Here is a 114,864-nt window from a genome sequence, read left to right as displayed (position 1 = left end):
GGTACGCAAGTACGCGCCACTGCCATCGGCCAGCCTGACCTACCTGGTGCGCCTGCTGGGCTACGGCGCACCACATCTGGCCGAACAGACCCGGCAGGCGTTGAAGCTGGCCAAACAGCAGCTGGCCAGCTGCACGCTGGACGGCACCACCTGGTACTGGCCGGCGGATGAGAACCCGCGCTCGCGCCGGCATGCGCCGGACGACCAGGTGCGGCTGCTGGCCCCGTTCGACCCGGTGGTGTGGGACCGACGCCGCTTCGAGCTGCTGTGGGACTGGGTCTACAAGTTCGAGGCCTACACGCCTGCGCCGAAGCGGCAATACGGCTACTACGCGCTGCCGGTGCTGTGGCACGACCAGGTGGTGGGTTGGGCCAATCTCAGTGCGCGCGACGGTGAACTGGCGTCCAGCGTGGGCTACGCCGGCAAGTCACTGGCCCGCGACAAGGTGTTTCGTGGTGCGCTTGAAGACGAACTGCAGCGCATGGCGGAGTTCCTGTAGAGCCGAGCCATGCTCGGCTGTTCGAAGCAACGTTCATCGCGCCCGGTAGTCGCCAACCTTGGTTGGCGCTGGCTTCCGCCGGTGGTCAGCAAGGTGGGCATCTACCAGAGCTGAAGCCGCCGATGGTTTGCCGCCATGTCGATCATCACGCACGGGCATTCACGCTCCCGCCAACGCGTTCGTACGCCCGCACCGTGCTAGCGTCCATGGATTGGAGGTCACGATGACGATCAAGGCATTCTGGGACGATCCCTATCGGCTGCGCCATGAGGCGCGGGTCAGTGCTGTCTCGGGTGATGAGATCTGGCTGGATGAAACCATTTTCTTCGCGTTCTCCGGTGGCCAGGAGAGCGACGCTGGGTCCATTGGGGGCCATCCGGTGCTGGAGGCCCGCAAGGACGGCCTGGATATTGCCTATCGATTGCCCGAAGGGCACGACCTGGCTGCAGGCGATGCGGTTGCGGTCGAGATTGATGGCCTGCGCCGCTATGGCCTGATGCGCCACCATTTCGCGGCAGAGATGATCCTGCAGCTGGTGTATGCGTTGGAGCCGGGCATCGACAAGGTCGGCGCGCATATCGGCCCGGCCAAGGCTCGCATCGATTTCGCACGGAATGGCAGCATCTCGGCGTTGTTTGACGCGCTGCAGGCCCGGTCCGCAGCCCTGGTTGCGGCCGACATGCCCATCATCACTGCCTTTTCCGATGAGGCCAACCACCGTCGCTACTGGCAGGTGGAGGGGTTCGCGCAGATGGGCTGCGGCGGTACCCATCCTCGCCGTACCGGAGAGATCGGCACGCTCTCGCTGAAGCGGAAGAACCAGGGCAAGGGCGTGGAGCGCATCGAGATCACCCTCGACGCCCGGCCGTTCCCGGCATAGCGCGATACGTTGCCCGGGTAGCCGCCAACCTTGGTTGGCATCGCAAAGTGTCGGTGCCCACCAAGGTGGGCATCTACCGGTTCCACCGCCCATGCACCACCATCGCCAGCACCACCACGCCAGCGGCAACGCTGGTGTGACCGGACAGCGCGGCCAGACCAGAACCCACGCCCAACCCGCGCATGGCAAACACGGTACTGAACACCAGCAGTGCCCAGCCAATCGCGCGCAGCTGCTGGGTTGCCTGCGCGCTCAGCACACGATGCAACACGTCCCGCTGATGGCGTTCCATCCCCAGTGCCAGGCAGGCGAACGCGGCCAGCGACAACACGAACAGAATGACGTGGATCATGCGCTGGCCTCCGGTGCCGCAGTGCGTGACGCGGCAGACGGCCGTGCGCGCTTCACCTTCGGCGCATGCCGCCAGGTGCGCCAGGCCAGCAGCGTGTGCAGGGCGGCCAATGCCAGCAGGGTCAGGTCGGTGCCGGCAAACGCCCAATCGCCCGCGGCCAGCGTGCGCCACAGCGGATGCAGCGTGGTCACTGCAGTCAGCACCGGCAGCAGCGCCAGCAGCAACGCCGCCAGCAGGAACTGTTCGATCCATGCACGCTTCGGTGTGCGCAGCGTGGCGTGCACGAACATGGCCGCCCAGGCCAGGAAGAACACATGCACCTCCCACGCCGCGCGCCCGTCCATGGTGATGGGCAGCAGGCGGTTCGCCCACAGGTAGGCCGCCATCGCCACCGACAGGCCGGCGACGGTGGCGATGTTGAGCCGCTCGACCAGGCGGAAGCCGAAGTAGGGTCGCTGCGGATCAGGCAGCTGCGCGCGGCGCTTGACCGTCCACAGCACCAGCCCGGTGCCGACCATGGCGGTGCCGGCCAGGCTGACGATGAAGTACAGCCAGCGCAGAGCGGCATCGGCGAAGCGGCCCAGGTGCAGGCCATACAGCACGCCCTGGGTATCGGCGGCAACGCCCGAGTGTTCCTTGATCTGCAGCAGCTGCCCACCGCTGCCGTCGAACAGCAGATAGTTCGGGGTGGTCGAAACGCGGCTGGACTGCGCACGCACCACGGCCACGCGAGCGTTCTCGTCGCCCGGGTTCTGCACCTGCACGCTGCCCACCGCGCCGGCTCCCCAACGCTGCTCGGCCTGCTGCACCAGTGCACCGACGTTGGTGAGCGGAGCAGGGTGGCCGGCGGCCTTCTGCGGCGGCAGGAACAGGCGCATCTCGCTGACCACCTCGGCCTGCTGACGCTTGTCCGGCAGTTTGGCCAGGCCCCACGGCATGTACAGCACCGCCAGCATCACCAGGCCGCTCCAGGTGATCATGAAATGGAAAGGCAGCCCGAGCACCGACAGCGCCGCGTGACCGTCCAGCCAGGAGCGCTGGCCCTTGCCCCAGCGGAAGGTGAAGAAGTCGGCGAAGATCTTCTTGTGGGTGATCACGCCGCTGACGATGGCCACCAGCATGAACATCGCACACAGGCCGACGATCCAGCGGCCCCACATCGCCGGCATGTAGTGCAGGTTGAAGTGGAAGGCGTAGAAGAAGTCGCCGCCGCCGGTGTCGCGTGCCTGCAGCGGCGCGCCGGTGCTGGCATCGAACAGGCCCGAGTCGAAGCCATGCCGGCCACGCCCGCCCGGACTGGCCCACATCGCCGACACCCACGGCATGCGCGTGCTCGGCAGGCTCAGGTTGATCTGGCTGGCCGCAGGCGTGTCGGCCATGATCGCCGTGACGGTACGCTGCGCGACCGTAGCGGCGTCCGGCAACATGGACGGTGTGGCGATTTCCGGACGGGTGTAGCGCGAGAGCTCGTCGCGGAAGTAGCTGGCGGTGCCGGTGAGGAACATCGCGTACAGGATCCAGCCGGCCAGCAGCCCCACCCAGATATGCAGGTCGGACATGGTCTGGCGGATGCCGCGTGGCTTGGGGCTGCGATCGACCGTGCTCATGCAGCGCCTCCGTTGCCGACCGTCTGTGCGATCAACCACAGGGGCAACGCGACGAGGAGCAGGCCCAGCCACGCGCGCCACGCCGAGCGCACCGCGAACACCCAGACCACGGCGCCGGCGTACAGCAGGAAGCTGGCCAGCATGCCGGTGAACACGGCCTGGCGACCATCGATGGGCAGCGCCAGTGCCGCGATGCTGCACAGTGCGGCCAGCACATAGCCGCCGAACAAGGCGGCGATGATGCGTGAGACCAGGGGCAGCCAGGCCAGCACGGAAGGGGTACGGGAAACGGTCAAAGCACTTCTCCAGGGCACCACGCGCAATGGCGTGGCGCCCGTGCATCAGGCATCAGAAATCGACGGTGGCCGACAGCAGGGCGGTGCGTGGCGTACCCAGCCCGGAGCCGAGGCTGCCCGCCCAGTACGCCTTGTTGGTCAGGTTCTGCACGGTGGCGCGCAGCACGAGCGGATGGCCGGCCGCTTGCGTCGCATAGCGGGCACCGAGGTCGAACACGGTGCGGCCGGTCACCCACTGGCTGTTGTCGGCGTTGATATAGCCCTTGGACATACTGACCGCATTGCCGGTGAGGGTGAGGCCGGCCACGGTCGGCACATCCCATTCCACGCCCAGCTTGCCCTGCCACTGCGGTGTGGCCGTCGCCAACCGGCCTTCATTGATACCGCCCTGGGTACGGGTCAGCTTCGGCTGCAGCCAGCCGATGCCGCCCAGCACGCGCAGCTGTTCGGTGGCCTGGCCGAACACGGTCCATTCCACGCCCCGGTTGCGCTGCTGGCCGCCGAACGAGAACACGTTGGTCGCCGGGTCGGTGTAGGAGCTGGGCTTTTCGATCTCGTACACGCTCAATGCGCTGGCCAAGCGGCCGAAGTCGAATTTGGCACCGACCTCGCGCTGGCGGGTCTTGAACGGCGGGAACACGTCGCCCGCGTTGGCGGCGGTGGCCGGGGCGGTGCTGCCCTGGCTCAGGCCTTCGATGTAGTTGGCATACAGTGACAGGCGGTCGCTGGCCTTGAACAGCAGTGCACCGGCCGGTGTGTTGGCGCTGGCGTCGTAGCGCGCGGTGCGCTTGCCGGTGCCGCCATCGAAGGTGTCGCTGAGCACGGTCTGGTGACGGATGCCCAGGGTCAGCTGCACACGATCATCGATGAAGGACAGCGTATCGGCGATGCCGAAGCTGGTGGTGCGCACTTCCGCAGTCTTTGGCAGCGACGCATCACTGAAGCTGCGGTCGATGGCAGGGCCCCACTGCGGGTTGTAGATATTGGTTACCCAATCGCGGGCCAGCAGGTTGCGCTTGAAGCCGAACTTCTGGTCGTGCTGGTACCAGGCCGCACTGATCGCCAGCGCATGATCGACCGCGCCGGTGCGGAAACGCGCCGACAATCCGGCTTCGGCGGTGTCCTTGCTGTAGATGAAGCGCTGGTGGGCGAAGTTGTTGCGGAAGTCGCCGGCCGCGTTGGTGATCAGCGTGGTGGCACTGGCGATGGAGTCGAAGTCGGTGTGGCCGTGGCCGTAGCTGGCATGCGCCTGCAGGTGGTCATTGATGTCGAACGACCAGCGCAGCGCGGCGGCCGAGTCCTTGACGGTGCTGAAGGTCCAGTCCGGTGCGAACAGGGTGCTGGCTTTCGGCGGGCGGGGCACGACCAGGCCGGGCGCCAGCGAGACGCCACGGTTGAGGCCATCCACATGGTCGCGGCTGCTGAACAGGTCCAGCGACACCTGCGAGCGCTCACCACGCCAGTCCAGGCCGAGCGATGCGAGCTGCGTCTTGTGCTGCTGGTGGTTGGTGGCGGTGTCGCCGTCGCGGTGCACGGCATTGAGGCGCACGCCGAACTGCTTGTCCGCGCCGAAGCGGCGGCCGACATCCAGGTGGCCGCCCCACTGCGCGTCGCTACCGTAGCTGGCGGTGAAGCGGGTCAGCGGCGTGTCGCCTGCACGCTTGGGTACCACGTTCACCGCACCGCCCACCGAGCCACCGGGCGGCATGCCGTTGAGCAGCGCGGACGGGCCCTTCAGCACTTCGATGCTCTCGGCCAGTTCCGGGGTGACGCGGTAGTAGGGGATCAGCCCGTACAGGCCACCAAAGCCGATATCCGACGAGGCGACACCGAAACCGCGGATGTTGAAGTAGTCGGTGATGCCACCGCTGGAGCCACTGCTGTAGACGCTGGGGTCGGTCAGTGCGATGACCCGCACCAGGTCCGGCGCCTGGATGTTGTCGATGAAGTCGGCGGTGTAGCGGGTGGTGTTGAACGGCGTGTCCATGAAGTCGAGCTCGCCGAGCAGGCCGACGCCGCTGCCGCGCGTGACCTGGCCACCCGCATAGGCATCGGTGGGTGCGGTCTTGTCGGCGCGCACGTTCACTGTGGGCAACTGGCGGGCGCCATCGGGTGCATCGTTGGCGTGCGCGGCGATGGCGATCAACAGGGTGGGCAGCAACGCTGCACGGGCGGCCAGGGACAGCGCCGAGCGGCGTGGGAGGGGCAGGGGTCGCAGGGGGAGGGACATGGCGGTTCTCGTGTGGTGGGTCGTGCGATCGGCCAGCACGGCGCCGTCTGTGACCTGCAGGGGCAGGACGACGCGGGCTGTGGAATGGCTGGCAGAGGGCACGGCGCTGCCGCTGTGGCAGTGCTGCACGCGAGGTGCGTGGGCGATCTGTGGCTGGGTGGAACGAAGCGCGTGGCGCGGATGCTGCGGGGTGGATCAGATATCGTCGGCGAGGTCGTCGAGGTCCTGCAGGCCACCGCCGCGTGCCAGCACGCGCTCGTAGTTGCGGCGGCGACGCTGGTCGGTCTCGGTGGTGGTCTCGCCACGTTTCCAGTAGCCGGCCACGGCAACGTCGCTGCGTGGCAGGCCGACCGTTTCGATGAAGTGGCGGCGCAGGGCGCGCATTTCCTCGCGCTCGCCAGCCGCCCAGACCGTGCTGCCGTGTTCCGGCCGCAGTTGGCGCGCTTGCTGCAGCAACGGCGCGTCACCGGTGGCGAGGCGGTGCACGCGGATACCTTGAATGGCGGGCAGTTCGTCTACCGGAAAAGCATCATCCGAGGCGATCCAGGCCTGCGCATGCAGTCCGGTGGGCCACTGCTGCAGCAGGGCAAACAGGGCAGGAATGGCGCTTTGGTCGGCGAACAGCAGGGCGCAGGTGCCTTCGCGCTGCGGTACCTGCAGATGCGGGCGCGGTCCGCTCAGATCGAAGGCATCACCGGGACGCAGCGCACGTACCCAGGCCAGCATCGGCCCCGGCGCCTCGTGCAGCACAACGTCCAGGGTGAACTGGCGGGTGGCGGTATCCACGCTGCGCACGGTGTAGATCCGTGACACATCGCCGAACGTGGCGCGAAGCTGGATGCGCACGGCGGTGTTGGCAAGCTGCCAGGGCGCGAGTTCTGCATGCTCCGGCAGCTGGACCACGACGCGCAGCAGGCTGACGCACGGCTGTGCAACCGCGACCACCTGGACCTGCAGCGCCTGCAGGCCGCGATCATGGTCGGCGCCGCGCAGCGGCCCGGCCGGGGTGATTGAAGTGGGGGACGCGGACATCGACAACGATCCTGGACACTGCAAATGCGAATTAGTTACATCATAGTAAACTAAATTGATCGCGCCGCAACCGGGGCCTGTCCACGGACTGCAGCGCCGCGTTGACCACGGCGTCGCTGCGGACCACCATGACAGCCCTTGCCCGCGCACCGCGCAGGAACCGTTACCGCATGGCTGCACCGAAAAAGACCGCTGCCCGTGGGCGGCCGCCCAGCATCACCCGGGAGCGCATCGCCGACGCCGGCATTGCCATGACGCTGCCGGGGCTGAGCTTCGTGGGCGTAGCGGCGGCGCTGGGGGTCAGCCACATCGCGCTGTACAAGCATGTGGCGAATCTGGCGGCACTGCGCGAGCTGGTGGCCGAGGCGATCTTCGAGCGTTGGCAGGCACCGCCGCTGGATGCCGCTGGCCGGCGCAGCATCGAGGAGGATCTGCGTGCGTTCCAACGTTCACTGCGGACGCTGGTGGACGGGAATCCGGGCCTGGCGCCGTTCCTGGTCAGCCACGGCGCGAAGACACCGGAGATGCTGGCGCGCATCCAGCGCCACCATGCCGAATTCAGCCGCGTGCATGGCCTGCCGCTGGAGCAGGCGGCGTGGCTGTTGTCCACCGTGGCCTATCACGCCGTGGCGTTGGCCGACACCGTGTACTCGCGGCATGCGGTGGTGGATACCACGCGACGTCCGTTGGATCGGGAGGCACAGGAGGCCGAGTTCGACCGCAGCATGGAGGCGCTGATCATCGGTGCGTTGGCGATGTGCGGGCGCACGGCAGCCTCCGGGTAAGCCCAGTTCCAGGTTGGCGCCGCGATATATCGTTGCCCACCAAGGTGGGCATCTACCGGTCACGCGGCGTCCTTGTGCTCCGTATCATCCATGCCGGGGCTGACGCGGCGGCCGATGTCCTTCCGCGAGGTAGCCGCCAATCCTGGTTGGCACTGTTGCCCCGGTAGTCGCCAACCTTGGTTGGCGCCGCGATACGTCGTTGCCCACCAAGGTGGGCATCTACCGGTCACGCGGCATCCTTGTGCTCCGCATCTTCCATGCCCGGGCTGACTCGCCGGCCGATGTCCTTCCGCGAGGTAGCCGCCAATCCTTGTTGGCACCGTTGCCCCGGTAGTCGCCAACCTTGGTTGGCGCCGCGATGTGTCGTTGCCCACCAAGGTGGGCATCTACCGGTCAAGCGGCATCCTTGCGCTCCGCGTCCTCCATGCCGGGGCTGACGCGGCGGCCGATGTCCTTCAACCGCGCCAGCTGATCCACCATCGACGGTGCATCATCCAGGCTGCCGACGAACGTCCACAGGTAGGTCATCACCGCGTACACATGGCCCGGGGTAACTCCGTCGGTGGTGGCGAGACGGCCGATGGTCAGAGCGAACAACACCGCTGCCGCCGCGCCAACGACCACGAAGGCACCGGCTTCGCGATCGGAGAGCAGGATGCGCAGCCGCGACAGCGTGGTGTAGTGGCGACGCAGCACCGAGGGACTGACCCGGTCGACCAGGCGGATCTCATGTTCCAGCCGGTTGTTCAGGCGTCCATGCAGCTGTTCGTTGCGACGTGCGAACGACGGCAGCAGCAACAATGCACCCAGCAGTGCGACCAGGCTTGCAGCGCCCACCAGCGGTTCGATCGCCAGCAGCATCACCGCCGCACCGAACATCGATACCAGCGCGGTGGCGATGATCGGCACGTGCTTCTCGAAGAAGTCGACGAACTCGCGGGCCAGCACCACGCGTGCGGCCGAGGTGGAGGTGGCGTGGCCCAGCCTGCGCTGCGCCTGCACCACGTTCACCGCCAGGTCGGCATAGATGCGGGTGAAGGTACGGGTATCGACCGCACGGCGGGCAGCACCGACCAGCCAGAACAGCAGTACCACGCCGGCGTAGGAGATGGCGTGGCCGATGTTGCCGCGGATGATCGCATCCACCGCGAAGCCGGCAAACAGCGGATACGCCAGCAGCAGCGCATTTTCCAGCGCCACCAGCGAAAAGGTGCCGGTGAGCTGCCACGGATAGGTTCGCAGGATGGCCTTGAGAGTGGCGGCCGCGTTCTGCTGGCCGATGCTGCCGGCGGCGGCCGCCGGATCGTGCGGGTGTTTCATGGGGATGCCTGGGCGAGGTGGAGGCAGGGCAGGGGGCCGGATACCTGCCGCCTCCCTGGTCACGCCCAGTATCGGCGGCCCTTTGGAGCGGGCATGGAGGGACGATGGAGATTGCGTGGAGGAACCGGCGCCGTTCAGCGATGCGAATGCCCACCAAGGTGGGCCGCTACCAGGGCAGTGTCTACCGCCTCAACGGCGCGCATGCACCGGCCAACGGATCTCGAACGAACTGCCGCCACGTTCGGTGGCCCGGCATAGCGCCGTTCCGTGATGGGCCACGGCAATCGCACGCACCACCGCCAGGCCTAGCCCGGAGCCACCGCTCTGCCGCGAACGCGAGACGTCGGTGCGCTGGAACGCTTCGAAAATGCTGTCACGCAGTTCGTCCGGCACACCGGGGCCGCCATCCTCCACCGCCACCGTGCAATGACCCTGCGCCAGCGTGACGCGCACCCGCAGCGGGCAGGGAATGGCATGGCGACGCGCGTTCTCCAGCAGCGCCAGCACCGCCTGGCGGATGCGCGCCGGATCGCAATCCGCCAGCGATGGGCGCGCGTCCAGCGTTACCGAGAACCCGCTTTCGTTCAGCGCCTCGGACATGGCTTCCACCACCGCGGCCACCTGCACACTGACATCGCTGCGCTGCAGGCGCAGATCCAGGTGGCCACTCTCGGCCAGGCTGACCACGCGCAGGTCCTCGATGATGCGGGTCAGGCCTTCCAGCTGGGTGAGCATGCTGTTGAACTGCTCCGGCCCCGGCTCGAACACGCCTTCGGCGATGCCCTGCAGGCGGCCGCGCAGGATGGTCATCGGCGTGCGCAGTTCATGCGCGATCGCGGCGTTCCAGAACACCCGGTTCTCGGACATCCGGCTCAGCCGCTCTGCCATGGAGTTGAAATCGCTGACCAGCGTGGCCGCTTCGGCCATCGTGGTATCACCACCGCGTGCACGCGCTTCCAGATCGCCACTGGCGACCCGGCGCAGGCTTTCGGCCACCGAATTCAACGGCGTGATGATGCGCCGGGTCAGGCGCGAGGCGACCAGTGTGGCGAAGATGACGACCACGGTAGCGGTCAATCCGATCCACAGCCATTCCAGCCCGGACGGCATGATCGTTTCCGGCTCGTCATACCAGCGCGGGTAGAACACCTCCATCAGGTAATAGAACAGGTAGAAGCCGCTGATCGACAGCACTGTCGAACACAGCGAGGCCACCGTGATGGACAGCGTGATCTGGCGTCCGATGCTCTTGCCTTTGGGATTCATCATTCAGTCCAGGAAGCGGTAGCCGACGCCGCGGATGGTGGCGGGAATGCCGATCACGCCGACATCCTCCAGCTTGCGCCGCAGTTTGCTGACATGGCTGTCGACGGTGCGTTCCTGCGCGTCGCCCTCGGGCAGGCAGGCATGCAGGAGATCGGCCCGCGCATGCACCTGCCGTGGCGCACGCGCCATGTGCACCAGCAGCCGGAACTCGGTGAGGGTGAAGTTCAGTTCGTGCACCTGCTCGCCATGGCGCACGGTCACCTCGTGGCTGCGCAGGTCGATCTCGAAGGGCCCTTGGCGGATCAGTCCGTTGGGCGCTTCGACCACGGTCCGGGAACTCCGGCGCAGCACGGCCTGGATGCGGGCGACGATCTCGGCCGGATTGAATGGCTTGGCCACGTAGTCGTCGGCGCCCACGCGCAGGCCGGTCAGCTTGTCCACGTCCTGGTCGAGCGCAGTGAGCATGATGACCGGGGTGTTGCCGATCCGTCGCAGTTCGCTCAGCACCTGCCAGCCATCCAGTTTTGGCATCTGCACATCCAGCAGCACCAGGTCCGGGCGCAGTTGGCGGTGGCTGGCGAGTGCCGCCTCACCGTCGGCGGCGCGGGCGCTGCGCAGGCCTGAACGGGCCAGGTAAGCACTGAGGATGTCGGCGATTTCGCCCTCATCTTCGGCAATCAGCACCAAGGGTGCCTGTCGGGTACGGAGATCGTGTTTCATCGCGTGCTGCGGGTTCGGGGCAAGGGTGGGCAAGGGCGGGATCAGGGGCAGGGTCATCGTCGCCGCTGCATGTCCTGCGCCTCTTCGTTGGCAGCCCAGGCGAGGGTGGCCAGCACCAGCGTGCGCTGCAGGCTGGGTTCCACTGCACCTGCGCCGCGCAGCTGCTGCTGCACCAGGGTGGACACCGCAGGTGGCAGCTTGCTCCAGCGCGATGCCATGGGGGTGGTGTTTACCCGGGCCTGCAGCCGCGAGGCCATGCCTAGGATGGCGCGCAGGCGCAGTGCCAGCAGGGCGACGACCACGAGAGTGGCTAGGGCGAGCAGCAGATGCAGGGTGACGTCGGCGACCGGGTGCGTTGCCGCCCAGACCGCCAGACCCATCAGCGCCAGCGACGCGAGAGCGCCGGAACGGCCGGTGCCACCGGGCCCTTCGCTGCGGAACCCCACCAGGGCGGCCGCCCCGAAGCCCGCCAGCAGCGGGGGTAACGGATCCGGCGTGGCCAGCATCCAGCTGGTGGTCGATGCCAACACGACGGTGATCAACCACGGCGAAGGCGCGCACCACGCCAGGTAGGCACGGCGCACATCGATGGGTGGCAGGTCTGGATGGGAAAGGGACACGGCAGGCGGGCAGTCGGCGAGGCCGACGAGGCTAGCGACCGTTGATGGAGACTCGGTCGAGATTGTGTCGAGATTGCGTGGACGCAGGCCGCAGCATTCAGGCGCGGGGCTGGTGCCTGAACGGCTGCCGTGCCTCCATGCAATCTCCACAGTGGCTCCAAGAAACGTCCATCCGCGGCTTCCAGACTGCGGTTTCGGCGGTCGCACTGGGCGACTGCACGCAGCCGGGCGTTTCGATGAGCAACCGCAGGACCTGGATCATTGCCGCTACGGTGGCCACATTGGCCGCCGGCGCTGGATGGTGGGCGTTTGCCGGCGGCGATGATGCCGCGCTGATCACCGCACCGGCAAGGGTGGCGGATCTGGAGAAGACCGTACAGGCGGTCGGCCGGGTCCATCCCAAGGAGCTGGTGGCGGTGGGTGCGCAGGTGTCCGGCCAGGTCAAGCGCCTGCATGTGGTGCTGGGCCAGCGCGTACAGGCCGGTGACCTGATCGCCGAGGTCGATTCGCAGCCGCAGCGCATCGCGCTGCGCAGTGCCGAGGCGGCCACCAACACGCTGCGCGCCCAGCATGCCGCCAGCCAGGCCCGCTATGCGCAGGCCAGTCGCGCTTACCAGCGGCAGTCGCAGCTGGTGGCGTCGCGCCTGGTGTCACAGGAAGGTTTCGAAGCCGCACGCGTGGCACGCGATGCGGCACGCTCAGAGGTGGCCGCGCTGCAGGCGCAGATCGACCAGGCCGTGACCCAGGTCGAAACCGCACGGATCAACCTGGGCTATACCCGCATTGTGTCGCCCAGCGACGGCTACATCGTGGCCATCGTCACCAAGGCCGGGCAGACGTTGAACTCGATGCAGACCACGCCGACCATCGTGATGCTGGCGCAGATGGATACGATGACCGTGCGCGCCGAGATCGCCGAGGCCGACGTCGAGCTGGTGGCACCGGGACAACCGCTGTGGTTCTCGACACTGGGGCCGAGCGGCCGCCGCTATGAATCCCACCTGCAGCAGCTGGAACCGGCGCCCTCCTCGATTGCCGACGTCGCCACCGGCAATGCGGGTGGCTCTGCGCAGACGCCGAAGGCGGTGTACTACGCTGGCCTGTTCGACGTGGCCAATCCCGGCCTGAAGCTGAAGCCCTCGATGACGGTGAAAGTGACCCTGCAGCTGGCGCGGGTCGCCAACGCGCTGCAGGTGCCATTGACGGCGCTGGCCGATTCGGATGGCAAGGACGGCAGCCGTGGAACCGTGCGCGTGGTGGACACCAAGGGCCGCCCCCAGGAGCGTGCGGTGACGACCGGCCTGCGCACCGCCACCGCCGTGCAGATCCTGTCCGGCCTGCGCGAGGGCGAGAACGTGGTGGTCGGGCAGGCGCCCAGCGGCGGCGAATCTGAACCGACCAGCCTGCTGGGGATGTGAGCATGGCCGACGCACTGCTGGAACTGCATGGCGTATCGCGCGCCTATCGCTCCGCCGCCGGCGAGGTGGTGGTGCTGAAGGACGTTTCGCTGCGCATCGATGCCGGCGAGTTCATCGCCATCATCGGCCCCTCGGGCTCGGGCAAGTCCACGCTGATGAACATCCTTGGCTGCCTGGACCGGCCGACCGAGGGCAGCTATCGGGTGAACGGCGAGGCCACCGAGCAGATGGCGCCCGACGCGCTGGCACGCCTGCGCCGCGAGCATTTCGGTTTCATCTTCCAGCGCTACAACCTGATGGAGAACCTGAGTGCGACCGAGAACGTGGCGCTGCCGGCAGTCTATGCCGGCGTGGAGGCGGACGTGCGCACTGCCCGTGCACGCACGCTGCTGGAAACGCTGGGGTTGGGCGAACGCACCGCGAACCGGCCGAGCCAGCTGTCCGGTGGTCAGCAGCAGCGCGTGTCCATTGCCCGTTCGCTGATGAACGGCGGCGCGATCGTGCTGGCCGATGAACCCACCGGCGCGCTCGATCATGCCAGTGGCCAACAGGTGATGGCCGAGCTGAAGCGCCTGCATGCACAGGGCCACACGGTGATCCTGGTGACGCACGATGCAGCGATCGCCGCCAACGCGGCGCGGGTGATCGAGATCGCCGACGGCCGGGTGGTGGCCGACCGCGGCGAGCGGGGATCGCGTGCTGCGGCTGAAACTCCCGGGGCCGAACGCGGCGCGTCGCCGGTCACCGAGCGCCGCGCACGCATGGACGCGGTTCGCGAAGCCGCACGCATGGCCGTGCGCTCGATGCTGGCCCATCGCCTGCGCACGCTGCTGACCATGCTCGGCATCATCATCGGCGTTGCGGCCGTGGTGACCGTGGTTGCGCTGGGCAAGGGCGCACAGGCGCAGGTCGAATCACAGATCAACGAACTGGGCGCCAGTACGCTGGAGATCTTCCCGGGCGCCGATTTCGGTGACCCGCGCTCGGCGGAGATCGAGACACTGGTGGTGGGCGATGCGGACCATCTTGCGGCCTTGAGTTACGTGGACAGCGTGAGCCCGAACCTGAGCGGATCGGTGGCGGCGCTGCAAGGCAACCGGCGTGCCAACACCCAGGTGCTGGGCGTGGGGGCCGACATGCCGCGCGTGCGTGGGCTGCGGCTGAAGGCCGGCCGTTTCTTCACCGACGCCGAAGTGGATGCGCACCGTGCCGTGGGTGTGGTCGACCAGAAGGCGGCCAAAGCGCTGTTCAGCGGCAGCCCGATCGGCAGCACGGTGCTGCTGGGCGGCATGCCGGTGGAGGTGATCGGTGTGGCCGGGGCCAATGCGTTCGCGGGCGGTGCAACCCCGACGGTCTACGTGCCGTATACCTCGGCGGCCTCGCGGCTGCTGGGCAGCGAGCGCCTGGAGAGCATCACGGTGCGTGTGCGCGACAACGTGCCCACCAACGCCGCCGAAGCCTCGCTGGGTGCCGAGCTGGAGCGGTTGCATGGCCGTCGTGACTTCTTCATCTACAACGCCGACCAGATCCGCAAGGCGGTGATGAAGTCCAGCCAGACCATGGCCGCGCTGGTCTCCGCCATTGCCGCCGTGGCGCTGGTCGTTGGCGGGGTGGGGGTGATGAACATCATGCTGGTCTCGGTGAAGGAGCGCGTGCGCGAGATCGGCGTGCGCCTGGCGGTGGGCGCGCGGCAGGGCGACATCCTGCGCCAGTTCCTGATCGAGGCGGTGCTGATCTGCCTGTTCGGTGGCGTGCTGGGGGTGCTGTTCGCGTTCGGGGTGGGTGCACTGTCCAGCCTGCTGTCGCTGGGTGTGCCGTTCCTGTTCACGGCGGGGCCGGTGCTCGCCGCGCTGGCATGTTCGTCTGCGATCGGGCTTGGCTTCGGCTACTTCCCGGCGCGCAGTGCCGCACAGCTGGACCCGATCCAGGCGCTGGCAGCGGAGTAGGCGCAGGCCCGCTGCAGGACTTGTAGAGCCGAGCCTGCGCTCGGCTGCTCCCCGGCCAGACCACGATGAATCCTGCGCTGCGAGCAGCAAGCCGAGCATGGCTCGGCTCTACACGAGCGGCCGCAGCCGCTGCAGGACATTGTAGAGCCGAGCCGGCGCTCGGCTGCTCTCCGGGCAGGCCACGATGAGCCCTGCGCTGCGCGCAGCAAGCCGAGCATGGCTCGGCTCTACAGGAGCGGGCGCAGCCGCTGCAGGACATTGTAGAGCCGAGCCTGCGCTCGGCTGCTTTCCGGCTCTACAGGAGCATTCTTGCGGTGGAGTGAGCGTGTCAGCGTGGCGGGAAGGCAATGACGATGTCGTTCAGCGGCAGCTGATTCTCACGTGGCACGGCCATGCCGGGCTTCCAGGCCTCCCCTTGGCCGAACAGCTGCGCCTCGCTTTCAGGCCCGAAATCGTCGAAGGCCTGGAAGACGTACGGAATGCCCTCGGAGCCTTCGAACGTGGCCTTGTTGGAAAGCTGGAAGTGCAGATGAGGCGCGGCGGAATTGCCGGACTGGCCGAGCTGGGCCAACGCCTGTCCGCGCTGGACCCGTTGCCCGGGCTCTACCTTGATGCTGCCGGTTCGCAGATGGGCGTAGCTGGCAAACACACCCGGCGAGATTTCCAGGACAACGTAGTTACCGAACAGGCCATCCGCTGTCAGTGAAACGGGTTCCGGTTGCGCGGTCAGCGGCGGATGCTCGGGTTGCCCATCACGGACCGCACGCACGATGCCGTCGGCCACGGCCAGTACGGGGGCGGCATAACCCACCCAGTCCGAATGGCGGGTGTGCTGCAGATCCCGGGCTGTTGGACGCACGGCGCGCCCACGTTCGTCGACGCCGACCAGGTCGAGCGCGAAGCGCTGTGGAATGGTCAGATCACCATTCACCGCCACCAGGCTGCCCCAGTGGTGTGACTGCGCCGCGCCGGGCCCTTCATGGGCCAGCCATCGACCGCCTTGCAGGGGCGGACCGAGCGTCCTCACCGGCGCCGCGTTGACCGCAACGTGGGCGCCATCCAGTTCCACACTGCCGCCGCGCTCGGTGCCCAGCAGCATGCGGTGGCGAAGGATGTGCGGCACGTTACCGGTGGCTGGCAGGGACAGCCACAGGAACACCACCAGGCGCTTTCCCGCTGCAATGGAGATGGCGCCATCCTCTGGAGGCGACGGCCGTACCCAATGGCGCAGGGCAGGGGCATCCAGGCTCAGCAGCGGGGTTTCGGCGTCGTCGCCGAACACCTGCAGCGATTGCGGCTGCAGCGCCCCGGTGTCGCCGTAGTAGTTGGTGATGTGCAGCTCGTAGGCCAGATGGCGCAGACCGTCGCTGCCAACGAAGGGCGTCGGTGCGAAGGGCACCCGTGCTTCGACCGGCGCAGGCGCTGGCGCCGGCAACGCGAGGGAAGGCAGCAGCAACAGCAGCAGAGCCAGGCAGACGCCGCGGGTCATGCGTGTTCCCCCAAAGGCCGACGGTGGCCGCTGCCGAGCATAGCGCTACGCCGGGGGCGCCGGTACACCGGCGGGCGTATCAGGGCGCCGGCCGTGGATGTTGGCGCACGCGTGCGCGCTCGCGATACAGGCGGCTGTCGGCACGCTGCAGGGTATCGGCCACCGACTCGCCGGGGCTGTGATGGGTCGCGCCCAGTGAGAACGGTGTGGGTGACTGTGCAGCCTGCTGCGCATACCACTGCTCGAGCGCGGCCAACCGACCCGGTTCCGGTGCGGTCAGCACCACCATGAATTCGTCGCCGCCCATGCGCACCACGTTCTCCGCCGCCCCCAGCGGCGAGCGCAGGAAGGCGGCGAACTCGACCAGCACCGTGTCACCCCGCGCATGGCCCTGGGTGTCGTTGATCTGCTTGAAATGATCCAGATCGAACATCAGGCAGGCCCAGGGCTGGTCGATCAGTTCGTCCAGGCGGGGCAGGAAGCGGCGGTTGTAGCTCTGGGTGAGTGGATCCTTGAAGGACATCTCGCGCAACTGCTGTTCCTGCATCCGCAGCGCCGTGACGTCCTGCGCATGGCCGAGCACGTAGGGTGGGGTGGCCTCGTTGTCGAGCACGTTGTGATACGCCCAGAAATGCCGGGTACCATCGGCGGCGATCAGCTCGATGACGCCGGCATCGGTGTGGTTGACTGCGATGCGATCAAGATAGGCCTTGAACGCGGCCCGCTTCTCCGGCGGCATCAGGTCGCACAGGCTGCGCCCGATCATGTAGCTCTCATCGAAGCCCAGCGACTGCACGGCTGCCGGGTTCACCGAGGTCAGCACGCCATCCAGCGTGTGCGTGCAGATCAGGCCAAGGCTGTAGTGGAACAGCCGCCGGTAGCGGGTTTCGCTGGCCTCCAGTGCATCCAGCGCGGCGCGCTCCTCGGTGATGTCCTGGATGGCGCCGACCAGCCGAGGCCGCCCATCGATCTGCTGCCGGCCGCCGACCACACGGGTCCAGATGGCCCGTTCATCGGCGGTGGTCATCGGCAACTGCACTTCCCAGGAGATGCCTTCATCGATGCAGCGCTGCACCGCTGTGCGGATGATGTTGCGGCTGTCCTCGCGATAGAACGACAGCGCGGTTTCGAGCGTCGGTTCGAAGTTGCTGCGCACGCCGTGGATCTGCTTGGTCTCGCGGGTCCAGCGGACCTCGTTGCTGGCCAGGTCCATTTCCCAGCCACCCACCCGGGCCGCGCGGTTGGTGCGCTCCAGGAAGTCCTCGCTGCGCTTCAATTCGCGATGCAGGGCCTTGGCCTGGCCGACCTGCGCCATCAGCGTGCTGCGCTGCTCCAGTACCTGGGTGGTGACCCGGGCCAGATGCACCATCAGTTCGCGTTGCGAAGGCGACAGCACGCCGGGCATCGGGTCGAGCAGGCACAGTGTTCCGATGCGCGCGCCGTGCGCCGAGCCGAGTGAGATGCCGGCGTAATGGCGGATGCGTGGACCAGCGGTGACCAGCGGATTGCTGGCGAAGCGCGGGTCCTGGCGCGCGTCGGGAATCTCGAACAGCGTGTCCTGCTGGATGGCATGGGTGCAGAACGAAATCTCGCGTGCGGTCTCGCTGACGCCTTCCAGCCCGATGTTGGCCTTGAACCACTGCCGCTCGTCGGCCACTACCGAGATCAGCCCCATGGTCATGCCGGTGGCGGCACGGGCGGCGGCGACGATCGCATCGAAAACAGGCTCTGGCGGCGTGTCGAGCAGGTGCAGGCGGTCGAGTTCAAGCAGTCGTTCGGCTTCGTCCATGGCGCTTTTCAGGGCAGGGTGGCGAGGGCGGCTTCGGCTGTCGGGCACTACGCTAGTGCGTACCGCGTTATGTATCGCCACGACGGGGTGATGCCGACGTGACGCATCCCGGTCAGGGTTTGCGAAGCCCTCGCGGGGGGAGCGCCGAAACGTGACGGTTGTCGCGAACATGCCAGCGCCAGGGAAAGTCCACCGCACGGGTGATGCCGATACGGGGCCCGACGACCGGGTCGAGTGGCGGTGCGGTGCCATCACTGGCAATGACGATCCCTTGTTGACCGCTCACCAGATCCGCGCCATCGAAGCTGCGGTCCAGCCCGAAGGCCTGCGAGAGCTTGCCGGGACCGCTGGCCAGATCGTGGTCGCGCCGGGCCGCGGGGCGTAGTTCACGCATTCGCTCCAGCCCCGCCAATGGCTCGGCCGCGCGCAGCAGGACGGCGACGCCTTCGCCGATTTCGCCGCAGACCACGTTGCTGCCCCAGTGCATGCCGTAGGTGAAGTAGACATACAGATGGCCGGCCTCGCCGAACATGCTGGCCGTGCGCGGCGTCCGCCCACGGTAGGAGTGTGCGGCTGGATCGATGCTGCCGGCATAGGCCTCGACCTCGACGATGCGCGCCGCGCGACCATCGTCGCGCACCAGCAGTTTGTTGAGCAGCTCCGGCGCAACGTCGGTCGATGGGCGCTGGTAGAAGTGTCGGGGAAGAATCTTCCAATGTTCGGGCAACCCATCCAGCACGGCTGAGGCTCACGTTGCGGTAGAAGCCTGCAGTGTGGCGGCTTCGCGGTGAAGCTGTTGGGTAATGCCGGTCGATTGGCTGGCAGGCGACGCAACGTCTGCATCACGGATGCCTTCCGCCAGCAGCCGCAATGGTGGGCCGCATAGGCTGGGTAGTGCCGGCCGCTGGCCGACAACTTCGTGCCGCCGGGGCACTGCAGATGCCGGCCAGCGGCCGGCACTACTCCATTACACGACCAATCGCATCGGCCAGCAGGGCGCGGACCCGTTCCGGCGGCAGGTCGGGGTCGCGCACGGCACGCATGGCCAGGCCTTCCACCAGCAACCGCAGCAGCAGGGTGCGTCCGGCGATGCCTTCCTCGTCGACGCGCCGGCCCAGATTGAGGTCACGCTGGCGCAGCCAGGCATGGATCGCTGCGCTGGTCTGCTTGTCGTGGGTGCGCAGCACCTCGGCCAGCACAGGGTCGCGGTGAGCCTCGGCGTTGATTTCCGCATACAGCGCCACGCTGGCAATGGCATTGCCGTGGATCGGCAGCACCTCGCCGCGTGCCCATTGCTGGTAGCAAGCGAGCAGGCCATCGACCAGATCCGAGGCCGCCGGCATCTCGCTGATCGAGGCCTGGTCGTGACGCAGCTGGCGTTCGATCAGGGCCAGGATCAGGGCGCGCTTGTTGGCGAAATAGCGGTACATCAGCCCCTGGCTGATCTCGGCCTCGGCGGCGATATCGCCGATGGAGCCGGCATGGAAACCGCGGGTGATGAAGCACTTCTGGGCGGCGTCGAGGATGCGACGGCGCTGGGCTTCGGCATGGGCGGCGGCAGGGGCGTCAGCGGGTACGGCTACGGCGGTTTTCGGCGTCATTGCGTGAAGTCGGGGCGTCCAGAGGCGGGATAGTACGTCACAAAAGGTGTGAATGAACGGTCATTCATTTGTAATTCCCGCCTCCCAGACTGCGCCGGCCTTCTCCTTCCGCGAATGAGTCCGATGCGCCACGCCCTGCTGCACCGCCCGCTGCTCACCCTCGCCATTGCCGCCGCGCTGCCGGCACTGGCCCATGCCGAAGACAGTCCCAGTGCCGACGCCGAGGCATCCGCCGAGGCCGCGCGCACTGTCGTTGCCCTCGACCAGGTGATGGTGACCGCGCAGAAACGCGCCACCAACCTGCAGGAGACACCGATCTCGGTATCGGTGGTCGATGCCGAAGCGCTGAAGGACCGCAGCGCGATTTCGCTGGGCAGCCTGTCCGATGGCTCCATCCCGTCGCTGCGGGTCACGCCGTTCGCTACCCGCAGTTCGGCGCTGAACATCGGCATCCGTGGCATCGGCGCCTCCGGCGACGCCAACCAGCCGGCCCGCGACGCCGGCGTCGGTATCTACGTCGACGGGGTGTTCATGGGCCGCGCACAGGGCCTGGGCAACATGCTCTACGACGTGGAGCGTATTGAAGTACTGAAGGGCCCGCAGGGCACGCTGTTCGGCCGCAATACCGAAGGCGGCGCAGTGAGCATCGTGACCAAGGCGCCCAGCGGCGAATTCGGCGGCAGCGTCAGCGCCGGCGTGTCCAACTTCAGCGGCTACAACAGTGCGCTGCACCTGGATCTGCCCAAGGTGGGCGATGTCAGCTTCAAGATCGACGCCGTGCAGGCCAAGCGTGGCGGCACCACCGACAACCCGATGCGCGGCGAGCGCGACTTCAACAGCTACGACAAGCGCGGCGCACGCCTGAGTGCGCTGTGGCAGCCGAGCGATGACTTCTCGCTGCTGTACGCGTTCGATCGCTCCTACGACGCCACCACGCCGTACCACACCCAGGTGCTGGTGCCGGGCGCGTACCTCAGCCCGTTGCAGAAGGCCGGTGCCAGCCTGGATCGCCGCGACAGCGCGATCCTCGGTGGACCGCAGGAAGACAACATCGGGCGTACCAGCGGCCATCTGTTGAACCTGTCGTGGACGCTGAATGACAACCTGGAGCTGAAGTCGATCAGCTCATACCGTGAACTCACCCAGGGCCAGTTCGACATGGGCCTGGTCGATGCGATTTCGGCCTATGGTGGCGCCGGCACGCCGTTCGGTCGTTACAGCCTGGCGCAGGTCTACCAGCACCAGTACAGCCAGGAATTCCAGCTGATCGGCAATACCTCGCAGGTGCAGTTCCTCGGCGGAGCGTTCTACTACCACGAGACTGCCGGTGACAATGCGCAGACCCCGAACATGCTGGTCTGGGGGCCGGGTGGCAACAGCTACACCGTGAATCCGGCGACCAACCCGCTGGATCTCTCGCGGGTACGCATCGACCGCGCCAGCAAAGCGTGGACGGACAGCCTGGGCGTGTTCGGCCAGGCCACGTGGACGCCGGAAGCACTGCAGCGCCTGCACCTGACTGCCGGCGGTCGCTACACCCGTGACGACAAGAAGGGCAGTCTGTACACCGTCAACGGCGCGGCGACGAATCTCGCTTTCAAGGACCGCTGGAGCCGTTTCGACCCGATGGTCAACATCGCCTACGACCTCGGCGAGCACGCGATGGTCTACGCCAAGTACAGCACGGGCTTCAAGGCCGGTGGTGCCAACTCGCGCTCGACCAACTACACCGCGTTCGGTCCGGAAGAAGTGACCGCCTACGAGCTCGGCTTCAAGTCGCAGTTCTGGGACAACCGCGCCCGCCTGAACCTGGCGCTGTTCGATTCGACCATCGCGCACAAACAAATGGACTTCTCGCTGCCGTTCGACCCGAACAGCGGCGAAACCCGCACCACCATGGTCACCACCAATGCACTGAGCGATGGCAAGTCCCGGGGTGCGGAGCTGGAGTTCAACGTGATGCCGGTGGACAACCTCACGCTAGGCCTCAACTACGCCTACACGAAGATCGATGCGCAGACAGCAACCGACCCGTTCGGTGCGGGCGTGCAGGTGACCGTGCAGCCGCTGTTGGCGCCGAAGAACGCGGGCAGCCTGTCGGTCGACTATCTGGTCCCGTTCGCCAACTTCTCGGCGCTGAAATTCCATGTGGACGGCAACTGGTCCGATGGCTACTACACCAGCGAGTACGACCAGATGCTGACCGACAGCTCGTTCGTGGTGAATGCACGGGTGGCGCTGGTGGATGTGCCGGTCAACAGCACCGGCACCACCATGTCGTTCTCGCTGTGGGCACGCAACCTGCTGGATGAGCAGCACCTGTTCTACAAGCTCAACAGCCCGGCGCTGGGCCAGACCGGCATCTTCAATGACCCGCGCACCTTCGGCCTGGACGTGGCCGTCAACTTCTGATTCGAACGGAGAACTCCATGAAGCACCGCTCTACCGAACTTGTCCTGGCCCTGATGCTCAGCCTGCCGCTGGCCGTGACCGCCGTTGCTGCCGATGCACCGCAGGCCACCGCCGCAAAGCCGACGGCCGCTGCCAACGTGAAGCCGGTCGCTGCCGACGCGCAGCGGGTGATCCCGCTGCAGGGAGCCTGGAACGTGCGCACCTTCGCCGGCCTGCAGGGCCGCCATGGCCCGATTCCGGCCGATGCGTTCGTGCGCACCGCCGATCTCGGCCGCCTCACCGATGCCGACCGCGACGCCCTGGCCGCGGCCGGCGTGAAGCTGGACATCGACCTGCGCACCGCCGATGAGGAAGCGCAGTCACCGGACCTGCTGGCCAGGGATGATCGCTTCGACTACCAGCGCATCTCGCTGATGGGCACGGAGAAGATGGACCTGCAGAAGATGATGACCAGCTTCCCCGATTCGCTCGGCGAAGCCTATGTGCAGTGGCTGGGCCACAGCCAGCCGCAGTTCAAGCAGGTGTTCCAGCGCATCGCCGCGCAACAGGATGGCGCCGTGCTGTTCCATTGCACGGCCGGCAAGGACCGTACCGGCATCATCGCTGGCCTGCTGCTGGACCTGGCGGGCGTGCCAAAGGCCGAGATCGTGCACAACTACGCGATCTCCGCGCACTATCTGGAAGGGCAGCCGAAGGACAGTGCGATGAACGCGCAGATCATGGCGCTGATCAAGCAGAACCCGCAGATCGCCCGCAAGATGGCTGGCATGTCCGGTACCGCACCGGACAACATGGAACAGTTCCTGGCGGCACTGCACAGCCAGTACGGTGGTGCAGAGGGCTACCTGAAGTCGATCGGGGTCAGCGAACAGGAGATCCAGCAACTGAAGGTGCGGCTGGGGCAGGCCGGCTGAGGGTAGTGCCGGCCGCTGGCCGGCTCCCCGGTGACGTCAAGCGAACGAGGCAATGCCTGCCAGCGGCCGGCATTGCCGCAGCCAGGTACGGCCTGGCCCTACCGGTCGGGCTTTACCCTGGCAACCCGTATCCGGTACTGGTACACGTTGTCGCCTTCGATGCGCGTGGCCTCCGTGCCACGCACCTGGCCGACCTTCTGGTTCGAACCCGTGACCGGCTTCGCCTGCACCTCGGTTTCGTGTTCGAAGGAATGCGATTTGTCGGTGTTGCGGTAATAGCGGTACAGCGCCCAGTACAGCGCAGTTGCGCCGGCCGGACCTGCCGCCAACAGCCAGAGGCCGCTATCGTCGCTCATGAGGTCGCCATCAGGATGAGGATTGCCAGTGCTTCGATGACCGTGCCGGCCGTCAGCGCCGCCAGCAGCATCTTCCACTGCTGCACGGGCACGCTGCCCATGGTCTCGCCGGTGCGGCCGTTCACGGCGATGTAGTGCAGCATGCCGCCGTTCTTGCCGGGCTGGTGGTACGAGTAGAGCCAGACCGGCAGGTACATCGACACCCAGCGGGTGCCATGCACTTCCAGCTGTTCCTGCTCCCAGCGCACGCCGCGGTTGTAACCGCGCACCGAGGACTCCACCTGCGATCGAGCAATCGACAGCAGCTGGTCCTCCAATCGTGGCCGCAGCGCCTCCACGTCCAGGTTGCGCTTCTCCGAGGTGAAGCCGGCCAGGTACGAGGCGTTCCACTTCACCGCGTTCTTGGTATCGAACGGCAGGATGGTGTTGATGATGTTGTTGGTGTTGGCGCGGATATCCAGATTGCCGCGTTCTGCGGACGATTCCAGCGGCAGATCATCGACCGTGAAGTCGACCTGGCGCTCGATCTGGTAGATGTCAGCGTCATACACGGTGCGCTTGTTCTTTTCGCTGCCCACCGTGTACTGGCGGGTCTGGATCTCGCCCTTGCCGGCCACGGCCGCGCTGACATTGCTGTCGACGATCATGTAGGGCAGGAACACACCCACCACGTTTTCCGGGGTGAACTGTTCCTTGAACGCCTTCAGCGCGAACAGCCGGCGCTTGTCGACGAACTGGCGGATGCGCGCGACCGCATCGTCCTTCTTGATATGGAAGGGCAGTACCGCATCAGGCACCGCGCCATTGCTGATCTGTTCGTTGACGCCGAACACATGGCGGCACCAGTGGCAGCGCGCCGTCATCGTGCTCTCGGTGTTGACCGTGACTTCGGCGCCGCAGCCTGTGCACTTGAAGGTCATCAACGCCGAGGTGTCGGCATCGATGTCGCGTGCGCCGGAGGCGATGACGGTGCCGCGCAGCTGGTCGATGGCCTCGCCCAGCCCGAACTCCTCCTCGACCCGCGCACCATGCCATTCGTGACGGCAGTACAGGCAGACCAGGATATCGGTACCGGCCTTGGGCCGGATGTCGGTGGCGCCGCACTTCGGGCAGCGGTTGAGGCCGTCCTTCAGCTCGCTGGCCGAAGTATCGATGGCCACAGGATCGGACGCTTCCACTTCATCGCGGATGGCCTGCGGCAGCGTCGAGGTGTCCAGCGGGAAGCTGCCGGGCAGGGGAGGCACGTCCTGCGGCGAACCCGGCCCATTCAGCGACGCCGCCGGCAAGGGCGGTGGCGTCGCGGGCGCGGATCCGGGCAGCGGCGGTGGGCCGTTTCGGGGATCGGACATGTTGGTTGCGTGCCCTGCCGGTTACAGGCCCAGTGCCTTGGCTTTCAGAGCGTCGTAGTCGCTCTGGGTGATCAGGCCCAGGTCCAGCATTTCCTTGGCCTTCTTCAGCTTGGCGACCGGATCGTCGGCAGCCGGGGTGACCGGCTGCTGCATGCCGCCGACACCGAACATGCCCGAGGCCATGCCGACGCCGACCAGGCCTGCCGCGCCGCCGTTCTCACCGGCTGACTGGATGCCCTGGGCGACGCTGGCCTGCAGGTTGGAATTGCCGCGCGAACCGGACAGCGCATCGGCGCGCTGCACGGTCTTCAGCAGTTCGCGGGTATTGGCGTCGTACTCGATCGAGACGATGGCGGTCTTGACGATGGCCAGGCCGCGATCGGACTTCCACTGGTAACCCTGCTCGACCGCGGCCGACAGGCTCTGCGCGAAGCCCAGCGAGTCCTGCTGCAGCTTGGTGATGCGGTTGCCCTTGCTCGGATCGTTCGTGTACAGGCTGAAGGCGGGAGCCAGCGAACCGACCACTTCATTGAACAGCTGGCTGGCGGCGGCGTTGTCCAGGTCGGTGAAATCGAACACCTGGCCCGGCTGCAGGTAGCTGGCCGGCACGAAGTTCTTCACGAACAGGATCGGGTCGACGATCTTCAGCGTGTAGGAGCCGCGGGTGACCGCGCCGACCTGGGTATTGAGGAAGCCGTCGTCCCAGTAGATTTCCGACTGGGTGCCGAAGCGGTTGTCCGGCAGCTCCTTCAGCGAGACGAAGTACGCGGCCTGCTGCGAACCCGGCTGGCCGCCGAACTTGAAGCGCTCCCAGCTCTGCTTGATGAAGGTGCTGACCAGGCCGTCTCCGGCGAAGATCGACTGCGAGTTGAGATCGTCCGAACGCCACTCGTAGCCGCCCGGTTCGGCGACAAACGCGGTGATCGCGCCGTCCTGGAACAGCAGCAGGCCATAGCCCTCCGGCACGATGATCTTCGAGCCGTTGGTGATGATGTTGGACGAGCCGCTGGTGTTGGAACCGCGGCCGGCATTGGTGCCCTGCGGCACCGCCGCGAACAGGGCCGCCGTGGACGGCAGGCCCGTCGGCACGGTGTAGAAGTCCTTCCACTGGTCGGCCAGCACACCGCCTACCGCACCCTTCACCGCCTGTACCAGACCCATGTCCAACTCCCTGTGATTCGAGGGCAGGCACCGTGCCTGCCGAGCTTGGCTGAATATAGCAGCGGCCGGGGGCGGCTGTGGTGCCGGAACATGAATCCGTATCAAGCGCCGCTGTCAGCGCCCTGGACCTGCCGGATCGCCTGCACGACGGCTGCCATGTCCAGCCCACCCAGCCCCATCTGCTGAGTGCGGGCGAACAGCGCGTCGCTTGCTTCGATCAAGGGCGCCTGTACGCCGGCGCTGCGGGCGGCTGCCGCCACCAGCTGGCTGTTCTTCAGCACGTCGGTAATGGAAGCCTGCACTGTAAAGTCGTCGCGGATCATCTTGTCCAGCTTGATCCGCGAAACCTCACTGGCCATCGGCCCGGCGTTGAGTACCTGGGCAAAGCGCTCCAGCGCGATGCCATGTGCCTCGGCGAAATGCACGGCTTCGGCCAGACCGGTGACCAGGGTGATCAGGAACAGGTTCACCGCAAGCTTCATCTGCAGGCCTGCCGGGACCTCGCCACAGGCGACAATCTGCCGCCCCAACGAGGCCAGCAAGGGCGCTGCCTCGGCCAGATCTGCTTCGTTGCCTGCCAGCATGACCACCAGCTGTGCCGCCTCGGCCTGCAGGCGTGACCCGGAGACCGGCGCTTCGACATAGCGCCCACCTGCGCGACGGACCTGATCGGCCAGCGCCCTTGAGTAGGCGGCGGAGCTTGTGCCCATGTTGATGAGCAGATGCCCTTGCACGCGCGCGTCGAAGTCATCGGAACCGCGCAGCAGCACGGCGTCGATGGCTTCATCGTTGGCCAGCATCATGATGATCGTGTGGCAGGCGTTGAATACCTCCTGCACGGATCCGGCGCGCTCTATGCCCGCCGAGCGCGCTGCCTCGTCGTTGTGGCTGGAGCGTGACCATGCCAGTACACGGTTCCCGGCGCGGGCCAGGTTGACGGCCATGGGCGTCCCCATCACGCCTAGACCGATGAATCCGATGGACATGGTGCGACCCACGCGACAGGAAGGAAGACCATCATGACCCAGAACCGCGCCGGATTGAGTGCATGGGGGGCGCGTGAAGCATGGCCATTGATACCGTTCAGTTCATTTCTAGAGCATGTAAGGGATCTTGAACGCCAACGTGAAGTCCGGTGCATCCGGGGTCAGCCCGATGCCGAGCAACGTCACCAACGTGGTGTGCTGGTTCAACGCATAGGTCACGCCCAGGTTCAGTGACGCCGCGTTGGCATCGCTGCCGATCACCTTCATCCACTTGCCGCCCTGGAAGCGGGTGGAGGCGCGGGCACTGATGCGGTCACTGAAGGACAGGCTGAGGCTGGTGCGTTCGTTGAAGGCGAATGCCACGCCCGCGCCGAAGTACACCGAACCACCCAGCTTCACGTCGCCCGGGTTGACCGTGTCCGGATTGCTGTCGATGTCACTGAAGCCCCGCGGGAACGAGTGCACGTAGCCCAGGTTGGCGAACAGGATGGCCGGGTCGGCGGTCTTCACCATCGACAGGCCGACGTTGGCCTGCCAGACACCATTGCCGGTGGGTTGCTCGCGCGGCACGGCGAAGCGGATGTAGTCGTCGTCATCCCGCTCGATCACCTTCCAGTCCAGGCCGTAGGGCGCACGCCCGGTGGGGGCGGTGACACCGGCGGTGAGCACGGTCTCCGGGCGCCAGCCGCGTTCGCCGAACAACCGGTAGTTCGCGCTCAGGCCGATATCACCCAGGCCGTTGCCGTTGGTCTCTTCCTGTGCAATGGCGGCGGCTGCTCCGCCGGCGCCGCCTTTCTGGTACACCGTGCGCCGTGCGAGGTAGGGCACGTCCAGGTTCAAAGTCAGGTTCGGGCTGACGCCCCAGCGAGCGGCCAGGTTGTAGGTGAGCGAATCGGATTCGACGTTCTCGATGGCGATGTTGCCGAGGAAGATCGCGTCCAGGGCCAGGAAGCCATTGAGGGTGAGCTGCTTGCGGTCGTAGCGGGCGTAGGTGAGGCTGTTCTCGATGGTGAAGCGGCGTGAGAACAGTGCAGACTGCTGCTGCTTCACGTCGTCCACGCTGCGCCGCGACTCCTGCCTGGCCTGCTGCGCCTCGGCGGCGGTGCTGGCGTATCCCTCGCTGCCCGGCGGAACGGCTGCACCACTCTGTAGAGTCGAGCCATGCTCGACTGCCGTGCCCGTGCCCGTGCCCGTGCCCGCTGCCGATCCTGGCCCGATGGCCGCCGTACGCCCACTCAAGCGCGCCTGCATGGCCTGCACCTGCATGTCCAGTTCGCGCAGGCGCCGCACTTCCTGTGCGTAGTTGGATTTCAGCTGCTCCAGCTGGTTGGCCAGTGCCTGCACGTCCGCGCCGTCGTCGGCCGTCGGCGCTGCAGCCAGGGCGGTGCCCGCCAGCGCCGCCAGCGCCAACGGGGTGATCCTCATCAGGGTGTGCATGTTCGTGTCCTGCGTTGTGGAGCGTCTCCCCCAATGCCGTGCCGTGCTACTGGCCCGGCCCCATGCCGCGGTTCAGCGCGATTGCCTGGGCCACGTTCTGGCTCAAGGGCAGGTTGCCGCCCACGGTGTCGCGTACCAGTTCCAGCCGCAGCTGGTTGCTGGCTATCTGGCCATCACCGGCGAGGGCGATGCCCTGGCCGACGCTGCCATTGCGGATCCATTGCTGTACCAGGCCCTGGCCATCCACCTGCAACTGCAGGCGCAACTGGTTGCCATCGAGTACAGCGGTGGCGGTGGCGCCGGACTGTTGCGTACTGACCGAACGCGCGTCGCCGCCTGGCAATGTGGGCACGCCGCCATCGCGTACGGTCAGCGTGGTGGCATTGCGTGCGCTGTTGCCATCGCCGGCCACCTGCACGCTCTGCACCAGCCCGCTGACGTTGGCCAGGCCACTGCTGTCGATGGTGCGGCCGTGTGTTCCGGGCAAGGGCGCGTCAGCGGCGGTGACGTGCACGCTGGGCTGGAAACTCAGCTTCGGCGAGCCGCCGCCGCGGAAGTCCATGCCCAGGGTCAGGGCACCCTGCAGGGTCGTGCCATTACCGGCCTGCCACTGCGAGACCATCGTTACCCCGAACCACGCCACGGTATTGCCGCCGACGGTGTAGCGGCCGCGCATCAGGTTCAGTTCGGGGTCCGGAATTTCCTTGAGGCCGTGGCCAGGCGCGCCCTCTGCCGCTTGCAGGGGCAGGGCAGGGATCGCCAGCAGCAGGACGATCGGCAGGGAGTGACGGAACATGGACGCACCTCCTTCAGAACAGGTCGGCATGGCTGAAGCCGAAGTCGACCAGCTCGGCATCGGTGATCGGCCCCTGCCGCGCGTAGAGCGCGCGGGCACTGGGCCGTTCGCTGGGTTGCAGCAGAACCGTGTTGCGATCGAAATCGCTGCCGATCACCACGAATACCGCTCGCGATGGCCATGCAGCGAGGAACTCGGGCAGCGCCAGGCTGCGGTTGCCAAGGATGGGATCAGCGACCTCGACCACACCGTCGCGAACCTGCTTGAGCACCACGAAATGACGGAAGCCGCGCACGTCCATCAGCACCAGCCCCGGCACGCGCAGGGTGCGCAGGCGAGCCTCGTCGATGCGGTAGCCGCGTCCGCGCATGCCCAGCGATTCCACGTAGCGCTTGATGTCGAGCAGCGAGAAGCCGCGCTCGGCGACCAGCGCCGGATCGGAGACCCCCATCATCCCCTCGATCACCGTCGCTTCATCGGTATCCAGGTGATAGGCATGGCGCAGGATCGTCGCCAGAGCGGCCGCGCCGCAGCTGTAGTCGGTGTGCTGGCGCACCACGTTGCGGTAGCGCCGCTCCTGCATGCTCTCCACCTTCTGCTGCAGCAGTGCCCCGTTGGGCAGCACGCCACTGAAGCGGACATCGCCCGCCCACGCCGATGCCGTACCCAGCAGCAACAGGCAGGGCAGCAGGCGCAGTGAGCGTCGGCAACGGATCATCACGTTCTCCGGCAGCAGGGGGGAGCCCCTGTCCCAAGGGGGAGGAGGAACAGGGGCTCCCGGGAACCCGGCCATTGGCGGACGGCCGGGGTGTTGCGCTTACTCGCCGCTGCCACCACCGCCGCCGGTGCTGGGCTGGGCGACGGCCAGGGCCAGGCTGTTGGCCTGCAGGTTGCCGGTGCCGGACGCCACGTTCACGCCGATGTTGCCGGAGGCGCCCGAGAAGGCACTGCCCGACAATGCCGAGGTGTTGGTGGCATCGACGTTCACCCAGCGCGTGGTGCTGACCGTGCCGCTGAGGCTGGCGTACAGGTCGGCCACGCCCAGTTCGACGAACTGGCTGGTGCCGCTTTCACGCGTATCGAAGCCCAGGCCACCGACCCCCGGACGATTCGGGTTCATCGTGGCGTTCTGGATTTCGTTGTCCAGATCGATGTGGCCGGTGCTGTTGCCACCCGGGTGCGGCAGCTCGCCATTCCAGGTATCCAGGTAGTAGTTGGCCATCTGGTAGGCGTTGCCGGTACCGCGGTAGGTGCCCGCGCCATAGGCCAGGGTCAGGCCGCTGACGCCGCCATGCATGCCGACCTGCACGGTATCGGTGTACGACTTCACGAAGCCGGCGTTGCTGACCGTGTTGCCGGTGGAGACCTGGTTGGAGCTGATGCTCGACTGCGCCACCGCCGTGGTCGCGACCGAGGCGGCGAGCGCGTTCTTCTGCTCGTTGTTGTTCCCCGAGGCGATGTTCACGCCGATGTTGCCCGATGCGCCGCCGAAGGCATTGCCACCGAGGCTGGCGGCATTGGTGACGCCCGAGTTCTGGGTGACGTTGCCGAAGCCAGCCTGGTTGACGAACACCTCGGCGCCAGCCATGCCGAAGCTGAAGGACGCGTCGGCCGCGGACAGCGACGCGGCATTGTCCTGGGCGTTGTTGTCGCCGGACACCACGTTGAAGCCGAGATTGCCAGAGGCACCGGCACCGACGCTGTCACCGATCGAAGCGCGGTTGGTGACCAGGCTGTTGCTGGTGGCGTTGTTGCTGATCGACTGGCGGTTGTCGATCACCGCGATGGCCGCGGAGTCGAGGTCGATGTCGCCGGTGATGTTCGGGTCACCGGAGAAATTGACGTCGGTGCTGAGGCGCAGGTCTTTCTCCAGGTTCACGTCGACGCCGTGGTTGTTCTTTTCCTTGCGCTCGTCGGCCTGGATGTTGCTGTGCTTCTGCACATTGACGTTGACGGTGCGGTTGCGTACGTCGTTGTCGGTATGGTTGTGGGTGTCGTTGCGGGTTTCGCTGACGGTGTGGTTGTGGTTGATGTTCGCGTTGGCGTTCTGGTTGTCCCAGCCATTGGCCGCAGCGGCGGTCGAGGCAGTGGCAATCGCCATGGCGAGCATGGTCTGTTTGACGGTCGCTTTCATGGTGCCCTCTCTCTCATCGGGTGGTGCATCGGTGGGTGGTTGTCACGGACGGTCCTGCACGACCAGGCCCAGCACATTGGCCGTGTCGTTGCCGCTGCCCGCGATCTGATTGAGTTGCAGGACCCCGTCGAATCCCCGCAGTGCGGTGCTGGCTACACCGGCGCTGCGGGTGCCCGTCGCGACGCCGTGACCGGCGTCGTCCCGCCCCCCTGCCAACGCGGAACCTTCTGCGGCCAGGGCCGTGTCGTCGGTTTCGCGTATGCCCTGTCGGGCCAGCGTCGCGCTGACGACGTTGAGCGTCGTGTTGGCGATGCCGCTGGCCTGGTTGATTGAAGCGATGCCGCTGGCACCGGCCAGCGCGTTACCGCCGATCTGCGCGGAGGCAGCCAACGGTGCCGACAGCACCCGGTTGCCTTGCTGCAGTTGTTGCGTGCTGATCGCCACCTCGGCGCGTTCGCCCCGGGCGATGCCACGCAGATTGACCTGGAGGTTCAGGTCGCCCGCCGCCTGGTTCACGGCGATGGCCCCGCTCGAGCCGGCCAGGGCGCGGCCGTCGATGCGGGTCACGTCCAGGTACGCGAGCATGCCACTGTAGTCGTCGGCCATCGCCGGCAGGGGCGTGGCACCCAGCCCGAGCCCCAGCAGCAGCCAGCACAGGCGCCTCATTTGCCACCTGCCGGGGCCGTGCCCTGCAGCGGGATCTGACCCAGTGCGCCACGCACCGTATCGGCAATGCCGCGGGTACTGTTGCCGACGGCGCCCAGCGGTCCACTCATGGCGCCGCCGAGGCTGCTGCCGACCATGCCGTCGCTGCTGCGTCCCAGGGTGCTGCCCAGGGCCTGCTGGGTGACCCGTTCGACCGTGGTGCCGCCAGGTGCGGCCATGGGCCTGGCCTGGCCCGCGCCCATTCCGGCGTAGTCCTCGTCGCTGAGTTCGTCCATCCCGATGGCAGGGCCACCCGCTCCCAGTGCAGCGGCGATTTCGCGCTGCGGCTTCGGATCGGCGATCAGCGCCATGCCCGGCGGTGCCATGCGATAGGCCGGCCGCGCGGAGACATCTCGCAACAGGACGATTTCGCCCGGCTGCGGCTTCACGCCCTGGCGTGCGCCGGAGGCGGATGCACTCGTGACGATCGCCAGCAGGGTGAATCCCAGCGACGCAGCCAAGCCACGAATCAGGGTGGTGCCGTCCATGCCGATCTCCCGCGATGGGTGCGGCGGATCCACGCATCAACCGTGCCAACGTCGAAAGTCCTGCGCGCCAAGCGGGGAGACAAACGACGGCGCGATGGGGTGGCCCCGGTGTGTTACAGCGGCGTCGCAGAAATGTTGGGATTCCGCAGCGCCAAGCGCTGCGGGGCAAGGTGGCGGGATGACTGTCGCATTCCTGTTACAGCGACCGGCGCAGAGTGCAACGGTGCAGCTTCAGGTGCGTATTTCTTGACGCGCTGCTCATTGCAACGCCGTTTAGCGGGGCGCTAGCATCCGCCCAACAAAGGCCGCCGTGGTGGCCGTAGGGGTCCCGGCGGAGGGCGGCACGCCGGCGATTGGCTGACAGTCCGCCGACGGTGTCCGGATGCTGGGGGAAGCATGGCAGCGGTCCCGGAAGTTTCTGCATCGCGTTGCGTGCTCTGGTTTGGCCAGCCGCTGGCGAGCGAGCGCAGCGCGATGGCGGCTGCAGGCTGGTACGTGCGCAGCATCCACCCTGATCCTGCGATGGCGATCGGCTTGCGCGGCCGTGACCGATTGCTTGCCGTGCTGGATCTGCGCCATCTGGATGCCACCGACCTGCATTTGCTTGAGCCGTGGATCGAGCAGCATCTGCATCTACCGTGGCTGGCGGTTCTGCCACCGGGTGCCGGCGTCACACCACCGGCGTGGTTGCCCCTGCTGCAGCGCTGCCTTGCACGGTTCACCCTGCCGTTCGGGCTGCAGGACCTGGTCTGCGCGATACGCCAGCAGTTCGATGCGGATGATCCCTCGATCGATGCGGCCTGTGGCGGGCAAGGGCCGCGTGCGCTGATTGGCGAGAGTCCTGCGCTGCATGCGGTGCGCGCAGTGCTGCACAAGTTCGCCCCGGTGGAACTGCCGGTGCTGGTCACTGGCGAGACCGGTACTGGCAAGGAGTTGGCGGCGCATGCGCTGCACGCGCTGTCGGGTCGCGCGGGCAAGCCGTTCATCGCGGTCAACTGCGGGGCCATTCCGGCCAGCCTGGTGCAGTCGGAGCTGTTCGGCCACGAACGCGGTTCGTTCACCGGCGCCGACAAGCGCCAGATCGGCGTGTTCGAGTCCGCACACGGCGGCACGGTGTTCCTGGATGAAGTCGGCGACCTGCCCGCCGAGGCGCAGACCAGTCTGCTGCGCGTACTGCAGGAGGGCACTTTCGAGCGCGTCGGCAGCAGCCAGTCGTTGCGCGCGGATGTGCGGGTGCTGGCCGCCACCCACGTGGAACTGGAACAGGCGGTGGCACAGGGGCGGTTCCGCAGCGATCTGTACTACCGTCTGAACGTGCTGCGCCTGCTGATGCCACCACTGCGCGAACGCGGTGCTGATGTGCAGCTGCTGGGCGAACACTTCCTGCGCTGCTTCCGGCTGCGCCACAGCGTGCGCGCGCGTGGCTTCTCGCCAATGGCGCTGCAGGCGATGCGGCGTTTCGGTTGGCCCGGCAATGTTCGCGAGCTGCTCAACCGGGTACAACGGGCGGCGATCATGGCCGAAGGCGAGCTGATCAGCGAGCGTGACCTGGAACTGGGGGAGCCGGCACAGGCGCTGCCCAGCGCCATGCTGCACGATGCCCGCGGCCAGGCCGAGCGCGATGTACTGCTGCAGACCCTGCGCCAGACCGGCTACAACGTCTCCGAGTGTGCGCGGCAGATGCAGATCTCGCGCGTGACGGTGTACCGGCTGTGCCGCAAGCACCGGCTGGAGCTGCCGGCGCAGCGTTGAGCCGGGTTGACGCGGCGGGGCGCTCCGCCCACCCTTCGGTCAACGCCCCCGTGTGGCCACGCGAGCCAGATGAACCAGAGCCCCGAACTGCTGCGACGCTTGCTGCGTGCCAAGGACCGGATGGACCGCGCCAGCCACGAGGAGTGGCCGGTCGCGCGCCTGGCCGAGGTCAGTGCGGTGTCGCCGGCGCATTTCGCGCGTTCGTTCAAGCAGGCGTTCGGGCTGCCGCCGCACCGCTACCTGCTCAGCCGTCGCATCGAGCGTGCCGTGGCGCTGCTGCGTGATACCGACCTGGCGGTCACCGAGATCGCGGCGCAGACCGGCTGGGCCAGCCTCGGCACCTTCGGCCGTATCTTCCGAGACATCACCGGCGACAGCCCCGGCAACGTGCGCGAGCGGGAACGGGCAGCGCAGGGGCCACAGCACGAAGTGCCCGAGTGCCATGCGCGTGCCGCCCAGCGGCCCGACCTCAACATCGCAGTTTTGGAGAAGCGCCGCCGCCAGGCCGTTGCTAACGTGGGCCCCACCTGAGGGAGGTCCCATGACGAACACTGTGAACACGGTCGGCCTGTACGTACGCGACCAGGATGAAGCGCTTGCGTTCTACGTCGACACGCTCGGCTTCGAAGTACACACCGACGTACGCAATGGCAGCTATCGCTGGCTGACCGTGCGCTGCCCCGGCCAGGATGGCTTCCAGCTGGGCCTGTTCGTGCCGGGGCCACCGACCCATGATGCGGCCACGGCGCAGGCGCTGCAGCAGCTGGTGGCCAAGGGGGCGATGCCACCGCTGGTGCTGGCCGTGGATGACTGCCAGGCGCGCTACTCGCAATGGTTGGCACAGGGCGTGGAGTTCACCCAGGAGCCGATCGAGCGCTTCGGCGCCATTGATGCCGGATTCCGTGACCCCTCGGGCAACGGCTGGAAGATGATCGAAGCCCGCTCCGATGCGAGGCGCCGTCAATGAGCCGCGGCCGTTGGGCGCGGCCGCTGCACCGCTGGACCTCGATCGTGTTCACCCTGGCGGTGATCGCCAACTTCGTCGCCCGTGGGATGGGGCAGGGCGAGCCTGCGGTGTGGCTCACCTATTCGCCGTTGCCACCCCTGTTCCTGCAGCTGTTCACCGGCCTGTATCTGTTTGCATTGCATTACGCGGGCAAGCGCCGCAGCGCCTCGCTGGGCGCTGCGGGATGATGCCGCGTCAGGCCACGGCGTCGATGGCGTGGGCGGCAAGCAGGGCGGGCAGGTCTTCCATGCGCTGGAAGATGACCTTGGCACCGGCAGCGCGCAGGGCTTCGGGCGTGCTGTGGTGCGGACCGCCCTCACTGAAGCCGAATACGGTGGCTCCGGCTGCCACGCCAGCCGTTGCACCGGTCACGGTATCCTCGATCACCGCGCAGCGCTTCGGGTCCACGCCCAGCGCTGCGGCAGCGGCCAGATAGACATCCGGATGCGGCTTGGTGTGCGGCATGTCCTGGCCACTGAACACATGGGCACCGAAGGCATCAAGGATGCCGACCTTCCCCAGCTGCAGCTTCACCTTGTGCAGGTCGGCGCCGGAGGCACAGGCGATCCGGCCGCCGGTGGCGGCGCCGATCGCGCGCACGGCCTCAGGCGCGCCCTGGATCGCAACCAGGTCGCGCTCCAGCGCCCGGTTGCGCTGCTGACGGAATTCTTCCAGCCATTCCTCGGTGAACGGCTTGCCGGTGCGCTCTTCGATCAACCCCGCCAGATGGGCTACGGACTGGCCAAGGAACACCTCGCCGGCCTGCGCCGGGGTCAGCGGCCAACCACGTTCGGTCAGCATTTCCGAGAGCACGCGGGCCACCAGTGGCTCGGAATCAACGAGTACGCCATCGCAGTCGAACAGCACGGCATCGAAGGGAAAACGGGACATCTACAACTCCTGGGGCATGCGATAGGGGCGGGCGCCTGCCATTTTCCCATAGCCACGCAGGCAGGGCACGCTGCCGGACAGAGCGCTAGACTGTCCACGGTTGCGTACCGATACCGTTGCACAGGAGCGAGCCTTGAACCGGCTGCGATTGTTCTTCAGCGCCTATCCCGTCGTATTTGCAATGGCTGCGAAGCTGTCCGTGCTGAGCCTGTTCCTGCCGGGCTTCATTGAAGGCATGGCCGTGGCGCGCGGGCATGGCATGCAGATCGGGGCCAGTGGCTTCGCCGATGCCCTGGTTTCGTTGGCGTTCCGGCTGTGTTGTTTCGCCGCGGCGGCCGTGCTGGCTTCCACCGTTCTGTTCGGGCGAGGAGGCGCACTGTGGATCCGGCATCCGCTCGCGTCAGGCGTGTCCTTCTACCTGATGTTGATCGTGCTGGATCATCTGTCGGTGTGGATGTACCTGCAGATGGGCCCACCGGACGCACATTCCCTGGTCTGGGTGGTGGCCGCTTCACTGCTGTACACGCTGTTGCTGACAGCGGTCGCACTGCTGCCTGCACTCCTGTTGCAACGCGGTCGCGCAATCCAGGGGCCGCACACCGGCGTGGTCAGCGCCAGTCAGGTGGGCGCCGGCATGCTGCTGCTCGGTGGCGCGTGCCTGCCAGCAATTCTCGTGCAGCTTCGCCTGATGGCACTGGAGTCCGGTTCCCCGACGGTGGGGGATGGCCTTTGGCTGGAGCTGCAGATCGTTCTGCTGCTCACGCTGGTGCTGGCGGCACTGGCTTCAACGGCGGGCGTTGTGACCGGAATTACGCCTTCCGCTGCTCCGGCAATGGGGCGCGTGCTGGCCACAGCAGCGCTGCTGACCGGAACGGCCTCGCTGATCGTGATACTCGTGTCTGGCGTCCTGCTGATGATCGCGCAGGTGCCTGGGCCGTTCGGACTGCTGCTGTTGGCACTGGCGATGCTGGCCGCCAGCGCTGCCCAGTACCGGCTTGCCAGAACGCTGGCGTCGCGACGGCTCGCAACGCCAGCACACTGAGTCGGGCGTCCTGGCGGATCAGCTCAGATCACAGCCCGCCGGCTGCGGCCAGGTCGTGGCCGGCAGCATGGCCTTCAGCGAGGCCGGCGCGTTGATGGCCACATAGCTGGCGCCCAGCAGCTCTTCCAGGTCGGCGATGGTCACCAGGTAGTTGTCCAGGCTGCCCAGGTTCGCTTCGTTCGGGATGATCCAGCTGATCGCCTTGGCGGTGCCGGTGTTCGGGTCGCGGGTGATGATCGTCTTCCAGAAGAACTCCGGCGTGGGAATGCCGTGGCTGGCCAGGAAGTAGTCATTGGAGGCATCGCCATAGACCACGCCGCCATAGACCACGCCGCCATAGACATCCACCGGCGCGATGTCGCGGTAGCACTCGGCCACGTTCTCGGCCTTCACCCAGATACCCTGGTTGAAGCTGGATACCTGCGGAACGATGTTGGTCATGTAGTTGGCGCGACGGATGTAGGTCGCGTTGTAGTCCATGTGGTTGGAGGTGACCAGATGACCGCGGTCATAGCCGGATTTGATGCTGGCATACGAGGCCGTGCTGGTCTGGCCCAGGCAGCCGGCGGGCAGGTCCGGGTCCTTGTAGAAACTGGAGGGGCGCGCTTCCGAGCCGGTGTCTGCGGTGAGCGTGTATTCGTAGCGGGTGGCGCTGTGGATGCTGCAGTCGTAGGTGAGCACGAAGCCGCCCTTGTTGAGGGTGACGACCTGGGCCTGGGCTGCGCCGGCGACGGCGCTGAGGACGAACGCGAAGAAGAAGCTTGCGAGGCGCATTGCGGTTCTCCAGCAGAAGTTCAGGGCGCAGCCGTCCGCCACGACCGGGCCGGGGCGAAGTCATGGGAGGACGTTGCGGAGACGGGTGCTGCGGATTGCGGTGGGACGTGACCGCGATGACAGGGCCGCGGAGGCCGTGCGGTGTCGTAAGCGTCACAAGCTGTCGTCTTTCGGTCAACGACGAAAAGACCAAGCTGTGACAGCGCGCAAGCACTGGAGATGTGTCAGATGGAGCAGGGCGTGGCTGAAACGCAGGCGTGCTAGAGCATCGCGATGCCTGCAGGTGTTGTCAGGGGTTCGCCTTCAACACGTAGTCGCCATTGCGTGTTCCCGGCACCAGCGACCACTCCGGTTTCAGGTTCAGCGACCATCCCGGCCCCTGCAGCGGCGGCTCAGTACTTGCGGGCGCCTGCACGAACACCGCCTTCCAGTCGCTCTGCATCAACGCACCGTCGGTGACATCCAGGCTGCCCCAGACGTCGGTCAGTCGCATCGTTGGATACACCGTGCCACTGCCAGGCAACGGCTGCATCGTGTTGGGGTTGAACTGGATGCGCATGCTGCGCAGGTCCAGGCGCACCACCGGGCCTGTCACGAAGCGCGCACGATTGTGTTCCAGCTGCGCCAGGCGCTGCTGTTCGCGCAGCGTTTCAGCTTCGCGCAGTACTGGCCCGTCGTATCGCGCGGCAGCTGCCTGCAGTGCGGTCACGTCCGTTTGTGGAGGGGCACCGGTCGCTTCGGCCAGACGCGTGCCGAGATCCTGGGCGTGGTGGGCGAGATCGCTGCGCCAACCGGGGGCCGCCTGGTCCAGCAGCAGGCCATAGGCCGGGCCGGTGGCGTAGGCGAAAGAGCGGACGAAGCTGCGATCAGCAACGTGCGCCCGGAGGTCATGCAGCACCGCCTGGACGCGTGTCGCGGGCGACGGGTTGCCGACGACCACGCCGGTGTATTCAGCCAGGCCCTCGTTCAATTCCAGCGCCGCTTCCTCCTGCGCGGCCGCAGGGAACTGGCGGTGGCGTTCGGCGCGGAATGCAAGCGCATCCATCATCGCAGTGTGCTGCGCCACTGCATCGGTGGCCGCAAGCGCATCCGCCAGTGCGCGCCATTCCAGCTGCAGCCAGTAGCGCCCCTCAAGCGTGTCGAGGTGTTCGTTTCCGCCCTCGGTCGGCGCGATGATGGGCAACGCCGGTTGCAGGCGATGGAACATTTCGTGAGCCAGCAGGGTACTGCGCCGGGACGCGTCCTGCGGCAATGGCCAGAGCAGCTGCGTCCAGCGTGTGCCGGACCAGTCCACGGCGGTATTGGCGACGATCGCATCGGCCGGAAGCTGGCCTGCGAACACGTTGCCGCGTGCCTTCAGCGCACCCTGTGCGTCTGCGTGCGAGGCGATGACCTGCCGGCTCCCTGGATCAACCAGCATCATCGGCCCGCACAGGGATTGGCCCCACAACTGTCCGCCATCGGCCTGGCACAGTGCACGCGCTTCCCTGAAGATTCGACTCGCGTCCGCATCGGCGATCGGTGATTCGACGGACCATGCCGGTCCTGCCGCACAGGCAGCGCAGGCGATCAGTACGAAGCGGAGAGTGTCCATGGCATCCGTGCATTGATGGGCACAGACAGTCATAGCACTGGATGCTGCTGCCCTTCAATGATGGACAACGAACGCGGTGCCGCTTCGGCTGCCCAGGCCATGGCTACGCCCTGCAGGAAGGCATCCATACTTTCGCGTACTGATCCCTGCCTTGCAGTTGTCACGAAAAACTGTGCGCCACGTCAAATTTTGAGGTAGTGTCGATTCTGCTGCCGGGGCGCAGCGGGGTGCAAGGCGTCGGGGACTACGCGCCGCACCCGCAATTGAAGCACCAGACATCACAGCGCCGGCGCTGACGCCGGCGTGCATCTCGGGCTTTCAATGAAAAGGGGTATTCGATGCGCAATGCATGGATCAAACGAAGCAAATGGGTTGCACTGACCCTGGTGGCGGGGGCCGCATTGGCTGCCGCAGCCGTGGGCATACGCAGTACCGGCGCCCAGTCGAAGACGGGCAATCCCTCCGTGGATGCACGCGCCGGCAATCCGGCCGGGCCTGCAGCGACCGGTCCGGGAAGCGGCTTCGCCGAACTTTCCAACCGTTACATCGTGGTCTATCGCGAGGAGCCGCTGGCCACCTACAAGGGGGATATCCAGGGCCTCGCGGCACCGGAACGCATGCGTCCGTCCGCCAGCGCCGCGCGCGCGGCCGCGGCCACGGGCAATGCGCCAACACCACGCATTGCGGTGCGGGGGGGCACGTTCACAGGACTATGTGCGCTTCCTCGCGGATCGCCAGGTACAGCACGAGGCCCGCATCAATGCCGCGCTGGGCCGCAGCGTGAAGGTCGAGCGGCGCATGCAGCATGCGATCAACGCATCGGTGCTGCAGATGAATCCGCAGGAAGCGGAGCGCGTACGCGCACTTCCCGATGTGGAGCTGGTCGAGGAATACCGGGAGTACGAGCAGGATACCGATGTCGGACCTGGGCTGATCGGCGCACCCGCGCTGTGGAACGGCACCCCCACGCCGTTCCGTGGCGAAGGTGTGGTGATCGGCGTCATCGATTCGGGCATCAACTTCGGCAGCCCGGCCTTCACCGCCCGTGCGGAGGATGGCTACGAGCACATCAATCCGTTGGGTGCGGGCAACTATCTTGGCACCTGCGCACCGGGTGGCATCGACGAAGGCCGCTGCAACAACAAGCTGATCGGCGGCTACGATTTTGTCTGCGGTGCGCCGGGCAACCAGTGTGGCGTTGCGGATGTACGCGAAGAGCCCGGCTTTGGTGACACCAACGGCCACGGCAGCCATACCGCTTCCACTGCAGCGGGCAACCCGCACACCGCGTCCTACCGGGGCAACCAGATCCACATTTCCGGCGTTGCGCCGCGCGCCAACATCATCGCCTACGACGCCTGCTACACCGAAGTGTCCACCGGGCGCGGCTTCTGCCCGAACACCTCGACGCTGGCAGCGGTCAACCAGGCCCTCGCCGATGGCGTTGTCGACGTCATCAACTACTCCATTGCCGGCGGTACCGCGCCGTGGGGAGAAGCTGTCTCGCTGGCCTTCCTCAATGCGTCCGATGCCGGCATCTACGTGGCGACATCCGCCGGCAACTCCGGCCCGGGCCCGAACACGATGGGTCATCTGGAGCCCTGGACCGGCAGCACCGCGGCGGCCACGCATGGCCGCGGCGACATCGTGTTGTTCGCTGCGGTCAGCGGCCCCGGCAGCGTGCCGCCGGCGCTCACCGCCATCCTGCTGACCGAAGGTTCGGGCGGCGTGCCGTTCGCAACGCCGATTCCGGCGACCACGCCGTTGCGCGTCAGTGCAGGCATCGACAGCGCCAACGACGGGTGCGCGCCGTTCGCGGCCAACACCTTCCAGGGCGCCATTGCGGTGATCCGTCGTGGCTCGTGCAACTTCAGCGACAAGGTCAACAACGCCGCCGCTGCGGGTGCGATCGCCGTGCTGATCGGCAACAACCAGCCGGCCCCCATCCTGCCCAACGTGGCGGGGGCCACCATTCCCGCCTTCGCCATCGATCAGTCGGACGCCAATGCACTGCGGACCTTCGCCGCCAGCGCTGGCAACAACGCAACCGCCGGCATCGCCTATCCGGCCAGCAAGATCAGCAACACGCCCGACGTGCTGGGTGACTTCAGTTCGCGTGGCCCGGCCGGGATCTTCGATCTGGTCAAGCCTGACGTCACCGCCCCAGGCGTGCGCGTGTTGGCGGTAATCGCGGGCAACGAGGTGACCGGCTCGGAGAACGCCGTTGGCCTGATGGACGGCACCTCGATGGCATCGCCGCATCACGCGGGCGCCGCCGCACTGTTGCGCCAGGCGCGTCCGGACTGGACGGTGCAGGAGACACGCTCGGCATTGATGATGACCGCGCGCCAGGAAGTGCTGAAAGAAGACGGCGTCACTCCGGCCGACCCATTCGCGATGGGCGCGGGCCGCATCCAGGTGGACCAGGCGCTGCGTGCAGGCCTGGTGCTGAACGAGACCAAGACCAACTTCCTGGGCGCCAATCCGGCCAATGGCGGTGAAGTGTCGTCGCTCAACATCGCCAGCCTGGGCAAGCGCAGTTGCCCCGACAGCTGCAGCTTCACCCGCGTGTTCCGCAACGTGCTGCCGACCCGGCAGACCTGGACGGCGAAGGTGCAGGGCCTGACTGCGGTTGTCTCGCCATCGGTGTTCACCCTGGCGCCGGGCGAGAGCAAGTCGGTGCGGATCATCGTCACCACCGGTTCGGTACCGAACGATGGCAGTTGGCGCTTTGCCAGGCTGACCCTGGCGCCGCAGGGGGGTGATACCAGCCAGCCACTGCTGCGCCTGCCGATCGCTGTGTCGGTGCCGCCGCCGCAGATTGCCGCCACGCCGCCGTCGAACACGCTGACCCTGCCGACCGGTGGCAGCGGAGCGGTGAACCTGCAGATCGCCAATACCGGTGGCTCACCGCTGGAGTGGCAGATCGACAATTCCGGAGTAGGTACCCGCACGCTGGTCGCACAGGCGGCAAACAACGCCAACGGGCGTCGCTCGACACGCTTCACCGATGCCGTGTCTGTGGGCGCACGTGCACAGCTCGCTGCAGATGACTTCACCCTGGGCGAGGCCACCGGCATCACCCGTATCGTCGCTGACGGCTTCGTCAACGGTGGCACGCTGGCGACATCGACCAACATCAACTGGTCGATCTTCCGTGATGTCGGCGGCAATCCGGAGGGCAATCCGGAATCGAGCCCGCAGGTGGCACTGTGGACCTATACCTCCACCGTCAGCGGCCCAGGCGTAAGAACGTCAGCCACGCTGGCCACCATCAACCTGGACATGGCCGCGGCGGGCCAGAACGTCAACCTGCCCGCAGGCCGCTACTGGCTGGTGGTCTCGGTGCGTGCGCCTCTGGCCACCAGCTGGTTCTGGTTCAACGCCACCAGCGGCGACAGCGTGTACCGCAGCGCGATCATCAACCCGGATGGCAGTGGTGCCTGGTCCGCCACCACCGGCGCCCCAGGGTTGGCCTATGGGTTGGGCGGAAGCAACGCCTGCGGTGCCGGCTGGATCGGCACACCGACCCGCGCCCTGGGCCGCATCTCCGCAGGCGGCAGCCAGAGCACGCAGGTGCAGATCAATGCCGGGGGCCTCGCGCCGGGCAGCTATTCGGGCTTCGTCTGTGTCGGCAGCAACGACCCGAGCACGCCGAAGACGGCTGTCCGTGTCGCCTTGACCGTAACGCCGTAAGGCGCCCGCAGCATCCAGGCCGCCCTGTGCAGGGGCGGCCTGTTTCCCAACGTTCCCGGCGCCTGCCGGGAACCCTTCCTGATGGACCTTGGGGGTACCGTGAAGACGATGCACAAGCACATCCTTGCCGTGGCACTGGCCATGGCAACCGCACCGGCGTGGGCCGGTGATACCTGCCAGCTGGACGATGGCTTCGGCGGCGTGTCCAACGGCGGCGCCAGCGCCGGTGGTGCCGCCTCGCTGGCCTGTGGCAATGGCGCCGATGCCAGCGGCGATCTGTCGGCGGCCGTCGGCACCGGCGCCAGTGCCAGCGGCACCGGCAGCACGGCGATCGGTGCAGCCAGCAGCGCCTCTGGCGACCAGAGCGCCGCCGTGGGCGTGGGCGCCTCGGCATCCGGCGCCAACAGCGCGGCGATCGGCGACAGCGCCACTGCCAGTGGTGACTTCAGCACTGCGAGCGGCTCCGGCAGCTCCGCGACGGGCTCGTTCTCCACCGCCTCCGGTGCTGGCAGCAACGCCACGGGCGAAAACAGCACCGCGCTGGGCAGCCTGTCCGAAGCCAGTGGCAACAACAGCAGCGCCGTGGGCAATGGTGCCATCGCTTCTGCGAACGACAGCGTCGCACTGGGCAATGGCTCCGTCGCCGACCGGGCCAATTCGGTATCGGTGGGCAGCGCCGGCAACGAACGCCAGTTGACCAACGTGGCCGCCGCCACGCAGGGCACCGATGCGGTGAACCTCAATCAGATGAACACCGCCAATGCCAACACGCTGTCCTCGGCCAACAGCTATGCCGATGCGCGGGCCACCGCGACCATCAACTCCGTCAACGCCTACACCGACGCGAGCAGCGCCGCGGCAGTGACGACCTCGAAGGCCTACACCGATGCCAGCAGCGCAACCACGCTCTCTTCGGCCAACTCCTATACCGATACCAAGTCCGCGCAGGCGGTGACGACGGCCAATGCCTACACCGACCAGCGCCTGGCGCAGTTCGCGCTGGACAACAACGGGTTGAAGCAGGAGATGGAGCGCCGCCTGCGCCACCAGGACCAGCGGATCGATCGCATGGGGGCGATGAGTTCGGCGATGTTGAACATGGCCATCAACGCTGCCGGCTCACAGAGCCCGCGTGGTCGTATTGCCGTGGGTGCCGGCTTCCAGGGGGGCGAGCAGGCGCTGTCGATCGGCTACGGCAGGCGCATCGGCGAACGCGCCTCCTTCTCACTGGGTGGCGCCTTCAGCAATGGCGAGAAGTCTGCAGGCATGGGTTTCGGCGTGGACCTGTGACGCGATGATGGGGCAGGGGGCGGCCTCCGCCCCCTGTTCAGCCAACAACCGCTGCGAACGTGCAGCAAACGTCATGCTGCGTCGCAAGGTGCCACCCACCATTCGCACTGGTACGGTCCAACCCGTTGCACCACCACCGACGGGGAGAGACGACGATGCGCAAGGTATTGCTGCTGTTGATCCTGCTGACCGGCCTGGCGCCGACCGCCTGGGCCGCCACGGTCAAGACCACCCACCGCACCATTCCCAGCTGGGATGGAACGCCTCTCGGGGCCTTCGTCATCGAACCGCAGGACGCGGGCAGCGGGCGCTATCCGCTGCTGGTGATGCCCAGCAGCTGGGCGGTGCCCAGCGTGGAGTACGTGGGGGTGGCGCAGTCGCTGGCGCGGCGCGGCTATGTGGTGATCAGCTACAGCTCGCGTGGCTTCTGGGAATCCGGCGGCAGCATCGACATCGCCGGCCCAGCCACGGTCGAAGATGTCAGCGCCCTGATCGATTGGGCGCTGGACAACACCCGCGCCGACCCGGCCCGGATCGGCGTTTCGGGCATCTCCTACGGTGCGGGCACCAGCCTGCTGGCGGCGGCACGCGATCCGCGCATCAAGGCCGTGGCAGCGCTCAGTGGCTGGGCTGATCTGCAGGCGTCGCTCTACAGCAACGACACCCCCAGCGCACAGGGCATCGCCCTGCTGGTGGCGGCCGGACTGGTGACCGGACGCGCCGGCTCGGAGCTGGCCACGATCAACCGCAATGTGCTGGTCGGCAACTACCAGGGCGCCGTGGAGTCGCTGCTGCCGGTGGCGGCGCAACGCAGTCCTGCGGCCAGCATCGACGAGATCAACGCCAACCAGCCGGCGGTGTTCCTGGCCAACGCCTTCAACGACAGCCTGTTCCCGCCGGGCCAGCTGGTTGACTTCTTCAACCGGCTGAAGGGCCCGAAGCAGCTGCAGCTGCGCCATGGCGACCACGCGCTCAACGAAGCGTTCGGTGCACTGGGCATCCCCAATGAAGTCTATGACCAGGTGGGCGACTGGTTCGATCACTATCTGAAGGCGGTGGCCAACGGCATCGACCGCCAGCCGGCGGTGCAGCTGAAGTCACAGAAGGGCAGCTGGAGCCGCTATCCGGATTGGCAGGCGACCAGCAAGAGCGCCATCAGCTACGGACTGACCGCACCCTCTGGCCTGCTGCTGCCGACCGGTGGCCTGGTCGAGAGTGGCAGCAATACTGGCTGGAACTACCGCATCGGCAGCGGGCTGCTGACCGCAGCCAATTCCGGCGTGGCGATGGCCTCCGGCGCGCTGCAGATGATCAATCTGCCGCCGGGTGCCTACGTGCCGTTTGTTGGCCGCAGTGCTGCCGGCGTCTGGCAGGGGCCGATCCAGTGGAGCGCCAAACGGCTGGACGGTACGCCGGAAGTGCGCCTGACGGTCACGCCCAGCCGTGCCAATACCACGCTGTATGCCTACCTGTACGCCGAGGATGTGCTGGGCAACGGCCAGCTGATCAGCCACAAGCCGTACACGCTGCGCGGTGCCGCGCCGGGCCAGCCGAAGACGCTCGACCTGCGGCTGGAAGCGAGCAGCTGGAACCTACCGGCCGGCAGCCGCCTGACCCTGGTGGTTGATACCGTGGACCTGCGCTATGCAGGCATCAGCCAGCTGGGTGGGGCGGTGACCTTCAGTTCGCCGGCCAGTGCGCCGTCGGTATTGAAGGTGCCGCTGCATTGATGTGGTGCCGTGCCCGTTGCGGCGGGCACGGTACGCCAGTGCGGAAAGCTGCGAGACTGCAGGTCGATCCGGTAGAGGGATGAATCCATGGCCATTGCATGGCTGCTGCTGGGTGCAGTGCTGGCTGCACCTGCCACGCAGGACGCGCCGATCGACTGGCCGAGTACGCTGCAGAAGGATCTGGAGGCTGCCGATGCGGCGATGCGCGGCAGCCATCCAGGGGCCGTTGATCGGCAGAACCCCGGATTCGGCGCCCAGCTGGACGCTGCTCTGGCACTGGCACGCTCCCGCGCTGGAAAGGCGGAGAGTTTCGCGGGTTACTGGTGGGCCATGAAGGGCTATGCGGCCTCCTTCAACGATGGCCACGTCAGTCTCAACACGCTTGCCGCTGCCCCCGGGCTGCCGACGCGCTGGCCCGGCTTCCTGACCGGCTTCGATGGCGACATGCAGGTGGTCATGACCGTGGACGGTGGCCCCGCTCATCCGCCACTGGGGGCGCGATTGCTGTCGTGTGATGGCATCGATGCACAGACGCTGGCTGCTCGCCGGATCGGAGACTTCAGCGGGCGCTGGAACCTGCAGGCCAGCCGCCTCGATGGCGGTGGCGAGGTGTTGCTGGAGCAGGGCAATCCTTACGTGCCAGTACTGCACACCTGCGTTTTCCAGGTGGATGGTCGCGAGAAATCCTATGCACTGCGCTGGCAACCGCTGGAGGCGGCGCAGCGCAAGGAGCGGTTGGCTGACACCCGGCGCAGCGTCCGTCCGGCCAACGGCTGGCGCGCGATGCCCGATGGCGGTTACTGGATCACCACCAGCAGCTTCAATGCCGACCCGACCGAGCAGAACTTCAGGGAACTGACCGCGCTGCTTGAGCAGCTTGCTCCGAAAGCCGAAGCGCTGCAGCAGGCACCATGGGTTGTGCTGGACGTGCGAGGCAACAGTGGCGGTGCGTCGCAATGGAGCATCGAACTGGCGCGATTGATCTGGGGCCGTGCCGCGGTGGACGCGCTGCCCGACCACAGTTGGGTGGAGTGGCGGACTTCCCAGGCCAACATCGCCCAGCTTCGCGGCTTCCTGCAGAAGCTGGAACAGGCGCCCGACGCATCACCGGCGCTGCGTCGCATGCTGGAATCCGTGACGGCGGGAATGGCCCAGGCAAGGGGCCGGGGCGAGGCATTGTGGCGCGAGCCACACGCGGCCAACGCAGGTGCAGCACCCGCCGCAGGCCCGGTCGCACCTGTGCGCAAGGGCAGGGTCGTGGTCGTGGCGGATGCTGCCTGTGGCTCGGCCTGCCTGGATGCGCTGGACCTGTGGAAACGGCTCGGCGCGGTGCAGGTCGGCGTCGAGACTTCGGCCGACAGTCTTTACATGGACGTGCGGCCGGAACGGCTGCCGAGCGGGCTGGCCAGGATCTCGGTGCCGATGAAGGTCTTCAGGGGGCGAGTGCGGGGTTCGAATGAACCGCATGTGCCGGATCATCGCTACGAGGGCGACATGCGCGATACGCGGGCCCTGGAAGCGTGGCTGTTGACCTTGTGAGTGCGCGCAGGGCGCCGTACAGGGATGAATTCCGAAGGAGAGGATCGCATCATGGCTAACCCGCCCCCCAATCCCGCCAGGCCGCCATTGCAGCTCGGAGCCTTCCGTCGCTGGATGCTGACAGTCGCTGCATTGCTCGGCGTGGCGCTGCTGATGTACCTGATCGGCGCACTTGTACCGCTGGCCAGGCCGAGCGGCATGTACGCCGGGATGGGGGTGATGATGATGCTGCCGATCCTGTTGCTGTGCGCGGCATTGGCAGCAGTGCTGGGTGCCACGCTGGTTGCGGCGGTTGCATGGTGGGTGGGTGTAAGACGGATCGGCCTTGGGCTGGTGCTGTTGCTTGCCGCAGGTGTCAGCGCGGTCAGCTTCTTCGCGGGCTGCGATTCGGCGTGGTTCGATCCCTCGGCGATGTCGCGCCAGGAGCTGGCCGCCATGAACGCGAAGCTGGAAGCGATGAGCGCACACCGGGCGCGCCTGCAACCGGCCATCGCGCAGGGCGATCTCCCCGCTCTGCAGGCGGCACTGGACGCCAACGACCCGACGCTGGCACCGGCCCAGCTGCTCTGCCTGGTGCGGACCGACGTGATCGAGGGGCATGGCCACGAGGGCCTGCCGCCGGTATCCGAAGAGCGATACCGGTTCCTGCAGGGCGTCGCAGAGGCCGCCTGGAACAAGGCGACCCGTGAGGACGGGCGGCGTGCGATCGGCCTGCTGGCCATTGATTCGGCGCTGCGCCATGGCACTGCCCGGGATGTGGAGCGGTGGCTTGAGCGGGGTGTCGACCCGAGGGACGTCGACTGGGCAAGGGATGTGTCCGCACAGACCGAACCTGCCGGCCTGTGCAGCACGTACGAACGTTGGCCGCTGAGCACCGTGGATCACAGCGAACTCGATCCAGACCGCAAGCGTGACCTGCTTTTCAGATTCGGCGTCAAGGCGCTTCCCGCGTGGTAGCGCCGGACCGGCAGCCATTGATGCAGGCAGTGCGGATGCAGGTGGTGCAGTCCATGCAATCAGCACCCTGGCCATCGGCGCGCTGGATCATGCGCGGAGCCTGATGGATATGAGCAATGGGCATGACTGCGCCGATGCCAGGCCTGCCCGCAATGCCCACACTGCCCCCGGGCCATCGACGGCCCATTGGGAAAGCTGCATACACACAAGGAGCAGGGTATGAAGTTCTCGCTGTTGGGCGTGGTGTTGCCATTGGTGATCGCGTTGGGCGGAGTCTCCGCCGCAAGTGTCAGTGCGGGACCGATTGCGGGCACGACGTCCGCCACTGTGGTTGCGAAGGCCAGGTATGCTTCGGATTCGCTGGAAGCCGGCTACATTGTCGATTGGATCAAGCGGAACTCACCCGCCTATGCGCCCGCATTGCAGACGGGCGAACTGACCATCTCGCACACCTATCAGCCTGCAGGCAACCTCAAGCCCGCGGGCGCGGCGGGGCCGCCGGTCCCATTGCCTGCACGCGGAGTGGAGGGCGAGGTCATCTCGATCTCCAATACCTTGCCGAGCGGTGCCTCCGAGTCGTGGACATACCGGGGGTCGAGCGGGGCGTGGAAGCTGATCAAGTACAGCTTTGACGCATGCCAGGGCCCCGCCAGCATCAGTGCGAAGGGGGCCAACACAGAGATTGCTGCGAAGGGGCCCTGCATCGACTGAGCGTGACCTGTCCTGGTCAGGGCACGATCCGAGTCTGCTGCAGAACAGTGGCGCCCCAGGAGATCATCGACCCGGGGCGCCACTCCGCGCCTTGCCGGACGAACAGTGACGTCGGCGAACAGGCGAGCGTCACGCGCGGCCCAAGCCAGCCGCCGGATCATGCAGCCCACGCAGCTTTTTCTTGTTGATCTTGCCCACGCTGGTCCGTTCGATCGAATCCACGAAACTGACCTGCTCTGGAATCGCATAGCGTGAGATATCCCCGGCGCGGCTGCGGGCTGCGATCAGCTCGATGATCTCCGCCTCGCTTACTTCAGTGCCGGGCATCCTGACCACCAGCGGCAGCGGCCGCTCGCCCCATTTCGTGTCGGTGATGCCGATCACTGCGACTTCGCTGACCGCCGGGTGCAGGGCGATGATGTCCTCCAGAGCGAGCGAGGAAATCCACTCGCCTCCGGTCTTGATTACATCCTTGATGCGGTCGGTCACCCTCAGGTAGCCGCCTTCGTCGATGTTGCCGATATCCCCGGTATGCAGGTAGCCGCCCGCCCACAACGCCCTGGACGCGTCCGGGTCGTGCAGGTAGCCCTGGGTGAGCCAGGGCGCGCGCACCACCACCTCGCCGGTGGCGATGCCATCGTGGGGAACGTCATTCATGTCCGGATCGACGATGCGCAGCTGCACCAGCGGCACCGGAATGCCGGCCTTGGTACGCAGCGAAAGCACCTCATCCGCATCCGTCACGGCGTCCGCATCGATCTGGGCAAGCGTGAGCAGCGGACAGGTCTCGGACATGCCATAGCCACCGAAGATGTCGATGCCGCGAGCCAGAGCCCGCTGCGCCAGTGCACGCGGCAGGGCCGCACCGCCGATGATCACCTTCCAGTTGCCGAGATCGGTGTCGGCCGCAAGCGGGTGTTCCAGCAGCATGTGCAGGATGGTCGGCACGCAGTGCGAGAACGTCACCTTCTCGCGGGCGATCAGCGCCAGCAGCTGGGCAGGCACGTAGCGCCCGGGGTAGACCTGCTTGATGCCCAGCAGCGTAGCGACGTAGGGCAGGCCCCAGGCGTGCACATGGAACATGGGGGTGATCGGCATGTAGACATCACCGCGATGCAGGCGTCCCTGGTTGGCCGCACTGCCCAGCGCCGCCATGCCCGTCAGTGAGTGCAGGACCAGTTGCCGATGGCTGAAGTAAACCCCCTTGGGCAGGCCGGTGGTGCCGGTGGTGTAGAACACCGTGGCCCGGGTGTTCTCGTCGAAGTCCGGGAAATCGGTGACCGCAGAGGCTGCGCGCAGGCCAGCCTCGTACTCGGTCACGAAACCCTCTGGCAGTGGACCGCCGGCATCATCCAACAGAACGCGTGCGCGGAGGTCCGGCAGCTGTTCGTCGATGGCCTGCAGTATCGGCAGGAATTCGCGATTGGCGAAGACGACCCGTGCGCCGCTGTGGTTGAGCGTGTAGGCAATCTGTTCGGGTGCCAGGCGGATGTTCACCATCATCAGCACCGCACCGATCATTGGAACGGCGAAGTAGGCCTCCAGATAGCGGTGGCTGTCCCAGTCCATCACCGCCACGGTGTCACCCTGCTTGACCCCGAGCGAGGTCAACAGCCCTGCCAGCTGGCCGATGCGCGCCTGCAGCGTCCGGTAGTCGAAGCGGACCGAGTCGCCGTAGACAATTTCCTGGTCCGGGCTTACTGCCAGCGGTGTGTGCAGCAGCTGCTTGATCAGCAGCGGGCAGGTGGAGGCGTCGGGAGCAGGGGAGAATGACATGGTGAGTCCTCGTGGGCGACGCATCGGATGACGCCCTTCATGCCACCACACTATCGGCACGCCCGCGTGACGCCAGCGTACCTAGGTACGCCTTCCCAAAGGCGGACGATTTGCTACTCTCGCCTGGACATGCCAACCCTGCTCATTGCCGACGATCACCCCTTGTTCCGCGCCGCACTGCATCGCGCGGCCGAAGAGGCGGTTGCCGATCTGCAGATCAGCGAGGCCGACGCGCTGGACAGCGTGCTTGAGGTGCTTGAACGCCAACAGATCGACCTGATGCTGCTCGACCTGCATATGCCGGGCAATCATGGCCTGGCTGGGCTGGCCACCATCCGCGCACTGCAGCCAGGGCTGGCCATCATCATCGTCTCGGCCAATGAAGAGCCGCAGGTGATCCGCCGCGCCATCGACCTGGGTGCTGCTGGCTATCTGCCCAAGAGTTCGGGCCTGAACGAGCTGCAGGCTGCACTGCAGTCCGTGCTGGATGGCGAGCGCTGGATCCCGGCGTTGCTGCGCGAGCCCGTGGCGCGCGTGGTGCCCTTCAGCAAGGATGCCGATCTGGCTGCGCGGCTGGCCAGCCTGTCCGCGCATCAGTACCGGGTGCTGAGCCTGGTGGCCGAGGGGCTGCTCAACAAGCAGATTGCCGATCGGCTCGGGGTGCAGCTGCGAACGGTAAAGGCGCACATGACCCGCATCATGGAACGGCTCGGGGTCCGCAATCGTGCGCAGGCGATCCGGGTGCTGCATGAAATGGGCCTGGCCGACCCCTCCCGCCAGATCGAAGAATCGCGCAGTCCCTGACTCGTCAGGCCGTGTTTGTGGAACGGGCCGTCAGCAGATGGTTGATCGCCCAGCGCAGCGCCAGTGGCTTGAAGGGTTTGTTCAACAGCGAGAGACCGGCGCCACGTACGGCATCGCGGGTCTCGCCGCCGGTATCCGCACTGAGGATCACCGTAGGCCGTGGCCCGTGCGCCGCAACCAGCCGCGTGAACAGTGACACACCGGTGTCGCCGTCATCGAGGTGGTAGTCGAACAGCCACAGCGCCGCATCGCGCGCCGACGAACCGATGCCATCCGCATCACGCACCGCGATGACGTCGCAGCCCCACGACAGCAGCAACTGCTGCATTGCCGCCAGCGCATCCGCATCGTTGTCGACCACCAGCACGCGGATACCCTTGAGCGTGCTGCTGCCGCTGGCAGGCGATTCGATCCGCGGTGCCGCTGGTGCTGCGATCCTCGCCACGGCGATGGAGAACACCGAGCCGCGGTCCACCGTGCTGTGCAGCCGCAACGGGGCATGCAGCAGGTCGGCGATGCGGTGTGCGATGGTCAGGCCAAGCCCCAGGCCCTGGCCGTTGTTGCGATCGACGCGGTGGAATTCCTCGAACACCGCCGCCTGCTGCTCGGCGCTGATGCCGGGGCCGGTATCGTGCACGCCGATGGACAGGGCGTGCCCCTGGCGGCGCACGCCCAGCAGGACGCCGCCATGGCGGGTGTAGCGAAGGGCGTTGGCGAGGAAGTTCTGCAGCACCCGGCGCAGCAGCAGCGGATCGCTGTGGATCCAGGCGCGGGTCCGCAGGTAGCGGAACTGCAGCCCGCGCGCCGCCGCCAGCACCGCGAACTCCTGTGCGAGCGGATCGAGCACGGTCGAAAGCGCGAACGGACGCGGATCGGCGACCAGCCCGCCCGCCTCAAGCCGGGAGATATCCAGCAACCCGGACAGCAGGTCGTCGGTGGAGTCCAGCGCACCACGGATCTGGCGCAGGAAGCTGTCGAGGAACTCCGATTCGATGTGCTGTGACATCGCATCGGTCAACAGCTGTGCCGCATGCAGCGGCTGGATCAGGTCGTGGCCGACCGCCGTCAGGAACCGCGTTTTCGCCACGTTGGCACGCTCGGCGGCGTGCACCGCCTGCTCCAGCCGTGCGGTGCGGTCCTGCACGCGGCGCTCCAGCGTTTCATTGCTGCGCTTGAGCGCTTCCTCGGCGCGGCGGAACGCAGTGACGTCGGTGAAGGTGGCCACGTAGCCACCGCCCGGCATCGGGTTGCCACGGATCTCGACGATGGTGTCGTCAGGAAAGATCCGCTCGGACAGGTGTGGTGTGCCACGCCGCATGTGGGCAACGCGACGCAGCAAGGCCTTGTCGCGGGAGTCACCGGGGCCATCGCCGATCTTCAGTTCGGCCAGCGCCCACGCCGTCAGGTTGAGCACCGGCTGCCCGACCTGCAGCAGCTCGGGCGGGAACTTGAACAATGCCGCGTACTGGCTGTTCCAGGCCACCAGCTGCAACTGTGCGTCGACTACGCTGATGCCCTGGCTCATGTTCTCCAGCGCCGCCTCCAGCAGGCGCTGGTTGAAGCGCAGTACCTGGGTTGCTTCGCCGACTGCACGGGTCACCGCATCCAGTGGCGCAGTGCCGCCATCGCGAGCAGCCTCCACCAGCAGGCGTGCCATGCCCGCACCGACCACGGCGGTCAGCTCGCGTTCGACCGCAGTGACCCGGTCGTCATCCAGCATCTGTCCGGCGGGCCCCTCCATCAGCTGGCGCGCACGCTCCTGGCCGAGGAAGCGTCCGGCGGTCCTGCGCAACGAAGCTGCAGCCACCGCGTCGCGCCGCCGGGGCTCCGATGGGCGCACTGCCCGCGATACCAGGACAACCGCCAACAGGTTGATCGCCAGGCTTGCGCCCATGCTGAGGGCGATGTGCCCCGGCTGCACGCGCAGCGAAACGACGGCCAGCCAGTGCAGTTCATCGGCGCCCGCGGCCGGGGGCGTGGCAGGGACCACCATCGGTAGCAGTACCAGCCACAACCAGGCCAGCGACCCCAGCACGATGCCGGCGATGATGGCCGGGGAAGGCGTGCGCGGGCGATACACCGCCAGCAGGACCGCCGGCGCCAGCTGCGAGAGGGCGGTGAAGGACATCAGGCCGAAATCGCTGAGTGCCTCGGTGTCACTCATCGCCCGGCTGTACAGCCACGCCATCAGGAACACGGCGAGGATGCCGGCACGGCGGAAGGCCAGCACGCGTGGACGCAGGTCGGCTGCCGCGGCACCGCCGGCAATGCCGTCCAGCAACCGTGAGCCGAAGCCATGGTTGCCGAGCATGATCGACAGGGTCAGCCCGGACAGGATCATCATGCCGGTGGCCGCGCTCAGGCTGCCCAGGTAGGCCAGCAGCGCCAGCAGGTGGTGGCCACCGGCCTGCGGCAGCGCCAGCACGTACAGGTCAGGTGACACCGATGCGGGCAGCTGCGCGGCACCGGCCAGCGCCATCGGCACCGACGGCAGCCCGATCAGCAGCAGGTAGACCGGGAACATCCAGCGCGCCGTCCTCAGGTCCGAGGTCTGGCGCAGCTCGACCACACCGACATGGAACTGGTGCGGCAGGGTAAACGCGGAGATCGCGCCCAGCGCGACCATGGTGAGATAGTCCGGCATGATGGCCGGCGGCGGCAGCTGTGCCATCTTTTCCAGCAGCGGCGTGCCCGCCTGGCGCACCGACAGCGCCGCATAGAGGCCAATGGCGAGCAGCGCCACCAGCTTCAATACCGACTCCAGCCCCAGCGCGACCACGATGCCACGATTGGGCTCGGTGGCCGATGCCTTGCGTGCACCGAACAGCAGGGTGAACGCGGCCATCGTCAACGCGAACCAGAACGACATGTCCAGCTGCGCGGCAGCAGGCGCGAAACGATCGCCCAGCAGGGCGCCCAGGCCCTGGCTGACAGCCTTCAATTGCAGGGCGATGTAGGGAATGATGCCGAACAGTGCCACCAGCGTGATGGTGAAGCCGAGGCCGCGATCGGCACGCAGTCGTGCGACGACCAGGTCGGCGATGGTGGCACTGTTGTGCTGCTTGGCCAGCCGCCCCAGGCGGAGCAGGAACGGCAGGCCGAAGGCAAAGATCAACGCCATGCCGGCCAGGGTGGGTGGAATCGGGAAGCCCCATTGCAGGCCCTGCGAGGCCGCGCCGTAGTAGGTCCACGCGGTGCAGTGCACCGCAAGCGACAGCGCATAGATGAGCGGCCATGCCTTCGACAGCCGATGCCCCCGGCGTTCGCCCCACAGCGCGACGCCAAACAGCAGTGCGGTCCATGCAATGCAGGCGAAGAGGACGATGGAAGGCGTCAACATCGCTCCAGTGTAGGGAGAGAACCGGGCAGGGTGGTGCTAGGGGGCGACCACGATCAATGACAGCTGCTCAGCGACCAGTGCCAGCGCGCCATCGGCAACTCGCTCGATGGCCTTGCGCTGGGTCAGCAGCCACTGGCCCGGCTGGCGCGCGTCCAGTGACACCAGCTGCGAGCGTACCCGCACCCCGGACCCGCTCGGCACCGGTGCCAGGAAGCGGACCTTGTTCAAGCCGTAGTTGAGCACGTGGTCGATGCAGGGGAAGCCAGCGAGGGCGGCCACATCGTCCTGCACGGTGAGCGAGAGCAGCAGGAAGCCGTGCGCGATGGTCTGCCCGCCCGGCAGCTGCGCCTGCGCGCGGCCAGGATCGACGTGGATCCAGTTGTGGTCGCCGGTGGCGTCGGCAAAGGCATCGATGCGCGCCTGGTCCACGCGGGTCACGCCACTCACCCGCTCGCTGGCCGCCCACTGCTGCAACGCCTCCAGGGCAGGAGGCAGGGCGATGCCAGCGTCGTCCATGCTCACGCCACACGCTCCAGCAAGGTCAGGATCGCCTGGCGCGCCTCCGGCTCGGACAGCATCGGCGCATGGCCGACGTCCGGCACTTCCACCAGGCGTGCGCTGTCCGAGGTGGCCGCCATCTGCCGCGCGACATCGGCCGGCAGGATGTCGGACAGCGCACCGCGCACCACCAGTACCGGCACCCGTGCGGTCAGCCCGCGTACCGCACGCCACAGCACCGGGCGCAGCAACCACAGCAGCCACGGCCGCGTCGTTCGGATCACCGCCGGGTCGTAATCCAGCTCCAGCAGTCCATCGCTGCGTGGGCGGAAGGTACGCACCGCCATTGCTCGCCAGTCATCGCTGCTGAAACGCGGGAACGCGGCCTTGCCGATCGACGCCACATAGGCCGTGGCCTGTTCCAGATCCATCGGTGGCACCGGCTTGCCGGCGTACTTGCCGATCCGTGCCAGCGCCTCGCGTGGCACCTTGGGGCCAGCATCGTTGAGCACCGCCCCGGCAATCCGCTCGGGCGCACGCGAGGCGAGGGTAATGGTCACCAGCACGCCCAGCGAGGTGCCGACGAACACGGCCTTGTCGATGTTCTGCGAGCGCAGCAGCGCGACCATGTCGTCCGCATAGGTGCGCGGGTTGTAGCTGGTGGGGTCATGTGCGCGCTCCGAACCGGCGCGACCGCGCAGATCGACCGCGATCACGCGCCAGCCCTCGGCGGTGAGAGTCTCGGCCAGTGCATCGAAATCGGCACCATTGCGGGTCAGGCCGGGAATGCAGACCACGGTGCCGCGGGGCACCTGCCCGGCGTCCGCTGCATGGTCACGCGCGTGCAGGCGCAGGCCATCGTCACTGTTCCAGTACAGATCTACGTAAGACTGCATCATGCAGGGGCTTCCTGGAAATCGAATCGGATGCGCTAGAAATCGTAACGGACGCTGAGGCTATATTGGCGCGGCGGGCCATAGAAACCAATCAGCGTGCCGACTGCGGGAATGTTGTAGCCAGTGGTGCGGTATTCCTTGTCCGTCAGGTTGGTGCCCTGCAGCGAGAAGGTCCACGCATCATCCAGCCGCCAGATCACACCGGCATTGACCAGTCCGTAGCCGTTCTGCCTGATCACCGGGCTCAGGTCGGTGGTCGGCCAGACTTCGCTCTGGTAGCTGTAGCTCACCCGTGCCGACAGGTTGCTGCCATTGGCCAGCTCGGTACGGTACTCCACGTTGAACGCCCCGGAGAATTCCGGCGCATTGGTGAACTTCATCTGCTTGGCCACATTGACGCCACGATCCATGTACTCGTCGTACTTGGTGTCCAGCCAGGCCAGGTTGCCGGAGATCAGCCAGTGCTGGCTGGGCAGGTACTGGTATTCGACTTCCAGGCCCTTGACCGTACCCGCGCCGGCATTGGTGAAATCGCCGAAGAAGGAATCGTCGATGCCATCGCCATTGGTATCCAGGCCGGTGAACACTGACAGCTGGATGTCCTTGTACTTGTTGTAGAAGGCCGACAGATTGAGGAACAGGCGCTGGTCGAGGAAGGCCATCTTGCTGCCGACTTCGTAGCTGTCCACGGTCTCGTCGTCGAACGGCTCGGCCGAGCGCGGCACCGCCACAGCGTTGGCGCGGATGTTGTAGCCGCCTGACTTGAAGCCACGGGTGGCCAGCCCGTAGACCATGATGTCCGGGGTGATCTGGTAGTCCAGCGAGACCTTGGGCGAGACGTTCTTGAAGTTGGTCTTCTTGTCGAAGTCCGCGGTCACCGCCACTGGCCGGCTGAAGCCCGGGTCGGCGTAGAGGCGGTTGAGCACGATCGCGTGCTTGTCCTCGTCGGTGTAACGGGCGCCCACATCCAGCTTGAGTTTGCTGGTCAGGTCGAAGGTCCAGTCCGCGTACAGCGCGATGCTGTCGGTCAGCACCTTGCCCTGGTTGTCGGCGAACTGCGCACTGAAGTAGTTGTTCTGGATCTGCCCGCCGGCCTCGCCACTGAACTGGTACAGGCCGACCACGCCGCGCACGCGGCCGCCGGCATCGTAGTTCAACTGCACCTCGTTGCTGACCTGGTCGTCGTGATAGGTGCCACCCACGTCGGCCAGCTTGACCGGCGTGGTATCGAAGTCGATGTTGGCTTCGCTGTCCGATTCACGCTTGGCGACCACGTACTTCACCGCGATATCCTCGTTCGGCCGCCAGTTCACCGTGGCCGAGGCACCCTTGCTCTCCACGTTGTTGAGATTGCGCATGCCCGAGCGGATGTCGTAGCGGCTGTCCATCGGAGGATAGGCGCGCAGGAACGGATTGGGCGCCAGCATCTTCGAGCCGCGCATGCCGGACTGGTCGTCGATCCAGTCCAGCGCGAACTGCACGTCGAAGTCGTCACCCGCATACGCGCCGACGTTCAGTCGTGCGGCATTGATCTGCTTGTCGCTGACCGGCTGGCCGTTGAAGGTGTTCTCGCCAAACCCGTCGTGGTTCATGCTGGCCACCGCCACGCGGGCGCGCAGGCCACTGTCGGCACCACCAATCGGGCCGCCGATGGCCGCTTTTGCATCCAGCTGGCTGTAGTTGCCCACGGTGATCTGGGCGAAGCCCTCGGTCTGGGTCGGCAGGCCGCGCGAGATGTACTTGATCGCGCCGCCGATGGTGTTCTTGCCGTAGAGCGTGCCCTGCGGGCCGCGCAGCACTTCGATGCGCGAGACATCGAACACGTCCAGCAGCGCGCCCTGCGGACGTGCGATGTAGACGTCATCCAGGTAGATGCCGACGCCCGGGTCCGCGCCCCAGGTGGGGTCGGACTGGCCGATGCCACGGATGTAGGCAGTGACCGTGCTGCTGGCGCCGCGCGCCGCGTAGATGGTCAGGTTGGGCACCTGCGCGTCCAGGTCGCTGATGTCCTGGACATTCATCCTGTCCAGCGCCTCCGAGGTAAATGCGGTGACGGCCACCGGCACTTCCTGCAGGGTTTCCTCGCGCTTGCGTGCAGTGACCTTGATGCTGTCGAGGTTGGTCGGCGAAGCGGATCTGCCTGCCGTCGGCGCGTCCTGTGCCAGTACCGGCCCCGTGGCCAGCAGCGCGCCGATCATGAGACTCAAACAATTCCGTTTCATTCGGTCCTCCCCCAGGCATGAACGTGCGGATGGCCCATTGCCACCCCTGCAGCCAAGGCTAGCGGTGTCATCGGCCGGCAGCGAGTGGACCTAGGTCCAGTCGGCAGCGGCCGGTGGATGCGGATACTGGGCGCGCCCCCAACCGGAAGCGGTCCCCGGTACTCCTTCATCCACGACTCACGCACGAGGATCAGGTCATGAAATCCGGAATCGATTCGATCAAGGCAGTACTGCTGGTGTTGTGCACCTGGCTGGCAACGGTGGGCAGCGCGCTCGCCGCGGGCCCTGCCGGGCATTGGGACATCGGCCTGTACGGCAATCTCTTCGGCGCCCGTGAGTACCAGGTCTGGGTACCAGCCGGATACGACGCGGCCCAGCCACTGCCCCTGCTGCTGGTGCTGCACGGCTGTGTGACCGGCCCGAACCTGATGGGCGAGGCGTCGGGTTTCAACGATGTGGCCGACACCGAAGGGTTCATCGTGGTCTACCCCCGGCAGAACGTCACCTCCAATCCGGCCCGCTGCTGGAACTGGCAGCTGCCGATCAACCAGGCCCGCGACAGTGGCGAGCCCTCACTTCTGGCAGGCATCGTGGACAAGGTGAAGGCGGGCTACAGCGTGGATCCGCACCGGGTCTATGTCACCGGCATTTCCGCAGGCGGTGCGATGACCTCGATCATGCTGGCCTGCTATTCGGATGTGTTCGCTGCCGGCGCCATCCATTCCGGTGGCATGTTCAAGGGTGCGACCACGATTTCCGGCAGCGCCTATGCGTTGCTGGCCGGCAGCATCTATTCGCCGGACAGCAATGGCCGTCTGGCCTGGCAGTGCTCGGGATCGCCGTCGCCGCGACCGCTGCCGGTGCTGGTGTTCCATGGCAGCGCCGATCTCACCGTCAATCCGGTGAACGGCCAGCAGGCCGTGCGCCAGTTCCTGCAGACCAATGATCTGGCCGACGACGGCCTGGACAACGACTCGGTGAAGTACGTGCCGACCAGCACCTATCACGGCCAGGTGCCGGGTGGGCGTGCGTATACGGTGGATACCTACGCCTACGGTGGCAGGACGCTGGTGCAGCACTATGTGGTGCAGGGCATGGGCCATGCGTGGAGCGGCAGCCAGTCCGGCCTGCCGTTCACCGACCCGAAGGGGCCGGATGCCACGCTGATCACCTGGTTGTTCCTGAAGGACTACCAGCGCTGAAGGAAAGGGCAGTCCTTGCCGGTGCGGGAGACACGCGCTCCCGCATCCGTCAACGTGGCTCCTGCGGCCGCTGATCGTCGGCGTCCGATACCGGCTGCCGAGTGCCTCGTTCCGCCAGGAAGCGCTTGGGTGGTGCCCCCACGGCCTTTCGGAACATGGTCACGAACGCCCCGGCACTGTCGTAGCCCAGGTCATCGGCGATGGCCTGTACTGTCCGGCCCTTGGCCAGCAGCGGCAGTGCCACCACCACATGCAGCTGCCTGCGCCAGCGCCTTACGCTCAAACCAGTTTCTCCAGAGAACAGGCGCGACATGTTGCGCTCACTCATTCCGATCCGGCTCGCCCAGACCTCAAGCGTTGCCCGTTCGGCTGGCGTGTCCAGCATCGCATTGGCCAGCCGGCGCAACCTCGCATCGGATGGCATGGGCAGATGGAGCCACTCCGGCGGCGCGGCGATCAGCTCATCCAGGAGCACGGCCATCAGCCGGTCCTGCGCGCTATCAGGTTCATAGTGCTGGGGAAGGGCGGATGCGCGCACCAGCAGGGCCTGCATGAACGGGGTGATTGCCATCGCAGCGCAGTGCGCCGGCAGTCCCGGCACGGCACCGGGTTCGACGAACACCACGAAGCCATGCGGCCGTCCACTGCTGCTGGCCCGATGGGACAGACCACCGGGAATCCAGATCGCGCCCTGTGGCGGAACCACCCACAGGCCCGCTGCAGTCTCCAGCATGATCAAGCCACGCGTGGCGACCAGCAGCTGTGCCTTCCGATGCGCATGGAAGGGCATTTCCCAGGCATCGGGAATGGGATCGAGCCCAAGCACCATGACCGGAAGATCGACACGGTCCGGATAGTCGGGCCCAACCTCGCTCAGCCCCGCAATCGAAATCTCCACGCTGGTACCTACGCCCCAAAGCCACGCCGGGCAGCACGGTGGCGCTTACTCGTCATCGTGTACCGATCCCGGTTCGCGCCTGTGCCAGACACAGATCAGCCCCATCAGGACATGGACGATCGGCGCGTCCTTTCCTGTGGTTTCGGTGGTCCGTGGCTGTTCAATCACGCTGACATCCTCTCTGGTTGAGGATGAGAAGCGTATGGGTCAACCCGACAGGCGTCATTCGACAGTTCCGCCAGGTGATTCACCAATCCGGCCATCTCTGTCGATGTGGCCCCAGGAAAGGGAGGGTTCGGCCCAGGATTACAGCGCCGGAACCGTGATCCTCTGCAGGTCGAGCTTGGCCCTCAGAGCGTAGTGCTTGCGGGTGACCGGTACGACGCAGGTCAGGCGGGGATCGACATAGTCCTTGAACAGCGGCGGCCGCGGGGAAGCCAGGTAGAATCCGCGATCCTGCTTGACCGCTGCCGGCAGCAGAACCTCGCTGAAGTCGCTGTCGGAGGCATCGGTAACGAGGCAGGGCGCATGGCGGAACCCAAGCCGGCGCAGCAGGTACAGGCGATGGGAGCCATTGGTCAGCACCATGCGCTTGCCAAACCGGGTGGCGCTGATCAGGTTGTCACTGAAACCCAGATAGATGACGACGGCGTGGCTGGCTGCGCCGAACGGCTCGTAGTCGGTGATGGCAGCCGGATCGAGGGTCGCCACATCGAGGAAACGCAGGTCGTTCGAGGTGGACGCGAAGGTGTAGCTGCCATCGGACTGGGTGAAGCGCACTTCCGGATGTGCATGGCTGCCGCTTCGCGCGACAAGCTGCATGACCTCCTGCGCGGTGGGCGAGGCGGTCAGGGATGCCGCCAGCTGGTCGATGTGACGCAGGTTGATGCACTCCTGGAAGATCACCAGTCGATCGATATCGACCATCTGCCAACTGCGCGGCAGAACACTCGTCATGCGGTGCATCGAGGGTTGCCGCAGCGCCTGCTCAGCCAGCGGCAGCATCTCATCCGGCAACGCATGGACATTGATGGCGTCCGCCTCACCGGCTTCCTCCTGCTGCAGCCTCAGCACCTCGGCACGCGCCGTCCGCCAGTCCTCCACCAGCGCAGCCTCGTCGAAGCGGCCCGGTGGGCAACGCTCCCGTACGAAGCGGATGAACTTCGGCAGGGGAAACATCCCCTTCAGCAGAAGCGTGGGATCCAGCCCGTCATCACTGATCTCGGTGTTCATCCCTCTTGCCTCTCATGGGTCGCATCGACAGCGGGCAGGCAGCGTCATTCGTCACGCCAAAATAATATGTTATATCGTAACATTTCGGTGCCTTGGCGGCAATCGCCCTGCAATGTGGCGGCGATGGTGGCTTGGCTGCTCCGTATCCAATGCAACGCGATCCAACGCAATGCGCGGGTACATCCACTGACGATAGGAGATGTTCATGAACGAGCTGATTGAGCTGGGTGTAGTGGCAGGACAGCAGAACCCTGAGGATCAGGGTGTGGGTGGCGAACTGATCGAGCTGGGCTCGGTGGTTTCGGAAACGAAGGCGCACAACCACGGCACGTTGTGGGACGGCGTGTTCCCGACCACGTCGCCCTGATCTACCGCGCAATGTCGCATCTGCGGTGCATGCCCTGCATGCACCGCTTCTCCGGTTCCGGCGCAGGAGCGCATGATGGAGCAGGCTGCCGCCCCGTACTTCCTGTCAAAGCACGCCCACGTCTGTGTCACCGGCGATGCGATGGTGATTCTGGACCAGGCCACGGGAAAGTATCTTTCCCTTGAAAAACGCGGCGCCGCAGGCCTTGGCAGGCTCGTTCTCGATTGGCCCCTGCAGTCCGATGACGCAAGCACCCCCAGGCTTCTGCAGGCCTTGATCGACCGCCGCCTGATCACCGCGGATCCGCAGCAGGGGAAATCCGCTGCCAGCCCCGCCATTGCGCTGCCACGATACTGGGCACGCGAAGGCGAGCCGCGTGGCCGTCCTTCGATCAAGGCGCGCGACCTGCGTCGATTCATCGCCTCGTGCGCCTATGCCGCCTGCAGCAGAACAGTCCTTCCTTTCAGTGCCACGGTGTCGGCCGTGCGCCGTCGGGCGGATCGCGGCCACGGCAGGCCGGTGAGCATTGAAGAACTGGCCTTGAGGGTGCGGATGTTCGACTGGCTCCGGCCCGTAGCCTTCCGCAAGACCGATGAGTGCTTTCTCTACTGCCTGGCAATGCACGGATTCCTGTCGAAGTACGGCATCGTTCCGGCCTGGGTGTTCGCGGTCAGAACCCAGCCGTTCGCCGCGCACTGCTGGCTGCAGCACGGCGATCACGTGCTGACCGACATCCCCTTCAACCTGCGCCGGATGGCTCCCATCCTGGTGCTGTAACGAAACCTGCCATGTACCGATACATCGCCGTGCTCTGGAACACCCACTCGGAATCTGCGACCGCGCAGGCGGAACGCATCGTGGAAAGGATTGGTGCCAGGCTACCCGGCACCGCCTGCGTGTTGAACGACAACGGCGCGGCGATCCATGTGCAGAGCGACAACCACGGCTATTTCGAATGCGATCGCTCGAACGCGCTGGTGGTATTGGGCAAGCTGTTCCACAAGACGTTCGGCGAAGGCGCCGTGCCTGCTCGCGTGGACCTCGATGCCGCATCAGCGCATGCCGCCTGCAGCAGCCAGGGCCGCAGCATCATCGAACAGTACTGGGGCCGCTACGTGGCGTTCGGATTCCAGCAGGAAACATCGAGCTGGTTTGTCCTGCGCGATCCCACTGCGGAGATCCCGTGCTACCTGACCACGGTGGGCCAGTTGACGCTGGTCTTCTCCAACATGGAAGACTGCCTGATGCTGGGCCTGCGCGATTTCAGCGTTGACTGGTCCTTCCTGTCGTACTCGCTGCTGTACCCGTTTCGTGATGGCCTGCAGACCGGCTTCGAGGAGGTCACGGCGGTCGAAGCGGGCGAGGCGGTTTCAATCCGCGATGGAGAGCCGGCGGGCCGCCACTGCCAGTGGGACGTGGTGCGACTGGCCCGCGACGCGCCGATCGAGGATCTTCAGGAAGCCGTGTCGCTGGCGCGTTCCACGCTGCTGGGCTGCATCGGTGCACTGGCCAGCCAGCACCGGCGCATCCAGCTGCAGCTGTCGGGCGGGCTGGATTCCTCGATCATCCTGGCCGGCCTGCTGCAGGCGCCGTCGGCACCGGAGGTGACTTGTGTCCATCACTACGATGAGGGCATCGGCGCCGACGAACGGCTGTTCGCGCGGATGGCAGTGCAAGGGGCCAGTGATTCCTCGGGCAGGCGTTGCGAATACATCGAGTACCGAAGGCAACCTCACTGCACGCTGGAAGAGATCATGACCTTCCCGCGCACGGCCCGGCCGGCGCATTGTTCCGGCTATCTTCTCCACCGCCGTGACCTGGCCTTCGACGGTGACACCGTGCAGTTCACTGGTGTCGGCGGTGATGCGGTGTTCCTGCGCTTCAAGGGCAACGCCGCTGCGATCGACTATGCCTGGCGCCGCGGCATCGATCGGGATTTCTTCCGGGTCGCCTTCGAAACCGCGCAGTCCGGCGATTCACTGTACGGCGTGCTGAAGGATGCGGTCGTGCAGGGACTGCTGAAGCGGCCGGCCAGCATCAATGGTCGTTGGGGAAAGCCCTGCCCATGGGTGCGGGTGGACCTGTCCGAACAGGATGGCCTGCAGCCGGCCTGGTTGCGGCATGCGCAGGCGCAGGGCCATCACGTATCACCCTACAAGCTGGCCCATATCGGCCGCATGGTGTTTCCGACCAGCGTCCTTGATCCCTTCGAAGGTGCAGGCCACTGGCATGGCGTATCGCCGATCAGTGCGCAGCCGCTTGTCGAACTGTTCGCGCGCATTCCGCTGCACCTGCTCATCGCGGACGCGGAAGACCGCACCATCGCGCGGCGTGCAATGAAGGGACTGTTGCCGGATGGGCTGCTGTCGCGGAAGGTGAAATCCTATCTGGATGATCACTCCGTGGCGGTCACCCAAGGGCACCAGCACTTCATCAGGAATCTGCTGGTCGATGGAATGCTGGCCAAGCGTGGCTATCTCGACAGCGCGCTGGCCGATGCCGGCATCCAGCAGGTCGGCCCGGACCACTCGTCGCAGGTGCTCGGCATCTTCGGCCCACAGATCAATATCGAAGTGTGGTTGCGGCGCTGGTCCGGCCAGCGTGGCGCACAGGCGGCCGCCGTGGCCTAGGCGCTGCGGCTCATTTCTTCCAGGTACAGGCTCTCAAGATCGTTCGCGGTGATCGTGCTGGCATCAAGCGTTCTGCGCAGACGGCCGGCCCGCATCAGGCCGATCGTGGTCGCCACCTCACGGGCACGGAACAGATCGTGGGTGGCCATCAGGATCGCCGTGCCGCGATCGCGTTGCCGCACGATCAACTCGTGGAATTCGGCTGACGCCGTTGGGTCCAGGCCCGAGGTGGGTTCATCCAGCAGCAGGGCGCTGGCTTCCTTGACGATGGCCAGTGCGATGCCGACCTTCTGCCGCATGCCCTTGGAATAGAGGCCCACGCGTCGCCCGAATGCGTCGGTCGCCAGACCGGCGGACCTGAGCGCGTCCTTCAGCCGCGCAGGCGAGCGTTCCTCGACACCGGCCAGGCGGACGAAGTAGTCCAGGTTCTCATAGCCGGTGAGCTCGTCGTACAGCGCCACGGTCTCGGGGATGTACAGCAACCGCCGGCGTACCTCCTGCGGCTGCCGGTGCGCACTGAGACCGTCCACTTCGGCCGCACCGGAGGTGGGTTTCAGAAAGCCAAGGAACAGTTTGATGGTGGTCGACTTGCCGGCGCCGTTGGCGCCCAGCAGGCAGAAGATCTCGCCGGGCTTCACCACGAAACTGACGTCGTCCAACGCCCGATGTGCGCCGTGTTCCATGACCAGGCTTTTTGCAGACAGCATGTGGACGTCTCCTCAGGGTGTTGCCAGCCGGCTGCGCAATGCACCAGCTGCAAGCAGGACAAGCAGGGTGGCAATGATCAACGCAGCAAGATCGGCCAGGACCCCGGGCTGGACGACGCCCACAGGCTCGCGGTACTGGAAGCGGGGCAGTGCGTCGTACTCTTCAAGGGTCTGCGGCGCGTCACGGTCCAGATAGTCCTTGTGCAACAGCCGTCGTGCCTGCCAGAAGCCGTGGACCTGATGCTGGAAGTCGAGCGCGCGGTCGGCATCCGAGCCTGCGATGCGGTCGAGCGCGTCCTGTGTCGCGACGGCCGGCAGCAGCAGCCGCACCTTGTCCAGAACCTGGCGGTGTGCGGCCTCGGCCTGCGCATGCGAGGCAATCAGGCGCGCCAGCTCCCGGTCAGCTGCAACCCGATCGGCGTACGCCTGGCGCACAGTGTCGGAGATGACGGCGGACGGCGAATTCACTGGCGCCGACGTCGCATGCTCGCGCTGCTGGCGCGTGGCGATGTCGGACTGCATCGCCTTTACCTCGGTGGCGAACTGCATCTGTGACGGCGGCGGCGCGATCAGGTTCACCGTGGCCAGCGCCAGCGACGGCGCCATGACCACGATCAGCAGCCACAGCGCGCCGGCGGCGATGGCCGCCTCGGTGGTACGCCGGGCAAGGCAGCCGATCAGCAGTGCCAGGGCCAGCCAGAAGGCGCCGTACAGCAGGACGGTCAGCGCCAGCATGGCCAGGCCTGCTGGACTGCGCGCGCCGGCCCCGATCGCCGCCACCAGCAGGATGGCCAGCGCGGGCAACAGCACCACCAGGCCGCGCGCCAGGACCTTGACCACCAGCAGGCGCGTTGCCGACACCGGCTGCGACAGCACCAGCGCCGCGATGCCGCGTTCGCGCTCACGTGACCACAGATCGTGGGTGGCCACGAGAATGACCAGCGGCAGCAGGAAGACGATGACGAAGGCGAGGTCGAACCGTCCCGCAGCCCGTGCCGCTGGATTGCCGATGTCGGCCCAGACGTGCTTGAGCAGCTGGGTCGGATCGCCCAGCGCGACCACATCGGCAGTGTAGGGGTAGGCGTCTGCCTGGCCGATCGACAACGGTGCCATGGCGCCGGGTGCAAGCACCGGCTGTGCACGGGGCAGTACCGAGGGCGCCTTGCCGACGAATGCGCGGCTGTGCTCCTTCGTCTGCTGTTCTTCCTGCTGGATCAGGGCGATGGCCGCCTCGCGCTGGCCCACCCATGCGCGGCCGTTCCATGCAGCGTAGGTACCCAGCGCGAGCAGCAGGACAAGCAGCACCGGCAGCGCTCGATCACGCAGCAGTCGGCGGATCTCATAGCGGGCAATCGACACACCGCTCATGGCGATCTCCCCAGCTTCCGTGCGGAGATGAGCACCACCACGCAGCCCAGCATCAGCCAGGCCAGCAGAATGACGAGATTTCCGCGCTGCGCGGCAGCAGTACCGGCCAGGGTCTGTTGCGGCGGCCGGTACTGCACTGAACGGGTGATGCCGGCGATGTCGGCCACATGCTTTCCGCCCTGCGGCGCCTTGTGCAGCTTCACTTCCTGGTTGAGTGCCTGGATCAACCGATAGCGGTAGTCCTCCACGCCACGCAGGAACGCCAGATGCGCCGGGAAATCCGTGCCGGCAAAGGCGCGCGACCAGGACTGCAGCGCCAACATCGGCGAGACAAGGCCAAACAGGCGCTGGGTGGCGTCCTGCTGCTGGTAGGCGTCATGCAGGCGATCAAAGTGGCGATTGTAGACGCGCGTCGAGTTGGCCTCGGCAAACTCCAGGGCCACGCCGCGGAAGTTCACCGGCAGGTCGTCCACGTTGTCGACCCGGTAGCGCGCCATCAACGTTGCGCGCAGGGCATCGAGGCGTTTGTCGGCCGGATCGTGGCCATCCGCGCCGTTCTCCGCTTCCTCGGTCACGCTGGCCCTGAACGACGGTGCCGAGGGGGTCGGGTACAGGGATTCGGCGATGGCAGGCGCCACCCTCGGCACCAGCAGCGTGGACACCACCCAGAAGCCCAGCAGCACGACCAGTGACGTCCGTGCGGAGCCTGCAAGCGCCGAGACCCCCACGGTCAGTGCGCAGAACACCAGCAGATAGAGTACGTAGGCGGCAGCCAGTGCAAGCAGGGCAGCGAGATCCGCGGCGCCGCCGTACTGGATGGACAGCCCCGGAAGGCTGATCAGCAGCATGGCCAGCACCAGCAGCAGCGACGCGGTCGCCAGGGCAATCAGGCGCCCGCAGATCAGCACGCCCGCCGAGGCGCCGGTGCCGAGTTCCTGGCGCAGGGTCTCGCGGGCAATATCGCCGGACAGTGTCGCGAACCCGGCCAGGATGATCAGCAGCGGCGCCACGACCTGCAGCGCCCACGCCGCAGAGAAACCCTCGAAGCGGCTGAGTGCGGTACCGGCATCAACCGCGCGGTGCCGGGCCGGGTTCCGTGCGTGGCCCTCGATGAACACCGAGGTTCCCAGGTAATCCGTCAGCCCCGGGTCCAGTGCAGCCAGCGGCCGCACGGGGGCCGGAATGGCACGCCCGACATGCGCGGCACTGTGCGGGTCGATCGTGCCCTGGCTGTCCCACAACCGCGCCTCTTCCGCGCTCACTGCCTGGCGCTCCTGCGCCTGCAGGGTCAGGCGTGCGGCACCGCTCAGCACCGATGCTCCCGCAATCAGCAACAGGGCAAGGGCGAGCCACAGCACGCGCCGCTCGCGCCACATCAGCGCAAGCTGGGTTGCCGCGACAGCGAGAGCCTGCTGGATGGCCATGACGGTCCGCGACAGGGCAGGGGTATCGGCGCGCATGCGGCGGCCTACCAGCGGTGCGTCAGCGTCATGGACAGGAAGCGACCCAGCGCTGTTGCATTGGTGGGGTCATAGCCGGTGTTGATGCTGTTGACGATGAACGGCGGATCCCGGTCGAACAGGTTCTGCACGTTGAACGCAAGCGATGTGCCACGCTGCGTATCTGCCGATGGGCCGAAGTGATAGGCGAGATTCAGATCGACGGTCGTCCAGGAGCTGACGTGCGGCCGCGCGACATTGGCAGGGTCGCGATAACTGTCCACGAAGTTCACGAAGAGCCCGCCCGCTGCCTGCTGCCGGCTGAGCATGATGCCGCCGCGCATCTTGAGATCCACGGGGTAGTACACCGCGTTCACCGCATCCACCTCGGGCGAGGTACTGGTCACGCGCCGCTTCGATTCGATGATGTACTGCCCGGCCAGGTTCACCGCGATGTGGGTCTGGCCGGCATCGAAGGCATAGGACCCACTGAAGTCCACACCCCGCTGCCGGGTAAAGGCGTTGTTGCGGAAGCGGTTGTCGAGGATCACCTGGCTGTTGCTCTCATCCATTCCGGCCGGCAGCGCGTATGGCCCCACGCGTGAGACAAACAGGCCCAGGCCCGAGATGCCCAGCTGGCGCGCCTGCTGGATCTGCTGTTGCGTGGGATTGGTGGTCAGGATGTCTGCGTAGGGCGCGGTGGACTGCTGGAACAGCGACGGGAAGCTGCCGCCGAAGCCACTGCCGATGCGGTCGGCGTATTCGATGTGGTAGTAGTTGGCGTCGATCTTGAGGCCGGGTATGGACGGCGGCGCGAATGAGAAGCCGCCGGTCCAGGTCTTGGCACGCTCAGGCCCCAGATCCGGGTTGCCATTGGACAGCATCATCAGGATCGTGTTGCCACCGGGCGCGCCTGGGTTGGGCACGTTCGCCACCACCACGGTGTTGTTCAGCTGCATGTCCTGGTACACCGGCGCCCGGTAGGAGCGGCCGTAGCTGGTACGGAACGAAAGCCCCTGGGTCGCCTCCCACAGCAGGCCGAACTTGGGATTCAGCGTGGAACCGAAATCGCTGTAGTCGTCATAGCGCGCTGCTGCGGTCAGTGACAGGCTGCGCACGCCCGGCAGATCCTTCAGCAGCGGAACGTTGAGCTCGGCAAAGGCGGACCTCACGGTACGCTGCAGGTCGAGCGGCTTTTCCAGGCCGCGGTGATCGACCAGTTCATAGCCGTCGCGGCGGTAGCCCGCACCGAATGCCGCGCGGACCCCACCGGCGGGCAGGCTGAACAGCTCGCCGTCGGCGACCAGGTCCAGGTAACGCGATTCGGAGTTGGTATTCGTGGGCGGCGCGGTACTGGCCGAGCTGCCAGTGATGGTGGTGCGCTGATAGGACACATCGCTCCTGCCGAACCCCGAATCCAGGCGCGCCTGCCACCCGCGTGGAAGATCCAGGGTGAGTCCGGCGAACAGGTCGAACTGCCGCGTGTGCGGGAACAACCGGGTTTCGTCGGCGGTGCCGGAAATGGTGGTGTCCATCTCGCGCTTGGCGAACGAGCCGGTCACGTTCAGGGTCAGCACATCGCTGAGCTGCTGCACACCGTCCACATACAGGCTGTGGCGCTTGGATCCCGGGTAGAGGTCATACGGCTTGACCCGCACGTTCTTCGAAAAGTCCTTGTCCACTGCCGGCAGGCTGCTCTGCTTGAGGAACTCATAGCTGGCCAGCACATGGCCGCCATTCCATGACCAGCCTGCCGACTGCGATGCCTGGTACTCCTCCATGCTGCCGGCGGTGACAGCGCCGTAGCGCACAGCCGTCTCGTACCCGGTGAAGTCGCGGCGCAGGATGATGTTGACCACGCCGCCGACCGCATCGGTGCCGTAGATGGCCGAGGCACCATCGGTGAGGATTTCCACGCGCTCGACGGCACTGAGCGGAATCAGCGAGACATCCACGTACTGGTAGCGGTTCGATGAGGTCACGCGATGGCCGTTGATCAGGGTCAACGTGGTGCCGGTTCCCAGCCCGCGCAGATTGAGGGCGGTGCCCTGGCCGAAGTTGTTGCCGGTATCGCGGTCGACGCCGAGATTGGCGACGTTGGCACCATTGGCGCCACCACCGAAGTTCTGCGGCAGCTTCTCGAACAGCTGCTGCACGGTGGCCACGCCGGTGCGGTCGATGGCCTCCTTGTCGATCACGATCACCGGCGATGCACCGCCGCCAACGGCATCGCGGATGTTGCTGCCGACCACCAGCACCTTGTCCAGGGTGGCGGTCGACGGCTCGGGCGGTGTGACCTGCGCTTTCGCGCCGCGGTCATTGCCGGGGTTCTGGGCCAGTGCGGGCAGGCTGGCCAGCAAGCCTGCAGCGATGCTGATCGCCAGGCGCGCGCGCGCCATGGCAGTGGATGCGTTCGTCATTCCCCGGTCCATCGATCTCATTGGAGTGTGGCCTGCGGCAGGGTCACGCCGCTCCTGAATGGCGATGTTATATCATATCATTAAGGCGAACGACGGAGAGGGGCCGACCCCATGCTGGAGCGAGGCCAATGACGAAGAACGCCGTTCCGCCTCCCGTGGCGGAGATTCTGGGTGCGTACTGGAAGACTGATCGTCGGCTGTTGCTGCTGATCGCCAGCAGTGTCGTGCTGTCCAGCCTGGCCACTGTTGCGGCGCCCTATCTGTTCTCGCGCCTGATCGACCGTCTGCCCAGCGACGGGGTCGGCGCTCTCGCTGGCGGCTTTGTGCTGTATGCGGTCATGCTTGGCGCTGGCAGCGCCCTGCAGAACACCGTGCAGTACCTGTCGTTCCTCAGTGGCGAGAACCTTGGCTTCATCACCAGCACCCGCTACTTCACCCGCCTGCTGAAAAAGACCAACAGTTTCTTCCTGGACCACAACGCGGCCGAGCTGCAGGTGGCTGGCGAAAAAGGCCGCGGGGCGCTGAAGATCGTCGTGCAGCTGGGATTGGTGGCCTTCATTCCCAGTGCGCTGCAGATTTTGCTGACCCTGGTCACGCTGGGGGCGCTGATCAATCTGCAGGTGGTGTTGATCGTGCTGGTCTACGGCGCAGTGGCTGTCGCCCTTTCCGCGATTGCCACCCGGCGTGCGCGGATCCATCGCGAAGCCGCGGTCGAGGCCGGGCAGCAGAACGCCCGCTTCGTCGGCAATGCCATGAATGCGATGGAGACATTGCGGCAGTTCGGTGGCAGCGCCTGGATGGTGCAGCGCTTCGAGCAGAAGGCCCAGGAGGTGCGCGACAGCTGGCGTGCCTATGTACTGCAGCGCATCGGCTTCATCGCGCTGCTGGGCGCCGGCCTGGCTGTCGAGTTCATCGTCACCTTCCAGCTGTTGCTGCCGCGCTACCAGAGCGGCGCGCTCAGCATCGGTGACATCGTGCTGTTCAACCTGCTGCTGCTCCAGCTCAACATGCCATTCGAGATGATCGCCCGCTCGATCGACGACGTCGCGCGCTCCTGGAGCATGCTGGGCCCGCTTTCAACGCTGTGGGCGGCGCCCGAGGAGCAGCAGGTGGCCGATGCCCAGCGCTTCGCCGGGGAAGGCGGCCGCCTGGAGTTCCAGCAGGTCAGCCACCGCTATGGCAATGGGCGCGGGGTGAGCGATGTGTCCCTCGAGGCCGAACGTGGCGGCATCAATTTCCTGATCGGGCCGACCGGGGCAGGGAAGTCGACGCTGTTCAAGCTGGCCCTGAAGTCGATCGATCCCCAGCGTGGCCGGATCCTGGTCGATGGCGTTGACCTGTCCCGGATCGACCGTGCGGCGTGGCATGCCGCCGTCGCGGTGGTTCCGCAGGATGTCATCCTGCTCAACGAAAGCCTGGCCGACAACATCCTGCTGGGGCGCGCGCGTGATGATGATCGGCTGCGGCATGCCGCACGCAAGGCTGCGATCCTGCCGTTGATTGAAGTACTGCCCGAGGGGCTGGAAACCACGGTGGGCGAGCGCGGCCTGAAGTTGTCCGGTGGTGAGCGCCAGCGCATCGCGATCGCCCGTGCCCTGTATGGCGAACCGGCCATCCTGTTCCTGGACGAGGCCAGCTCCGCGCTGGATGAGGCCACTGAACGCGACATCATGGACCACATCCGCGCACTGGCGAATGACGTAACCGTCGTGGCCATCACCCATCGGCGCGGCATCGTGAGCCCGACTGACCGGGTGATCGAGCTCGGGGGCGATGCTTAGTGCCAGTAGGCGCTCCGCAGCCAGCGTGTTCGCCGCCACAATCGGCTATCGTGAGCGCTCTTTCCCAATCGCCCTTCAAGCGCCAACGCATGGAAGCCACTTCGAAGACCGTTCGAAACAGACGTTGGTTTCACGCCTTCGTTGTGTCCGTCGTACTCCTTGGTACCGGATGCACGGGCGGAAAGACGCCATCGAAGGAACCGGGGGCGGAGATCGACGAGGTTGCGCAGACCCTGATCGAGCAGCCCTTGCTGCACTCGGCCTCCATCGGCGTGGTGTACCGGGGCAGGACCTTCATCCGCCATCGCGGCGATATGGTGGCAGGTACAGCCGGCGCGCCGACCGATGCCACGCTCTATGAGATCGGCTCACTGAGCAAGACGCTGGCCGGCACCTTGATGGCCAATGCGGTGCTGGAAGGCAGGGTGGGCCTGGAGGATGACGTTCGCACGTACCTGCAGGGCGACTATCCCAACCTGCAGTACCAGGGCCAACCCATCCGCGTCCGCCACCTGCTGTCGCACACCAGTGGCCTGCCGAACATGCTGCCGGAGCGCGCGAACACGGTACTGGAGGACTTTGCCGATCACCGCACGCCGGGCGAACTCAATGCGCTCTACGCGCACTACGGCAAGCCGGATTTCCTCCGGGACCTGCACGCCGTGCAGATCCCGCGGATGCCAGGGAAGGAATACGCCTACTCCAGCGCAGGGACCGAGCTGGCGGCGCATGTTCTGGAGGTGGCCTACAAGACCGACTACGCATCACTGCTGCGTGGCTTCTTCAGCGACTCCGCGGCGATGACCGGCCTTCGGATCAGGCTGGATGATGCCGAAGCGCCGCGGTTGGCGACCGGCTATCACAGCGACAATCCCGTACCGACCACGCCGATGCCGCAGTTGCCATGGGGCGCTTCCGGAAACGTCAAAGCAACCGTCCCGGACATGGTGAAGTACCTTCAGTTCCAACTGGCCAATGGGCCGGTGGTAAAGGAATCGCATCGCGCCCTGGCCAGATTCGACGACGAGTTCAGCATCGGCTACTTCTGGAACATCGTCGCCGGCGATCGCCAGAAGGGCGTCTACTATGCCCACCACGGTGGCGTACCGCGCTCACAGTGCTACATCTACATCATGCCGGAGCACGATCTGGGCATCTTCGTGATCACCAACCAGAGTGGCGAGCAGACCGCGCATGCCATGGAAGCGGCGATCGATGCCCTGGTCGGGAAGATTGCTGCAAGCGAGACCCCATAGTCCGGGTGGCGCCCGGCAGCGCCCGACTAGAGCAGCAACAGCGCCCCGATCAGCGCAGGCGGCATCACCAGCGCACCGACGCGCAGGAAGTCGAGCGCGCTGACATGCTCGCCCTCGCGGCGCAGCGCCACCAGCCACAGCATCGTGGCCAATGAGCCGGTCACCGACAGGTTGGGGCCCAGGTCCACGCCGACCAGCAATGCGGCGCGGGTCTGTGCCGGCAGATCGGCCATCTGGCCCAGCGAGCCTGCGGCGAGGCCGACCGGCAGATTGTTGGCCACGTTGCTCAGCAGCGCGACCGCGCCACCGGCCAGCCAGCTGGCCTGGTGTGGGGAAGCCTGCGCAACGGCCTGCAGCGCGCTGGCCGCCGTCTGGATGACACCGGTCTGGGCCACTGCTTCCACCAGCACGAACAGGCCGGCCACCAGCGGCAGCACGCCCCAGGACACATGGCGCAGCAGCGGCAACGGACTGCGCCGCTGGCGCATCGCCACTACTGCCACACTCAGCGTGCCTGCGCAGAACGTGGCCAGGCCGAGCGGGCCGTTCAGTGCGGACGTCACCAGCAGCACGGTGCCGGTGAACAACACGCCCAGCGCGCTCAGCCGGCCACCTTCGGTCAGCGGGCGATGCTCCGGCGCCGCCACCAGCGGCTGCGCGATCTCGCGCCGATGCACCCAGCGCAGCACCAGATAGGTGGCACCGATCGCGGCCAGTGACGGCAACGCGAACTGCGCCAGCCACTGCATCAAGGGTGGCATGTGCTGGCCGTACACCACCAGGTTGGCCGGGTTGGAAATGGGCAGCACGAAGCTGGCCGCATTGGCGATGAAGGCGCAGACGAACAGATAGGGCAGGGGGTTGGCGCGGGCGGCCTTGCAGGCGGCGTAGACCGCCGGGGTCAACACCACCGCCGTGGCATCGTTGGAAAGGAACACAGTCACCAGCGTGCCGACCAGGAACACCAGGTCGAACAGGCGTCGTCCCGAGCCTCCCGCATGACGGACCGCGTACAACGCCAGCCAGTCGAACAGGCCTTCGCGCCGGGCCAGCTCGGCCAGCACCATCATGCCGACCAGGAACAGATAGACATCGCGGCCCTCGGCCACTGCGTGCAAGGTCGTGCCGAACGACACCGCTCCCAGCAGTGGAAGCAGAAGAGCAGCCCCCAGTGCCCACACGTACTCCGGAATGCGGAATGGCCGGAACAGCAGGCCGAGGGTCGCCACGGTCACGGCCGCCCAGATGAGGAAAGAGGAGCAGGAAGCGAGCATCGGGCGGGGTGTCTCAGCGGCGCCGACGCGTACCTCAACAGGACGCGCCCGCTGCAATCACGGTGGTTCGGGGAAGGCGGCATCATACCCTGCGAGCCGCACCTGGGCTGTAGCGCCGAGCCCAGGCTCGGCTGTTTGCCGCGTGCCGCTGGCACGCACGCTCCGCGAACGTTTTCTTCGGGCGTTCTTCACCACCACCCCGCATAAGGTGGGAGCCATTCAAGGCGTTGCGGTGGACTCAACGATGTTCGAATACCAGGACTGGACCTTCAACGCCAATGGCCGAACCCTGGTGGCCCGGGTGGAACTGGATGGCGACGGCGGCGGCACCATCAACCGTTACCGGCTGTCCCCCGGGCCTGCCCAGTCCGGGCTGTGCATCAAGGTGGCCTCGCAGGAGGAAGCCGCCAAGAGGCTCGAAACCGAGGTGGAGAAACTGCTCGGCCCAGAGTGGTAAAGAGGGCTTCGCTGCGGCAGAAGCGTTGTGGGGTTGCCAGCGCCACTCCGCAATCTCAGTCCATGCGACGGCCGACCGTATTCTTCCGGCCATGCATTCGCCCTCCAGCCCTCCCGATTTCATGACGACCCGCCGGCCCTCCGGCTGGGTGCAGAGCGGTGACCGCTGGGACCTGTGGTGGAACGGCCGCTGCGTGGCCAACGTCGTGCCGCATGCCGTGCTCGGTGTCCGCCTGTTCCTCGACGCGCGGAAAATGTCACAGACCAAGGTGGTGGCTGCCGCGAATGCGCGGCAGGCCAAGCGCTACGCCGAACGCTGGTGCGCCGCCCGGCTCTGCCCGCAGTTGCGGCTGCGCGATGCGGTGGCGCGGCTGCTGGATGCCGGTACTCCACCACCTTCCGCGCTCACGCGGGAGCAGCGGCAGCAGGCCCGCCGCCTGGCCGAGGCCGGGTCGCGTGAGATGGGCCGGATCAAGGAGGCGCTGGCGCTGAGACGGACCCCTGCGATGTCGCGAGCGCAGGAGCAGGCACGCCCGCTACCCAGATAGAACCTCGGCCACGTGGTCCTGCGCGCACCTATAATGCCGCCCCCAGCCTCGATCACTTGCTGATCGAGGCACCTGCCGGGTCTACCTGCGGCATCCATCTGGAGTTGATCAAGAATGCAGACGTTCACGGAAGAATGGATTGGCGCCCTGCGGCGCGTTGCACTCTGTGCGGGGCTGGCTGCCCTGGCCTGCAGCACGCCGGCACTTGGCAATGACAACGCAGCGGAGCGGGATCGCGTGATGGCTGCGGCGAAGGCCGGCAACGCGGAAGCCCAGAATGAACTTGGAGACAGGTATCTGCGCGGCGCAGGCGTCGACAGGGACGCAGCGAAGGCAGCGGACTGGTACCGCAAGGCGGCCGATCAGGGCTATGCGCCGGCACAGTCCATGCTGGGTGTGCTGTATCTGCGAGGCAATGGCGTGCCGAAGGATCCCGCTCAGGCCCTGCACTGGGTACGCAAGGCTGCCGATCAGGGCAATGCGGACGCACAGTCCGATCTCGGGATCATGTACCTGCAGGGCCTGGGCCCGCAGCAGGATGATGCCCAGGCTGTCCTGTGGCTCCGCCGAGCCGCTGAGCTCGGCTCGCCGGCCGGGCAGTACAGCCTTGCCAATCTCTATCAGAAGGGACGCGCCGGCCTCACGAAAGACGAGGCCCAGGCCATGCAGTGGTATGCCAGGGCAGCCGTGCAGGAGCTCGGCCGAGCGGGAGTCAAGGAGGCCCGTCTGGAGCTGTGCCTGAATCGCAAGGAGAACGAGGTGTGGTGTGCCGAGATGGACACGCCCGGCGCGTTTGGCCCGCTTGAAGCATTCACAGCGGCTGCCGATGGCGGTGATGTGGAGGCGCAGACCAGGCTCGCCCTGATGTATGCCAAGGGTATCAGCGTACAGAAGGATGAGGCACGATCCGCCGACCTCTATCGCAAGGCGGCAATGGCGGGCTACGCGCCTGCACAGGCCGAGCTGGGATACCTGTACTCCATCGGGCGTGGGGTGCCCAAGGACCAGGAAGAGGATATCTACTGGACCTGTGAGGCTGCAGCGCAGGGAAACCGCAGGGCGATCCGCAATCTGGCCATCAAGCAGACCTACGATCTGTTCGATCCGAAGGAGTGCCCCGAGCGACGCGCGCGCAAGCGCTGAGTGCAGATGCGTCCGGACCCCGCACAGAGGTCCGGACGCAGATCGCTTGCAGGGGTTACGCCGAGAGCTCCTCGCGCACGATCCTGGCCCCTTCGCTGAGCGCACGCAGCTTGCCCCGTGCCACGTCACGGGCCAGCGGCGCCATGCCGCAGTTGGTGCTCGGGTAGAGCTTGTCGGCATCCACGAACTGCAGCGCCTTGCGCAGGGTGTTGGCCACTTCCTCGGCCGTCTCCACCGTGCTGGAGGCCACGTCGATGGCGCCTACCATCACCTTCTTGCCGCGCACCAGCTCGATCAGATCGATCGGCACGTGCGAGTTGTGGCATTCCAGCGAGATGATGTCGAGGTTGGAGGTCTGCAGCTTCGGGAACGACTCTTCATACTGGCGCCATTCCGAGCCCAGCGTCTGCTTCCAGTCGGTGTTGGCCTTGATGCCGTAGCCGTAGCAGATATGCACGGCAGTCTCGCACTTCAGTCCTTCGATCGCACGCTCCAGTGCGGCCACGCCCCAGTCGTTCACTTCGTCGAAGAACACGTTGAAGGCGGGCTCATCGAACTGGATGATGTCGACGCCAGCGGCTTCCAGCTCCTTCGCTTCCTCGTTGAGGATCTTCGCGAACTCCCAGGCCAGCTTCTCACGGCTCTTGTAGTGCGCGTCGTACAGGGTGTCGATCATGGTCATCGGGCCGGGCAGGGCCCACTTGATCGGTTGCGTGGTCTGCCGGCGCAGGAACTTCGCATCCTCCACGAACACTGGCTTGGGGCGGCTCACGGCGCCGACCACGGTCGGCACGCTGGCGTCGTAGCGGTTGCGGATGCGCACGGTTTCGCGCTTCTCGAAGTCGACGCCGCTGAGATGCTCGATGAAGGTGGTGACGAAGTGCTGCCGGGTCTGCTCACCGTCGCTGACGATATCGATGCCGGCGTGCTGCTGTTCCTGCAGGGACAGGCGCAGGGCATCCTGCTTGCCTTCGGTCAGGCCTTCATCCTGCAGCTTCCAGGGTGACCAGAGCTTTTCGGGCTCTGCCAGCCAGGAGGGCTTTGGCAGGCTGCCGGCGGTGGAGGTGGGGAGCAGTTTCTTCGTCGACATTGCGTCTTGTGTCCTGGGGGCGAATGGGAAATCGATGGATCAGCGGGCAGCCCACTGTTCAAGCACGGCGCGGTACGGCTTGATGAAGTGCTCTTCGGTGAACCTGCCCTGCTTGACCGCCAGCTGGCTGCGCTCTTCGCGGTCGTAGACGATGCGGGTGGAGGAGTAGTCCTGGTGCTTCAGGCTGGGCTGGTAGACCTTGCCGGCCACGGAGTTGGCGTTGTAGATCTCCGGGCGATAGATCTTCTGGAAGGCCTCCATCGTGCTGATGGTGCCGATCAGCTCCAGGTTCGAGTAGTCGCCCAGCAGGTCGCCGCGGAAATAGAAGGCCAGCGGCGCAACACTGCCCGGCGGCATGAAATAGCGCACCTGCAGGCCCATCTTGTCGAAGTACTGGTCGGTGGGGGAGAACTCGCCTTGCCGGTACTCCACGCCCAGGATGGGATGGTGGTTCTCGGTGCGGTGGTAGGTCTTGCTGCTGGAAACGCTGATGCAGATCACCGGCGCCTTGCTGAAATTGGCGCGGTAGGCGTCCGATTCCAGAAAGTGCTGGAACAGCTTGCCATGCAGATCACCGAAGCCTTCCGGAATGCCGAAGGTCGCTTTGCCCTCGTTGCTGGCCGGCAGCACCACGCTGAAATCGTAGTCACGCACATAGGACGAGAAGTTGTTGCCGACGATGCCCTCGGTGCGAGCGCCGGTACGCGTGTCGACAATGGTCGGGCGCAACACCTCGATCAGCGGGAACGGATCGCGGCCATCGGCTCCATCGATGTGCATCTCCACCGAGATGATGTCCAGCTCAACGGCGTAGCGGTCCGCGCTCGGGTTGTCCCAGTGCGCCAGGTCGTTGAAGCGGTTGTTGATCATGCTGATCGTGTTGCGCAGGTTTTCCTGGCGGGATGCGCCACGGGCCAGGTTGGCGAAGTTGGTGGTGATGCGCGTGCCGTCAGCGGGCTGGTAGTCCTCGTTGAAGGGGATGCGCGTGATGCTGAAAGTGAAGGTGTCGGTCGTCATGGGCGGCGTTCCGGGTTGCGGGGGTGACATCCGAATGCAGGTCGCAGGCATTCGGCATTCAGAGGACTGCAGCGGCCTCGGCGGCAGCGGGCGCTGCACGATGGGACAGCGCAAGCAGCGGCAGCGCCCGCTGCACCGCCAGCCGTGCACGCTGGATCAGGGCGTCGTTGTGCACGCGGCCCTCGGCGAAATCGCGGTCGGTGGCGTACACGCCCAGGGGCAGGGTGCGGGCCTGGAAGAAACTGAAGAGTGGCCGCAGCTGGTGGTCGATCACCAGCGCGTGGCGCTCACTGCCGCCGGTGGCGGCGAGCAGGATCGGGATGTCGACCAGTGCGTCCTGGTGGATGAAATCGAAGAAGTGCTTGAACAGGCCGGTGTACGAGCCGCGGTAGACCGGCGTGGCCACCACCAGCACGTCCGCCTGTTCAACGGCAATCAGCTGCTGCTCCACGCTGGCAGGCAGTTGCGAGCGCCACAGCGCACCGGCCAGTTGCGGCGCCAGCTCGCCCAGCTCGATCAGGTGCGGTTCGCAGGCAACGTCCTCGCCGATCAGGTCCAGCAGGTGCTCGGCCAGGGTTGCAGCCCTGGAGGGGCGCTGCAGTCCGCCGGAAACGGCGACGATGCGGAGGGGGCGGGTCATCTGTTCGCTTTCAGCAGGGGAGGGAGCTCCTTCGGGCGATCTGCGGGGGCGCAGTCCTGCAGGCCGGCGAGGTGACCGGGCTGGCAGGCAACCGAAGGCATGACCCGATCCTAGTCATGCCCTTCCATGACGTAAAATGGTATTACTTCACTAATCCATGAGCGGGATTCATCGTCATGCTGGAACGGATCCACCTCAGCATCGTGCAGCAGGTCGAGCAGCAGGGCTCGTTGACCGCCGCCGCGGGCGTACTCAACCTGACCCAGTCTGCCCTGAGCCACAGCATGAAGAAGCTGGAACAGCAGCTGGGCACCGATGTCTGGCTGCGCGAAGGCCGCAGCCTGCGCCTGACCCAGGCCGGGCAGTACCTGCTGGCGGTGGCCAATCGCGTGCTGCCGCAGCTGGACCTGGCCGAAGAGCGGCTGGGCCAGTTCGCACAGGGCGAGCGCGGTGCACTGCGCATCGGCATGGAATGCCATCCCTGCTACCAGTGGCTGCTGAAGATCGTCTCGCCGTACCTGGCCGCCTGGCCGGACGTGGATGTGGACGTCAAGCAGAAGTTCCAGTTTGGTGGCATCGGCGCGCTGTTCGGCTACGAGATCGACCTGCTGGTCACGCCCGATCCACTGCTGAAGCCGGGCCTGAAGTTCGTGCCCGTGTTCGACTACGAGCAGGTGCTGGTGGTGGCCAGGAGCCACCCCCTGGCCAAGGTGGATCACGTAAAGCCGCGCCAGCTCGGCCAGGAAGTGCTGATCAGCTACCCGGTGCCGTTCGAGCGCCTGGACATCTACAACCAGTTCCTGCTGCCGGCCGGCATCACGCCGCGGCGCCACAAGACCATCGAAACCACCGACATCATGATGCAGATGGTGGCCAGCGGCCGTGGTGTGGCCGCGATGCCGCGCTGGCTGGTGGAGGAGTACGCGGCGCGCATGGACGTGGTGCCGGTGCGCCTGGGGGCGAAGGGCATTCCCAAGCAGATCTACCTGGGTGCGCGTGAGGCCGATACCGGCATCGACTATCTGCAGGCCTTCGTCGAACTGGCCCGGAACAGCACGCCGATCGCCGGCAATGCAGGCGGAGCCCGTTGATGCCCGCACGCGCGCCTGATCGGGCGGAAGCCTTCATCAACAGGTTTTCGCTGGAAGTGAGCGCCAAGGCCATGCCGGCACTGCGCGCGGAAGCGGATCGCATCGCTCCGGGAACGACGATCTCGATCCCTTACTTGGCAAGCGAGGACGACGACGCCCGGCTGGCGGCCACGCGCACGGTGCGCGAACTCGGCTTCGAGCCGATGCCGCATCTCTCTGCCCGCCGCATCGGGTCGCGTGCGGCGCTTGCGCGGTTCTTGGAACGCGCCGCCAGCGAAGCGGGGGTAGAGAAGTGCCTGCTGATCGCCGGTGATCTCACCACACCTGCCGGGCCGTTTGCTGACAGCATTTCGATCATCGAGACCGGCCTTCTTGAGCGTTACAGCATCAAGGTTGTGGCCATCGGCGGGCATCCGGAAGGCCATCCGGCGATGACCGCCGAGGATCGGTGGCGCGTGTTGGAACGCAAATGCCAGGCCATCGAAGCGCAGGGCATGGCGCCGTTGATCATCACCCAGTTCGCCTTTGATGCCGATATCGTGCTGGCCTGGCTGGACGCGCTGCGCGCCCGTGGCATCACGGTTCCGGTACTGGTGGGCGTGCCGGGCCCGGCCAGCATTGCGCGGCTGGCCCGCTACGCCGCGATGTGCGGCGTGGGTGCCAGTGCATCGATGCTGGCGCGGTACGGCATTTCAATCGGCCGGCTGCTGGGAACGGCGGGGCCGGAGGTGTTCGTGGATCGCCTGCTGAGTGGGCTGACGGATGCCCACGGCGCGGTCAGCCCGCACTTCTTCCCGTTCGGTGGCATTGCGCCATCACTGGACTGGATCGAGCGGTACCGGCGGCGCGCACTGGCCGCCAGCGACTGATGCCGTATTGATGATCGCGCTGCTGGGCCCGTCAGCCCGGCAGTTCGCACTTCATCCTGCCGTCCACGTAGTACGGCTTGGGCACGTTCGGGTTCTCGCTGGTCTTCTCGAAGACCACCTCGAACGAAGCCGCATCGGGCGAGCCCTTGCGGTCGGTGCACGCGTCCTGCAGTTTCTTCTTGACCGCCGCGATGCCCGCATCGCGATTGGCGCCGTCGGCGCTGTTGGTCAGGTTCACGGTCTCAGCGGAGGCCAGCGGGCTCAGGACCAACAGGCAGCCGGTCAACATCAGGGTGTGCAGTCTGGTCATGCCGCGTACCTCATGGGTCTCCAATGAGGCCCCAGCATAGAGCGGGGCTGTTAACGGCCTGTGGCCGCCCCGGCTTCGGGGCCGGTTCTCCCGCATTCGTCGTCGAACACGGGAGTCTGGTCGGATGCCTCCCCTTGGCCCGGCGTGTTCGGCTAGGCTGCAGCGACTGACCGCAAGGATGAAGGCCCCCATGATCCGCTGGCTGTTTCTCGCGCTTGCCGCGCTGCCGCTTGCTGCCGGGGCCGTGGTCATCCGCCACGACGTGGACGATGCCCGTTACCGGATCGAGGGATCAGAATTTCCCGCCCTGGCCGACATGCCGGGTGAAGGGCAGGGTGTTCTGATCGCCCCGCAGTGGGTGCTGACCGCAGCGCATGCCGCACCGATGGAGGGTATGGGGCAGACCATCGCCATCAACGGCAAGGACTACGGCGTGGAACGTGTGATCGTGCATCCGGGCTACAGGCGAATGCCGGAAGCCTTGGGCAAGGAAGCACTGGCCACAGGGAGCCCGGCGAAGATCCATGCGTTCCTGGCCGGATCGGATGACATTGCGCTGATCAGGCTCACGGCCCCCGTGAACGATGTGCAGCCCGTACCGCTCTATCGCGGCAGTGCCGAGGTCACGCAGGTCGCCGCTTTGATCGGAAAGGGCGCCACTGGCAATGGGGCGATTGGACTGGTGCCGGGCGGACCGCATCGCACATCGCTGCGGCGCGCATACAACGCCATTACCGGTGGCAATGATCGCTATCTCTGGTATCGGTTCGATGCCCCGCCACAGGGGCTTCCACTGGAAGGCGTATTGGGCAACGGCGACAGTGGCGGCCCGCTGGTCATCGGCGAACACGGCGCGTGGCAGCTGGTGGGGCTGGGCTCGTGGATCAGCGCCGTTCCCGAGCATGCCCTTGAAGCCGGCTTCTATGGCCAGGTGGTGCACAACGTGCGGGTATCGCGCTATGTGGACTGGATCGAGAGCGTCCTGGGTGCGCCCGACTACCGCCCCGTAACACCCGAAGACTGACAGCTGTCACTGGCCGCGGGCCGTGTGATTGCCAATAGTGAGCGCCATGGCGAGGACACCTCGCTACCACTCATCACAAGGGGACCGCTCGTGAACATGCTCCAGCAGATCGTCTCGCAGACACCCGCCTGGGTCTGGCTTCTCCTGGCGTTCCTGGTCACGCGCGGCATTGCCGCGATGAAGCCGGGCGAAACGTCACTGCAGAAACTGGCCGTCGTGCCTGTGCTGTTCACCGTATGGGGCGCCTGGTCGATCAGCCATCGCTACGGAGTGTCCTGGAGCGCCTGGGGCGAGTGGCTGGCCGGCATCGGCACCGGCGCGGCACTGGGGTGGCTGCTGCTGGGCCACGTGAAGCTGACTCTGGATGGCGCCACCGGAAAGCTCTGGCGCAACGCGGACTACAGCGTGTTGCCGCTGCTGCTGGTCACGTTCCTGGTGAAGTACGGTTTCGAAGTTGCATTCGCGGTGTCACCGTCATTGATCGCCAATGCCGGCGCCAGTGCGGCCTACCTGCTGCTTGCCGGTGGATTCACCGGCCTCTTCATCGGCAAGTACTGCCGCTATCTGGCCTCGCTGCGACGGGACGCAGCGGGGAGGGGGCTGGGGGTCGCAGGCTGAATCCCACTCCGCCGTGACGCGTCACATTAATAGCCCGGGAGGGTAGTGCCGACCACTGGCCGGCACTCCCGTCCCTACAGGCTCCAATCAACCCGCATGCCCGCAATCAATGCATTCGGCAGGTCTCGCTGGCGTCCGGGTTCGTTGAACTGGTCAGGGTGCACGATGTAGTGCAGGTTCGGTGCGATCCGGAGCTGCGGGGTGAGCTGGATGCCATAGCTCAGTTCCATCATCACCTGGCTCCCGTGCGGCGTGCCGCTACCGCCGGCCGCGGCGCGGGCAAGGCGCAGGTTCTCCAAGGCGATGCTGCTGTACTTCTGCTGGGTCACAACGAAAGCGATGCTGTCCTGCGGCCGGCCGGCGAACGTGCCTTTCTGCACCACGCCCGCCTGCAGGAAATGATCCTCGATCAGCTGGCCGGAGGTGCCCTTGAGCGCCGCACCGAACAGGGTCAGGCCGCGCCCGGCACCATCCCCGGTGAGTTGCTGCTCGAAGCGGGCGAACACCCCGGAGCGACCACGGCGGTTCGCGTAGTCCTGGCCACTGAGCAGCGCCGGGGTGCCGTTGGCATCGCGCAGTGGATCCAGATAGGTCGAGTTGTCCTGCCAGCCACCGAGTTCGTAGCGGGCTTTCAGTCGTGCCGAAGCAGGGCTGCGCCAACCGAGCGTATAGGGCACGATCCAGCCGGTGGCCTGATTGGTACTCCATTTCAGGCCGTGCTGGCCGTCCTCGGCCTGGCTGGGATCGACCTGGTAGGCGCCGACGCGCACATAGACATCGGGCGTCACCCAGGCCGTGGCATCGGCCATCCAGCTCGATACCGGCCACCAGGTGAAATTACTGGTGCGGAACACGTAGGTCGGGTTGCCGCAGGCCGAATTGCCCTGGAAGTACTGGCACAGCTCCGAACCGAGGTGATGGATGTTGGCGACGCTGCGCCCGGCTTCCAGCACCAATCGGTCGTTCAGCAGTTTCTGTTCGAGCGTCAGGTTGGCCAGGCGCGTGCCCTGGCCACCGTAGATTTCCTGCACCGAGGTGCTGTTGCCGGTACGGCTGTTGGCCAGGTTGGTGCCATGGCGGTTGATGCCGTAGGCCTTGATCGTCGCGCCCCGCCAGCCAAACGCAGCATCCAGGTTCACGTCGGCGCCGAACATCAGCTGGCCGGCATACGCCGTGCCGCTGCGCTTGCCGCCATCGAGCGTGGCGGCTGCCTCGCCGGTGTACGCCAGCTTGGGGGTGAGGACGTCGCTCGCGTCGGCGGCTGCGGCCACGGACGGCAGGGCCAGCAGGATCGCTACCGGCAACAGGCGGCGGGAAGAGCAGGTCATGGGCGAGGTTCCTTTTACAGGGTGGGAGCCGTGACCGGCTTCTTGAGGACGCGCAGCGCGACCGCGGTGACGGCCACGCCGGCCACCAGTGCCAGCAGGTAGACGCCAAGGTGGGTGACCGCGTTCGGGATCGGCAGCACGAACACACCACCGTGCGGCACCTTCAGCTCGACGCCTGCGGCCATCGAGATCGCACCGGCCACGGCCGAGCCAAGGATCAGCGCCGGAATGGTGCGCAACGGGTCGCGCGCGGCGTAGGGGATTGCGCCCTCGGTCACGAAGCTGAGGCCGAGCACGCCCGCGGCACCGGCGGTGCCACGCTCCTCGGCAGTGAAGCGGTTGCTGAACAGCCATGTGGCCAACGCGATGCCCAGCGGCGGCGTCATGCCGCCGATCATCGTCGCAGCCATCGGCGTGTAGACCTGGCTGGAAATCAGTGCGGTGGAGAACGCGTAGGAGGCCTTGTTGACCGGCCCGCCCATGTCCACCGCCATCATTCCGCCCAGCAGCAGGCCCAGCAGAATCGCGCTGCTGCCCTGCATGCCGCGCAGCCAGTCGGTCAGCCAGGCCAGTAGCCCGGCGACCGGCGTGCCGATCACGTACATCATCAACAGACCGACCAGCAGCGTGCCCAGCACCGGCAGGATCAGCACCGGCTTGAGGCCTTCCAGGCTGCGTGGCAGGCGCAGCGCACGGTTGATCCAATGCACGCCGTAGCCGGCGATGAAACCGGCCAGGATGCCGCCAATGAAGCCTGCATCCATGTTGACCGCGACCAGTCCGCCGATCATGCCCGGCGCGATACCCGGGCGATCGGCGATGGAGTAGGCGATGTAACCGGCCAGCGCCGGCACCATCAGCATGAAGCCGGACTTGGCGCCGATCTGGAACAGCGACCAGGCCAGCGTGCCCTTGTGTGCATCGTCGAAGGCATAGATGCCGCCGAGCGCGAACGCCAGTGCGATCAGCAGGCCACCGGCAGTGACGAACGGCAGCATGAACGACACGCCGGTCATCAGGTGCTTGTAGGGGCCTGTGGCCTTGGCCTTTTCGGTGGTGCGGCCTGAAGCCGCCGTCCCCGCCTGCACGCCGGCCTCGGCCAGCGCCTTGCGGATCAGGTTCTGGCCGTCATTGATCGCCGGCTTGGTGCCGCTCTTGAACAGGCGTTTGCCAGCAAAGCGCGACAGATCGACTTCGCGGTCGGCGGCGATCAGCACCAGGTCGGCGGCTGCGATTTCTTCGTCGCTCAATGCGTCCTGCGCGCCGACCGAGCCCTGGGTTTCCACCCGGATCGCGTGGCCCAATGCCTTGGCCGCCTGCTGCAGGCCTTCGGCCGCCATGAACGTGTGGGCGATGCCGGTCGGGCAGGAGGTAACGGCGACGATGTGCTTGCCGGCGTCCGCGGTGGGCGCGGTTGCCGACGTCGCGGCAAGCTGCGCCAGCACGGCAAGCGGGTCGTCCAGCACTTCACCGAGGCTGGCGCGTACGACCTGGGCGTTGCCGAAGCGGGCGGCATCCGCCTCGCCGTCACCCACCAGCAGCAGCTGCGTTGCGGCGGCGGCCTGCGTGGCGGGCAGTGCCCCGGTCACGCCCTGGTCGCTGCGGATTTCGATCGCCAGTTCAGCCCCTTGCTGGCGGGCGGCGCGGCGCAGCGCTTCGGCGGCAAGAACCGCCTCGATGCTGCGTTCGCCTGCGGCGATGACTACGGTGGAAGCTTGCATGGGCACTCCTGGAATTCTTCGGGTTCGTCCTTGCAGGAGGGGGGGCGGGCCAGCCGCAGCACCCTCTGCAGGGGTTTCAATCCAACCGCTCGATCAGCACATCGCCGGTCCACGCGCGCACCTGTGCCGGGTCCAGCCGTCGCGCGTCACCACTTTCCAGCCGGCTCATCGAGAACGCCGTCGCCAGTCGTGCGTAGGCAGCCAGATCGAGGGAGGGCTCCAGCAATGCGGCGGCAATGCCGGCGACCATGGCATCGCCGGCACCGACCGTGCTGCCGCGTGCCAGTCGCGCCGGTCGCGCGACCAGAGCGCCGCTGCGATCAATGAACAACGCGCCGTCGGCGCCCATCGAGATCGCCACAAGCTCAACTCCGCGTTCGACCAAGGCCTGGCCCGCAGCCCGCAGGGCGCTGCGATCCGGCAGCGGCGTGCCGGTCCAGGCCTCCAGTTCGTGGCGGTTGGGCTTGATCGCGTAGGGCAGTGCGCCCTGTGCGCCGCTCAACGCGGCGGCAAGTGCGTCGCCACTGGTGTCCAGCAGTACGCGCGCACCGGCGGCGCTCGCCTGCGCCTGCAGTCTCGCCCATGCATCGGCTGGCAGCCCCGACGGCAGGCTACCGGACAGCACCACTGGCTGGTCCGGCTGGAGCAGGGCGTCGAGTCGGCGCGATACCGCGTCCAGATCGGCGTCACACAGTGACAGGCCGGGCAGATTGATGTCGGTGGTCTCGCCGCTGGCCTCTTCGACCAGCTTGATGTTGGTGCGGGTGCGGCCCGCAACGCGCAGGCAAGCGTCTGCGATGCCGCGCTCGGCGAACAACGCGCTGAACACGCCGTCGTTGCCATCGCCGAGCATGCCCATCGCAGTGGTCGGCACGCCCCAATCGGCCAGGCAGGCGGCCACGTTGATGCCCTTGCCGCCGGCATCGTCGCGGGAGCTGTGGGCACGATGCACCTGTCCCGGATGCAGGTGCGCCAGCCGCACGGTCTGGTCGATCGCCGGGTTCAGGGTAACGGTGAGGGCCTGGGCGCTCATGCGTGCGCTCCATCAAGGGCACGCACCTGCTCGGCGGTTTCGCAGTCCAGCGCGGTAGTGGCCAGCGCTTGCAGATCGGCCAGCGCGTTGCCACGCAGGCGTGCCTTCACGGCCGGGATGTCGTTCGGGGTCATCGACAGTTCGTCCACGCCCAGGCCGGCCAGCAGCATTGCACCAAAGGGATCGCCGGCCAGGCCGCCGCAGACGCCAACCCAGCGCCCATGCAGGCGTGCACCTTCTACCGTGGCGCGGATCGCGCGCAGCACGGCCGGGTGCAGGCTGTCGGCCTCGGCCGCGAGTTCCGGGTTCTGGCGGTCGATCGCCAGCACGTACTGGGTCAGGTCGTTGGTACCGATCGAGAAGAAGTCGGCATGGCGCGCCAGCACATCGCTCTGGGCTGCTGCGGCAGGGACTTCAATCATGATCCCGATCGGCACTTCGGGTGCATCGAGCGCGGCGCGCAACCGTTCGCAGATGGCGCGCAGTGCGATCAGCTCGGGCACCGAGGTGATCATCGGGAACATGATGGACAGGCGTGCGCCGTCCTTCGCCGCGCGATACAACGCACGCAGCTGTGGTTCCAGCAGGTCGGGGCGGCGCAGCAGCAGGCGCGCGCCACGCACGCCGAGGAACGGATTTTCCTCGCGTGGCAGCTCCAGGTGAGCGACCTGCTTGTCGCCACCGATATCGAGCGCGCGCACGATCAGCGGGCGGCCGTCGAGTGCTTTGGCCATCGCCACGTACGTGGCGTACTGCTCATCCTCGCTGGGCGTGCTCCCGCGCTCGAGGAACAGGAATTCGGTGCGCATCAGGCCGACGCCTTCCGCGCCTTGCTCCAGTGCCAGCGGCACCTGCTCGGGAAGGTTGACGTTGGCGCCGATGTCGATGCGGTGGCCGTCAGGGGTCTGTGCCGGCTGCGCGCGTTGCGCCGCTTCACGCTCGCGAATCTGCTGCTGTTCGGCGATCCACGCACGTGCCGAGGCGAGATCGGCCTCGGACGGCGACAGATAGAGGCGCCCGCTGCTGCCGTCGATGATCGCCTCGCTCCCCGCGCTGATCGTCAGCAGCTCCGCGCCAGCGGCGACCAGCGCCGGCAGGCCCAACGTGCGCGAGAGGATCGCGGTGTGCGAGGTCGGCCCGCCCAGCGCGGTGGCGAGGCCAAGCACGCGACCGGTATCGAGGTTGGCCGTGTCGGACGGCGACAGATCAGCAGCGAGCAGGATGCAAGGATGTGCAGGCAGGTCGGCAAGGCCGCCACCCGCCGCGGACGGATCAAGCTGTGCCAGTACGCGCCGGCCCACGTCACGCAGGTCGGCGGCGCGCGCGGCCAACACCGGGTTGCCCAGTGCCGCCAGGCCGGAGGCGATCTGCTCGATGGCCTGGTGCCAGGACCACGCAACGCCATGGCCTTCGACCATCAGCTGGCAGGTACGTGTAATCAGATCGGTGTCGTCGAGCAGTGCGGCCTGCGCCTTGAAGATTGCCGCATCCGAGGCGCCGAGCCGGCGCTGGGTGTCGTCCTGCAGTGCAGCCAGCTGCTGGCGGGTGCGGCTGAGCGCCTCCTGCAGGCGTGCGCCGCCTTCGCCGAGCGGGGTGGGGCGGTCAGCAACGTCGGCATGCGTGCTGGCCAGCACATGCACCGGGCCGATCGCCAGGCCTGGGCTGGCGCCGATGCCGACGATCGCCGCCTGTGCGTCGGGCGGATTCCAGCCCGCAACCGGCGCGGCCTTGCGCTGCGCCGCGCGCTCGGCATCGGCCCTTTCCTGTGCCACCAGCCCGTCCATGACCTTGCGCAGCGTGGCCAGCAAGGCAGGGGCATCGGCGCCCTCGGCAGACACGCTGACCGCGTCGCCATGGCGCAACCCGAGCTGCAGCAGCGCCACCAGGCTCTTGGCATCGGCAGCCTGATCGCCCGCGCGGACCTGTGCGCGGGCCGCGAAGCCGCGCGCTGTTTCAGCCCAGCGCGTGGCCGGGCGTGCGTGCAGCCCGTTGGGATAGGCGATGGTCCAGTCGAAACGGTCGGCCAGGTCAGTCACCGGCACAGTGGGGGCCGTGGTCGCAACATCGCCGGTCAGCGCGCTGATGATCTCGCTCGCATCTGCCGTGGTGAACAGGCGCTGCAGCGTTGCGTCATCCTGGATCAGTCGGGTCAGCCGGCGCAGCAGGGTGATGTGGGTATCGGACTGGGCGGCAATGCCGACCACCAAGCGCGTGGCCTGGCCCGGATTCCACTCCACGCCTTGCGGGAACTGCAGCACGGCAATGCCATCGCGGCGCACCAGGTGACGGTCCTCGCCCAGCCCGTGCGGAATGGCCACGCCATGGCCGAGGAAGGTGTTCGCCAGCGCCTCGCGACGCCCCATGCTGGCCTCGTAAGCCGGCGCAACGCAGCCGGCGGCGACCAGCATCTGCGCCACCTGGGCGATGGCGTCGGCCTTGTCGAGCGCCCGCGCATCCAGGCGGATCAGTTCCCGGCTGACGGGGGCAGGGGTAGTCAAGGGCTGCAAGGCGGGCTCCGGGAAGGGGGTGCTGTGGCGTATTGGGAACGTTCCCACTGATCATTTCAATGTGCACTGCACAAAAATCCAATAGTCCTTTGGCGTTAGCATTGTCCTGAATGGCCATCCGGCCTCGAACAGCGACAGTTTCCGGGAACGGTTCCAATGAGCATCAGCATCAACGACGTCGCGCGCGTGGCGGGGGTCTCCAAGTCCACGGTGTCGCGCGTGCTCGGCGGCGGCCCGGTCAGCGAGGCCGTGCGTGGCCGGGTGGAGGCGGCGATCCGCCAGACCGGCTATCACCCCAACCTGCAGGCGCGGCGCCTGCGTGCCCGGCACACCGGCATCATCGGGCTGATCGTGGCGGACATCCGCAACCCGTTCTTCACGGCGCTGATCCGAGCGGTGGAGGAGGTTGCCTATCGTGAAGGCCTGCGCGTCACCCTCTGCAACACCGACGAGGACCCCGAGCGCGAGGCGCTGTATCTGCAGTTGATGCACGAGGAGCGCATCAGTGGACTGATCTTCGCGCCCACCCGGACCACGGTGGGCCGGCTGGAGCGGCTCACACTGGACTATCCCACGGTGCTGGTGGACCGCGCCGCACCCGGCGGATCGATCGACAGCGTGGTGCTCGACAATCCGGCCGCGATGGCGGGCCTGGTCGAGCATCTGGTCGCGCGTGGCTATCGCCGCATCGGCGGCCTGTTCGGCAGCACCAGCACCACGGCGGCCGAGCGTCGCGACGGCTATCTTGCTGCGATGCGTACACATGGGCTTCAGCCGGATTACCGCGAGGTTGAGCCCACGGCTGAAGCGGCCATTGCAACGGTCGATCAGTGGCTGGCCGGCCCATCGCGGCCGGAGGCGCTGGTCGCCAGCAACAGCCTGCTGCTCATGGGAGCGTTGAAGGCCGCCCGCAGTGCAGGCCTGGCAATTCCAGGCGCGCTGGCACTGGCTGGCTTTGACAACGAACGCTGGACCGAGCTGGTCGAACCGGGCATCACCGTGATCGAACAGCCGGTCGAAGAGATGGGGCGCGCAGCGATGTCGCTGTTGCTTGAGCGCCTGCGCGCGCCGGAGCTGCCGGTACGCCGGCTGGTGATGACGGGCCGGTGCGTGGTGAGGGGATCAACGGCCTTGCGATGAACCGGCGGCCGTTTGCGGCCGTCCATGGAGGGATACCCTCGCGTACATGTGGGTCATGGCTGCCCCTTTTCCTGGCGTATCAAATGAATGGTCATGAGTGGGCCGCTGCAGCCCGCCGGGATGGTCGCGGCAAGGCGCGAACGGAGCAGATCGTTTCCATGACCTCCTCCGAATGATGCAGCGATTCCGAACGCCATCATTTTCCCCGATCGTACGTCCTGCACCCCTATGGGAACGTTTCCCTTCATGGCCAGCGAGTAACCATCGGGCCATGCCGCAAGATAAGCCGTGCCACCTGGGTCCACGAAGTAGACACAGCCGTTGATTGGCTGCAGTGCTCCCCTTAGCAGCCCGGTTGCAAGGACCGCACTCTGCTCAGGCGAGAGCCTGACAAGGACCGGTGATCGGGCCTCCCTGGCACCTGCCAGCGGGGGCACGGAGGTGCAGGCGGCAAACGTCAAAACAAAGAGCGCCGCGAACTTCGCTGAGAACCTGCCCGGCATCATGGACATCTCCTGCCTCCATGCCACAGATTGTTTCCGACCCGAAAGAATATCGGCCGCATCATCAATCAGGTTGCGGCGGGCTTGACGGCATTCTCCCATTCCGCCGATAACCGTGGCCAGTTTTACGAACGGGCGTCGCGCGGATGGGCGCAGCATGTTCTGCTCAATCCTCAGATGTCTTCTGGCAGTTTCGATTCCCCGGCGGACGATGTGGGCCCGGGATGATCGCCCCGGAACGTGAGCGCACTGACTACGGCCAGGGCACAGGCACATGCGCCCGCGTAGGCCATGGCAAGCCGATAGCCGAAAAGCAGCGACTGGTGCGCAACGTCGCTGGACACAACCTGGGCTGCGGCCGTCAGCCCATCCAGGCGCACTGTACCAGCGGACAACCCCTCGGCAAGCGATCGCAGATGCGAAGGATCGCCCCCGGGCAGGTTCGTTTCAAGTGCGTAGTAAGTACCTTTCACCAGAATCAACCCCACCACGGCGATGTTGATGGCCAGGCTGATGAATCTGGCGCTGGTATCCATTCCGGATGCCATGCCAGCGCGGTCGCTGGGCACGGAACTGGTCGTCGTGTTGGTGATGGGCGTATTGATCACCCCCAGGCCCGAGCCCGCAAGAATGCAGCCTGGCAGCAGGGTCAGCCAGCTCGCGTTTTCCGCGCCTGCACCGATCGCCATCATGAGCATCCCGCCGCCCATGGCAAACATCCCGACGGGGATCACGCGCTCAGGCCCGAAGCGCACAGCGAGACGCTCGCCGTAAGGCGGCAGCAGCAGCGACGGCAATGTGTATGCCAGGACAGACAGGCCGGTCGCGATGCTTGAGTAGCCAAGTCCGTGCTGGAAGAACAGTGGCAGGTACACCATCAGTGGCCAGAAACTGAAGTTCATGCCCATCGAGCCCAGCAATGCGCCCGAGAAGCGCCGGTTGCCGAAGATGGAAAAATCGAACATCGGGTCCGGCACCCTGCGCTCGACCGCGATGAATACCGCCAGGCTGATGACGGCAACCAGAGCGGCCGCCATGGAAGGGGCGCTTCCAAGGCCTGCAGGAATGCCCTGGGTGATGTACCAGGTGAAGGAAAAGACGGCCACTGACAGCGAGACGATTCCTGCAAGGTCCAGTTTCCGCTGGCTTGGCGCCCGCGATTCCCGGATGCCCAGAACGGCGAGAGCTGTCGCGCCCACTGCCAGGGGCGCATGCACCAGGAACACCCAGCTCCAGCTGCTGATGACAACAACGCCAGCACCAATGACCGGTCCGAAACCCAGCCCTATGCCAAAGACCACGCCCCAGATGCCAAAGGCCTTGGCGCGCTGTGCGGAGTCACTGAACTGATGGGAAAGCACTGTAAACACGCAGACCAGCATTGCGCCTCCCGCCGCACCCTGCAGCGATCGAGCCACGATCAACGCCGTTCCGCTTCGAGCAAGGCCGCAGGCCAGGGATGTGATGCCGAACAGCAACAGGCTGATCACGAAGATGCGCTTGCGCCCGTACCGATCCGCCAGTGCGCCAGCCGCCATCAGCACCGTCGTGCAGGCGAGGGTGTAGGCATTCATGATCCACTGCAGGCCGCTGAAGCTGCTGCCAAGCTCTGTCTCCAGAATCGGCAGGATGACCGGCACGCTGGAGATTTCCAGCCCGAACATCAGGGACGCCAAGCACGCCGCAGAAAGCGTCAGGCGGTCTCGAGCGGCAGGTGAAAGGGAAGTCATGGGTCTCCTCAGGCAGGTCCGGGATCTGGCGCACTGCCGGGTCGACTGCAGCTGCGCGTTTCAAGTGAGCGGCCATCTTGGAGGGACTTCCATGATGATAAAAATGATTTGATTTAATAGAATTGATCAATCCTCATCATGGATTGCCCCGGTGTTCTTTGACCCCGACCTGCTGCGTGCCTTTGTCGCCGTCGTAGAGACCGGCGGCTTCACCAAGGCGGGTGAGCGCATGAACCTCAGCCAATCCGCCATCAGCCACCAGATCCGGAAGCTGGAAGAGCAGGCGGGCAGCGCCTTGCTGAAACGGACCACGAGAAGCGTGACACTCACCGAAGACGGCGAAGACTTCCTGCGACATGCCGAGCAGATTCTTGCTGCCCAGAGCCTGCTGGTTCGCCGGTTCCAGAGGGCTCCCGTTACCGGAGCAGTGCGCCTGGGTGTGCCAGAGACCTATGCCGGCGACCGGCTGACCGCAATGCTGTCGCGCTTCTCCCGCAGGTTCCCCGCGGTGCGGCTGGATGTAGTCGTGGAGTCCTATGGGGCACTGAACGAACAGATACAGGCGGGAACACTCGACCTGGCGGTGAACCTGTTCCTGCGGGAGGACGTTGAGTGGCCGGTTCTGAGGCGGACACGTTTCGTCTGGGCCATCGGCTCGGGATTTGAGTACGAACCGGAGAAGGCGCTGCCACTCGCACTCGCGCCCAGCCCGTGCATGCACCGCGACGTGTGCATCGGAGCACTTGTTGAAGCCGGCCTGGAATGGCGCGTCACCTTTACCTCGGCGAACCAGCAGGGCCTGCGATCGGCTGCGAAGTCCGGGCTCGCCATCACTGTCGCTCTTCAGGATGACATCCAGGATGGCCTGATGATTGCGGGCAGTGGATTGGGGCTTCCTGTGCTCCCCGCCGCGAGCTTCCGGCTGATGCGCAGTGCAGCCGTCCGGACGCCCGCGATCGAAACGTTGGAGGAGCAGTTGCTCCGCGCTGGCGATGGCGCATGTTCGGTCCGTGCACTCAGCGCGGTGGGCTGAAGCGCAGCGACTGGACAGTACGTTTCGTAACGGGCGGTAACGGATATCCGCGTGCGCTGGACGGGTTGATCTCCGCACGACCTGGATTCGCCTTCGCATTACGGCAAGAGCGGGCCAGGGGAGTTCCAATTGCAAATGACTCTCACTACACTTGCGGCATCCAACCCCTTCCGTCGCCTATGGCGGCCAGAACTCCGGCTCCCAACGTGAATTCCCCGCGCCACCTGTGCAGACCGCAGGCATTTGCCCTGAGGGTGATGTGTCCACGCTAGGCCGGGGCACGGGCAGCAACGCGGAACAGGCCTCCTCCACAGAGCCGGGCATTCCTGAAGACGCCTTGCCAACGGGCGGGAACCTCCTTGCGAAAGCCTATGCCCGCTGGCGCGGACCCATCCTCCGTGGTCTTGCACGCGTCAGAGGTGCGGACGGTGAGGACGCCCTGCACGACGGTGCGGTGAAGTGGATTGCGGCATGCCCTGCACTGGAATCCTGCGATCAGCAGGGCGCCTACCTTCGCCGGACGGTGATGAACACCGTGGCCGACGAATACCGCGAGCATCATGCTGGGCGACGCCTTCAGACCTTGCCGCTGGCAGACGCGGAGGAGGCTGGCCACGCCATGGCCAGCGATGAATCACAGTGCCCGTTGCAGCTCAGCGCCCAGCGGCAGCGCCTGGAACGCCTTCGAGAGGCACTGGCCGAGCTGCCGGAACGTCAACGCGAAGCCTTCGTGCTCTGCCGCTTCGATGGGCTGACCCAGGAGGACGTGGCCGCTCGCATGCAGATCTCCCGCCGCATGGTGGTCAAGCACCTGTCGCGAGCGGTTGCCTACTGCGAAGTGCGGGTACGCTATGCGTCTCTGGCACAGATGCAGGAGCTGCATCGCCCGACCAAGGCGGGCGAGGCGTTGGCGCCTGCCATCGATGCTGATTTTCCCTGCCGATGACCGATCTCCCTTCTGCCGCAGGTTCCGACCCGTTTGCCCTGCATGAGGCGGCCGCCGCGTGGCTGGTGCGGCGGCAGGATGCGGACTGGCAACCGAAGGACGAGGCGGCCCTGCAGCACTGGCTGGCCGGGTGCGAAGCACATCGACAGGCGTTCGCCGATGTGACCAGAACCTGGCACGACCTGGGCCAGCTGCCACGCCCCGTACTGGCCTCGGACGCGCATGCGGTGATCACCCCAGCAGTACCTGCACCTGCCGCTCTACGGCGGGGCAGGGCGGCGCGGCGTGCACGATCGTGGCGCCTGCCACGCGTTGCGGCGGCTGCGGCCGTGGCGATGCTGGCCTTGGGGTACGTCGGCTACGGTTGGTACGCCGCGCCCAGCTACGTACAGGACGTGGCCACCGGCGCGGGCGAGATACGTGATCTGCAATTGCCGGACGGCTCACGGATTTCGCTCAATGCACGCAGCACGCTGGCCGTGCATTTCTATCGATCCCGCCGTGAAGTGGTGCTCAGCCAGGGCGAGGCGTTCTTCGAGGTCGCCCCGGCGGCCGACCGGCCCTTCACCGTTGATGCCCAGCGCAGCCGGGTGACGGTGGTCGGCACGGCCTTCAATGTGCGCAATGGGCCGGGCGAAGTCGTGGTCAAGGTGCTGCATGGGCACGTGCGGGTACAGCCGGATCGCGCCGAAGGTGCCTCGCCGGTCAGCCTGCGCGCCGAACAGGGCCTGGCCGTTACCACGCTCACAGCCGCCTACCGCTCCATTGCCGCCAGTGCAGACAGCATTGGCGGCTGGCGCAACGGGCGCCTGGTGTTCCGGCGCACCCCGCTGGACGAAGTGGCGCAGGAGGTCGGGCAGTATCTGGGCCATCCCGTCACGTTGGGCCAGCCAGGGCTGAAGTTCCTGCCGGTCTCCGGCTACGCAGCCACCGATGCCCCGGCCACCTTCCTGGAAGCACTGCCGGATCTGTTGCCGGTGCAGGTGACCCGCACTGCCCAGGGCGGCTACCGCATCGACGAACGGCCTGTGACCCGCTGACGCCGGAACGAAAATTTCTTCCGGCGCGGGTTCCCACCCCACCGCCATTTTCCGTTTACCCCAGTGAGGCCAGTAGCGGCCAAGCATGATGGAGCGGTAATGGGGTACATGAAGATCAAGCGCGCACTTGTTGCTGGCGCGTTCTCTACGGGGGTACACGCCAAGCGGCTGCCGTTGCTGGCACTGTGCATTTCCAGCGCGCTGGCAGCGCCGGCCATTGCACAGTCGCAGCCGGCTGCACGCGTGCAGTTCAATATTCCGGCGCAACCGCTGGATGCCGCACTGCGCCGCTTTTCCGAGCAGTCCCGGCAGCAGGTGCTGTTCAGCGAATCGGCGGTGGCGGGCCGTCGCGCTCCGGCCTTGACCGGCAGTTACACGCCGCAGGAAGCACTGGCGCGCCTGCTGGAGGGCAGTGGGGTGCGTGTCAATGCCACGCGTCCGGGCGTGTTCACCCTGGCGCAGGACGCAGCAGCACCTGCGCGCAGCAAAGACACCCAGACCACCCTGCAGACGGTGAACGTCACCGCCAATGCCCCAAGCGATGGCGCTTACACGGCACGTGAACTGAGCCTGGGCAAGCTGGGGCAGAGCATCCGCCAGACCCCGCAGTCGGTCAGCGTGATCACCCGCCAGCAGCTGGACGACCGCAACCTCACCACGCTGGACGAGGCCCTGGCGCAGACCACGGGTGTGACCAAGACCGCCCGCAACTTCGGCAACCACAAGTTCTCGATCCGCAGCTTTACCGTGGACGACAGCAACTATCTGGTCGACGGCGTGGCCGGCATCGTCTATGCCCCCGTGGGTTGGCTGCCGATCGACACCGCGGTACTGGAGCGCGTTGAAGTGCTGCGCGGTGCTGGTGGCATGATGCTGGGTGCAGCCGACCCCAGCGGAGCAATCAACATGGTGCGCAAGCGCCCGCGCGACCAGGCTCATCTGGATCTGGCCGCAACTGTGGGCTCGTGGGACAACTACCGCGTCGAGGTGGATGGCGGTGGCCGGCTCAATGCTACCGGCAGCGTGCGCGGCCGACTGGTCGCCGCCTATCAGGACCGCGACTACTTCCAGCGGGGCACCTCATCGAAAACGCCGGTGGCCTATGGAGTGATCGACGCCGACCTGGGCACGGATACCACGCTGACCTTCGGCCTGCGTCATCAGGCCAGTGACACCGAGGGCTACTGGCTGTTCGGCCTGCCGCGCTACACCGATGGCGGTGCGCTGGACATCAAGCGTTCCACCTCGCTCATCCAGGACTGGAACCGGCAGGAGGGCTCCGTCGACGAAGCCTTTGCAGAGGCGGAGCACCGCTTCAACGAACGCTGGAAGGCACGCCTGTCGGTGAACCGCACCGAATCGGACCTGGACCAGCGTGTCGCGGTTCCGCTGGGCGGGGTGGACCGCGCCACCGGCATCGGTTCGCGCTTCTATGACATTTATTTCAATCGCTCGCGCGTGCGCAGCGATGGCGTCGACCTGCACACCACCGGCAGTTTCGACGCCTTCGGCCGCAGCCATCAGGTGCTGCTGGGCGCGATGTGGTCGCGCCAGCGTACCCGCCAGAGCTCGGCGGACCTGGCCATCGACGTGCCGATCGATGTCTATGCACCGGACCATAGCGCCATTGCACAGCCTCTCCAGCCCGCGTGGGACTGGTCAGAAAATGCCCGCGCGCAGCAGAGCGGTGTGTACAGCAACCTGCGCCTGCAGCTGGCAGAGCCGCTGCACCTTACGCTCGGTGGCCGGCTGAGCTGGGTGAAGTACCAGTCCAGCGATGGCTTCACCGGCGCCAAGAGCCGCGACTACGAACAGAAGCACGAATTCACCCCATACGCCGGCCTCGTCTACGACCTGGGCCCGCAATGGTCGGTCTATGCCAGCTACGCCGATACCTTCCAGCCGCAGAGCTCGTACGTCACTGCGTCCGGCTCGGTGCTGGATCCGGCCATCGGCGCCAACTACGAGCTCGGCGTGAAGGGTGAGTTGAACGATGGCCGCCTGAATGTCTCCGCCGCAGTGTTCTCCATCCGCAAGACCGGCAACGCCGTGGTGGACGAATCCGACCCGGGCAGCTGCCGTGGCTCGCTGGCGTCGTCCGATTGCTACCGCAATGGCGGAAAGCTGCGCAGCAAGGGTTTTGAGCTGGAGGCCAGCGGCGAACTGGCGCCGGGCTGGCAGATGATGGCGGGCTATACCCACGTCACCAGCCGCGACGATGAGGGCGCGACCATCAGCGCCGAGACACCGCGCCACCTGCTGCGCCTGTCCACGTCCTACCAGCTGCCCGGCAGGTGGAACGCATTCTCCGTGGGCGGTGGTGTATCGGCACAGAGCAGCTACTCCTATCCGGCCTACGACGACCCGGACTGGCGCATGGGCGCAGCGGGACGTGCCGTGTGGGACCTGCGGGCCGGCTACCGGATCAATCCGCGCTGGAGCGTAGGCGTCAACGTGGCCAACCTGTTCGACACCCGCTACTACGCGATGATCAGCCAGATCCGCCGCGGCAACTTCTTTGGCGAACCCCGCAATGTGATGCTGACGCTGCGCGGCTCGCTGTGACCTTCCGTAGCCGGCGGGGCAACGGCCTGCCCGCCACGGGGCAGGCATGAAAGCGGGCTTTCGGCAGAGCATGTCGTGGCTGCACACCTGGTGCGGCCTCACCTGTGGCTGGTTGTTGTGCGCGATTTTCCTGACCGGCACGCTCAGCGTGTTCCGTGAGCCGATCACGCGATGGATGGAGGCCGGCCCCGTGCCGGCCTCCTCGCCGGCGGTGGACACCGCAACGCAGGCGGTACGTGCGCAGCACTGGCTGGCCGCCAACGCCGCCGATGCCCGGGCGTGGCAGATCCGTTGGCCTGCCCAGCAGGGCTGGCCACTGGAGCTGTCATGGGAGGGTGGCGACGGCTCCGCGCACGAACGCTGGGTGGATGCCAGCACAGGCATGCCACAGCCTCCACCTCGCCTTCGGGAAACCGAAGGCGGGCGCCACTTCATGTCCTTCCATTACACCCTGCACGGCGGCATGGCCGGCTACTGGCTGGTGGGCTGGATCACCGCCTGCATGCTGCTGGCGCTGGTGTCCGGCGTGGTGGTGCATAAACGCATCTTCAAGGACTTCTTCACCTTCCGCCCGGGCAAGGGACAGCGCAGCTGGCTGGATGCGCACAACCTGAGTGCCGTGCTGACCCTGCCGTTCCTGTTCATGATCGGCTACACCGGGCTGACCTTCTTCTACAGCAGCTATCTGCCGTGGCCGGTGCATGCGGCCTATGGCGATGCCGATGACGCCTATGCGCACTATGAAGCCGAGCTGGCGCCTGCACAGCCGGCTCCACCAGGCATCCTGGTATCCACCGCGCAACTGCCGGACCTGCAGCAACTGCTCGCACGCGCGCAGGCCATCAACGGGCAGCCGCCGGCACTGATCGTGATCCAGGCACCCGGCACCGTGCACAGCGTGGTGGAGGTGATCGGCCGCAAGCCCGAGGGGGGCGCGGACAGGCATCTGCTGACCGAAACCAGCCGGGCGGCGTTCGATGCTGCCAGCGGCACGCTGCTGCAACAGCATGGCGCACATCCGCATGCGATTGGCGCCGTACAGGTGCACGAAACCATCGAAGCACTGCACAAGGCCGATTTCGGCGGCTGGCCGATGAAGTGGCTGTACTTCATCAGCGGCCTGCTCGGTACGGCGATGATCGCCATCGGCACGCTGCTGTTCTCGATCAAGCGGCGCAAGCGCAGCGAGCATGAGTTCGGCGCGGCCACGGCGGGCATCTACCGCTGCGTGGAAGCGTTCAACGTCGCATCGCTGGCTGGGGTGGCGCTGGCAAGCATCGTCTACCTGTATGGCAATCGGTTGCTGCCATTGGAAATGAGCGATCGCAGTGCGTGGGAAATACGCATTTTCCTTTTGACCTGCGCTGCCTCGGTGCTGCATGCGCTTTGGCGCCCACCGCGCCTGGCCTGGATCGAGCAGTTGTGGCTGGCCGCAGCACTGTGCCTGGCACTGCCCCTGGTGAATCTGGCAACCACCGGGCAGGGGCTGCTGATGTATCTGCAGCGGGGCGCATGGCAGCAGGCCGGGGTGGAGCTGGTCGCACTGGCCTTCGGGCTGATGCTGGCAAGAATGGCCCTGATGCTGCAGCGCCGCTGGCCACGGGCGCAGGAGGCGGCGCGCACTGCCAAGCCTCCGGCAGGGCGGGGCGCGGGCCATCGCTGGCAGGTGGCAAGCCGGGTACTGGGCGCCTCTCTGGGCGGCTACGTGTTCACCGCCGCTACTGCTACCGCACTGGCGTTGCTGCTGCCCGCGCTGGTGGGTGTAAGGACGTCCGTTTCGGTACTGACCAGCTCACTTATGGGGTTCGTGCTGTTGATTGCCGTTGCAGTGGGCGTCTTCAGTGCCCGCAGTGTCGGGAAGGTGTGGCTGAGTCTGGCGGCGGGGAGTGTCCTGATGGGGGTGTGGGTGGTAGTGCTGCAGCGAGGGTAGGGCGGAGGGGCGAGGCGCACGGGATCATGCCGGCGGTCACCGTGCCCGCCCTCGCCGAATTCACCTCTCAGCAGCGAGAATGGGCCACTGGACGCGCCCTGAAGCGCGCCACTCACTGCCTGCAGGATCGTAACGATGTCCAACACCCCCTTTGGTGAATCGTCATGCGCTGCCGCCGCCAGCGGTTGCGTCGAGGTGCGTGGTGCGCGCGAGCACAACCTCAAGAATGTCGATGTCTCCATCCCGCGCAATGCACTGGTGGTGTTCTCCGGGGTATCGGGTTCCGGCAAGTCATCGTTGGCCTTCGGTACCGTCTTCGCTGAAGCACAGCGGCGTTACTTCGAGTCCGTTGCGCCCTATGCACGCCGCCTGATCGACCAGGCGGGCGTGCCGGACGTGGATGCCATCGATGGCCTGCCGCCAGCAGTGGCCCTGCAGCAGCAGCGCGGCGCCAGCAATGCGCGCTCATCGGTGGGCAGCGTGACCACCCTGTCCAGCCTGGTGCGCATGATGTACTCGCGTGCGGGGGCGTACCCGGCCAACCAGCCCATGCTGTACGCCGAGGACTTCTCGCCCAACACGCCACAGGGCGCCTGCAGCACCTGCCATGGCCTGGGGCATGTCTACGAAGTGACCGAAGCGCTGATGGTTCCGGACCCGTCGCTGAGCATCCGCGAGCGCGCCATCGCTTCCTGGCCGCCGGCCTGGCATGGCCAGAACCTGCGCGACATCCTGGTCACGCTGGGCTACGACATCGACGTGCCGTGGAAGACGCTGCCGAAGAAGGACCGGGACTGGATCCTGTTCACCGAAGAAGCCCCCAGCGTGCCGGTCTATGCCGGGTTCACGCCCGCCGAAACCCGTGCTGCGCTGAAGCGCAAGCAGGAGCCCAGCTACATGGGCACGTATACCGGCGCACGCCGCTACGTGCTGCATACCTTTGCCAACACCCAGAGCGCGCTGATGCGCAAGCGCGTGTCGCGCTACATGGAAGGCAAGCTATGCCCGGCCTGCCACGGAAAGCGCCTGAAGCCGGAAGCACTCTCCGTCACCTTTGCCGGCGTGGATATCGGCGAGTTCATGCGGCTGCCGCTGGATCAACTGGCGGCGCTGCTGGAGCCCATCGCACAAGGTGATTTCGGCGCGCACAGCAAGGGCGCTCGCACCCGCAGGAGCGCGACACCCCGCGATCGCGCCCGGAGGGCCGCGAGTGGCCAGGCGACCCACGAGGGTGCTCCCGACGTGCGCCTGACCTCGGCCTTGTCCGAAGAGAAGCGACTGGCCGCACAGCGGCTGGCAGGCGGTGTGATGGCGCGGGTACGCCAGCTGCGTGACCTGGGCCTGGGGTATCTCTCGCTGGATCGCGCCACGCCAACCCTGTCCGCTGGCGAACTGCAGCGCCTGCGGCTGGCCACCCAGCTCAGCTCCTTGCTGTTTGGTGTGTTGTACGTGCTCGATGAGCCCTCGGCCGGCCTGCATCCGGCCGACAGCCAGGCGTTGTACGACGCGCTTGAGCGCTTGCGCGACGGCGGCAACTCGGTGTTCGTTGTTGAACACGATCTGCAGCTGATGCGCCGCGCGCAGTGGCTGGTGGATGTGGGCCCGCAGGCGGGGGAGCACGGCGGGCGCGTGCTCTACAGTGGCGAGCCCGATGGCCTGCGCCACGTCCAGGAGTCGCGCACGGCCCTGTATCTGTTCGATCAGGTGCCGGCGCCTGCCAGCCAACAGCGCAGCGCCAACCGCTGGCTGGAATTGAAGGGCATCCACCGCCACAACCTGCGGGGCGTGGACGCGCAGGTGCCGCTGGGGCTGCTGACGGCGGTGACCGGTATTTCCGGCTCCGGCAAGTCCAGCCTGATGGCGCAGGCGCTGCCCGAGCTGTTGCTGCTGCACCTCGGGCATGAGCCCGCGGACGACAGCGCCGATAGCGCGCCCACCGACGGACCGACCGTGATTGAAACGACGCGGGGCACATTGGCAGGCGATATCGACGCCATCCAGCGGGTGGTGCAGGTCGACCAGAAGCCCATCGGCCGCACGCCACGCTCCAACCTGGCCACCTATACCGGGTTGTTCGATCACGTACGCAAGCTGTTCGCCGCGACACCCGCCGCGCGCCGCCGTCGTTTCGATGCGGGTCGCTTCTCGTTCAACGTGGCCAAGGGCCGGTGCGAGACCTGCGAAGGCGAGGGCTTCGTCAGTGTCGAACTGCTGTTCATGCCCAGCGTCTATGCGCCGTGCCCCACCTGCCACGGCGCCCGTTACAACGACGCCACGCTGAAGGTGCAATGGAATGACCGCAACATCGCCGAGGTTCTGCAGATGACGGTTGACCAGGCGCATGCGTTCTTCAGTGAGGAAGAGGCCATTGCCCGGCCGCTGCAGTTGCTGCAGGAGATCGGGCTGGGCTACCTGCGGCTCGGCCAACCGGCCACCGAGCTTTCCGGTGGTGAAGCGCAACGCATCAAGCTGGCCACCGAACTGCAGCGCAGCCAACGCGGGCGCACGCTGTACGTGCTGGACGAACCCACTACCGGCCTGCATGCCTCGGATGCGGACAGGCTGCTGGTGCAGCTGCAGCGGCTGGTGGACGCGGGCAATACGGTGGTGATGATCGAGCATGACATGCGCGCGGTCGCGCAGGCGGACTGGGTGATTGATGTCGGGCCTGGCGCAGGCGGGGCAGGGGGCACCATCGTGGCGAAGGGAACGCCGCAGCAGGTGGCGCGGGCCAAAGGCAGCAGGACGGCACCGTTTCTTGCGAAGGAGTTGGCCTCTCTGTAGGGCCGAGCCATGTTCGGCTGTCGATGTGGGTATCGGTCAGGCCATGCGGCGCGCCCGGGCACACCATCGTCCTTGCGCCCTTGATCAGCTTCGCCGCCCATTGACAGGGTAGAACGATCGTTCTACCTTGGCGCCGTGAACACAATCACCACCGACACCCAGCAGAAGATCCTGGCCACGGCCGAGGCGCTGATCTACCAGAACGGGATCCACGCCACCGGCATGGACCTGCTGGTGAAGACCTCCGGCGTTGCCCGGAAGAGCATCTACCGGCACTTTGAAAACAAGGACCAGGTGGCCGCTGCGGCATTGAACGCGCGCGACGTGCGCTGGCTCACCTGGTTCCAGCAGGAGTGCGACAAGGCCGACACCCCGGAAGCACGCATCCTCGGCATGTTCACCGTGCTCAAGGGCTGGTTCCAGTCCGAGGGCTATCGCGGCTGTGCCTTCATCAACACCACAGGCGAGGTCGGCGACGCCGACGATCCGATTCGCCACATCGCCAAACATCACAAGCAGAAGCTGCTCGATTACACGCTGGAACTCACCACGCAGCTGGATATCGAGCAGCCGGACGCGCTGGCGCGGCAGCTGCTGGTTCTCATGGAAGGCGCCATCACCGTCTCACGCGTGATGGGCGACTACAACGCCGCAGACACTGCCAGGGATGTTGCAAAGGTGTTGTTGGAGCAGGCCAGGCGCTGACGCCCGAGCCATCAAAAACCGTCGAAGCACCCCGTTCATCCATTTGATTGGAGGCCCCACCGTGTCCACTGATGCACCCCGTCCGCCACTTCCCCCGTTCACCCGTGAATCGGCCATCGAGAAAGTGCGCCTTGCCGAAGATGGCTGGAACACCCGCGATGCCGACAAAGTTGCGCTGGCCTATTCGCTGGACACCCAGTGGCGCAACCGCGCCGAGTTCACCCATGGCCGCGAGGAAGCGCGGCAGTTCCTGGCCCGCAAGTGGAACAAGGAGCTTGAGTACCGGCTGATCAAGGAGCTATGGGCCTTCACCGACAATCGTATTGCCGTGCGCTACGCCTATGAGTGGCATGACGACTCCGGCAACTGGTTCCGCTCCTATGGAAACGAGAACTGGGAATTCGGTGCGGATGGCCTGATGCAGCGCCGGTTCTCGAGCATCAACGACATGCCGATCAAGGAAAGCGAGCGCAAGTTCCATTGGCCGCTGGGGCGTCGCCCGGATGATCATCCGGGGCTGTCTGACCTGGGTATGTGAGCGGCCGCAGTGGCGATTGGGTCGGCCCACAACCCGCGCCCTTGTAGAGTCGAGCCATGCTCGACTATTGCCCTGACGTCCGCTTCCGGCCAACGGATGCACTCCTCATGTAAATCCGGCTAAGCTGCGGGGCGTCCACGCGTGGAAACGCCAGATCCCCTCAAGAGGCTGCCATGGAAGTGCAGTATCAGCTGCTAGCGAGTGCATTGATGGGGGTCTTTGTCTTCCTGTTCTTTCTTGCGCGTGATTACTGGAAGAGGCCCAGCTGGCTGTTCGGCACCTTCGATCCCAACATGGGGTTTGCCTCTGAAGTCGAGCTCATCTCACAGGCCAACAAGACAATGCTCCTGCTTGGGGCGCTTGCGTTGATCTGGGCCATCGTCGGTCCTTCGCCCTACCGCAGGAACTGGGAGATCGAGGTCATGGGCCTGGTCCTCGGCATGCTGGTCTGCTATGTGCTGATCGTCCGCCTTGCGTCTTCCCGCATTCGATCCAACCCGCATTGATCCCGCAGCGACCTGTGAAGCGCCCCCAAAGAGCTGGACAGTTGGGCGGCCAAGCGTCCTTGTAGAGTCGAGCCGTGCTCGACTACGGCATGCCACATCGCGCGCCCTCAGGCACCTCGCCCGCGAATATCTGCAGCACCCGATCCAACAGAACAGGTTCCGGCACGCCAGCCAGTACCTGCTCCAGGTAGTCCACGGGTTCCAGCTGCCATTGAAGCAACGCACGAAGCTGCAGGACGGCGGGCGCCCGCTGCTCCGCGTCCAGCGAGACCTGCAACAGCAGATGTTGCGAGCGCCTCTCCAGCCACAGCACTGGAACGCCTCCACAGTGAATCTGGAACCCGGCATCTTGATGCCGCTCGACGAGCTGGAAGCCCTGCCGTGGCCGAGACTCCACGAACTGCATCGCTTGGCGGCGCAGTTGTGAGAATCGATCGTCGTTGATGCTTTGGAACCCGACTGGCGACGGCGCCGGTGGCGCCGACCACCGCGCCTGCGCCGCAACCACCGCGACGAGACAAAGCGCGGTGGCCGCCCAGCGATGCCGCGTCACTCAGCCGTCCGGGCGTACCCGTGTGCTTGCGTGCGCCACCAGGCCCAGCCCGGCCATGATCAGCCCCTCCATGACGCGGGGGCCGACGTATTGCTCCAGCTCGCCGTTCTCGCGGGCACGCTGTGCGGCCAACAAGATTTCCAGCACTACCCGAAGGCCGGCCAAGGAGCAATCGGTGTCCGCCAGGGCGATGCGCCGGCCGGGCATCTGATGGCGCTCCGGCCAAGGCTGACCATCGGAGGCGGCGCCGGAGCCGATGCTGTGCAGCAGGGCGATGAGCGTGTTCGGATCCAGAGCGGCGCCGTTGGCCGGCCCGTCGTGGATCGGGTGCGAGGCAGGGGAGTGGGGCTGGGTCATGGCTGGGCTCCTTGCGTGCAGGCAGAAGCCGCCACCGATAAAGGTGGCGGACGGTGCGAGGTTCGAAACCCGGTGTTCGCTAAACCGGCAGGCACAAGGCCTCCACGCACCGCCCGCCATAGCCGGCCGACGGATTGCCAGCCGGCACCACACAGGGTGATGCCGGCTGGCAAGCGTTTACTTCAGCGAACTACCGGGGTTTCGAATCCCGGCCACCTGTTTTCGGCGGCACGGAGAGGAATACGCCCGGCTGTGCGCGATGCCAATGCAGTAAGGCCGATGCCGTCACCACATTCAACATTTTCAGAATCGTTGCATATGGCTCAATGAGGCCGGAGCCTTGCGCCGCAAGGCTGTTGTCGATGTCGGCGGTGCACGCCTGACGAGTGTCGGTATCCGCCCGGCGGAGCCATGAGCGAGGCGGATGCGACAGGATTGCCAAAGCCCCCCAGGCGTCAGTACCCCTTCAACGCGACCTTGGTCCGCTCCAGCCACGCGGCATTGTGGCTGCGCGCATGGCGCGACCAATGCTGGGCATCGTCGATGATGCTGGCAAACAGGCTGCGGGCCTGCTCACGGTCGGTGGGCTGCGGTTGTGCCATCAGCCACTCGGCGTAGAGGCAGCGGGCGGCCGCATCGTTTCCACACTCCACAGCACGCTCGAACGCGGCGCGGGTGCCTGGCGCCTGGGCAGCAGCCAGTGCCTGCGCGTAAAGCAGGGTCTGTTCCGGCTTGCGGCGCACGTCCGGATGGCGGGCAAACAGGCCGTCCAGCGTCTCCACTGCAAGCGAGGCATGCCCGGACTCAAGGCGGGCACGCGCCAGGCCGGTAAGGATGTAAGGGTCGTCGCCCAGTGGCGAGCTTGCGGCCTGCTCAAGCAGGGTTCTGGCTTCCTCCGCCTGGCCGGCATCCAGCAGCGTCATGCCCAGGCGAACCCGGTTCTGCACGGTGGGCGTTCGCGACAGATCAGCACGTGCGTTGCGCAGGTCCTGACCCGGGTCCATGAGCTGCTTGGCAGAGCGGACGACCTGCCGGGCGCCGCGCGAGTGACGGACTTCCGGGAAGTAGATCGCCAGGAAGTAGACGACGCTGCCGAGCAGCGGGAACGAAAAGAGCAGGATGAGCCAGTAGAGGCTCTGGCCCGAGCGGATGGCGTGCACCGCGAAGTAGATGGCTGCCAGCACGTGGAGTCCGATTCCGATATAGGGCATGTGTGCCGCCTCGTCCTTGTGGGGTTGGCACTATAGTGGGCGTGGGGTGGGGCGCCAATGGGGTGATGCTCGGTCTGACGTGACGCGTCCGTTGTATACGTCCGCTCCGACAGCCACCACCTCGCAGGTAAGAGCGTCATGCGGCCAGCCGTCGGGCCGCAGAATCGAGTGGCGCAGGAGAGAATTCCGACGCCTGAGTCTATTCACCGAACCGGGCATCCGAATGCCAACATTCCCACCGATCAATCCATCACTGTATGTCCTCGAACTCGAAGCCGATGAATACCAACGCCCCCGACAGGCCCTGATCCGGCTGGAGTTCACCGAGGGGGATCGCCCCGCCATCAAGCTGAAGGTCTATGCCCAGCACCAGCATGACGGGTGGCACTTCATCGGCAGCTTCGGCGGCAAGCTGGACTGTGTTGATGGCACGGGTCCGCATTACAGCATCACCGATGGCAACATGTATCTCAGCGAGCTGAGAGGTTTGCACATCGGTACCTGGTGCCAGAATCAGGTCATGCTTTGGCTGCAGCGGCAACCGCCGGGGCGTATCCGTTCCTTCTGGCTCGCTCCTGCCGATGCCCACGAACAGAACCAGGCACGACGCAACCGCTTCTATGAACAGTTCGGCAGCCAGATCGACTGGACTGTCCCGGGGATAAATGGGCGATCCCAAGTGCAGCCCACGTCTGACCTCCACGCGCTGGACGACGTTCGCGGGGTCAAGGCCATAGACATCGGCACCGCACTCGCGAAGGCCTATTCGCGCATCGAACTTCTGGAGCTTCAACTGAGCGGAAACCGCAGACAGTTCGCAAACCACGACAAGGAAGTGCAACAGGCTTCCGCTCGTGGCACTCTCCGCTGCTTGGGCGGCATTGCTTTCGCGCTGATCCTGGGGGCGATAGTTTTTCTGAAGTTGCGGTAATCGGCGCGCGAGGTTCATCACGAACATCTCCCGCAGTTCTTCAGGCTGTAGGAACAGTACAATCCGGAATCATCCACTCCTTGCTGGCCCACCATGTCGATTCGAGTAGCGTGCCTGTGCGGGAAAGTTGCCATTGAGTTGCAAGGACAGCCGGTAGCGCGCGCCAACTGCCACTGCGCATCCTGCAGGGACTTCTACGGAGTACCCATGTTCTCTGCAACGGCATGGGAGCCCGCCTCCGTTCAGATGAAGGCCTCTGACGTGAGGAGCTTCAGCCATCCCGAAAAGCAACTGAAGAAGACCTTCTGTGCCGTTTGCGGCGAGGTTGTGTTCGGCACCAATCGGCTCGGCATGCATGTAGTTCCCAATGCCATGCTCCACCGCATCAGCGGAGAGGGCTCTTATTCCAGCTGGGCTCCCACCATGCACCTGTTCTACCGCCAGCGGGTGGTGGATGTTGTGGATGATTTGCCCAAATACCTCGACGGCTGGGATGGCCCTCTCTACTCACCGGAATGACTGAGCAAGTGCAGAACTGACTGACTCAGCCGACGCGCTCCGCAAGCAGGCCCACAATTGCAGTGGTTCGGGGCAGGGCAGGGACGAGGGAACGACCTTCCGCATTAGTGCGCCCGCGGCGACGAAACAGTCATCCCGGGTTCGTCCTCAATGAATCGTTGGGCCTGGCCCTCACCATGAGGACATACGTACCCTCCGGACCATCGGCCTCACTACACACGCGCCACCCTTGAGACTGATAGAACCGCTTGGCAGGATCATTGGCTTTCAGGCATTTCAGCGTTGGTGCGGCGGAAAAATACCTGTCGCAGCCCGCCAGCAGCATTCTTCCCACGCCGCATCGCTGATAGTGCGGATGAACAAATAGGTTATGCAAGAAGCTGTCGTCCTGCCATACGGACGCAAAACCGATGGGGGTGCACGAATGCTCTGCCACCAGAATCCGCTCGCCTGCAGTGCTCACATCAAAGTCTTCAAGCTTGTGGGCGCCAATGGCAGCCCACGAGAAAGCGGCATCGCGGGATGCGACAAACAGCTTGCGAAGGGCCTCTCGATCGGCCTCGACAAACTCGCGAACGATGACCTGCCCCTTATTAATGTGACGCATCACGGGCAACGATCTCGCGGCGAAAGAACCCAGCCACCATCTGCAGCCATCTGCCTGTAGGGCTTTCCGGCGAAGCACTGGACAGCGCCGTTAGGGATGTCGCCACATCGAGAGCCCGGCAGGTTCTCCCAGCCACCTTCAATTCGACGGAAGAACATTCCATTGATACAGCGCAGATCCTGCGCCTTCTGTGTCGGCCGCACCTGCTGGCGCTCAGGAGGAGCCGATGACGCCGATCTGACAGCCGTTGGCGGCTCAGTCCTCACAGCAGACGGCTGCTCAGCGGCCTCGATGGATCGCCGCACACCTTCAAAACGCTCACTCCAGGCACTATTGGTGCGGCCGAGCGTAAGTACGCCGATGGTTGTAAGACTCACCAGAGTCAAAAATCCGGTGATCAGCCATGGGAAATTCCAACGCTTCCGCTCAATCGGCGGAAGGTACTCAGGCCGTTCGCGCTCCATACGCCCCCCAATCACATCCAGATTACATTGTACTGGGGTGTAGGGCAGTCGCCCGTACAGTCGCGCCTTACACGCGCTGACACGATCTCTGTCCACGACTCATCTAGACCACAATGGACGCCTCGGCGTCGGGGCCGAGATCATGCGCGTCCAGGCGTCGCTCTCGGCGAATACCCGCGCTTGCGGCACGCGCTGACCCATTCGGTAGTGCCCGATTGCACCGTCTGTAATCCCCAGCAAGGCGCCAGTGGCTATTTGGGGTCGTGAGCAGCAAATGATCGATTACAAGGGCGGGATTGGTAGCGAGAAGGTTGGAAACCTGATTCGAGGTGTGGCGAAAGGCAATCCTTCCGGGTTGCTCTATCATGAGGCATCGAGTTCGATGTTTGGTGAGATAAACTCGTACACCGGCTACCAGTTGACAAATTTCGGCGAATGGAAATGAACCTGGAAATCCTAGAGAAATGGTGCCAGGATGGGATCACAATGTTGTCTTCTCCTGACGATACCCCGAACCTTGTCGAATTGAGGCGGAAATTGGTTGCGCACTTTTCTCGCAGCCCCAAGCTCTACGAGCTAGCAAGCGATATATCCGAGGATTTGAGTGATCTTCCTGAGGATGCGAGGCGTATTGCAAGGGAGTACCTCATCTCTACTTATGGGTTCAGCTTTGAATTCTTTATGGACAGGGCCTCGGCCAAGGCTCGTGCAATTCTGAAGCGTGGACGAGTCAGGAATAAGGCGGATTTTCGCGTATTGTCTGACTTCCTGACGGATAACGTAATTGATGAGGGAGTGGCGCGGGTTGCGGAGAAGCTGCTTGATGACTACTCGAAAGATCTGAAGTAGAGAACTTGATTCATCGCGCAATCAAAGGCCGCCCCATGACCTTCACGCAGCGCGAGGCGCTGTTGAGTCAGGTGGGACAGCGATTCACTACTGATGCCCATTTAATGCGCTTGAGCCGAGCCCGCGAGCTACTGCATATTCAGCCTTACACGACACCTGCTGGTCGAGTGATTCACCCACCTAATGTTCTTGGGCCTCAATGATCGATCTGCCTTGTCCATCGTGTGGCTTCCTGACCCTGGAAGGCTCCTACGGATCATTTGCCATATGTCCGATCTGCGACTGGGAGGATGACGGAGTACTACTTGCCAACCCCACATCCGTCGGCGGAGCCAGCGGCGAGTCCCTGGCGCAAGCGCAGCAGAAAGCTCTTTTCAGGTTGCCTATTGGCGTCAATGTCGCAAGCGGCTTTCGCCGCGGGTCTAGCTGGCGCCCTTTATCCAGCTCGGAAATCAGGCACTACGAAGCCTTAAGGGACGACAAGCACTGGCACAGCAAGGCCGTCTCGCACGAGGGGGAGGCTTACTGGTCGAACTTGGGCGATCTCTCGATCTGAATCCACTTTGAACTCAACTCATGACGTTCACGAATACCCACTACTGCCTGAATCCGGACATCGTCAGGGCAGGGGATTAGGGATATCTATCAGGGGCAGGGCCCAGCACTCCCGCGCGCATACACCACGTAAAGCTCACGCCGCTGCTCCCATGCGTGGCGATACCGCAACAGCGTGCCGGACTCGCTGAGCGTGAACGCGTCATCGTTCTCCTGACTTCTGTTCAATTGGCCCTGCGCGTCAAGCCGATAGACGATCGGCTGGTCAGCCACCAAGTCCAGCCACTGCCGTTTCAGTCGCAGCTCGTGTCATCGGCCAGCAAGCCCGAGCCATCGCCACCTGCTTGTTGAGGTTGGCAATCGCTCCATCGAGCCCCTCCTGGAACCACCCTGTATTCGGCGAGAGGCCCTGCGCCAAAGCCCATCCCGGAAGCGCCCAAGACAGCACGCGCAGTCACGCTCATCGGCATCTGCCTACCGGCCCTGGTCGCCATCGGCATTACCTACCCCCCCCCCAAAGAGCGCCCCGCTTAGCGAGGCTTGACAAGTCGAGGATGGGGGAGTAATTCGTCACCCAAATAGAAGCTGAGTCACTTATCACCCTTCACTCAAGGATGTAGCGGACATGAATTCTGCCAGGGACAGGCGGGAGGGAAAGGCTCCCCGTAGCACTTATCGCAGCCCACGACTTTGCTCGCTCATCGTGGGCGTAGCGCTTATGTTGGGAGCCGGATTCCACGTGTCGGCCCAAGATGGACTCTTTAGCTACCAAGAATATGAGAAGCGGATAAAGAGCGCGCAATCTGTCACCGCCATCTCTGCGGACGAGGTGTTCGGCGATCGAACCTCGGGGTTCGACGGCAGCACTGAGTTTCTCATTGAAGATGTCTCCATTCCTGGCAACTTCGACCTTCCGGTCAGCATTGCCCGACGCTTCGGGGTGGAAGCGGTCAACCGAGGGTCTCGCTACAGCGAGGCCAAAGGACTGACACTCTTTGATGATTGGGAAATCGTCGTTCCCTATATGTCAGGCGTTTGGACCAAGGGTGCTGGGTGGATTACTGGCGATCGAGGCGCTCAGACCACACAGCGCTGCTCGGTCAATAAAGCGCCCTTCCTATTGGAGACTTGGGGCTATACCGATATCGGCTTCGGCATTGACGTGAAGTGGCATGGTGGAAATGGCGAGGAGCTTCTGATTGCTGATGACCCGTCCTATGCCACAGCACCAGGCCTGGAGGCGCCCAAGTGGATGACTACCTCCAGAGCCCGGTTCAGTTGTTTGGCTGCAACACGCAACGGTTATCCGGGCGAGGCGTTTATCGGGCACACCCCTGATGGAAAGAAGTACTTCTTCGACTGGGGCGTGGAAAGGCCCTATGCGAGGGCTGAGTTCAATAACGGTGCCGGTAGTCGTTCGGTGGAGCGTAAGCGGGTTTATCTTCTGGCCTCGCGTGTGGAGGATCGCTATGGGAACTGGGTATCCTACAGCTACAACGGGGATAAGCTAACCAAGATCGAGTCCAGCGACGGTCGCCGGATTGACCTGAGTTACGATGGCGACGGTCGGGTAGCCACTGTGACGGCCAATGGGCGGGTTTGGCGATATGCCTATTTGGGGGATGCGGACGGCAATGACGGCGGCTTGTCCCGCGTCACGCTTCCCGATGGCTCCGCTTGGACCTACAGTCATCGCGGGCGTCTTCAGTCCAGCTTTCCTTACCGCAAAGCCGACGACGATGGTGGTTGTGAGATTCGCGCCGGCAGAGAACCCCCTCCCACGCAGATGACTGTGGTCTCTCCGTCGGGGGCCCGGGGCGTGTTCGACTTCGAAATGGAGCTGTTTATTCGCTCCGACCCCTGCCAAGGACTGGCGCCCTCCCACTACCAGGTTTGGTCTTTGAAGCGGCGTACCATCACCGGGCCCGGCCTGCCACCAATGGTGAGTACGCGAAACTACAACCTGCAGCTGCCGGGAGGCGGTCGTTGGTCCAGTCTGACGAGGCCGGATGGGACGCAGATTCGAGAGCGCTATGGCGCTGACCCAGGATTGGATGAGCGAAAGCTCCTTCAAAAGCAGGTTTTGGATGCGGCAGGCCAGGTGCAACGCGAAGAGTTTTCGACCTACCTGTTCGGCTCTGCAACTGGGCCGTTTGCTGAACGAATTGGGCGCTCGATTAGTATTCAGTCGGGCCAATTCCTTGCAGGTACGCTCAGTGCGCTGAGCGAAAGCCAATCCTCTCAGGATGGTGATACCTATCGCGTGATCTTCAGTGACTTCAATCGTAGTGCACGTCCAGGACGTGTGACTTACACCGGTCC

General features: G+C 65.9%; 98 protein-coding genes and 2 pseudogenes (1 of these 100 only partly in view). 48 read left to right on the top strand and 52 right to left on the bottom strand.

The features are described 5' to 3' along the window. Positions 1-499, top strand: the 3' portion of a protein-coding gene (locus N5D91_RS03860) for a crosslink repair DNA glycosylase YcaQ family protein (protein ID WP_258011482.1). Its footprint begins 614 nt before the window's first position; only the last 499 of its 1,113 coding nucleotides appear in the window; its start codon lies off the left edge, out of view; its stop codon occupies positions 497-499. Positions 500-722: 223 nt separating this feature from the next. Continuing rightward, positions 723-1,379, top strand: a complete 657-nt coding sequence (locus N5D91_RS03855; protein ID WP_180853887.1) for an alanyl-tRNA editing protein — start codon at positions 723-725, stop codon at positions 1,377-1,379. 73 nt (positions 1,380-1,452) lie between these two features. Here N5D91_RS03855 and N5D91_RS03850 read toward each other — a convergent pair whose 3' ends face one another. The 5 genes from N5D91_RS03850 to N5D91_RS03830 form a co-directional block, all read right to left on the bottom strand. Then, the gene (locus tag N5D91_RS03850; protein WP_180853886.1) at positions 1,453-1,731 is read right to left on the bottom strand and encodes a DUF3325 domain-containing protein; all 279 of its coding nucleotides are present in this window, start codon (positions 1,729-1,731) and stop codon (positions 1,453-1,455) included. Beyond that, positions 1,728-3,338, bottom strand: a complete 1,611-nt coding sequence (locus N5D91_RS03845; protein ID WP_180853885.1) for a PepSY-associated TM helix domain-containing protein — start codon at positions 3,336-3,338, stop codon at positions 1,728-1,730. Before N5D91_RS03845 ends, N5D91_RS03850 begins: the two co-directional genes overlap by 4 nt. Then, positions 3,335-3,634 carry a DUF3649 domain-containing protein gene (locus tag N5D91_RS03840; protein ID WP_180853884.1) on the bottom strand — a complete coding sequence of 100 codons (300 nt, stop codon included), beginning with the start codon at positions 3,632-3,634 and terminating at the stop codon, positions 3,335-3,337. Before N5D91_RS03840 ends, N5D91_RS03845 begins: the two co-directional genes overlap by 4 nt. Before the next feature lie 52 nt (positions 3,635-3,686). Next, positions 3,687-5,864 carry a TonB-dependent siderophore receptor gene (locus tag N5D91_RS03835; RefSeq protein WP_180853883.1) on the bottom strand — a complete coding sequence of 726 codons (2,178 nt, stop codon included), beginning with the start codon at positions 5,862-5,864 and terminating at the stop codon, positions 3,687-3,689. 195 nt (positions 5,865-6,059) lie between these two features. Next, a complete protein-coding gene (locus N5D91_RS03830; RefSeq protein ID WP_180853882.1) occupies positions 6,060-6,896 on the bottom strand; it encodes an SIP domain-containing protein in 837 nt (278 codons plus the stop codon). Positions 6,897-7,066: 170 nt separating this feature from the next. Here N5D91_RS03830 and N5D91_RS03825 point away from each other — a divergent pair, with 170 nt between their 5' ends. After that, entirely contained in the window at positions 7,067-7,681 is a 615-nt protein-coding gene (locus N5D91_RS03825; protein WP_180853881.1) for a TetR/AcrR family transcriptional regulator, read from the top strand. Between the two features lie 393 nt (positions 7,682-8,074). Here N5D91_RS03825 and N5D91_RS03820 read toward each other — a convergent pair whose 3' ends face one another. The 4 genes from N5D91_RS03820 to N5D91_RS03805 form a co-directional block, all read right to left on the bottom strand. Next, the gene (locus N5D91_RS03820; protein WP_180853880.1) at positions 8,075-9,001 is read right to left on the bottom strand and encodes an ABC transporter six-transmembrane domain-containing protein; all 927 of its coding nucleotides are present in this window, start codon (positions 8,999-9,001) and stop codon (positions 8,075-8,077) included. Positions 9,002-9,190: 189 nt separating this feature from the next. Continuing rightward, positions 9,191-10,267, bottom strand: a complete 1,077-nt coding sequence (locus tag N5D91_RS03815) for an ATP-binding protein (protein ID WP_049421674.1) — start codon at positions 10,265-10,267, stop codon at positions 9,191-9,193. 3 nt (positions 10,268-10,270) lie between these two features. Next, positions 10,271-10,987, bottom strand: coding sequence for a response regulator (locus N5D91_RS03810; RefSeq protein WP_121503629.1), 717 nt, complete (start codon positions 10,985-10,987; stop codon positions 10,271-10,273). 53 nt (positions 10,988-11,040) lie between these two features. Further along, positions 11,041-11,607 (bottom strand): hypothetical protein, encoded by a 567-nt coding sequence (locus tag N5D91_RS03805; protein ID WP_180853879.1) that lies wholly within the window; start codon positions 11,605-11,607, stop codon positions 11,041-11,043. Between the two features lie 236 nt (positions 11,608-11,843). Between N5D91_RS03805 and N5D91_RS03800 the strand changes: the two genes are divergently transcribed. Both N5D91_RS03800 and N5D91_RS03795 read left to right on the top strand, forming a co-directional pair. Then, complete coding sequence (locus tag N5D91_RS03800) at positions 11,844-13,025, top strand: efflux RND transporter periplasmic adaptor subunit (RefSeq protein ID WP_153855417.1); 1,182 nt, start codon at positions 11,844-11,846, stop codon at positions 13,023-13,025. Between the two features lie 2 nt (positions 13,026-13,027). Continuing rightward, the gene (locus tag N5D91_RS03795) at positions 13,028-14,971 is read left to right on the top strand and encodes a MacB family efflux pump subunit (protein ID WP_180853878.1); all 1,944 of its coding nucleotides are present in this window, start codon (positions 13,028-13,030) and stop codon (positions 14,969-14,971) included. 328 nt (positions 14,972-15,299) lie between these two features. Here N5D91_RS03795 and N5D91_RS03790 read toward each other — a convergent pair whose 3' ends face one another. From N5D91_RS03790 to N5D91_RS03775, 4 genes are all read right to left on the bottom strand, one after another. After that, positions 15,300-16,460, bottom strand: coding sequence for a M23 family metallopeptidase (locus N5D91_RS03790; RefSeq protein ID WP_180853877.1), 1,161 nt, complete (start codon positions 16,458-16,460; stop codon positions 15,300-15,302). 79 nt (positions 16,461-16,539) lie between these two features. Beyond that, positions 16,540-18,249, bottom strand: a complete 1,710-nt coding sequence (locus tag N5D91_RS03785; RefSeq protein ID WP_180853876.1) for a diguanylate cyclase — start codon at positions 18,247-18,249, stop codon at positions 16,540-16,542. A gap of 112 nt (positions 18,250-18,361) precedes the next feature. Next, the gene (locus tag N5D91_RS03780) at positions 18,362-18,988 is read right to left on the bottom strand and encodes a DNA-3-methyladenine glycosylase (RefSeq protein ID WP_279907092.1); all 627 of its coding nucleotides are present in this window, start codon (positions 18,986-18,988) and stop codon (positions 18,362-18,364) included. 220 nt (positions 18,989-19,208) lie between these two features. Further along, positions 19,209-19,850, bottom strand: coding sequence for a TetR/AcrR family transcriptional regulator (locus N5D91_RS03775; RefSeq protein WP_110712439.1), 642 nt, complete (start codon positions 19,848-19,850; stop codon positions 19,209-19,211). Between the two features lie 123 nt (positions 19,851-19,973). Between N5D91_RS03775 and N5D91_RS03770 the strand changes: the two genes are divergently transcribed. Both N5D91_RS03770 and N5D91_RS03765 read left to right on the top strand, forming a co-directional pair. Further along, positions 19,974-22,262, top strand: coding sequence for a TonB-dependent receptor (locus tag N5D91_RS03770; RefSeq protein WP_180853875.1), 2,289 nt, complete (start codon positions 19,974-19,976; stop codon positions 22,260-22,262). A gap of 17 nt (positions 22,263-22,279) precedes the next feature. Then, positions 22,280-23,176 (top strand): tyrosine-protein phosphatase, encoded by an 897-nt coding sequence (locus N5D91_RS03765; protein WP_180853874.1) that lies wholly within the window; start codon positions 22,280-22,282, stop codon positions 23,174-23,176. A 98-nt stretch (positions 23,177-23,274) separates the two neighbouring features. Here the strand turns inward: N5D91_RS03765 and N5D91_RS03760 are convergent, their stop codons facing one another. The 10 genes from N5D91_RS03760 to N5D91_RS03715 all read right to left on the bottom strand — a co-directional run bounded on the left by N5D91_RS03760 (position 23,275) and on the right by N5D91_RS03715 (position 32,588). Beyond that, entirely contained in the window at positions 23,275-23,532 is a 258-nt protein-coding gene (locus N5D91_RS03760) for a hypothetical protein (protein WP_049422212.1), read from the bottom strand. Further along, positions 23,529-24,881, bottom strand: a complete 1,353-nt coding sequence (locus N5D91_RS03755) for a TFIIB-type zinc ribbon-containing protein (protein ID WP_180853873.1) — start codon at positions 24,879-24,881, stop codon at positions 23,529-23,531. Before N5D91_RS03755 ends, N5D91_RS03760 begins: the two co-directional genes overlap by 4 nt. 21 nt (positions 24,882-24,902) lie before the next feature. Beyond that, positions 24,903-26,042: an SPFH domain-containing protein gene (locus tag N5D91_RS03750; RefSeq protein ID WP_153855410.1), complete on the bottom strand. Its 1,140-nt coding sequence runs from the start codon at positions 26,040-26,042 to the stop codon at positions 24,903-24,905. Between the two features lie 101 nt (positions 26,043-26,143). After that, positions 26,144-27,028: an NAD(P)-dependent oxidoreductase gene (locus N5D91_RS03745; RefSeq protein WP_180853872.1), complete on the bottom strand. Its 885-nt coding sequence runs from the start codon at positions 27,026-27,028 to the stop codon at positions 26,144-26,146. Between the two features lie 108 nt (positions 27,029-27,136). Beyond that, on the bottom strand, positions 27,137-28,465 hold the full coding sequence (locus N5D91_RS03740) for a transporter (RefSeq protein WP_180853871.1): 1,329 nt from the start codon (positions 28,463-28,465) through the stop codon (positions 27,137-27,139). A gap of 46 nt (positions 28,466-28,511) precedes the next feature. Next, positions 28,512-29,261, bottom strand: coding sequence for a hypothetical protein (locus N5D91_RS03735; protein WP_110712432.1), 750 nt, complete (start codon positions 29,259-29,261; stop codon positions 28,512-28,514). Between the two features lie 13 nt (positions 29,262-29,274). After that, a complete protein-coding gene (locus N5D91_RS03730) occupies positions 29,275-29,979 on the bottom strand; it encodes a C39 family peptidase (protein ID WP_110712431.1) in 705 nt (234 codons plus the stop codon). 99 nt (positions 29,980-30,078) lie between these two features. Next, positions 30,079-31,395: an adhesin gene (locus N5D91_RS03725; RefSeq protein WP_180853870.1), complete on the bottom strand. Its 1,317-nt coding sequence runs from the start codon at positions 31,393-31,395 to the stop codon at positions 30,079-30,081. A gap of 42 nt (positions 31,396-31,437) precedes the next feature. Further along, positions 31,438-32,061: a hypothetical protein gene (locus N5D91_RS03720; protein WP_110712429.1), complete on the bottom strand. Its 624-nt coding sequence runs from the start codon at positions 32,059-32,061 to the stop codon at positions 31,438-31,440. Next, positions 32,058-32,588 carry a hypothetical protein gene (locus N5D91_RS03715; protein WP_180853869.1) on the bottom strand — a complete coding sequence of 177 codons (531 nt, stop codon included), beginning with the start codon at positions 32,586-32,588 and terminating at the stop codon, positions 32,058-32,060. The genes N5D91_RS03720 and N5D91_RS03715 overlap by 4 nt, the downstream gene beginning before the upstream one ends. Positions 32,589-32,984: 396 nt before the next feature. Between N5D91_RS03715 and N5D91_RS03710 the strand changes: the two genes are divergently transcribed. The 4 genes from N5D91_RS03710 (at position 32,985) to N5D91_RS03695 (ending at position 35,534) form a co-directional block, all read left to right on the top strand. Beyond that, the gene (locus tag N5D91_RS03710) at positions 32,985-34,340 is read left to right on the top strand and encodes a sigma-54 dependent transcriptional regulator (protein WP_180853868.1); all 1,356 of its coding nucleotides are present in this window, start codon (positions 32,985-32,987) and stop codon (positions 34,338-34,340) included. A 69-nt stretch (positions 34,341-34,409) separates the two neighbouring features. Further along, positions 34,410-34,871: a helix-turn-helix transcriptional regulator gene (locus N5D91_RS03705; RefSeq protein ID WP_153855403.1), complete on the top strand. Its 462-nt coding sequence runs from the start codon at positions 34,410-34,412 to the stop codon at positions 34,869-34,871. 10 nt (positions 34,872-34,881) lie between these two features. Beyond that, a complete protein-coding gene (locus N5D91_RS03700; protein WP_110712426.1) occupies positions 34,882-35,307 on the top strand; it encodes a VOC family protein in 426 nt (141 codons plus the stop codon). After that, positions 35,304-35,534 (top strand): hypothetical protein, encoded by a 231-nt coding sequence (locus N5D91_RS03695; RefSeq protein ID WP_180853867.1) that lies wholly within the window; start codon positions 35,304-35,306, stop codon positions 35,532-35,534. The genes N5D91_RS03700 and N5D91_RS03695 overlap by 4 nt, the downstream gene beginning before the upstream one ends. 7 nt (positions 35,535-35,541) lie before the next feature. Here N5D91_RS03695 and N5D91_RS03690 read toward each other — a convergent pair whose 3' ends face one another. Continuing rightward, entirely contained in the window at positions 35,542-36,237 is a 696-nt protein-coding gene (locus tag N5D91_RS03690; RefSeq protein WP_153855401.1) for an HAD family phosphatase, read from the bottom strand. Positions 36,238-36,370: 133 nt separating this feature from the next. Here N5D91_RS03690 and N5D91_RS03685 point away from each other — a divergent pair, with 133 nt between their 5' ends. Continuing rightward, positions 36,371-37,279, top strand: coding sequence for a hypothetical protein (locus N5D91_RS03685; protein ID WP_180853866.1), 909 nt, complete (start codon positions 36,371-36,373; stop codon positions 37,277-37,279). A gap of 18 nt (positions 37,280-37,297) precedes the next feature. Here N5D91_RS03685 and N5D91_RS03680 read toward each other — a convergent pair whose 3' ends face one another. Then, positions 37,298-38,053, bottom strand: coding sequence for a DNA/RNA non-specific endonuclease (locus tag N5D91_RS03680; protein WP_180853865.1), 756 nt, complete (start codon positions 38,051-38,053; stop codon positions 37,298-37,300). Between the two features lie 289 nt (positions 38,054-38,342). Next, positions 38,343-39,647: a hypothetical protein gene (locus N5D91_RS03675; protein ID WP_180853864.1), complete on the bottom strand. Its 1,305-nt coding sequence runs from the start codon at positions 39,645-39,647 to the stop codon at positions 38,343-38,345. 714 nt (positions 39,648-40,361) lie between these two features. Here N5D91_RS03675 and N5D91_RS03670 point away from each other — a divergent pair. The 6 genes from N5D91_RS03670 (at position 40,362) to N5D91_RS03645 (ending at position 49,570) form a co-directional block, all read left to right on the top strand. Continuing rightward, entirely contained in the window at positions 40,362-43,343 is a 2,982-nt protein-coding gene (locus N5D91_RS03670) for a S8 family serine peptidase (RefSeq protein ID WP_279907160.1), read from the top strand. A 108-nt stretch (positions 43,344-43,451) separates the two neighbouring features. Beyond that, positions 43,452-44,633, top strand: coding sequence for a YadA-like family protein (locus tag N5D91_RS03665; protein WP_279907174.1), 1,182 nt, complete (start codon positions 43,452-43,454; stop codon positions 44,631-44,633). 155 nt (positions 44,634-44,788) lie between these two features. Beyond that, entirely contained in the window at positions 44,789-46,363 is a 1,575-nt protein-coding gene (locus N5D91_RS03660; RefSeq protein WP_180853862.1) for an alpha/beta fold hydrolase, read from the top strand. An 87-nt stretch (positions 46,364-46,450) separates the two neighbouring features. Further along, a complete protein-coding gene (locus N5D91_RS03655; protein ID WP_180853861.1) occupies positions 46,451-47,902 on the top strand; it encodes a hypothetical protein in 1,452 nt (483 codons plus the stop codon). 51 nt (positions 47,903-47,953) lie between these two features. Further along, entirely contained in the window at positions 47,954-48,859 is a 906-nt protein-coding gene (locus tag N5D91_RS03650) for a hypothetical protein (RefSeq protein WP_180853860.1), read from the top strand. 219 nt (positions 48,860-49,078) lie between these two features. Further along, entirely contained in the window at positions 49,079-49,570 is a 492-nt protein-coding gene (locus N5D91_RS03645) for a hypothetical protein (protein WP_180853859.1), read from the top strand. Between the two features lie 129 nt (positions 49,571-49,699). On the opposite strand, the gene N5D91_RS03640 is transcribed toward N5D91_RS03645, so the two are convergent. Further along, entirely contained in the window at positions 49,700-51,346 is a 1,647-nt protein-coding gene (locus tag N5D91_RS03640) for a fatty acid--CoA ligase (RefSeq protein WP_180853858.1), read from the bottom strand. Between the two features lie 129 nt (positions 51,347-51,475). Here N5D91_RS03640 and N5D91_RS03635 point away from each other — a divergent pair, with 129 nt between their 5' ends. Beyond that, positions 51,476-52,150, top strand: coding sequence for a response regulator transcription factor (locus N5D91_RS03635; RefSeq protein ID WP_153855390.1), 675 nt, complete (start codon positions 51,476-51,478; stop codon positions 52,148-52,150). 4 nt (positions 52,151-52,154) lie between these two features. Here N5D91_RS03635 and N5D91_RS03630 read toward each other — a convergent pair whose 3' ends face one another. Genes N5D91_RS03630 through N5D91_RS03615 form a run of 4 tightly spaced genes read right to left on the bottom strand, consistent with a single transcriptional unit; the run spans position 52,155 to position 59,106 of the window. Beyond that, positions 52,155-55,490 carry a PAS domain-containing hybrid sensor histidine kinase/response regulator gene (locus N5D91_RS03630; protein WP_180853857.1) on the bottom strand — a complete coding sequence of 1,112 codons (3,336 nt, stop codon included), beginning with the start codon at positions 55,488-55,490 and terminating at the stop codon, positions 52,155-52,157. A 36-nt stretch (positions 55,491-55,526) separates the two neighbouring features. Next, positions 55,527-56,006 (bottom strand): MaoC family dehydratase, encoded by a 480-nt coding sequence (locus tag N5D91_RS03625; protein ID WP_180853935.1) that lies wholly within the window; start codon positions 56,004-56,006, stop codon positions 55,527-55,529. Positions 56,007-56,008: 2 nt separating this feature from the next. Further along, positions 56,009-56,887 (bottom strand): alpha/beta hydrolase, encoded by an 879-nt coding sequence (locus N5D91_RS03620; RefSeq protein ID WP_180853856.1) that lies wholly within the window; start codon positions 56,885-56,887, stop codon positions 56,009-56,011. Between the two features lie 32 nt (positions 56,888-56,919). Further along, positions 56,920-59,106 carry a TonB-dependent receptor gene (locus tag N5D91_RS03615; protein WP_258011472.1) on the bottom strand — a complete coding sequence of 729 codons (2,187 nt, stop codon included), beginning with the start codon at positions 59,104-59,106 and terminating at the stop codon, positions 56,920-56,922. Between the two features lie 197 nt (positions 59,107-59,303). Here N5D91_RS03615 and N5D91_RS03610 point away from each other — a divergent pair, with 197 nt between their 5' ends. Then, positions 59,304-60,308 (top strand): PHB depolymerase family esterase, encoded by a 1,005-nt coding sequence (locus tag N5D91_RS03610; protein WP_180853855.1) that lies wholly within the window; start codon positions 59,304-59,306, stop codon positions 60,306-60,308. 49 nt (positions 60,309-60,357) lie between these two features. Here the strand turns inward: N5D91_RS03610 and N5D91_RS03605 are convergent, their stop codons facing one another. Both N5D91_RS03605 and N5D91_RS03600 read right to left on the bottom strand, forming a co-directional pair. Then, on the bottom strand, positions 60,358-60,933 hold the full coding sequence (locus tag N5D91_RS03605; RefSeq protein WP_279922660.1) for an AraC family transcriptional regulator: 576 nt from the start codon (positions 60,931-60,933) through the stop codon (positions 60,358-60,360). 579 nt (positions 60,934-61,512) lie between these two features. Continuing rightward, the gene (locus N5D91_RS03600) at positions 61,513-62,439 is read right to left on the bottom strand and encodes a hypothetical protein (RefSeq protein ID WP_180853853.1); all 927 of its coding nucleotides are present in this window, start codon (positions 62,437-62,439) and stop codon (positions 61,513-61,515) included. Positions 62,440-62,644: 205 nt separating this feature from the next. Between N5D91_RS03600 and N5D91_RS03595 the strand changes: the two genes are divergently transcribed. The 3 genes from N5D91_RS03595 (at position 62,645) to N5D91_RS03585 (ending at position 65,436) form a co-directional block, all read left to right on the top strand. Next, complete coding sequence (locus N5D91_RS03595) at positions 62,645-62,806, top strand: hypothetical protein (RefSeq protein WP_012511114.1); 162 nt, start codon at positions 62,645-62,647, stop codon at positions 62,804-62,806. A 75-nt stretch (positions 62,807-62,881) separates the two neighbouring features. Continuing rightward, positions 62,882-63,583, top strand: a complete 702-nt coding sequence (locus tag N5D91_RS03590; protein WP_180853852.1) for a lasso peptide biosynthesis B2 protein — start codon at positions 62,882-62,884, stop codon at positions 63,581-63,583. 11 nt (positions 63,584-63,594) lie between these two features. Further along, positions 63,595-65,436 (top strand): asparagine synthase-related protein, encoded by a 1,842-nt coding sequence (locus N5D91_RS03585; protein WP_279907150.1) that lies wholly within the window; start codon positions 63,595-63,597, stop codon positions 65,434-65,436. Here the strand turns inward: N5D91_RS03585 and N5D91_RS03580 are convergent. The 4 genes from N5D91_RS03580 to N5D91_RS03565 are packed head-to-tail and all read right to left on the bottom strand — an operon-like array spanning position 65,433 to position 71,370. Then, positions 65,433-66,143 (bottom strand): ATP-binding cassette domain-containing protein, encoded by a 711-nt coding sequence (locus tag N5D91_RS03580; RefSeq protein ID WP_180853850.1) that lies wholly within the window; start codon positions 66,141-66,143, stop codon positions 65,433-65,435. The genes N5D91_RS03585 and N5D91_RS03580 overlap by 4 nt on opposite strands. A 12-nt stretch (positions 66,144-66,155) precedes the next feature. Further along, positions 66,156-67,511 (bottom strand): ABC transporter permease subunit, encoded by a 1,356-nt coding sequence (locus N5D91_RS03575; protein WP_153855379.1) that lies wholly within the window; start codon positions 67,509-67,511, stop codon positions 66,156-66,158. After that, complete coding sequence (locus tag N5D91_RS03570) at positions 67,508-68,971, bottom strand: DUF3526 domain-containing protein (RefSeq protein WP_180853849.1); 1,464 nt, start codon at positions 68,969-68,971, stop codon at positions 67,508-67,510. The genes N5D91_RS03575 and N5D91_RS03570 overlap by 4 nt, the downstream gene beginning before the upstream one ends. 8 nt (positions 68,972-68,979) lie before the next feature. Further along, complete coding sequence (locus tag N5D91_RS03565) at positions 68,980-71,370, bottom strand: TonB-dependent receptor (RefSeq protein WP_258011471.1); 2,391 nt, start codon at positions 71,368-71,370, stop codon at positions 68,980-68,982. A gap of 128 nt (positions 71,371-71,498) precedes the next feature. On the opposite strand from N5D91_RS03565, the gene N5D91_RS03560 reads away from it, so the two are divergent. Next, entirely contained in the window at positions 71,499-73,151 is a 1,653-nt protein-coding gene (locus N5D91_RS03560; RefSeq protein WP_180853847.1) for an ABC transporter ATP-binding protein, read from the top strand. Positions 73,152-73,294: 143 nt separating this feature from the next. After that, positions 73,295-74,407 carry a serine hydrolase gene (locus N5D91_RS03555; RefSeq protein ID WP_279922659.1) on the top strand — a complete coding sequence of 371 codons (1,113 nt, stop codon included), beginning with the start codon at positions 73,295-73,297 and terminating at the stop codon, positions 74,405-74,407. Positions 74,408-74,433: 26 nt separating this feature from the next. Here the strand turns inward: N5D91_RS03555 and N5D91_RS03550 are convergent, their stop codons facing one another. After that, on the bottom strand, positions 74,434-75,681 hold the full coding sequence (locus N5D91_RS03550; RefSeq protein ID WP_164160389.1) for an arsenic transporter: 1,248 nt from the start codon (positions 75,679-75,681) through the stop codon (positions 74,434-74,436). 142 nt (positions 75,682-75,823) lie between these two features. Between N5D91_RS03550 and N5D91_RS03545 the strand changes: the two genes are divergently transcribed. The 3 genes and pseudogenes from N5D91_RS03545 to N5D91_RS03535 all read left to right on the top strand — a co-directional run bounded on the left by N5D91_RS03545 (position 75,824) and on the right by N5D91_RS03535 (position 77,828). Then, entirely contained in the window at positions 75,824-76,138 is a 315-nt protein-coding gene (locus N5D91_RS03545) for a hypothetical protein (RefSeq protein WP_239506091.1), read from the top strand. Between the two features lie 25 nt (positions 76,139-76,163). Further along, a pseudogene (locus N5D91_RS03540) lies at positions 76,164-76,631 on the top strand (hypothetical protein); the annotation flags it as partial. A 168-nt stretch (positions 76,632-76,799) separates the two neighbouring features. After that, the gene (locus N5D91_RS03535; protein ID WP_180853845.1) at positions 76,800-77,828 is read left to right on the top strand and encodes a tetratricopeptide repeat protein; all 1,029 of its coding nucleotides are present in this window, start codon (positions 76,800-76,802) and stop codon (positions 77,826-77,828) included. Between the two features lie 55 nt (positions 77,829-77,883). Here N5D91_RS03535 and N5D91_RS03530 read toward each other — a convergent pair whose 3' ends face one another. From N5D91_RS03530 to msuE, 3 genes are read right to left on the bottom strand one after another with little or no spacing between them, the layout of a single operon-like run. Then, positions 77,884-78,918 (bottom strand): methionine synthase, encoded by a 1,035-nt coding sequence (locus tag N5D91_RS03530; protein ID WP_049401536.1) that lies wholly within the window; start codon positions 78,916-78,918, stop codon positions 77,884-77,886. A 39-nt stretch (positions 78,919-78,957) separates the two neighbouring features. After that, positions 78,958-79,935 (bottom strand): DUF1852 domain-containing protein, encoded by a 978-nt coding sequence (locus tag N5D91_RS03525; RefSeq protein WP_180853844.1) that lies wholly within the window; start codon positions 79,933-79,935, stop codon positions 78,958-78,960. 58 nt (positions 79,936-79,993) lie between these two features. Continuing rightward, a complete protein-coding gene (gene msuE / locus N5D91_RS03520) occupies positions 79,994-80,575 on the bottom strand; it encodes an FMN reductase (protein WP_180853843.1) in 582 nt (193 codons plus the stop codon). Positions 80,576-80,751: 176 nt separating this feature from the next. Between msuE and N5D91_RS03515 the strand changes: the two genes are divergently transcribed. Both N5D91_RS03515 and N5D91_RS03510 read left to right on the top strand, forming a co-directional pair. Next, on the top strand, positions 80,752-81,666 hold the full coding sequence (locus N5D91_RS03515; RefSeq protein WP_180853842.1) for a LysR family transcriptional regulator: 915 nt from the start codon (positions 80,752-80,754) through the stop codon (positions 81,664-81,666). Continuing rightward, a complete protein-coding gene (locus N5D91_RS03510) occupies positions 81,666-82,535 on the top strand; it encodes a methylenetetrahydrofolate reductase (RefSeq protein ID WP_180853841.1) in 870 nt (289 codons plus the stop codon). Before N5D91_RS03515 ends, N5D91_RS03510 begins: the two co-directional genes overlap by 1 nt. Before the next feature lie 31 nt (positions 82,536-82,566). Here the strand turns inward: N5D91_RS03510 and N5D91_RS03505 are convergent, their stop codons facing one another. Beyond that, positions 82,567-82,845 carry a hypothetical protein gene (locus tag N5D91_RS03505; RefSeq protein WP_049401541.1) on the bottom strand — a complete coding sequence of 93 codons (279 nt, stop codon included), beginning with the start codon at positions 82,843-82,845 and terminating at the stop codon, positions 82,567-82,569. A gap of 190 nt (positions 82,846-83,035) precedes the next feature. Between N5D91_RS03505 and N5D91_RS03500 the strand changes: the two genes are divergently transcribed. Together N5D91_RS03500 and N5D91_RS03495 are read left to right on the top strand one after the other, a co-directional pair. Further along, positions 83,036-83,869, top strand: a complete 834-nt coding sequence (locus tag N5D91_RS03500; RefSeq protein WP_180853840.1) for a trypsin-like serine protease — start codon at positions 83,036-83,038, stop codon at positions 83,867-83,869. A gap of 90 nt (positions 83,870-83,959) precedes the next feature. Then, positions 83,960-84,487 (top strand): DUF6622 family protein, encoded by a 528-nt coding sequence (locus N5D91_RS03495; RefSeq protein ID WP_263469017.1) that lies wholly within the window; start codon positions 83,960-83,962, stop codon positions 84,485-84,487. 74 nt (positions 84,488-84,561) lie between these two features. Here N5D91_RS03495 and N5D91_RS03490 read toward each other — a convergent pair whose 3' ends face one another. The 4 genes from N5D91_RS03490 to ptsP form a co-directional block, all read right to left on the bottom strand. After that, positions 84,562-85,815 (bottom strand): carbohydrate porin, encoded by a 1,254-nt coding sequence (locus N5D91_RS03490; RefSeq protein ID WP_180853839.1) that lies wholly within the window; start codon positions 85,813-85,815, stop codon positions 84,562-84,564. 14 nt (positions 85,816-85,829) lie between these two features. After that, positions 85,830-87,536: a fructose-specific PTS transporter subunit EIIC gene (locus N5D91_RS03485; protein ID WP_180853838.1), complete on the bottom strand. Its 1,707-nt coding sequence runs from the start codon at positions 87,534-87,536 to the stop codon at positions 85,830-85,832. A 76-nt stretch (positions 87,537-87,612) separates the two neighbouring features. Next, positions 87,613-88,569, bottom strand: a complete 957-nt coding sequence (gene pfkB / locus N5D91_RS03480) for a 1-phosphofructokinase (RefSeq protein WP_180853837.1) — start codon at positions 88,567-88,569, stop codon at positions 87,613-87,615. Next, positions 88,566-91,076, bottom strand: a complete 2,511-nt coding sequence (ptsP, locus tag N5D91_RS03475) for a phosphoenolpyruvate--protein phosphotransferase (RefSeq protein ID WP_180853836.1) — start codon at positions 91,074-91,076, stop codon at positions 88,566-88,568. Before ptsP ends, pfkB begins: the two co-directional genes overlap by 4 nt. Positions 91,077-91,232: 156 nt before the next feature. Between ptsP and N5D91_RS03470 the strand changes: the two genes are divergently transcribed. After that, positions 91,233-92,216, top strand: a complete 984-nt coding sequence (locus N5D91_RS03470; protein WP_180853835.1) for a LacI family DNA-binding transcriptional regulator — start codon at positions 91,233-91,235, stop codon at positions 92,214-92,216. Between the two features lie 53 nt (positions 92,217-92,269). Here the strand turns inward: N5D91_RS03470 and N5D91_RS03465 are convergent, their stop codons facing one another. Further along, entirely contained in the window at positions 92,270-92,878 is a 609-nt protein-coding gene (locus N5D91_RS03465; RefSeq protein ID WP_180853834.1) for a hypothetical protein, read from the bottom strand. 14 nt (positions 92,879-92,892) lie between these two features. Further along, entirely contained in the window at positions 92,893-94,449 is a 1,557-nt protein-coding gene (locus N5D91_RS03460; protein WP_180853833.1) for an MFS transporter, read from the bottom strand. Between the two features lie 151 nt (positions 94,450-94,600). On the opposite strand from N5D91_RS03460, the gene N5D91_RS03455 reads away from it, so the two are divergent. From N5D91_RS03455 to N5D91_RS03415, 9 genes are all read left to right on the top strand, one after another. Continuing rightward, on the top strand, positions 94,601-95,482 hold the full coding sequence (locus tag N5D91_RS03455; RefSeq protein WP_180853832.1) for a LysR family transcriptional regulator: 882 nt from the start codon (positions 94,601-94,603) through the stop codon (positions 95,480-95,482). A gap of 259 nt (positions 95,483-95,741) precedes the next feature. Continuing rightward, positions 95,742-96,428, top strand: a complete 687-nt coding sequence (locus N5D91_RS03450; protein ID WP_164160418.1) for a sigma-70 family RNA polymerase sigma factor — start codon at positions 95,742-95,744, stop codon at positions 96,426-96,428. Next, a complete protein-coding gene (locus tag N5D91_RS03445; RefSeq protein ID WP_180853831.1) occupies positions 96,425-97,468 on the top strand; it encodes a FecR domain-containing protein in 1,044 nt (347 codons plus the stop codon). The genes N5D91_RS03450 and N5D91_RS03445 overlap by 4 nt, the downstream gene beginning before the upstream one ends. A gap of 108 nt (positions 97,469-97,576) precedes the next feature. Then, positions 97,577-100,033 (top strand): TonB-dependent siderophore receptor, encoded by a 2,457-nt coding sequence (locus N5D91_RS03440; protein ID WP_258011469.1) that lies wholly within the window; start codon positions 97,577-97,579, stop codon positions 100,031-100,033. A 46-nt stretch (positions 100,034-100,079) separates the two neighbouring features. After that, positions 100,080-101,963 carry a PepSY-associated TM helix domain-containing protein gene (locus N5D91_RS03435; protein ID WP_180853829.1) on the top strand — a complete coding sequence of 628 codons (1,884 nt, stop codon included), beginning with the start codon at positions 100,080-100,082 and terminating at the stop codon, positions 101,961-101,963. A gap of 135 nt (positions 101,964-102,098) precedes the next feature. After that, a complete protein-coding gene (locus N5D91_RS03430; RefSeq protein WP_180853828.1) occupies positions 102,099-104,747 on the top strand; it encodes an excinuclease ABC subunit UvrA in 2,649 nt (882 codons plus the stop codon). Between the two features lie 135 nt (positions 104,748-104,882). After that, positions 104,883-105,452 carry a TetR family transcriptional regulator gene (locus N5D91_RS03425; RefSeq protein ID WP_180853827.1) on the top strand — a complete coding sequence of 190 codons (570 nt, stop codon included), beginning with the start codon at positions 104,883-104,885 and terminating at the stop codon, positions 105,450-105,452. 61 nt (positions 105,453-105,513) lie between these two features. Further along, on the top strand, positions 105,514-105,990 hold the full coding sequence (locus N5D91_RS03420) for a nuclear transport factor 2 family protein (protein WP_164160429.1): 477 nt from the start codon (positions 105,514-105,516) through the stop codon (positions 105,988-105,990). Between the two features lie 173 nt (positions 105,991-106,163). Further along, positions 106,164-106,496 carry a hypothetical protein gene (locus N5D91_RS03415; protein WP_164160431.1) on the top strand — a complete coding sequence of 111 codons (333 nt, stop codon included), beginning with the start codon at positions 106,164-106,166 and terminating at the stop codon, positions 106,494-106,496. Positions 106,497-106,578: 82 nt separating this feature from the next. Here the strand turns inward: N5D91_RS03415 and N5D91_RS03410 are convergent, their stop codons facing one another. The 3 genes from N5D91_RS03410 to N5D91_RS03400 form a co-directional block, all read right to left on the bottom strand. Further along, entirely contained in the window at positions 106,579-107,049 is a 471-nt protein-coding gene (locus tag N5D91_RS03410; protein WP_180853826.1) for a hypothetical protein, read from the bottom strand. Continuing rightward, a complete protein-coding gene (locus N5D91_RS03405) occupies positions 107,050-107,406 on the bottom strand; it encodes a hypothetical protein (RefSeq protein WP_180846738.1) in 357 nt (118 codons plus the stop codon). Positions 107,407-107,861: 455 nt separating this feature from the next. Beyond that, positions 107,862-108,617, bottom strand: coding sequence for a tetratricopeptide repeat protein (locus tag N5D91_RS03400; RefSeq protein ID WP_180853825.1), 756 nt, complete (start codon positions 108,615-108,617; stop codon positions 107,862-107,864). Between the two features lie 223 nt (positions 108,618-108,840). Between N5D91_RS03400 and N5D91_RS03395 the strand changes: the two genes are divergently transcribed. Both N5D91_RS03395 and N5D91_RS03390 read left to right on the top strand, forming a co-directional pair. After that, on the top strand, positions 108,841-109,548 hold the full coding sequence (locus N5D91_RS03395; protein WP_180853824.1) for a hypothetical protein: 708 nt from the start codon (positions 108,841-108,843) through the stop codon (positions 109,546-109,548). Positions 109,549-109,641: 93 nt separating this feature from the next. Then, positions 109,642-110,067 (top strand): GFA family protein, encoded by a 426-nt coding sequence (locus N5D91_RS03390; RefSeq protein ID WP_180853823.1) that lies wholly within the window; start codon positions 109,642-109,644, stop codon positions 110,065-110,067. A gap of 130 nt (positions 110,068-110,197) precedes the next feature. Here N5D91_RS03390 and N5D91_RS03385 read toward each other — a convergent pair whose 3' ends face one another. Further along, a complete protein-coding gene (locus N5D91_RS03385) occupies positions 110,198-110,674 on the bottom strand; it encodes a GNAT family N-acetyltransferase (protein ID WP_180853822.1) in 477 nt (158 codons plus the stop codon). A gap of 738 nt (positions 110,675-111,412) precedes the next feature. Here N5D91_RS03385 and N5D91_RS03380 point away from each other — a divergent pair. The 4 genes and pseudogenes from N5D91_RS03380 to N5D91_RS03365 form a co-directional block, all read left to right on the top strand. Beyond that, positions 111,413-111,583: a hypothetical protein gene (locus N5D91_RS03380; RefSeq protein WP_164160445.1), complete on the top strand. Its 171-nt coding sequence runs from the start codon at positions 111,413-111,415 to the stop codon at positions 111,581-111,583. Then, positions 111,580-111,987 carry a hypothetical protein gene (locus N5D91_RS03375; RefSeq protein ID WP_164160447.1) on the top strand — a complete coding sequence of 136 codons (408 nt, stop codon included), beginning with the start codon at positions 111,580-111,582 and terminating at the stop codon, positions 111,985-111,987. Before N5D91_RS03380 ends, N5D91_RS03375 begins: the two co-directional genes overlap by 4 nt. A gap of 199 nt (positions 111,988-112,186) precedes the next feature. Then, positions 112,187-112,543 (top strand): CPCC family cysteine-rich protein, encoded by a 357-nt coding sequence (locus N5D91_RS03370; RefSeq protein WP_164160449.1) that lies wholly within the window; start codon positions 112,187-112,189, stop codon positions 112,541-112,543. Positions 112,544-113,281: 738 nt separating this feature from the next. Next, a pseudogene (locus N5D91_RS03365) lies at positions 113,282-114,864 on the top strand (RHS repeat protein); the annotation flags it as partial.

It is taken from the genome of Stenotrophomonas sp. GD03794, assembly GCF_029842145.1.
Classification (GTDB): Bacteria; Pseudomonadota; Gammaproteobacteria; order Xanthomonadales; family Xanthomonadaceae; genus Stenotrophomonas; species Stenotrophomonas riyadhensis.
Note: the sequence above shows the minus strand (reverse complement) of the source record. Positions and strands in the feature narration are given on the sequence as shown.

What these genes read in the sequence shown, in the direction of transcription:
- N5D91_RS03855 (WP_180853887.1), top strand. Translation starts at nt 723, where the DNA reads ATGACGATCAAGGCATTCTGGGACGATCCCTATCGGCTGCGCCATGAG.
- N5D91_RS03850 (WP_180853886.1), bottom strand. Translation starts at nt 1,731, where the DNA reads ATGATCCACGTCATTCTGTTCGTGTTGTCGCTGGCCGCGTTCGCCTGC.
- N5D91_RS03845 (WP_180853885.1), bottom strand. Translation starts at nt 3,338, where the DNA reads ATGAGCACGGTCGATCGCAGCCCCAAGCCACGCGGCATCCGCCAGACC.
- N5D91_RS03835 (WP_180853883.1), bottom strand. Translation starts at nt 5,864, where the DNA reads ATGTCCCTCCCCCTGCGACCCCTGCCCCTCCCACGCCGCTCGGCGCTG.
- N5D91_RS03830 (WP_180853882.1), bottom strand. Translation starts at nt 6,896, where the DNA reads ATGTCCGCGTCCCCCACTTCAATCACCCCGGCCGGGCCGCTGCGCGGC.
- N5D91_RS03825 (WP_180853881.1), top strand. Translation starts at nt 7,067, where the DNA reads ATGGCTGCACCGAAAAAGACCGCTGCCCGTGGGCGGCCGCCCAGCATC.
- N5D91_RS03820 (WP_180853880.1), bottom strand. Translation starts at nt 9,001, where the DNA reads ATGAAACACCCGCACGATCCGGCGGCCGCCGCCGGCAGCATCGGCCAG.
- N5D91_RS03815 (WP_049421674.1), bottom strand. Translation starts at nt 10,267, where the DNA reads ATGAATCCCAAAGGCAAGAGCATCGGACGCCAGATCACGCTGTCCATC.
- N5D91_RS03810 (WP_121503629.1), bottom strand. Translation starts at nt 10,987, where the DNA reads ATGAAACACGATCTCCGTACCCGACAGGCACCCTTGGTGCTGATTGCC.
- N5D91_RS03800 (WP_153855417.1), top strand. Translation starts at nt 11,844, where the DNA reads ATGAGCAACCGCAGGACCTGGATCATTGCCGCTACGGTGGCCACATTG.
- N5D91_RS03795 (WP_180853878.1), top strand. Translation starts at nt 13,028, where the DNA reads ATGGCCGACGCACTGCTGGAACTGCATGGCGTATCGCGCGCCTATCGC.
- N5D91_RS03790 (WP_180853877.1), bottom strand. Translation starts at nt 16,460, where the DNA reads ATGACCCGCGGCGTCTGCCTGGCTCTGCTGCTGTTGCTGCTGCCTTCC.
- N5D91_RS03785 (WP_180853876.1), bottom strand. Translation starts at nt 18,249, where the DNA reads ATGGACGAAGCCGAACGACTGCTTGAACTCGACCGCCTGCACCTGCTC.
- N5D91_RS03775 (WP_110712439.1), bottom strand. Translation starts at nt 19,850, where the DNA reads ATGACGCCGAAAACCGCCGTAGCCGTACCCGCTGACGCCCCTGCCGCC.
- N5D91_RS03770 (WP_180853875.1), top strand. Translation starts at nt 19,974, where the DNA reads ATGCGCCACGCCCTGCTGCACCGCCCGCTGCTCACCCTCGCCATTGCC.
- N5D91_RS03765 (WP_180853874.1), top strand. Translation starts at nt 22,280, where the DNA reads ATGAAGCACCGCTCTACCGAACTTGTCCTGGCCCTGATGCTCAGCCTG.
- N5D91_RS03760 (WP_049422212.1), bottom strand. Translation starts at nt 23,532, where the DNA reads ATGAGCGACGATAGCGGCCTCTGGCTGTTGGCGGCAGGTCCGGCCGGC.
- N5D91_RS03755 (WP_180853873.1), bottom strand. Translation starts at nt 24,881, where the DNA reads ATGTCCGATCCCCGAAACGGCCCACCGCCGCTGCCCGGATCCGCGCCC.
- N5D91_RS03750 (WP_153855410.1), bottom strand. Translation starts at nt 26,042, where the DNA reads ATGGGTCTGGTACAGGCGGTGAAGGGTGCGGTAGGCGGTGTGCTGGCC.
- N5D91_RS03745 (WP_180853872.1), bottom strand. Translation starts at nt 27,028, where the DNA reads ATGTCCATCGGATTCATCGGTCTAGGCGTGATGGGGACGCCCATGGCC.
- N5D91_RS03740 (WP_180853871.1), bottom strand. Translation starts at nt 28,465, where the DNA reads ATGCACACCCTGATGAGGATCACCCCGTTGGCGCTGGCGGCGCTGGCG.
- N5D91_RS03735 (WP_110712432.1), bottom strand. Translation starts at nt 29,261, where the DNA reads ATGTTCCGTCACTCCCTGCCGATCGTCCTGCTGCTGGCGATCCCTGCC.
- N5D91_RS03730 (WP_110712431.1), bottom strand. Translation starts at nt 29,979, where the DNA reads ATGATCCGTTGCCGACGCTCACTGCGCCTGCTGCCCTGCCTGTTGCTG.
- N5D91_RS03725 (WP_180853870.1), bottom strand. Translation starts at nt 31,395, where the DNA reads ATGAAAGCGACCGTCAAACAGACCATGCTCGCCATGGCGATTGCCACT.
- N5D91_RS03720 (WP_110712429.1), bottom strand. Translation starts at nt 32,061, where the DNA reads ATGAGGCGCCTGTGCTGGCTGCTGCTGGGGCTCGGGCTGGGTGCCACG.
- N5D91_RS03715 (WP_180853869.1), bottom strand. Translation starts at nt 32,588, where the DNA reads ATGGACGGCACCACCCTGATTCGTGGCTTGGCTGCGTCGCTGGGATTC.
- N5D91_RS03710 (WP_180853868.1), top strand. Translation starts at nt 32,985, where the DNA reads ATGGCAGCGGTCCCGGAAGTTTCTGCATCGCGTTGCGTGCTCTGGTTT.
- N5D91_RS03705 (WP_153855403.1), top strand. Translation starts at nt 34,410, where the DNA reads ATGAACCAGAGCCCCGAACTGCTGCGACGCTTGCTGCGTGCCAAGGAC.
- N5D91_RS03700 (WP_110712426.1), top strand. Translation starts at nt 34,882, where the DNA reads ATGACGAACACTGTGAACACGGTCGGCCTGTACGTACGCGACCAGGAT.
- N5D91_RS03695 (WP_180853867.1), top strand. Translation starts at nt 35,304, where the DNA reads ATGAGCCGCGGCCGTTGGGCGCGGCCGCTGCACCGCTGGACCTCGATC.
- N5D91_RS03690 (WP_153855401.1), bottom strand. Translation starts at nt 36,237, where the DNA reads ATGTCCCGTTTTCCCTTCGATGCCGTGCTGTTCGACTGCGATGGCGTA.
- N5D91_RS03680 (WP_180853865.1), bottom strand. Translation starts at nt 38,053, where the DNA reads ATGCGCCTCGCAAGCTTCTTCTTCGCGTTCGTCCTCAGCGCCGTCGCC.
- N5D91_RS03675 (WP_180853864.1), bottom strand. Translation starts at nt 39,647, where the DNA reads ATGGACACTCTCCGCTTCGTACTGATCGCCTGCGCTGCCTGTGCGGCA.
- N5D91_RS03665 (WP_279907174.1), top strand. Translation starts at nt 43,452, where the DNA reads ATGCACAAGCACATCCTTGCCGTGGCACTGGCCATGGCAACCGCACCG.
- N5D91_RS03660 (WP_180853862.1), top strand. Translation starts at nt 44,789, where the DNA reads ATGCGCAAGGTATTGCTGCTGTTGATCCTGCTGACCGGCCTGGCGCCG.
- N5D91_RS03655 (WP_180853861.1), top strand. Translation starts at nt 46,451, where the DNA reads ATGGCCATTGCATGGCTGCTGCTGGGTGCAGTGCTGGCTGCACCTGCC.
- N5D91_RS03650 (WP_180853860.1), top strand. Translation starts at nt 47,954, where the DNA reads ATGGCTAACCCGCCCCCCAATCCCGCCAGGCCGCCATTGCAGCTCGGA.
- N5D91_RS03645 (WP_180853859.1), top strand. Translation starts at nt 49,079, where the DNA reads ATGAAGTTCTCGCTGTTGGGCGTGGTGTTGCCATTGGTGATCGCGTTG.
- N5D91_RS03640 (WP_180853858.1), bottom strand. Translation starts at nt 51,346, where the DNA reads ATGTCATTCTCCCCTGCTCCCGACGCCTCCACCTGCCCGCTGCTGATC.
- N5D91_RS03635 (WP_153855390.1), top strand. Translation starts at nt 51,476, where the DNA reads ATGCCAACCCTGCTCATTGCCGACGATCACCCCTTGTTCCGCGCCGCA.
- N5D91_RS03630 (WP_180853857.1), bottom strand. Translation starts at nt 55,490, where the DNA reads ATGTTGACGCCTTCCATCGTCCTCTTCGCCTGCATTGCATGGACCGCA.
- N5D91_RS03625 (WP_180853935.1), bottom strand. Translation starts at nt 56,006, where the DNA reads ATGGACGACGCTGGCATCGCCCTGCCTCCTGCCCTGGAGGCGTTGCAG.
- N5D91_RS03620 (WP_180853856.1), bottom strand. Translation starts at nt 56,887, where the DNA reads ATGATGCAGTCTTACGTAGATCTGTACTGGAACAGTGACGATGGCCTG.
- N5D91_RS03615 (WP_258011472.1), bottom strand. Translation starts at nt 59,106, where the DNA reads ATGAAACGGAATTGTTTGAGTCTCATGATCGGCGCGCTGCTGGCCACG.
- N5D91_RS03610 (WP_180853855.1), top strand. Translation starts at nt 59,304, where the DNA reads ATGAAATCCGGAATCGATTCGATCAAGGCAGTACTGCTGGTGTTGTGC.
- N5D91_RS03600 (WP_180853853.1), bottom strand. Translation starts at nt 62,439, where the DNA reads ATGAACACCGAGATCAGTGATGACGGGCTGGATCCCACGCTTCTGCTG.
- N5D91_RS03595 (WP_012511114.1), top strand. Translation starts at nt 62,645, where the DNA reads ATGAACGAGCTGATTGAGCTGGGTGTAGTGGCAGGACAGCAGAACCCT.
- N5D91_RS03590 (WP_180853852.1), top strand. Translation starts at nt 62,882, where the DNA reads ATGGAGCAGGCTGCCGCCCCGTACTTCCTGTCAAAGCACGCCCACGTC.
- N5D91_RS03585 (WP_279907150.1), top strand. Translation starts at nt 63,595, where the DNA reads ATGTACCGATACATCGCCGTGCTCTGGAACACCCACTCGGAATCTGCG.
- N5D91_RS03580 (WP_180853850.1), bottom strand. Translation starts at nt 66,143, where the DNA reads ATGCTGTCTGCAAAAAGCCTGGTCATGGAACACGGCGCACATCGGGCG.
- N5D91_RS03575 (WP_153855379.1), bottom strand. Translation starts at nt 67,511, where the DNA reads ATGAGCGGTGTGTCGATTGCCCGCTATGAGATCCGCCGACTGCTGCGT.
- N5D91_RS03570 (WP_180853849.1), bottom strand. Translation starts at nt 68,971, where the DNA reads ATGCGCGCCGATACCCCTGCCCTGTCGCGGACCGTCATGGCCATCCAG.
- N5D91_RS03565 (WP_258011471.1), bottom strand. Translation starts at nt 71,370, where the DNA reads ATGACGAACGCATCCACTGCCATGGCGCGCGCGCGCCTGGCGATCAGC.
- N5D91_RS03560 (WP_180853847.1), top strand. Translation starts at nt 71,499, where the DNA reads ATGACGAAGAACGCCGTTCCGCCTCCCGTGGCGGAGATTCTGGGTGCG.
- N5D91_RS03550 (WP_164160389.1), bottom strand. Translation starts at nt 75,681, where the DNA reads ATGCTCGCTTCCTGCTCCTCTTTCCTCATCTGGGCGGCCGTGACCGTG.
- N5D91_RS03535 (WP_180853845.1), top strand. Translation starts at nt 76,800, where the DNA reads ATGCAGACGTTCACGGAAGAATGGATTGGCGCCCTGCGGCGCGTTGCA.
- N5D91_RS03530 (WP_049401536.1), bottom strand. Translation starts at nt 78,918, where the DNA reads ATGTCGACGAAGAAACTGCTCCCCACCTCCACCGCCGGCAGCCTGCCA.
- N5D91_RS03525 (WP_180853844.1), bottom strand. Translation starts at nt 79,935, where the DNA reads ATGACGACCGACACCTTCACTTTCAGCATCACGCGCATCCCCTTCAAC.
- msuE (WP_180853843.1), bottom strand. Translation starts at nt 80,575, where the DNA reads ATGACCCGCCCCCTCCGCATCGTCGCCGTTTCCGGCGGACTGCAGCGC.
- N5D91_RS03515 (WP_180853842.1), top strand. Translation starts at nt 80,752, where the DNA reads ATGCTGGAACGGATCCACCTCAGCATCGTGCAGCAGGTCGAGCAGCAG.
- N5D91_RS03510 (WP_180853841.1), top strand. Translation starts at nt 81,666, where the DNA reads ATGCCCGCACGCGCGCCTGATCGGGCGGAAGCCTTCATCAACAGGTTT.
- N5D91_RS03505 (WP_049401541.1), bottom strand. Translation starts at nt 82,845, where the DNA reads ATGACCAGACTGCACACCCTGATGTTGACCGGCTGCCTGTTGGTCCTG.
- N5D91_RS03500 (WP_180853840.1), top strand. Translation starts at nt 83,036, where the DNA reads ATGATCCGCTGGCTGTTTCTCGCGCTTGCCGCGCTGCCGCTTGCTGCC.
- N5D91_RS03490 (WP_180853839.1), bottom strand. Translation starts at nt 85,815, where the DNA reads ATGACCTGCTCTTCCCGCCGCCTGTTGCCGGTAGCGATCCTGCTGGCC.
- N5D91_RS03485 (WP_180853838.1), bottom strand. Translation starts at nt 87,536, where the DNA reads ATGCAAGCTTCCACCGTAGTCATCGCCGCAGGCGAACGCAGCATCGAG.
- pfkB (WP_180853837.1), bottom strand. Translation starts at nt 88,569, where the DNA reads ATGAGCGCCCAGGCCCTCACCGTTACCCTGAACCCGGCGATCGACCAG.
- N5D91_RS03470 (WP_180853835.1), top strand. Translation starts at nt 91,233, where the DNA reads ATGAGCATCAGCATCAACGACGTCGCGCGCGTGGCGGGGGTCTCCAAG.
- N5D91_RS03465 (WP_180853834.1), bottom strand. Translation starts at nt 92,878, where the DNA reads ATGCTGCGCCCATCCGCGCGACGCCCGTTCGTAAAACTGGCCACGGTT.
- N5D91_RS03460 (WP_180853833.1), bottom strand. Translation starts at nt 94,449, where the DNA reads ATGACTTCCCTTTCACCTGCCGCTCGAGACCGCCTGACGCTTTCTGCG.
- N5D91_RS03445 (WP_180853831.1), top strand. Translation starts at nt 96,425, where the DNA reads ATGACCGATCTCCCTTCTGCCGCAGGTTCCGACCCGTTTGCCCTGCAT.
- N5D91_RS03440 (WP_258011469.1), top strand. Translation starts at nt 97,577, where the DNA reads ATGAAGATCAAGCGCGCACTTGTTGCTGGCGCGTTCTCTACGGGGGTA.
- N5D91_RS03435 (WP_180853829.1), top strand. Translation starts at nt 100,080, where the DNA reads ATGAAAGCGGGCTTTCGGCAGAGCATGTCGTGGCTGCACACCTGGTGC.
- N5D91_RS03430 (WP_180853828.1), top strand. Translation starts at nt 102,099, where the DNA reads ATGTCCAACACCCCCTTTGGTGAATCGTCATGCGCTGCCGCCGCCAGC.
- N5D91_RS03415 (WP_164160431.1), top strand. Translation starts at nt 106,164, where the DNA reads ATGGAAGTGCAGTATCAGCTGCTAGCGAGTGCATTGATGGGGGTCTTT.
- N5D91_RS03405 (WP_180846738.1), bottom strand. Translation starts at nt 107,406, where the DNA reads ATGACCCAGCCCCACTCCCCTGCCTCGCACCCGATCCACGACGGGCCG.
- N5D91_RS03400 (WP_180853825.1), bottom strand. Translation starts at nt 108,617, where the DNA reads ATGCCCTATATCGGAATCGGACTCCACGTGCTGGCAGCCATCTACTTC.
- N5D91_RS03395 (WP_180853824.1), top strand. Translation starts at nt 108,841, where the DNA reads ATGCCAACATTCCCACCGATCAATCCATCACTGTATGTCCTCGAACTC.
- N5D91_RS03390 (WP_180853823.1), top strand. Translation starts at nt 109,642, where the DNA reads ATGTCGATTCGAGTAGCGTGCCTGTGCGGGAAAGTTGCCATTGAGTTG.
- N5D91_RS03385 (WP_180853822.1), bottom strand. Translation starts at nt 110,674, where the DNA reads ATGCGTCACATTAATAAGGGGCAGGTCATCGTTCGCGAGTTTGTCGAG.
- N5D91_RS03380 (WP_164160445.1), top strand. Translation starts at nt 111,413, where the DNA reads ATGATCGATTACAAGGGCGGGATTGGTAGCGAGAAGGTTGGAAACCTG.
- N5D91_RS03375 (WP_164160447.1), top strand. Translation starts at nt 111,580, where the DNA reads ATGAACCTGGAAATCCTAGAGAAATGGTGCCAGGATGGGATCACAATG.
- N5D91_RS03370 (WP_164160449.1), top strand. Translation starts at nt 112,187, where the DNA reads ATGATCGATCTGCCTTGTCCATCGTGTGGCTTCCTGACCCTGGAAGGC.